Consider the following 114,515-nt stretch of genomic DNA (forward strand, 5'->3'; position numbering starts at 1 on the left):
CTGGGGCAGTCGGTGCTGGTGGTCGGGCTCGGCGGGGTCGGTCTGGCGGCGGTGATGGGGGCTGCCGGGGGCGGCGCCCGCCATGTGATCGCCGCCGACATCGCCCCCGACAAGCTGGAGACCGCCAAGGCGATGGGCGCCACCCATGTAGTCAACAGCGGCGATGCCGATGCCATCGAGCAGGTGCGCGAGATCAGCGGCGGCGGGGTGGATATCGCCGCCGAGTTCGCCGGTGTCTCCAAGGCGCTTGAGTTCGCCTACGAGTGTACCGCCCGCGGCGGCACCACGGTGACCTCGGGGCTACCGCATCCGGACGTGCGTTTCGCCATCAGCCCCACTCGGATGGTCGCCGAAGAGCGCACGCTCAAGGGCTCCTACCTGGGCGGGCACGTGCCGTCGCTGGACGTGCCGGAGTATATCGCGCTCTACCGTGCTGGCCGGCTGCCGGTAGAGAAGCTGCTGACCCACCGTCTGAAACTGGACGAGATCAACCTCGGTTTCGACCGTCTGGCCAGCGGGGAGGCGATCCGCCAGATCATCGACTTCGATTGACCCACGGCCAGACACCCTCCGTTGGAACCTCTCACCGCCCGCGCCCTCTCGGCGCGGGCGGTTTCGTCTCGCGGATCGTGCTCGGGTCTCTGGCATCCGCCAAGCGGGGGCGATGGCCGCAGCAACCGGCGCAGGGCCTGCTAGTCTTGAGTGAGTCCCTGGCAGCGCCGTCGCCGCCACGCGGCGGCGTTGCCACATTTCACCGGTGTTCATCCGCCATCGTCAGGAGGAAGTCATGACTCAACAGCGTATCGAACGTGACAGCATGGGCGAGCTCGAGGTACCCGCCAGTGCGCGCTACGGCGCGCAGACCCAGCGTGCCATCAACAATTTCCCGATCAGCGGCCAACCGTTGCCTTCGGCTTTCATCGCCGCGGTCGCCCATATCAAGCGCGCCGCCGCAGAGGTCAATCGGGAGCTCGAGTTGCTGGACGATGACCGGGCGAAGGCCATCGCGACGGCAGCCGACGAGATCATCGATGGCAAGCACGCCGATCAGTTTCCGATCGATGTGTTCCAGACGGGGTCGGGCACGTCGACCAATATGAACGTCAACGAGGTGATCTCTCACCTCGCCAGTCGGGAGGGCCTCGAGGTCCGCCCCAACGATCACGTCAACATGGGGCAGTCGAGCAACGACGTGATCCCCACGGCCATCCACCTCGCCGCGGCGACACAGGTTCGCGAGCGCCTGCTGCCGGCGCTCCATTATCTGCGGGCGACCATCGACGACAAGGCGAAGGAGGTCGACGACGTGGTCAAGACCGGGCGCACCCATCTGATGGATGCGATGCCGGTTCGCCTGAGCCAGGAACTCGGCGGCTGGTCCAGCCAGATCGGGCAGTCGATAGATCGCCTGGAAGACGGGCTCAAGCGAGTGACTCGCCTGGCACTCGGTGGCACGGCCGTCGGCACCGGCGTCAATGCCCATCCCGATTTTGCCGAGAAAGTGGCAGCGCGCCTTGCCAGCGATACCCACCTCGACTTTCGGCCCAACGACAGCTTCTTTGCCAGCCTGGCTTCCCAGGATACGGCGGTGGAACTCTCTGGCCATCTCAAGGCCTATGCCGTCGCGGTGATGAAGATCGCCAACGACCTGCGCTGGATGAATTCCGGCCCCTTGGGTGGGTTGGGCGAGATCGAGCTGGAGGCCCTGCAGCCGGGCAGTTCGATCATGCCGGGCAAGGTCAATCCGGTAATTCCGGAGTCCGCGGCCCAGGTTGCCGCTCAGGTCATCGGCAACGATGCAGCCATTACCGTTGGCGGACAGAGCGGCAACTTCCAGCTCAATGTGATGTTGCCACTGATCGCGCACAACCTGCTGGGCTCGATCAAGCTGCTGGCCAATGTGAGCCGGCTGCTGGCGGACCGCGCCATCGCCACGTTCAATGTGCGTCGCGACAACATCGAGGGCCCGCTGTCGAAGAACCCGATTCTGGTTACCGCACTCAACTCGGTGATCGGCTACGACGCGGCAGCAGCGGTCGCCAAGAAAGCCTATCAGGCAGGGCGGCCGATCATCGATGTGGCCGAGGAGGAGACCGATCTATCGCGCCAGGAACTGGAACGCCTGCTCGATCCGGCCAAGCTGACCGAGGGAGGAATCCCGGAGTAGCGCCTGCGCTTCCTCCCGATCGCCAGCTGTCGCCAGATTCCTGAATCAACGGTTCCAGTCGGAGGCCGATACCACAGCGCCACCCGGTCGGGTGGCGTTGTGGTCAAGCGTGGATAGCCGCAGCCGAAGCAGTTCAGACCGGCTTCTCGCCATGACGATCCTGGGCTTCCTCGATCGTCTCCTCTGCATCCTCCCGCTCCTCGCTATCGGCTTTCTCGGGCTCGTTCTCGGACGCCCGGGTAGGGTTGTGGCGCAGCGTTACCAATATGGGGAAGTGATCGGATCCCACTTCCGGCAGCCGTTCCATGTGGACGAGGGTGAAGTGCTCGGTGACGAAGACGTGATCCAGCGGCCAGCGCAGCATCGGATATTTGGCGTGGAAGGTACTGTACTGGCCGCGGCCGCGGCGAAGATCGAGCATGCCGCTGATCTTGCAGAACAGTTTCGTCGTCGGTGACCAGGCGACGTCGTTGAGATCTCCGGCAACGACGGTGGGGTCACTGCGCTCTGCAATGGTCTGGCCAACCAGCAGCAGTTCCGCGTCGCGCCACAGTGACTCATCGCTTTCCGATGGGGCGGGCGGCCGCGGATGCAGGGCGTGGAAACGAATACGGCTGCCATCCTTCAGCCTTACCCAGGCATGAATCGAGGGGATATCGTCCTGGATCAGCCACTTGACCTCGACATCTTCCAGCGGCAGACGGGAATAGAGATGCATTCCGTAGAGATTGTCGAGGGGGACACGCACCGCTTCCGCCATCGACTCGCCGATGGCGGCATCCAGTTGATCCCCCCACCACTGATCGGACTCCAGCGTCAGCAGGATGTCGGGGTCGTGTTCGTGGACCAGGTCGATCAACTTCGATGCCTGGCGATTGGGGGTCAGTACGTTGGAGACGAGCAGCTTGAGTTCGTGTTCCGGCGCCTGAGCATTGGACTTGACCACCGTGCAGCGTGCCAGCGGGGTCCATGGATAGATGCGCGCCCACTGGATGACCGCCGCGGTCACGCTGGCGGCGACGCCGGCCCAATGCCACCAGAGCACGGGTTCGAACGCGAGTTGAATCAGTGCTAACGCGGTGGCGGCGATGGCAATCTGGAGAAGCGGGAAATCGAAACTGCGAACGGTCCAGTGGCGAATCCGCATGTAAGGCGCCAGGGTGACCAGCAGCGCGAGGCAGCCGAGACAGCTAAACAGGAGTTGCAGCAAGGGGGAATTCCTTGTGTCGGGGTAGGACGCCATGCAGGGCCAAGCGTAGCAGAAACGCGGCTCGTACCCATGGCAGTATCGCTTCCCGGCAACCTCCTGGCAGCTAATTCCTCATGAGACTTTGGATAGTGGACCTGAGTGACCGGCGATTGGGTGCTGGTCGAGGTAGCGCGACAGCGTCTGCTGCTCGTCACTGGACAGGCGAAGACCCAGCTTGCTGCGTCGCCACAGGATGTCATCGCTGGTGCGTGCCCACTCTTGCTCGATCAGATAGTCGACTTCGGCGCGGGTGAGACCGCCGCCGAAATGCTGGCCAAGATCCTCCTGGCTCTGCGTGTCCTTGAGGAAGCCGAGACACAGCGAGCCATAGCTGGAAGCGAATCGTTCGGCTCGCTCTCGGCCGAGAAACGGATATTCATCCACGAGTCGATCGGCAAATGTCTGGCGCGACTCGATGTCACCGCCGGGCAGCCGAGCATCGGCTGTCCACGGTTGGCCCATGGCAGGCAGCAATGGCTCGAGTTTACGCATGGCCGCCTCGGCGAGCTTGCGGTAAGTCGTGATCTTGCCGCCGAAGATCGACAGCATTGGCGCGCCGTGCCTATCGAGGTCGAGGGTATAGTCCCGGGTCATGGCCGAGGGGTTCTCTGATTCGTCGTCGCACAGCGGGCGTACGCCGGCATAGGTCGCGACCACGTCCTCGCGACCGAGCTGCCTGACGAAGTGCGCGTTGAGCACGTCGAGCAGATAATCGATCTCCTCGTCATTGATGGCGACCTGGGCGGGGTCGCCCTGATAGCGGCGATCGGTGGTGCCGATCAGGCTGTAGCGCTGCTGGTAGGGCAGCACGAAGACGATACGGCCGTCGCGATTCTGCAAAATGTAGGCACGGTCGTCATCGTTGAGGCGCGGCACTATCAGGTGGCTGCCCTGAATCATGCGGATGCCGTAGCGCGAGTCGCGCTTGGCATTGCCCTTGACGAAAGACTCCACCCAGGGGCCGGCGGCGTTGACCAGCACCTTGCTCCGCTGTTCCTGGCGCTGCCCGCTGTCCAGGTCCTCGAGAATCACCACCCACTCTCCCTGCTCCTCGCGAGCCTCGACGCAACGCGTGCGGACCCGGATGTCGGCGCCTTTCTCCCGTGCCTGGATCGCGTTGAGCACCACCAGTCGGGCATCGTCCACCCAGCAGTCGGAGTACTCGAATCCGCGCTTGATCGTCGGTACCAGCGGGCTTTCCGAACCGAATCGCAGGCGCTTGGCGTTGGGCAGGCTGTCGCGGTGGCTGAGATGATCGTAGAGAAAGAGCCCTGCGCGAAGCATCCAGCCAGGCCGCAGGTGCGGTTGATGGGGCAGGATGAAGCGCAATGGCCAGACGATGTGCGGTGCCTTGCGCAGCATCACCTCGCGTTCCTTCAGCGCTTCGCGCACCAGGCGAAATTCGCGGTGCTCGAGATAGCGCAACCCTCCGTGGATCAGCTTGCTGCTGGCGGAGGAGGTGGCGCTGGCCAGATCCGCTTGTTCGCACAGCAACACGGACAGCCCCCGGCCGGCGGCGTCGTTGGCGATGCCGGTGCCATTGATGCCGCCACCGACGACGATGAGGTCATGGACGTGACGCTGTGTCGTTGAGGCCATACCGCCCTCCGGGAAGGTGATGATTGGTTATGTTCGATTGCGAACATAGACTAATCATTTCCGAACATCAATGGCTGTGGGGAGTTTCCTCGACCAAAAGGGGAGGCGTGGAGGCTATCCGTCGTCGGGAGGGAACGAAGCCGGCACATGGCCGGTCGTTGCATGGGTTATCGGACATCAGCCCGCGTGGGCGGGCAGGGGCTCGATGTCCGCGGATATCGAAGGGTCGGCGACGTAGAGCGCCACGTCGTGCTCCCGCATCAGCCGACGCAGTCCATCGGGCGGCTGCCGGTCGGTGAAAAAGGCATTGATCTGGCTGAGGTTGCCCTGGCGTACCACGGCATTGCGGTGAAATTTCGAATGATCCGCCGCCAGGAAGACCTGACGGGAGTTGCGCAGGATGGCTTGTGCAACGCGGACCTCCTGATAGTCGAATTCCAGTAGCGAACCATCGCCATCGATGCCGCTGATACCGATGATGCCGTAGTCGACCTTGAACTGATTGATGAAATCGATGGTGGCTTCACCAATGATTCCGCCGTCGCGAGAGCGAACCTGGCCGCCGGCGACGATGACGTTGAAGTCGGTCTTGTGCTGCAGAATGGCCGCCACGTTGAGATTGTTGGTGATGACCTCGAGCCCACTGTGCTGGCACAGCGCTTCGGCGATGAATTCATTGCTGGTGCCGATGTTGATGAACAACGACGACGAGTCGGGAATATGGCTCGCCAGCATTTCGGCTATCCGGCGCTTGGCGTCCAAATTCAACGTCTTGCGGGTGTGATAGGCAGTGTTGACGGTACTCGATTCCAGGCCGGCGCCTCCATGGACGCGCTTGACGATGCCCTCTTCCGCCAGTTGGTTGAGATCGCGGCGCACCGTCTGGGGCGTGACGTCGAAGTCTTTGGCGAGCTGCTCGATCGAGGCATAGCCTTGCCGCTTGACCAGCTCGACGATGGCTTCGTGACGTTCCTGCTGTGTCATGGTGGTTTCCTGCCGCGTTCCGTTGACGATTCTTTAACTGATTCGAGAAGCCAGTCTATCAAAGCTGAATGCCTTGCCGTTGCCTCGGGAGGCGGTAACGGGCCGTTCATGACTACGACCATGGTCTAGGTGGTCGGGGCGAAACCTTCGGTTCGATGTCACCCTGCGAGATTGCCGGTAGTCCGATGCTTCGCGACGATATTAGCCAGGTTCGTCGAATGGCATTGGCCGGATGGCGCCGGTTTTCTTCCGGCGGCCAAGAGGCCAGATACTCATGCTGATCGGGATCGGGATCGGGATCGGGATCGGGATCGGGATCGGGATCGGGATCGGGATCGGGATCGGTATGGCGCGGGGGGTGAAGTGTCCCGCTCCGGGCAATGGCAATCAGCGACTTCGGCGGGGCCGTGATCGTGGCGAGCGGGAAGGGGGCATCGAGGGCGGTGTCCTGAACGGCGGAAATCGCCGCGTTGTTGGATGTGAGAGCTGATTTCACCTGAGGGAAGGCCCCGTGCCAGCGATAATCGCAAAGGAATTGTCTCGGCGCGACAGGCAGTTGGCGTGATTTTTTTAGGCAGAGAGGGTTGCATTCCGCGCCCGCCTGGGTAAAATTCGCATCCGTTGTCACGGCGAGCCCGCCGTCATCGATGCAGGACCGTAGCTCAGTTGGTTAGAGCGCCACGTTGACATCGTGGAGGTCAGCGGTTCAAATCCGCTCGGTCCTACCAGTCTGTTTTCAGCATCGTGCCAACGCCATTCAGGACCATAGCTCAGTTGGTTAGAGCGCCACGTTGACATCGTGGAGGTCAGCGGTTCAAATCCGCTTGGTCCTACCAGATTCGAAACCCGAGCCTCGGCTCGGGTTTTTTGTTGCCTGCCATCCTTCGGGCCGCCCGAGGCGTCCCAAACCGCTCCCGGCGGTTTTTTGTTTCCGCAATTTTGGCGCGCTCCGCCATCGGCATCCGCGTCTTCTCACCCACGGCCATGTTGGTTTTCGAACAAATCTTGCCGAAAAAACACCTTTTTCAGCTGCATTACCATCTCGAAACTTGCCCAGAGTGTTGGACATTAGTGGTTAAGACTAAGGTTTTAATGCCATAAATCCATTTAAAATCATGTGATTGTGCATGTGTCTCTGACATCGATACCGTCTGCTTTTTTCGTCGTATAGCTTTATGGAACGAGTGTTCTACGATGCTCGAAAGAGAAAAAAGGGAACGGTGCCACTCATGTCATTACAACTCGACAACGTGACACTGTCGGTGCGAGGCGAGACCTATATCAGTGATGCCAGCCTGACGTTGGAACCGGGGTCATTCAATGTGCTGCTGGGGCACACGCTGGCGGGCAAGACCACATTGATGCGGCTGATGGCCGGGCTGGACAGGCCCGATCACGGCAGGGTCTATCTCGATGGCCGTGACGTGACCCACTTGCCGGTTCGCCAGCGCAATGTCTCGATGGTCTATCAGCAGTTCATCAACTATCCGACGCTCACGGTCTTCGACAACATCGCCTCGCCACTCAAGCAGGCCAGGGTCTCGCGACAGGAGATTACCCGTCGGGTCGAGGAGACCGCGGCGATGCTGGGAATTCAGCAACTGCTGGGACGCTACCCGCAGGAACTCTCCGGCGGGCAGCAGCAGCGCACGGCGATGGCCAGGGCGCTGGTCAAGGAAGCGGACCTGGTGCTGTTCGACGAGCCTCTGGTCAATCTCGACTACAAGCTGCGGGAGGCGCTGCGGGTGGAGATGCGCAAGCTGTTCGAGTCGCGCAATACCATCGCGGTCTACGCCACCACCGAACCGGCCGAGGCGCTGGCGCTGGGAGGCACGACGACGCTGCTCCACCAGGGGCGGATCGTCCAGAGTGGCCCCGGCGACGAGGTCTATCGCCATCCGCGTAATCGTGAGGCGGCGACGCTGTTCGGCGAGCCTCCCATCAACCTGATGCCGATGACGATCCAGGCCGGCGAATGCCGTATCGCCGATCAGCGCCAACCGCTGCCCGCGGTCTGGAAGTCGCTGTCCGAAGGCGACTACCAGATCGGCATCCGGCCCCATCACTGGTCGCTGGAGCCGCTCACGGAGCCGGCCTTGCGTTTGCCAACGATCTTGCGGGTGGCGGAAATCAGCGGCTCCGAGACCTTCCTGCACCTGTCGCACGAGCGAATCGATCTGGTTGCGCACCTGATCGGGATTCATGAATTCGGCGTGGATCAGGCGCTGGAGGTTCACGCCTCTTTTCGCCAGCTCTTCGTGTTCGAGCCGGGAGGCGACCTGGTGTTGTCACCTCCTTCACCGCGATCGACAGTGCCCGACGGGCGAGGAGACCACTAGATGGCCGAAATCCGTCTGGAACAACTGGCCCATAGCTATCACGGCGCGCCCTCGAATCCGGCCGACTACGCACTCCGGCCGATGGACCACGTCTGGGAGCAGGGCGGGGCCTACGCGCTGCTGGGGCCCTCGGGATGCGGCAAGAGCACGCTGCTCAACATCATATCCGGCCTGCTGGTGCCCTCGGAGGGGCGGGTGCTCTACGACGGCAAGTCGGTCAACGATCTCACCCCGCAGCAGCGCAACATCGCCCAGGTTTTTCAGTTCCCGGTGGTCTACGACACCATGACCGTTCACGACAACCTGGCGTTTCCGCTGCGCAACCAGGGGCAACCCCGGGAGCGCATCGATGCTCGGGTGAGAGAGGTGGCCGAGGCGCTGGAGATCGAGCCGCTATTGAATCGCAAGGCGCAGAATCTGACGGCGGACGAGAAGCAGAAGGTGTCGATGGGGCGCGGCCTGGTGCGTGACGACGTGGCGGCGATCCTGTTCGACGAGCCGTTGACGGTGATCGATCCGCAGCTCAAGTGGCGCCTGCGGCGCAAGCTCAAGGAGATCCATCAGCGCTTCAACGTGACGATGGTCTATGTCACCCATGACCAGTTGGAGGCGTCCACCTTCGCCGACAAGATCGCGGTGATGTACGAAGGCCAGATCGTGCAGTTCGGCACTCCGCGAGAGCTGTTCGAGAATCCGCAACACACCTTCGTCGGTTACTTCATCGGCAGCCCCGGCATGAATCTGCTCGATATCGCGCTGGGCACGTCGGGCGTGGAGTTCGAAGGCCGTGCGCTGGCGGTGCCCGACGCGGTCGTCGCCCGGCTTCGGCAGCGCCCGGAGGGGCGCCTGCAGTTGGGCATCCGGCCGGAGTTCGTGCAACTGGTGGCGGCCGACGATGCCGACCTGCACGGCTACGTCGACCTGGTCCAGGATCAGGGCACCTTCAAGATCGTCGACGTGCGACTCGATACGCCGTTGGCGCCGGTGATCAAGGTTCGGCTGGAGGAGGAGGCGGCCGTGCCTGATGGGCGTATCGGCCTCCATTTCCCCGAAGCCTGGCAGCGCTTCTATATCGATGATCATCTGTTGGAGGCGGCTGATGAAGACCTATAACAACAAGGCCTGGTGGCTGGTCCTGCCGGTATTCGTGCTGGTGGCCTTCAGCGCCATCATCCCGATGATGACGGTGGTCAACTATTCGGTGCAGGACATCTTCGACCCGAGCACGCGCTACTTCGTGGGCACCGAGTGGTATCGGGAGATCCTGGCGGATCCGAGGCTGCATGACTCGCTGGTGCGTCAGTTCATCTACTCCTTCTGCGTCCTGGCCATCGAGGTGCCACTGGGCATCGTCGTGGCGCTATCGATGCCGCGGCGGGGACTGGGCGTGCCGTTCAGTCTGATTCTGCTGTCACTGCCGTTGCTGGTGCCGTGGAATGTGGTGGGGACGATCTGGCAGATCATCGGGCGGGAGGACATCGGCCTGTATGGCTGGATCCTCAACAGCCTGGGACTCGACTACAACTACGCCTCCAACCCGCGGGACGCCTGGATCACCGTGCTGGTGATGGATGTCTGGCACTGGACGTCGCTGGTGGCACTGCTGTGCTATTCCGGCCTGCGCTCGATCCCTGACGTCTACTACCAGGCGGCGAGGATCGACCGTGCCTCGCACTGGGCGGTGTTTCGATTCATTCAATTGCCCAAGCTCAAGAACGTGCTGTTGATCGCGGTGATGCTGCGCTTCATGGACAGTTTCATGATCTACACCGAGCCGTTCGTGCTCACCGGTGGCGGGCCGGGGACCGCCACGACCTTCCTCAGCCAGACGCTGACCCAGATGGCGCTGGGCCAGTTCGATCTGGGCCGGGCCGCGGCCTTCTCGCTGATCTACTTCCTGATCATTCTGCTGGTGACCTGGGTGTTCTACACCGCCATGACCCACAACGACGACAAGGGATGACGCCGCCATGAGATTGCGCAAGAGCCTGGTGATGCTGGTCTATCTGCTGTTCGTGCTGGTGCCGATCTACTGGCTGGTCAACATGTCGTTCAAGTCGAACCGGGAAATTCTCGGCGGGCTGTCGCTCTGGCCCGCGGCGCCGACGCTGGACAACTACCGGGTCATCTTCACCGAGCCGACCTGGTACATGAGCTACCTGAACTCCCTCAGCTATGTCTCGATGAACATGCTGATTTCGCTGCTGGTGGCGTTGCCGGCGGCCTATGCGTTCTCGCGCTATCGCTTCCTGGGCGACAGGCACATGTTCTTCTGGCTGCTGACCAACCGGATGGCACCACCGGCGGTGTTCCTGCTGCCATTCTTCCAGCTCTACTCGGCGGTGGGGTTGTTCGACACGCCGATCGCGGTGGCGCTGGCCCACTGCCTGTTCAACGTGCCGCTGGCGGTCTGGATTCTCGAGGGCTTCATGTCGTCGGTGCCCAAGGAGATCGACGAGACCGCCTATATCGACGGTTACACCTTTCCCAAGTTCTTCATCCGGATCTTCCTGCCGATGATTCGGCCCGGCATCGGTGTCACGGCGTTCTTCTGTTTCATGTTCTCGTGGGTCGAACTGTTGCTGGCGCGGACGCTGACCTCGGTCGATGCCAAGCCGATCGTGGCGCAGATGACCCGAACGGTCTCGGCCTCGGGTATCGATTGGGGCGTGCTGGCGGCGGCCGGGGTGGTCGCGTTGTTGCCCGGTATCGCGGTGATCTACTTCGTGCGCAACCACGTCGCCAAGGGTTTTGCCCTGGGGCGCGTCTGATCCGTTAGTCCAGAGAGAGGGAGAGTCACCATGGGTTGGATGGCGTGGACACTACCGACGGCACTGTTCTTCGCCGGAATCGCGGCACTGCTGGTCGCGATGACGGTCTGGCAGACCGTGTCGCCCGGGCGGGATCGCAAGGGCTTTCTGCCGATCTCCACGTCTCGGGGCGATCGGCTGTTCATTGGTCTGCTGGCGGCGGCATATGGCCATTTGCTGGTCCTGGCATTGACCGATTGGCCGCTCTGGATCGCGACGGCGATCTGCGTGGCAGGCATGGCAATCATCATGAAATGGGGGTAACGCATCGACCAGGGATCATTGCTCTTCGGATAGCGCCAAGACAGGAAATGCAGCATAACAACGAGGGTTAACGCTATGTTCGATATCAAGCACGCCAGATCGCGACGCCGGACGCCACTGGGCATCGGCATCGGAGTCGGCCTTGCAGGGCTGATGGCCGTCTCGGGGACGGCGATCGCCGACCAGTATCAGGATGCCGCCAAACGCTGGCTGAGTGACGAGTTCAAGACCTCGACGCTCACACCCGAGCAGCAGATGGCCGAGATGCAGTGGTACATCGACGCTGCCAAACCGTTCCGTGGCATGCAGATCAATGTCGTCTCGGAGACGCTCACCACCCACAAGTACGAATCCGAGGTCCTGGCCCGCGCCTTCAGCGAGATTACCGGCATCCAGCTGAAGCACGACCTGATTCAGGAAGGGGACGTGATCGAGAAGCTGCAGACCCAGATGCAGTCCGGTCGCAACATCTACGATGCGTACGTCAACGATTCCGACCTGATCGGTACCCATTTCCGCTACGGCAAGGTGGTGCCGATTTCCGACATGATCGCCGGGGATGCCGCCGAGGTGACCTCGCCGACGCTGGATCTGGATGATTTCATCGGGCTCTCCTTCACCACCGGACCGGATGGCAAGGTCTACCAACTGCCCGACCAGCAGTTCGCCAACCTCTACTGGTTCCGCGCCGACTGGTTCGACGATCCCGATCTCAAGGCGCGATTCAAGGAAAAATACGGTTACGAATTGGGCGTGCCGGTGAACTGGTCGGCCTATGAGGATATCGCCGACTTCTTCACCAACGACGTCCATGACATCGACGGCCAGCGTGTCTATGGCCACATGGATTACGGCAAGAAGGATCCCTCGCTGGGCTGGCGCTTTACCGATGCCTGGTTCTCCATGGCCGGGGCCGGCGACAAGGGGATTCCCAACGGCCTGCCAGTGGACGAGTGGGGGATTCGGGTCGAGGATTGTCGGCCGGTGGGCTCGAATATCACCCGCGGCGGCGCCACCAACGGCCCGGCCGCAGTCTTCGCGACCCAGAAGTACATCGACTGGCTGCACGCCTATGCGCCACCGGAAGCCCAGGGCATGACGTTCTCGGAAGCGGGGCCGGTACCGGCACAGGGCAATGTCGCCCAGCAGATCTTCTGGTACACGGCGTTTACCGCCGACATGACCCAGCCGGGTCTGCCGGTGGTCAACGAGGATGGCACGCCCAAGTGGCGGATGGCGCCGTCACCGGTGGGTCCGTACTGGGAGGATGGCATGAAGAAGGGCTACCAGGACGTGGGTTCCTGGACCTTCATGAATTCGACGCCTGAAAAGAATCGACTCGCCGCCTGGCTCTATGCCCAGTTCGTGACCTCGAAGACGGTCTCGCTGCAGAAGACGCTGGTGGGACTGACGCCGATCCGTGAGTCCGACATTCGCTCCCAGGCGATGACCGATGCCGCACCGAAGCTGGGTGGTCTGGTCGAGTTCTACCGCAGCCCGGCGCGTCTGCAGTGGTCGCCGACCGGCACCAACGTGCCGGACTATCCCAAGCTGGCCCAGCTGTGGTGGCAGTACATTTCCCAGGCGGTCAGTGGCGAGACCAGTGCGCAGCAAGCCCTGGATGGACTGGCGGATGCTCAGGACCGGATGATGGAGCGTCTCGAGCGGGCCAATGTCCAGCCAAAATGCGGGCCCAAGCTGAACGAGCCGCGCGATGCGCAATACTGGCTGGATCAGCCCGGCGCGCCCAAGCCCAAGCTCGACAACGAAAAGCCGCAAGGCAAGACCGTACCCTACGACGAGATGGTGAAATCCTGGCAGAAGAGCTGAGGGTAGAGACCGATATCTCATAGTGATGATTGCTGTCGCCTGGGCGGCGACCTTCCCGCCGGTTCTCCGGCGGGATTTTTTTGTCGGTGCGAATCGTGGCAGGCCTATTCTGACCCCGGCCTCACGACTTTTGGCCGGACGATAGATAACATGGGAGGACAGCAGGAGTGGAACATGTCACTGAATTCGCTTTTCGAGCACATCCATCAGTTACCTAGCGTACCCGCCGTGGTTGGCGAACTGATCGCCAGCCTTGATAACGACAGGATCAGCATTCATCGGGTGTCGGCCACCATCCACAAGGATCCCAGCCTGAGCCTCAAGCTGCTGCGCTCCGCCAACTCGGTGAGATACGGCGTGGGGCGCAATGTGGCGACGATCGACGATGCCTTGCTGTTGCTGGGTTTCGATCGCGTGCGCACGCTCGTCATCGCTTCTGGCATGGTCGGCATGCTCAAGGAAGTGCCCGGACTCGATCGTAAGGCATTCTGGCGCGAGTCATTCATGGTCGCCAACCTCAGTCGCACGATCGTTCGTCATAGCCAGTTGGATGATCTGGCACCGGAAACGGCATTTACCTGCGGCATCCTGCATCACGTGGGGTCCGCCTTGATGCATATCGCCCATCCGGATGTCATGCAGCGCATCGATGCGCTGGTGGCCCAGGGGGCCCCCCGCACCGAGCTGGAAGCCAATCGATTCGGTTACACGTTCAGTGAAGTGGGCGCCGAGCTGGGCCGCCGCTGGCGCTTCCCGGAGACCATCTGCAATGCGCTGACCTACCAGGACAAGCCTCTGGATGCCGTGCCTTTCTCGCCGTATGCCGCTGCCGTGCACCTGGCGATCGGACTCTACCAGAACATCGCCAGCGGGCGCCGGGAGGAGCACGCCCTGGGCGAGATGCCGCGGGAGGTTCGTCGGCCTTTGGCACTGGACCTGTTGGCGCTCTACGAGGCTATTCTGCAGCTGGTGCGCTCGGACGACGAACTGGGCGTCTTCCTGGATTGAGACCGGCTGTCTTGCCAGGCAGGAGGATGGCGAGCGATCTCAGGTAGCCGGGGTGTTCGCCAGGTCGCTGGCGGCGCCGAACACTCGACATAGGCGTTCGATGCCGGCCTGGTCCTCGCGGCTGAAGCGCGCGGGCAGCGGGCTGTCGATATCCAGCACCCCCCAGAGGTCTTCGCCGACGACAATCGGCACCACCAGTTCGGAACGTGAGGCGGCGTCGCAGGCGATATGATCCGGGACGGCGTGGACGTCGTCGACGCGCTGGGTCTGGCGCGAGCGTGCGGCGGCACCACAGACGCCCTTCGAAAACGGAATCGGGTTGCAGGCGGGCAGGCCCTGGAAGGGGCCGAGGATCAGCGTCCCGGGCTGACGCTGGAGATAGAAGCCGACCCAGTTCAGGTCGTCCAGCGCCTGCATCAGAAAGGCGCTGGTCTGGGCGGCATTGGTCAGCCAGTCGCGGGTGTCCAGAAGTGCTGCCAGTTGACGTTCCAGGGAGGCGTAATCGGTCATCTTGGATCTCCTGCGGGGATGGGGGCGGCAAGGGCGAGACGGAAACGAAAACCAGCGCCTCGGCGCTGGTTTTCGTGGTGGTCATGACCGTGTCTCGTCATGCGCGTGACAATGACGTGGTCACTTCCAGCCGGGAACGGCACCACCCTGGAATAGCTCCTGGGCCTTGTCGGCAACCGCGTCTGACTGGTACGCCTTGACCAGATCCTGGATCGCCTCGCGATCCTGATCGCCTCCGCGCACCACGATCAGGTTGACGTAGGGGGAGTCCGGACCTTCCTTGATCAGCGCGTCATCCAGTGTCAAACCGGCCGGCTGGGTGAAGGTGCTGTTGATGAAGGCCATGTCGACGTCCTGAAGTACACGCGGCATCTGGGCGGCCTCGATCTCCTTGAACGAGTAGTCGTGCGGGTTCTCGGTGATGTCGATCGGCGTCGCTTCCAGATTCTCGGCATCGTCGAGCGTGATCAGTCCATGCTTGTCGAGCAGGATCAGCGACCGTCCTTCATTGGTCGGGTCGTTGGGTACGGCGATCGTCGCACCGTCGGGCAGGTCGTCGATGCTGTCGTACTTGGCGGAGTAGGCACCGATCGGGTAGACGAACGTCTTGCCAGCGATGGCGAAGTCGTAGCCGCGATCGTTGACCATCGACTGCATGTAGGGTTCGTGCTGGTAGGCGTTGGCATCGAGGCTGCCGTCGGCCAGCGCGGCATTGGGCGTCACGTAGTCGGTGAACTCGACGATCTCGACGTCGAGGCCGTACTTCTCCTTGGCGACCTGCTTGGCCACTTGCATCACGTCGGTCTCGGGGCCCGCCATGGTACCGACCTTGATGGTATCTGCGACGGCGTGTGCAGCACCGGCGGCCAGTCCGAGACCGAGTGCGGCGACGCTCAGCGTGCGTGTCAGTGAAATCGGCATTTGGCGAAATTCCCCCTGTTGAGTGAGACGTGGGCGCGGCTCCTGCGCCCGGTGATGCCGAAATATAACGGAATAACGGCCATCACGGTAATTCATTCTGGTTATTAAACTAGTGGGGCGCGACGATCACTTGTGATCGCTCTTGCGCACCAGATAATCCCCCAGGCTCTGAAACAGCTGGACCATGACCACCAGCACCACCACGGTGATCAGCATCACCGTCGGGTTGAAGCGGTTGTAGCCATAGCGAATGCCCAGGTCGCCCAGGCCACCGCCGCCCACGGCACCGGCCATGGCAGAGTAGCTGACCAGGGCGACGATGGTGATCGTCAGGCCGTTGATGATGCCGCCACGGGCCTCCGGCAACAGCACCTTCAGGATGATCTGCATCGGCGTGGCGCCCATCGACTGGGCCGCTTCGACCAGCCCCGGCGAGACCTCGTTGAGCGCGCCCTCGACCAGCCGGGCGACGAACGGGATGGCAGCGATGGTCAGCGGCACGGCAGCGGCGTTGGTGCCGATCGAACTGCCGACGATCATTCGAGTGAACGGTATGATCGCCACCAGCAGGATGATGAACGGGACCGAACGGCCGACATTGGTGACTACACCGAGCACCGTGTTGACCACCGGCTGCGCCAGGATCTGGCGCGGTCGCGTCACGTAGAGCAGTACCCCGAGCGGGACCCCGGCCAGCGCCGACAGAATGCCGGCGACGGCCACCATGTAAAGCGTCTCGAGCGTGGACTGCCAGACGAGATCAATCAGTGCGCTGGACATGGCCCAGTACCTCCACATGCAGATCAAAGGATTCCAGGGTCGTCAGGGCCTCACGGGTCTGCACGTCGCTTCCCATCAGCTCGGCGATCATCAGGCCCAGCGTGCGCCCCTGAATGGACTCGACCTTGGCCTGCAGAATGCTGACGTCGATGCCGTGTTCCCGCGCCAGCCGCGAGATCAGCGGGGTGGCGACGCTGTCGCCCGAGAACGTCAGCCGCACCACCGGGTGCGTGTTCGTTCCGGCTTCCGGCTCGAGACGCTCGATCAGGGCCTGCGGCGCTTCCAGCTTGAGAAAGTCGTTGAGGAACTCTCGTCCCAGCTGGGTGGCGGGCGCGGTGAAGAAGTCGCCCACGTCGGCGTCCTCGACCAGACGTCCGTCGGAGATCAACCCCACGCGATGACAGATGGTCTTCACCACCTCCATCTCGTGGGTGATCAGCAGGATGGTCAGCCCAAGCTGCTGGTTGATCTCCTGCAGCAGTGACAGGATAGATGCCGTCGTCTGCGGATCGAGCGCCGAGGTCGCCTCGTCGCACAGCAGCACCTTGGGCCGGCTGGCCAGGGCGCGAGCGATGGCCACGCGCTGTTTCTGGCCGCCTGAGAGCTGAGCGGGATACTGCTTTGCCTTGTCCGCCAGCCCTGTCATGTCCAGCAGCGGCAGCACGCGTTCGCGGATGGCCTGGCGCGATTGGCCCATCAGCTCCAGCGGCAGAGCCACATTGTCGTAGACGGTGCGATTGGTCAGCAGATTGAAATGCTGGAAGATCATGCCGCATTGGTGCCGTGCCTGGCGCAGCGCGGCGGCATCCATCGCCGTCAGCTCCTGCCCGTCGATGACGACGCGGCCGGCGGTCGGGCGCTCGAGCAGGTTGACGCAGCGGATCAGCGTCGACTTGCCGGCGCCCGAGAGGCCGATGACGCCGTGAATCGTGCCCTTGGGAACCTGCAGGTCGATCTCTTTCAGCGCCTGCACGGCCCCGGGTCCGCTGCCGTAGGTTTTGGAAACGTTGTCCAGTGTGATCATTGGGCGTGTCGAAAGCGTCTGTCTGGGTGTCGGGGCGGCGGGGCGGTTCGGCGCGACTTCAGTGCACCACCGGCAACGGCCCCGCGTCGATGAGCGCGATAGTATACGGATCTCGCGGGGCCGGGGCGACCGCGGTCGTGGGGCGTACCTCACTGCGTCGGAGCCGGTGGCATCCGTCGTCTTGAGAACCTGGCGATGGCCAGGGCGGGAGACGGACCGGCGGGACGCCCCGTGCAGTTAAAGGTTGCCATTCCGTCAGGGCATTGCTTGTATCGGTGGGGCACGGCGAGCTTGCGAGCGTCGCTCGCGCGAGGCTTCTATTGGCACCCCTTCATGCATGGCCACCGGGAGATGACAGATGATGCAGACATTGGACGATCAGGTACTGGATCAGTTGTTCAGGACAGCACGCACGCACAGTGCGTGGCAACCTCGTGATGTTACCGAGGAGACGCTGCGCAGGCTCTACGACATGGTCAGGATGGGGCCGACGTCGGCCAATTGCTGTCCGGCGCGGTTTGTCTTCGTACGCTCCACGGCGGGCAAGGACAAGCTGTTGCCGTGCGTTTCCGCCGGCAACGCCGACAAGACGGCGACGGCGCCCTGCACGGTCATCGTCGCCTACGACAAGCGCTTCTACGATCAGCTGCCGACGCTCTTCCCCCACACCGACGCCCGTAGCTGGTTCACCGGTAGCGAGGCATTTGCCGAGCAGACGGCGCTACGCAACAGTTCGCTGCAGGCCGGGTATCTGATCCTGGCGGCGCGGGCGATGGGGCTGGATACCGGGCCGATGTCGGGCTTCGATCCCGAGGCGGTGGACCAGGCGTTCTTCGCCGGCACCGACTGGACCGCCAACATGCTGGTCAACCTGGGCTACGGGGATGAGGCGGGTCTCAAGCCACGACTGCCACGGCTGGCATTCGAGGAGGCGTGCCAACTGGCTTGAAGCCGGCCTCCGGATGGGCCGCGAGTCAGTCGTCGGCGTTCGTCCGGGGGAGTAGACCGCCCAGCACGATGCGCGTGATGTTCTCCACTGTCGCGTCGAAGAAGGCCGGATCGGCGAGCGTTCTGCCGGAAATCGCCTCGATCTGGACGGCGAAGTCGGCATAGTGCTGGGTGGTTCCCCACACCAGGTATATCAGGTGGTGTGGGTCGACCGGCAGCAAGCTTCCCCGGGCGATCCAGCCCTCGATCACTCTCGATTTTTCCTCCACCAGCAGGCGCAGGTTGCTCTGCAGATCTTCCCGCAGCAGCGGCGCGCCCTGGATCATCTCCAGGCAGAACAGCCGGGATGCCTGGACATGATCCCGCGACAGTTCGACCTTGATTCGGATGTAGTCGCCGATGGCGGTCTCGGGAGACTGCTCGGCGTCGAGGGCGCGTATCGGCTCCAGCCAGGTGTCCAGGATCTGTTGAAGGACGGCGACGTAGAGCTTCTCCTTGGACGGAAAATAGTAGAGCAGGTTGGTCTTGGAGACGCCGGCCTGATCGGCAATGGCGTCCAGGCTCGCGCCGCGCAGGCCGAACTGCGAGAACAGCGCCAGGGCCGCATCCCGAATCCTTTGCTTGCGGGCTTCGCTGGCGGCGGCGCGATGGCCGGTCGGGGCTGCGGGGGTGATGGACGTCATGATCAACCTTCGTGAATCCCGCGACCGGCCATCGGGATTTCGCTGGCATGTCGCGGCTGCGTATGTGAGAGCGGTCGTAAGGGACCGGGATTTTATCACGCCCCAGGTCGCTAGCGTCATCTACCCGATGTTCCCGGTTCACGCGCGAAATGGCCTCCTCACGTGCACTGAAACGGCGCGGGCGCCACGCGTCCCGCATCATGGTCGCGCATTCCGAGATCCTTTCCAGACCAATTGGTCCGGTGGCTTGTCGTCTGTGGCCGGCAAGCTCTTGAAAGCGGATGGATAAGCTCGGGTTGGCACGTCGGTTGTAAAGGATTGGTCAGGCGTCGGCAGCATCGCAGTGCCGCGATGGCCGACAACTCGCTCCGATACGACGACGAGGTGGCTCATGCAACTAGGCGTCTTCATTCCCATCGGCAACAACGGCTGGCTGATTTCCGAAAACGCGCCGCAGTACCTGCCGACCTTCGAGCTCAACAAGGCGGTGACGCAGAAGGCCGAGGGTTACGGCTTCGAGTTTGCGCTGTCGATGATCAAGCTGCGCGGTTTCGGCGGCAAGACCGAGTTCTGGGAGCATGCCCTGGAATCCTTCACCCTCATGGCGGGGCTCGCCGCGGTCACCTCGAAGATCGACCTCTACGCCACCGCGGCGACGCTGGTGATGCCTCCGGCCATCACCGCGCGGATGGCCGCGACCATCGACTCGATCGCGCCGGGGCGTTTCGGCATCAACCTGGTGACCGGCTGGCAGAAGCCGGAATACAGTCAGATGGGGCTATGGCCGGGCGATGACTATTTCGCCAAGCGCTACACCTATCTCGACGAGTACGCCACGGTACTGCGGGAGCTGCTGGAAACGGGGCACAGCGATCTCGAGGGCGAGTTCTTCCAGATGGAGGACTGCCGGCTGAGCCCGCGTCCGGAAAAGGGCGTGAAGATGGTCTGCGCCGGACAGTCGAGTGCCGGGATGGCGTTCACCGCCAAGCACGCCGACTACAGCTTCTGCTTCGGCAAGGGGTTGAATACCCCGACCGCGTTTGCGGCAACGGCCGAGCGTCTCGCGGCTGCCGGCGAAGAGACGGGTCGTCAGGTCGCCTGCTATGTGCTGTTCATGGTGATCGCCGACGAGACCGACGACGCTGCCATGGCACGCTGGGAGCACTACAAGGCGGGTGCCGATCAGGAGGCGCTGGATTGGATGGCCGACCAAGGCAGCCAGGACAAGAGCTCCGGCAAGGATACCAACGTGCGCCAGATGACCGATCCGACCTCGGCGGTCAATTTCAATATGGGCACGCTGGTCGGTTCCTACGAGAACGTGGCGCGCATGCTCGACGAGATCGACACGGTGGAGGGGGTCGGCGGCGTGATGTTGACGTTCGACGACTTCCTCCAGGGGCTCGATACATTTGGTGAGCGGGTGCAGCCGCTGATGAAAACGCGGGTGGGCGTGGCCGGTGCGGCGACGCCGGTACCGGAGGCGCTGGCATGAGCGAACTCGAGTCTACCGTCGCTTCCCCGCCTGTCGTCCGGCGCGGCAGCGTGGCCGCCGCCGACGAGATCGTGCTGGCCGGCCGCCCCGAGGCGATCGCCATGCCCCGCGCCGAAACCGCGCTGATCGTCGTCGACATGCAGAACGCCTATGCCACGCCGGGCGGTTATCTCGATCTGGCCGGCTTCGATGTCTCGGCGACCGGGCCCGTGATCGAGCGTATCGCCAGCGCGATTCGCATCGCCCGGGCCGCGGGGATCACGGTGATCTTCTTTCAGAACGGCTGGGACGCGGCCTATGTCGAAGCGGGCGGGCCGGGCTCTCCCAACTGGCACAAGTCCAACGCGCTCAAGACCATGCGCCAGCGCCCGGAACTTCACGGCAAGCTGCTGGCCAAGGGGGGCTGGGATTATGCGTTGGTGGACGCACTGAAGCCCCAGACCGGCGACATCGTGCTGCCCAAACCCCGCTACAGCGGCTTCTTCAACACGCCGCTGGATAGCATCCTGCGTTCGCGGGGCATTCACCATCTGCTGTTCACCGGCATCGCGACCAATGTCTGCGTCGAGTCGACGCTGCGGGATGGCTTCTTTCTCGAGTACTTCGGCACCGTGCTGGAAGACGCCACCTATCAGGCCGGCCCACCGGCGGCGCAGAGCGCCGCCATCTTCAATATCGAGACTTTCTTCGGCTGGGTTTCCTCCGTGGACGCCTTCGAAGCTGCTTGCGCCAACCATGCCTCGACCTAACCGATTGGCACGACTCCCGCTCCCTCCCTTTCGACAACAGGATCGTAACCATGCCCAAGACCAGTGTGATTCCCGCCGGCTCCGGTGTACCGCTGGCGCCATTCGTGCCAGGCAGTCAGGCCGACAACATTCTGTACGTCTCCGGCACGCTGCCGTTCGACAAGGACAACAACGTGGTTCACGTCGGTGACGCCGAGGCCCAGACCCGTCACGTGCTGGAGCTGATCCGAAGCGTGGTCGAGACCGCCGGCGGCAGTATGGACGACATCACCTTCAACTCGATCTTCCTGCGCGACTGGGACGACTATGCGGCGATCAACGCGGTCTACGCGGAGTTCTTTCCCGGTGAAAAGCCGGCGCGCTACTGCATTCAGTGCGGTCTGGTGAAGCCGGACGCACTGATCGAGATCGCCTCGGTGGCCCATCTGCCCCGATGAAGCGAAGTCACTCTCCACTGCCGTGCTGACCATAGGCCTGACCATGCACCACGAAATTCTGGGACGCGATGATCCCGACGCGCCGACGATTCTGCTCTCCGCCGGACTGGGTGGCGCCGGCCGTTTCTGGGAGCCGCAGCTGGCCGCGCTCGAGGCCACCCACCGGGTGGTGATCTACGACCATCTGGGCACCGGCAACAGCGCCGCCGAGCTGCCGGCCGGCTACGCCATCGACGACATGGCGCGGGAGGCGCTGGCGCTGCTGGACGGTCTGGGTATCGAACGGGTCGATTTCATGGGGCACGCGCTGGGCGGCCTGGTGGGGCTCCAGATGGCCCTGCTGGCGCCCGCTCGTCTCCATCGGCTGATCGTGATCAATGGCTGGAGCCGAGTCGACGTGCAGAGCGAGCGCTGTTTCCGCGTGCGTATCGCGCTGCTCGAGAAGTGCGGCGTGCAACCTTATCTGCACGCGCAGCCGCTGTTTCTCTACCCGGCGGACTGGCTCTCGGCGAACCATGATCGACTGCTGGCGGAAGAGGCCCATGCGCTAAAGCATTTTCCGGGGGAGAACAACGTGCTGGCGCGTATCGGCGCGCTGTCGCGCTTCGATATCGACGCGCGACTGGGTGAAATCCAGGCGCCGACGCTGGTGATCGCCGCGCGGGACGATCTGCTGGTGCCGTACCTGCGCTCCGAACGTCTCGCTCGGGCGCTGCCTCATGCGCGTCTGGAGATGTTCGACTACGGCGGACACGGTCTGACGGTGACCGTGCCGGAAGCCTTCAATGCCGCCATGACGCGTTTTCTGGCGGCGTGACTCTGCCGCCACGGCGACAGGCGGCCCAGCGGAGATAGGCCCATGGCATTACGACAGCAACACGTATCGACCCACGCAACGGAAGCCGAGCATCGCGATGTCGACTCGGAGAAGGCGCCGCCGGTCTCGGCGGCTGCGTTTCGCCAGGCGATGTCCCGCCTGCCCACCGCGGTCAACCTGGTCACCACGGACGGGCCGGGCGGTCGCGCCGGGTTCACGGCCTCGGCGGTGTGCAGCGTCACCGACGATCCACCGACACTGCTGGTCTGCATCAATCGTCGCGCCTCGGCCTACGCCGTCTTCGCCGACAATGCGCTGCTCTGCGTCAACGTGCTGGGTGCCGAGCATGAGGCGGTCTCCAACGCCTTCGGCGGCAAGACACCGATGGCGGAGCGCTTTGCGCGGGCGGAGTGGACCACGCGAGCCACCGGTGCGCCGGTGCTGGTCGACGCGCTGGCTCACTTCGAGTGCCGGATCAGCCAGCGCGTGGCGGTCGGCACCCACGAGGTGCTGTTCTGCGAGATCGAGGCGATGGCGAGCGGCGATGGCCGCGAGTGCCTGCTCTACTTCGATCGACAATATCATCGGCTGCCGACTCGGTAGCGCTATCGGGCCATCGCTCGAGCGGCGTCGTCGAACACGGCGCTGCCGCCTCGACGGTCGCGACTCGGTCCCGGGCTGAGCGCAAGCGGTGAAAGAGTCCAACGGAATCGGGAGAACAACAATGACGACATCCGTTTCTCGCATGGTCGAACGTGACGGCAAGGTCGAGCTCATGCTCGGCGACGACGTCCGCGACAGTGCCTGTTTCAATCATGATATCGCGCCAACGGCGGCGGGCGAGCGTACCTGGTCGAAGTGGAATATCGCGGCGCTCTGGGTCGGCCTCTCGATCTGCGTGCCGACCTACACGCTAGGCGGCGTGTTGACGGCTTACCTCGGCCTCGGCGTCGGCGAGGCGCTGGTCACCATTCTGCTCGCCAACGTGATCCTGTTGGTCCCGTTGACGCTCAATGCCTTTCCCGGCACGCGCTACGGCATTCCTTTTCCGGTGCTCCTGCGCTCGTCGTTCGGGATTCGCGGCTCCAACGTGCCATGCCTGATTCGGGCCCTGGTGGGCTGCGGCTGGTTCGGCATCCAGACCCTGTTCGGCGGTCTGGCGATTCATCTGCTGCTGTCGACCGTCGTGCCACCGTGGCAGGCGCTGGGCGGATGGGGCCAGGTCGTCGGCTTTTTCGTCTTCGGGGCGATGAATCTCTGGGTGGTGATCCGCGGGGCTGAGTCGATCAAGTGGCTGGAGACCCTGTCGGCGCCGCTGTTGCTGCTGGTCGCGGTGGGGTTGATGGTCTGGGCGCTGCCTCACGTCTCTCTCGGCGATCTGATGGCGCAGCCGCCGTCACGGCCGGAGGGCGCGTCGGTCACGACCTATTTCCTTTCCGGCCTGACGGCCATGGTCGGGTTCTGGGCGACCCTGTCGCTGAACATCCCCGACTTCAGCCGTTTCGCCAGGAGCCAGAAGGATCAGATCGTCGGCCAGGTGATCGGGCTGCCGTTGACCATGTTCTTCTTCGCCGCGCTGGGCGTGGTGATGACCGCTGCCTCCGCGACGCTGGTGGGGGAGACGGTTTCCGACCCGGTCACGCTGATCGGCCATATCGACAGCCCAGTATGGGTATCGATCGCGATGGTGCTGATCGTGATCGCCACGATCTCGACCAACACGGCGGGCAATATCGTCTCGCCGACCAACGATTTCCAGAACATCGCGCCCAAGCTGATCAATCGCACCGGCGGCGTGCTGCTGACGGGCCTTGTCGGCACATTGTTGATGGGGTACGACCTGCTGCAGAAGGCCGGGGTGATCGTCTCGGATGTGACGCTCGAAAGCCTCTACTCCAACTGGCTGCTGGGCTATTCGAGCCTGCTGGGGCCGATCGCCGGGATCATGGCAGTGGACTATTTTCTGATCAAGCGCCAGCGGTTGGACCTGATCAGTCTCTATCGTGATGGCGGTCGCTATCCCGCGATCAATATCGCCGGCTTCATCGCCTTCGGCATTCCCGTGACGTTGACCCTGGTCTCGTTGACCACGGGCCTCTGGCAGTGGTTCTACGACTACGGCTGGTTTACCGGCTCGGCGCTGGGCGCGCTCGTCTATTACGTGGCGGGCAGGGCGTTGGACAGGACTCCCAGCGTGGGATTTGGGGCGCCGTCCGCGGATCGAGCCTCGCTGGGCTAGCGCGGCTGGGGCCTCCGGTCGAGAGGACCATGCGCCAAACCAGGCCACCCGTTCGGGTGGCCATCAACGCTGGACGTACCCTGTTGGTGATACTGCCCGACCACCGGCGCGCCCGTGGTCTGGAACCGACCTGTGCGATGCATGGCGGGGCAACCCGTGGCCCGCTAGGGCGTGGTCAGTTTCAGGACTGGCATGGACAGCGTGCTAGAATTCCCGATCTCTGCCGCCGAGGGCGAGGGTATCTGTCGCCTCGGCGCGTCATCCGTTGAGGCCAGGAGGGGGCATGTTTACCGGGATCGTGCAGGATGTGGGAACCGTGGTGGCGATCGAGACGCGTGAGCAACTGCACACGCACGTGGTGTCGATGTCGCCGGCGATGCGCGAGGGGCTGATGCTGGGTGCGTCGGTCTCCCATAACGGATGCTGCCTCAGCGTGACGGCGATCGAGGGCGAGAACGTCAGTTTCGATCTGATGCGCGAGACGCTGCGCTTGACCAACCTGGGGGACCTGGCTCCCGGGGATAGGGTCAACCTCGAACGTGCGGCGCGTTTCGGCGACGAGATCGGCGGTCACTCCATGTCCGGTCACGTCATGGCGATGGCCCGATTGGTGGAGATCGACGAGGCGCCGAACAATCGCCGGTTGTGGTTCGAGCTGTCGCCCGAGCTGGCGCGGTTCGTGTTCGACAAGGGGTATATCGGGATCGACGGGATCAGCCTGACGGTCGGCGCGGTCGAGGACGGGCGCTTCTGCGTCAATCTGATCCCGGAGACCCTGGCGAGGACCACGATCGGAGACCGTTTGCCCGGGGACCGGGTCAATATCGAGATCGATCCCCAGACCCAGGCGATCGTGGAGACGGTGGAGCGAGTGCTGGCCAGCCGTCGTTGAATGGCCGGCCTGGCTGAAGGCGACTCTCCCCCGGCGCTGAACGCCATCGCTGGCCCCGAGCAGGTCGCGCTGCGGCGTTGGCTTGGGTAACATGGGCGCCTTTGCGCCAGGATTTACCGTTCCGCGAGGGGCACCCTCGGGCGCCGTGTTCGGTCAATGGAGTTTCTTCGATGAGCAGCAGCATCTATGGCGACTATATCAAGTCGGTCATTCGCACCGTGCCCGACTGGCCACAGCCAGGCGTCAATTTTCGAGACATCACGCCACTGCTCCAGAACAGCGCTGCCTTCCGCAAGCTGATCGACAGTTTCGTGCACCGTTACCAGGAACTCGAGGTCGATGCGATCGCGGCGATCGACGCGCGAGGGTTCATCGTCGGTGCGCCGCTGGCCTACGAGCTGGGCTGCAGCTTCGTGCCGGTGCGCAAGAAGGGCAAGCTGCCATTCCGGACCATCAGCGAAACCTACACGCTGGAGTACGGCGAATCGACGGTCGAACTGCATGCCGATGCCTTTCGCGAGCAGGATCGTATCGTGCTGATCGACGACATCATCGCCACTGGCGGTACCATGCTGGCGGCCGCATCGCTGATCCAGCGCAGCGGTGGCCATGTCGTCGAGACCGCGACCATCCTCGATCTGCCGGAGCTGGGTGGCTCGGCCAAGATTCGCGAAGCGGGCTACAGCGTCTTTGCGGTATGCAGCTTCACCGAGGACGAATAGGCCGCTCGTCACCCAACGCGAGCCACGACGCCGTCATCGCCCGATGGCGGCCCGACCCATTGACTGGACCCGCCATGACCGCCAATCGTTACCAGCATCATTTCACCGTCTCCTGGGACCAGATCCACCGCGACGTCAGGGCGCTCTGCCATCGACTCGTCGAGCGCGACTTCGTGGGGATCGTTGCGATCACCCGCGGCGGTCTGATCCCGGCGGCGTTGATCGCCCGCGAGCTCAACATCCGCCTGATCGATACCGTCTGCATCAAGAGCTACGACGAGCAGTCGCAGGGGAAGCTGGACGTGATGAAGGGCGTCGAGCACGATGGCGACGGCTGGCTGCTGGTCGATGATCTGGTCGATACCGGCAAGACGGCGCGTGCCGTGCGCGACATGCTTCCGAAGTCTCATTTCGTCACCGTCTACGCCAAGCCCGAGGGGCGACCGCTGGTCGATCAGTACCTGACCGAGGTGGCACAGGATTGCTGGATCCAGTTCCCGTGGGATCTGGGGCACGCCTACGTCGAGCCGCTGGTCGATCAGGTCCGTCCACCCAAAACCTGACCGCTGCGGAGTGCATCCATGGCCCAGTCGCCGTTACCCGATAGCTGGAACGCCCATCTTGGCGACGAATTTCGCGCCCCGTACATGCAGGCGCTGCGTGAGTTTCTCGCCCAGGAGAAGGCGGCCCACAAGGTCATCTATCCCCATTCATCCCACTGGTTTCGCGCCTTCGAGCTGACACCGCTGGAGCGGGTCAAGGTAGTGATCCTCGGTCAGGATCCGTACCACGGGCCCCACCAGGCCCACGGGCTCTGCTTCTCGGTACGTCCCGGGGTGCCGACCCCGCCGTCGTTGCAGAACATCTACAAGGAGCTGGCCACCGACGTTGGCACCACGCCAGTGAACCACGGGTTTCTCGAGAGCTGGGCGCAACAGGGCGTGATGCTGCTGAACAGTGTGCTGACGGTCGAGCAGGGCAATGCCGGCTCCCACCGCAACCGCGGCTGGGAGACGTTTACCGACCGGGCGATCCAGACCATCAACGAGCACTGCGATGGCGTGGTGTTTCTACTCTGGGGCAGCTACGCCCAGAAGAAGGCGAGCTTTGTCGATCGTGGCAAGCATCTCGTGCTTCACGCGCCGCACCCGTCGCCGCTTTCCGCCCATCGCGGCTTCTTCGGCACACGCCACTTCTCTCAGGCCAATGCCTTCCTCGCCGAGCGTGGCATCACGCCCATCGACTGGCAGTTGCCCGCCAGCGTCGCCTGACCCCTGGCAGGTCGCGTACAATATCGCGGTTATCCCATTCTGACGAAGGCGCCGATCATGAGTGTGCACCCCATCTCCCACCCCCTGGTCAAACACAAGCTTGGACTGATGCGGGCGGCCGACATCAGCACCAAGAGCTTTCGCGAGCTGGCCTGCGAGGTGGCCAAGCTGCTGACCTACGAAGCGACCCAGAATCTGGAGATGGAGCCGGCGACGATCGAGGGCTGGAACGGCTCCCCGATCGAGGTCGAACAGATCAAGGGCAAGAAGGTCACTATCGTCCCTATCCTGCGCGCGGGCCTGGGGATGCTGGATGGCGTCACCGATCTGATCCCCAGCGCGCGCATCAGTGTCGTGGGTCTCTACCGCAACGAGGAGACACTGGAGCCGGTGCCCTATTTCGAGAAGTTCGTCAGTGCCCTGGACGAACGCCTGGCGATCGTGATCGATCCCATGCTGGCCACGGGCGGCTCGATGGTGGCAACGCTGGACATGCTCAAGGAGCGGGGCTGCCAGCAGATCAAGGTTATCGTGCTGGTCGCGGCGCCGGAGGGCATCGAGCGGGTAGAGAAGGCGTATCCCGATATCGAGATCTATACGGCCTCCATCGATGAACGGCTCGACGAGAATGGCTACATCGTGCCGGGGCTGGGTGACGCCGGCGACAAGATCTTCGGTACCCGGTGATCGAACGCGCCGATGTCACGGGGGTGCTGCTGGCCGGTGGCCGCGGCCAGCGTATGGGCGGCGTGGACAAGGGGTGGGTAGACCTCGATGGCCGGCCGCTGGTCGCGCAGGCGGTGCAGCGGCTATCGCCTCAGGTCGATCGCGTCGTCATCAGCGCCAATCGCCATCTCGATCGCTATCGCCGACTGGGTCACGCCGTCGTCACGGATACGCTTCCCGGCTATCCGGGGCCACTGGCCGGGGCGCTGGGCGCGCTGCGGGTGGTTTCCACGCCATGGATACTGCTGATTCCGGTGGATATGCCTTGGCTCCCCGTCGACACCTTGGCCAGGCTTGCTGGCGGAATCGGCGAGGCGGATATCGCGGTCGCCCACGATGGCGGACGATTGCAGCCCCTGGTGGCACTGATACGCAGCTCCCTGGGCGCTGACTTGTCGGAGTGGCTGGCGGCCGGCGGCGGCCGGGTTGTCACCTGGTACGATCGGCACCGCTGGGTTCAGGTCGATTTCCCCGGCCTGGAAGCGCAGTTCGCCAACCTCAACACTCCCCACGAGGTGGCGCTGGCGGAGCGCGCCCAGGCCGGTCACGCCAGCTCTCCGGATAGCTGCCATGAATGAAACCGCCGACGCGCTCGCCTGTGACATTCCTCTTCTGGGCATTGCCGCCTGGAGCGGAACCGGCAAGACCACGCTGCTGGAGATCCTGTTGCCCCTGCTTCGAGCGCGGGGCTGGCCGGCAGCCGTGATCAAGCATGCCCATCACGACTTCGACATCGACAAACCCGGTAAGGACAGTCATCGCCTGCGCGCGGCGGGAGCGACCCCCATGGTGGTGGCCTCCGGCCGGCGTTTCGCGCTGATGATGGAAACGCCTGGGCAGCAGGAGCCGGACCTGCCGGCGCTGGTGGCGCAGGTCGCCAGCTTGAAGCCGAAGCTGATCCTGGTCGAAGGGTTCAAGACCTGGCCGATTCCGAAGCTGGAACTGTATCGCGGCGAATCCGGTCAAGCGTGGGCGGCTGAACAGGATCCCTGGATACAGGCCGTGGCTTACAAGCCGGGCGAGATCTCCTCTGAAGCCCTCGTCCGCCTGCCGTCGAGGCTGCCCCGTCTGGATCTGGACGATCCGGAGTCGATTCTGGCCTGGATCATCGATTGGGCCGCTGCCTGGCAGCCCAAGGCACGACCCTGAACGACCGACGTCTTCACCGCGCGTATCGTTGCATCGCCGGTATCTGGTGTCGGCGGTGCGGCAGGCACCGGGGCGGGGATCACGCTACACTTGATATCTGATTCAATGATGGAAAAACGAGGCGAGTTCAGCATGACACTCACGCATCTCAATGCGCGTGGCGAAGCCCACATGGTCGATGTTGCCGACAAGCAGGAGACGCGGCGTGAGGCCCGAGCCCGAGGTTCGGTTCGCATGCAGGCTTCGACCCTGGCGCTGCTGGCCGACGGCGATCTGCCCAAGGGCGACGTGCTGGCCACGGCGAGAATCGCCGGCATTCAGGCGGCGAAGCGGACCCACGAGTTGATTCCGCTTTGTCATGCGTTGGCCTTGTCCAAAGTCAGCCTCGAATTCACCCTGGACGCTGAGGAAAGCTGCGTGCATGTCGAGGCATTCTGCCGCCTCAATGGGCGCACCGGCGTGGAGATGGAGGCACTGACGGCTGTTTCCGTGGCCTGCCTGACGCTCTATGACATGTGCAAGGCAGTCGACAGGGGGATGATCATCGATGGAGTCCGCCTCGAGCAGAAGCGCGGCGGCCGCTCGGGAGAGTGGTCGCGACAGGCTGCATCCGAAGCGTCGCCGCCAGCGACCGGGCGGGAGGACGCCGTCTCGCCAACCAGAACGCTGAAGGTGCAGTTCCTGGCAGAGCTCAGAGAGCGTTTCGAAACCGCCGAGTACACGTTGGCGTGGGAGCAGCTCCCCTCGGCCGATATCGCCGGCGTCAAGCTGGCGCTGATCGAGCGGGATGGCAAGTTCAAGGCCCTGCTGGGCCAGCGCGTTCTCTGCGCTCGCAACGAAGCCATGAGTCAGGACGGAACCGCCATCTCCCCGGGAGACGAGATCGCTTTCTTCCCGCCGGTCACCGGTGGCTGAGGCTGGAGAGTTCGCCATGAAGATTGCGATCAGCGTGCAGAAGGCGACGTTCGACACCGAAGCGGAGCAGCGTCGGTTGACGGCGGGGCGTCTCGATATCGGTGCCATCGTCAGTTTCACGGGTCGAGTCAGGGACACCAACGAGAGACCCGGCGTCACCGCCCTGACGCTGGAACATTTCCCTGGCATGACGGAAAAGTCGCTCCATGAAATCGCACTCGAGGCCGGGGAGCGCTGGACGCTTCAGGCTGTCACCATCATTCATCGCGTCGGATGTCTCCAACCCGGGGACGCCATCGTGCTGGTCATGACGGCCAGTCCGCATCGTCGCGCCGCCTTCGAAGCGTGTGATTTCATCATGGATTATTTGAAAACTCGGGCCCCTTTCTGGAAAAAAGAGCACACCGACAGTGGCTCTTACTGGGTGTCCGAGCGGCAAAGCGATCACGAGGCCGCGGATCGCTGGGAGCTCTCATGACCGATTTGATCGACAAGTTTTCACGTCCCGTCCGTTATGTCCGTATCTCGGTAACGGATCGGTGCGATTTTCGATGCGTCTACTGCATGAGCGAAGAGATGACGTTCCTGCCACGTGACCAAGTGCTGTCGCTGGAGGAGCTCTATCAGGTAGCGCGTGCCTTCACTGAACTCGGGGTGGAGAAGGTCCGGTTGACCGGGGGCGAACCGTTGGTGCGAAAAGGCATCGACGATCTGGTCGCCCAGATCGGCAGTTTGCCGGGATTGAAGGATTTCGCCATGACGACCAACGGCGCCGGACTGCGCCGCCACGCCCAGGCGCTTCATGGCGGGGGCATGACCCGCCTGAACGTCAGCCTGGATTCCCTCGATCCCGAAAGATTCAAGCGATTGACGCGAACCGGAGACCTGGAAAAAGTCGTCGACGGGATTCACGCGGCTCAGGACGCTGGCTTCGAGAAAATAAAGCTCAACGCGGTGGTACTGCGTGGCCGTAATGACGACGAAGTCCTCGATTTGGTGGAGTTCGCCCGTAACGAAAAGCTGGATATCAGCTTTATCGAGGAGATGCCGTTAGGCGACGTGTCGGATCACTCGCGGGGAGAAACATTCTATTCGAGCGATGAGGTTCAGACGCGAATCGAATCCCGCTATCCCCTCATGCCGTCACCCGAGACGACGCTGGGTCCTTCACGTTATTTCCGCATGGCCGACAGCGATTCTCGTGTCGGCTTCATATCGCCCCATAGCCACAACTTCTGCAGTACCTGTAACCGGGTTCGTGTCACCGTAGAAGGCCGATTGTTATTGTGTCTGGGAAACGAGCATTCCGTGGATCTGCGCGAAACCCTGCGGCGCTATCCAGGTCAACTGCAGCCGCTCAAGGAGCAGATTGTAGCGGCCATGGATTTGAAGCCGGAGCGTCATCATTTCTCCACGGATGGCGATGTACAGGTCGTTCGCTTCATGAATATGACGGGCGGTTAACACGCTTTCTCATCGGTCCTTGGGTCATTTGTGAGAATAAAGGCACGCAAATTATGCGTGCCTTTTTGATTTAATTTCTTGCCAACAAGGGGGGTGAGAATATACTTTCATCAAAACAACCGGTGTAATGCCGTATTGGAATCCAGCAAGGAGAGGACGATGTCCACCGAGTCATTGGAACGCATCGCTCGCAATAAGAATGTGGCTCGTGCCGCCGCGCGTCAGTTGAGCATGGAGCAACTGCACAAACTGTCGGAAGTCATCGGGGAAGTGATCGAGCAGAAACAGCAGGAAGATCATGAGCGCCAGAAAGAGGAAGCCGACAAGCAGAAGAAGTTGGCCGAGATTCGAGAGGCGATGAACAACGCCGGACTGTCGATGGACGATCTGGTTGGCGAGCAGCCTCGCAAGCGTCGCGGTCGGCCGCCCAAGAACGCTAGCAAGAACTGAGACAAGGTCACGCTCCCCGGGCGGCTCTACCTGGATTCATCCCGCCCGGGTAGTTCCTGAAAAGCGCGTCTGCCAAATGGCAGGACGCGCTTTTTCGTTTCTGGCTCCCTCTTTTTGTGCTTCGCAAAGTGCGTCGTGGCTCGGAGCAATCGACCATGTCCGACGCGGCTTTCTCCTCACGCGGCCTCCTTTGCGCTAGGGGGCCGTACGCACTTCGTACTCCGGCTGCGGATCGGCGGGCATTAGTTGCAGATGAATCTCCAGAGAGGTAGGCAGGCGTTCGTGGAGCCACTCTCGCAACGGCCCGAAGAGTTGCTGGCGGAGCTGGAGCAGCGTCTCCGCCGTGATCGCGTCTATGCGCTCATCCAGCCAGTCAGCTAGTGCATCTTCATCCAGCGGAAGGGATATCTCGCTGTCCCATATCATCTGCCCGATGCGGGTCCATCCGGTAGCCGTCGGCAGGACATTCAACGCAATCGACAGCGACTTGTCATGGCGCCGGGCCGACACCGGATTGGTGCGCTCCCCGGGGCGCATTCTTGAGGCAATCAACCGAGGTCTGAGATGGTGTGTGCCGCTGGGGACCAGGGTCTCTGCATCCAGAGATAGCACGACACCATTCTTGGCCAGTTGAGGAACATGAATGTCCATGGTCGAAGCCAACTCGCGGTGCGCTTGCTGGTGGGAAGCCTCTCCATGGACCGGTAACAGCATTTTCGGTCTAAGCCACCGGTAGAGCTGGCGCAGCTCTTCACGAGCCGGATGCCCCGAGGCGTGAAGCGCGGGATCGGTGTGCTCGTCATGGACATTGACGCCAAGACGCTTGAAGCCGGCCTTGAGACGCGCGATGGGGCGCTCGTTACCGGGGATGGCGCGAGCCGAGAAGATGACGTCGTCGTCGGCCAGCAGATCGAGAGCCGGGTGTCGTCCCTGGGACAGGCGAGACAGTGCGGAGCGAGGTTCGCCCTGGCTCCCGGTGGCGATGATGAGAACCTCCTCGGCATAAAGGTAACCCAGGTCATTCGCCGGGACCCGTGGTGGGAAATCGTCGAGATAGCCCAGTTGGGTGGCGATGGAAACCATGCGTTCCATCGAGCGTCCCAGCAGCGCCACGCGACGATTGGTGCGCTCGGCAATCGCGCCCAGCGCCTTGATGCGAGCGATATTGCTGGCGAAACAGCTGACCACGACGCGTCCCCGGCACTCCCGGATGACCGACTCCAGCGCCTCGGCCGCTTCCGCTTCACTTCGGGAGTGCCCTTCGACGTCGGCATTGGTCGAGTCGGCCACGACGAGGTCCACCGGTGCCAGCGCCTGGAACTGGGCGGCGGAGAATGGCGCTCCGATGAGAGGGCGTTCATCCAATTTCCAGTCACCGGTATGCAGCACCTTGTGGCGCGGCGTGATGATGGAAAGGGCGCAGCTCTCCGGTATCGAGTGGGTCACTGGCAGGAAGGTCACGCCGAAAGGGCCGGCAGCCACCCGTGTGCCGGGCTGGATGGGCTTCAGTGCATCGACTCTCAGGCCCTGCTCCGAGAATTTGGCCCGCAACATCTCGATGGCCAGAGGCGTGGCGTAGACCGGGCAGTTCCAGCGAGGCCATATCCAGGCCAGGGCGCCGAGATGATCCTCATGACCATGGGTGATGAACACTGCAGAGGGGACCATCGCATTCGCCGCCAGATGGTCGACATCGGGGATCTGCAGGGGCTGATCGGGGAGGTCCTGGCGAATCGTCATGCCGCAATCCACGGCAATCCAGTGGCCGTCATAGCCATAGAGCGACAGATTCATGCCGATTTCACCGCATCCCCCCAGGGGATGGAATAGTAGCGGCGGATAAGTACGAGGGCGGATCTGTGCGCGCGGACGGAACATCGGCATCCTTGAAGGAGGAAATCTCGTTCCACTATAAGTCATGCGTCTCGACCCGCTCAAACGGGCGCAGACGCTGGTCGACGCTGACGAGTAGGGTACAATGCGCCGTTCGTCGGGAAGCGGCGTCACCTGGCATCGAGGCTGGTGTTGCCGTCTGCGGCTCCTCATGCGGGTCGCCAAGGCGGCGGGTCATCGATGTGTCGTTTCTGCCGAGGTGATGCCGCCGCGCCGGGTTCGGTTTCGCAACCGGGCCGAATGGTCGGTTTGAGCGCTTTTACACCCCGAGCTCTTTCCTAAAGCGCTTATGCGTTAACAGAGTGTCCTCAGAGTTATGTCGCACAACTATCGTCTCATCGTTTCCTGTCCCGACCGCGTCGGTATCGTCTCGCGGGTGTCGGGCTTCATCGCTTCCCAGGAAGGCTCGATCATCGAAGCCAACCAGCATTCCGACCTGGCTACCGGGCGCTTTTTCATGCGCTACGACATTCAGGCCAATGCGCTGAGTGCCCGGGAGTTTCGAATCGCCTTCGCGCCCATCGCCGAAGAGTTCGAGATGAGCTGGCGCCTCAGCGACTCCGACCGACGCCAGCGGCTGGTGATCATGGTTTCCAAGGAGTCGCACTGCCTGGCCGATCTGCTCTATCGCTGGTCGGCCGGGGAGCTCGAGTGCGATATCCCGTGCGTGATCTCCAACCATGACGATCTGCGCGCCATGGTGGCCTGGTACGGAATTCCATTCCATCACGTTCCGGTTGAGCCCGGTGACAAGGCGTCGGCCTTTGCCCAGACCGAGCGTCTGATCACGGCGGCCGAAGCCGACAGCGTGGTACTGGCGCGATACATGCAGATTCTGCCACCCGATCTCTGCCAGCGGTATGCCGGGCGAGTCATCAATATCCACCACAGCTTCCTGCCGTCGTTCGCCGGGGCCAAGCCTTACCACCAAGCTTTCGAGCGTGGCGTCAAACTGATCGGTGCCAGCTGCCACTACGTCACCGAGGAGCTCGACGCGGGGCCGATCATCGAACAGGACATCCAGCGCGTGTCGCATTGCCATACACCCCAGGACCTGGTGCGTCTGGGGCGCGATGTGGAAAAGGCCGTGCTCGCGCGTGGATTGCGCTGGCATCTACAGGATCGCGTGCTCATTCACGGCAACAAGACGGTGGTGTTCTCCTGATCCGCGCCACCTGACGTTCAAGGCGTCGCCGGCTGGTCGCCGTCGAACAGGCCCAGCTGGCGCTGCTCCTGCTCCGGCACCAGCCGCACGCCGACACCCAGCAGCCTGACCGGGCGCTCGCCTCGTCGCCATGCGCTTTCCAGCAGCTCATGGAAGCGCGCGTCGATGATGCCGCGAGCCCCCGTTTCCTGCGTGGTGCTTGAGAAGTCGTCGAAGCGTACCTTGACGAACTGCTTGGCAATGGCGGGGTCGCCATGGCGGGCGATGCGATCGTGGAGTTTCTCGATCAGGGGCTCGAGCGCCCCGTGACAGTCACTGAGGTGGGGCAGGTCGCGGTCATAGGTGGTCTCGACGCTGACGGATTTGCGTTCACGCGAGACGTTGACCGGACGGTCGTCGATGCCGTGCGCCAATTCGTGCAGACGGCGTCCGAACTTGCCGAACTGATCCAGCAGCTTGTCCATCGGCTGGGCCCGGAGATCGGCACAACTGGCGATCCCCAGGGTATCGAGCTTGGTCGCCGTCGCCGGCCCAACGCCATGGAGTTTCCTGACCGGCAAGTCGGTAATGAACGACTCCATCTCCGTCGGTGGGATCACAAACAGGCCGTCCGGTTTGTCCCAGTCGCTGGCGATCTTGGCAAGGAACTTGTTGGGGGCGACGCCGACCGAGATGACGATGCCTGTTCTCGCCAGGGCTTCGTCCTTGAGCCAACGAGCCATCCAGGTGGCGCTGCCCCGGAATCGGGTGACCTCGGTCACGTCAAGGTAGGCTTCATCGAGAGAGAGCGGCTCGACCAGCGGTGTCAGTTCGTGAAAGATCGCCTGGATCTGTTGCGATACTTCCCGATACTTGTTGAAGTCGGGCGGCAGCAGCTTCAACTCGGGACACAGACGCAGCGCCCGCGCCGTGGGCATGGCGGAGTGCACGCCGAATTGCCGCGCCGGGTAGTTGCAGGTAGCGATCACTCCCCGTCGCTCGGCACTTCCGCCGATCGCCAGCGGCGTATTCGCGAGCGACGGGTCGTCGCGCATCTCCACGGCCGCGTAGAAGCAGTCGCAGTCGGCATGCAGAATCTTGCGCATGGCGCCGGGCGATAGCCTCAGTGAAGGCCGCTACCGTTGCCACCGCGAATGACGCCGACGCCGAGTCCCTCGATCTCAAGGTGCTGATGCTTCAGATCGATCACGATGGGTTCGAAATCCGCGTTCTCGGCGATGAGCGTGACCCGGCTGCCCTGGCGCTGGAAGCGCTTGACGGTGACGTCGTCCTCCAGCCTTGCCACGACGATCTGGCCGTTGCGAATCTCCTGGGTGCGGTGAACGGCGAGCAGGTCACCGTCGAAGATTCCGGCATCCTTCATCGACAGTCCGCGAACCCGGAGCAGGTAGTCGGCGCTGGGCGTGAAATAGTCGGCCGGCAGGGGGCAGTATCGGTCGATGTGTTCGGTGGCCAGAATCGGGCTGCCCGCAGCGACGCTGCCGATCACCGGCAAGCCCTCGATGGCGGCTTCGGCAGGTTCGGCTTCCTGCCCGCTGGCGGGCAATCGGATCCCGCGGGAAGTGCCAGGTATCATGCGGATGACGCCCTTGCGGTCCAGCGCGCGCAGGTGCTCCTCGGCGGCGTTGGGGGAGCGGAACCCCAGCGCGCGGGCGATTTCGGCTCGTGTCGGCGGGTAGCCGAATTCGCCCATCGTCTTGACGATGAAATCATAGACGTTCTGCTGTCGTGCGGTGAGCGGTCGCGCCATCGGTCTCTCCCGGGCCTTGAGGGTCAATCAGGCGATCTGGAGCCTGCTTGGATCGCCAGGCGTTATCCAACTGGACATGGATCGGATGGAGTGGCGTCCGGTCCGCGGCCAGGCGTGTTCATGCATACAGGCTGGAATTGTATCCAGTCATTCGCGATGAGGGAAGCCTTTCGCGCCCCGACTCGGAGACTCGGGGCCCCAGGTCCGACGAAATGCTCGATTGTGTGGCTTGTGTGGGAATGATTAGAATCATAATCGTTCTAAGTCGTTGTTCTCAGGCACGAGGTATGACATGGCCCGACCCGACACCGTTACTCGTATTCTCGATACGGCGGAGGTCCTTTTTGCCGAAAAGGGGTTCGCTGAAACCTCGCTGCGCAACATCACGACTCGGGCCAAGGTCAATCTGGCGGCGGTGAATTATCATTTTGGCTCCAAGAAAGCGTTGATCCAGGCCGTGTTTGCCCGCTATCTCGATCCGTTCTCGGAGCGGCTGAATCTGGCGCTGGATGGACTGGAGGCGCGCTACCGAAAGGAGGGCGTGCCGCTCGAGGTGCTGCTGGAGCAGCTTGCCACCAGCGTTCTGGATGTGCCCGCCGAACGCAATAGCCTCAAGGTCTTCATGAAGCTACTGGGGTTGGCCTATACGCAGGCCCAGGGTCATCTGCGGCGCTATATCCAGGAGCACTACGGGGAGACGTTCCACCGTTTCGTCCGCTGCCTGCGACTGGCGACGCCGGACCTGCCGGATGCCGAGCGATTCTGGCGGCTCCATTTCATGCTGGGCACCGTGATCTTCACCCTATCTGGACTGGATGCGCTGAGGGATATCGCCGACAGCGAGTATCAGGAACACATGTCGGTCAGGGAGCTGATCCGCCATCTTCGTCCGGTCGTGGTGGCCGGCATGCAGGCGCCGCTGCCTGCGTCCCTGGAGAAGGTCGGTTCGGCTGTCGAGTGAGAGGATGACTCCTGGCACCCTCGGCCTCTGTCATGGGAACCCGCTGTCGTCTAGAATCGGGCGCTCAATGGTCTCAGGTGTTAGCTATGACTCAACCTCTCGGCCCGGTCATGCTGGATGTCGAAGGCACCCGGTTACGTGACGAAGAGCGCCAGTTGATCTCGCGAGCGGAGGTCGGTGGTGTCCTGCTGTTTGCCAGAAACACCCCGGACGTCGCCACGACCCAGGCGTTGATCGGCCAGATTCGCGAGTGTCGACCCGACATCCTGGTTGCGATCGACCAGGAAGGTGGTCGGGTGCAGCGCTTGAAGGAGGGCGTGACGCAGATACCGCCCATGGCGGTACTGGGCCACCACTTCGTGGAGTTCCCCGAGTCGGCATTGACCCTGACCCAGGACGCCGGCTGGCTGCTGGGCATGGAGATGGCCGCTTGCGGATTCGATCTGAGTTTCGCGCCTGTGCTCGATCTCGACGACGATCAGTCGCCCGCCATCGGGTCGCGAAGTTTCTCGCCGGACCCGGAGGTGGTCGCCGTGCTGGCGGGCGCCTTCATCGAGGGGCTCCACGAGGCGGGCATGGTCGCGGTCGGCAAGCACTTCCCCGGCCACGGGGGAGCGCGGCAGGATTCTCATTTCGGGGTTGCCGAGGATCCGCGCTCCTTGGCGGAGCTGCGCGAGCACGACCTGGTTCCTTTCGCCAGGCTCGCCACCAAGCTGGACGGCATCATGCCGGCTCACGTCATCTACTCCGCGTTCGACGATCGGCCCGCCGGGTTCTCTCCCAGCTGGCTTGGTATGCTGCGCGAAGAGCTCGGTTTCAAGGGCGCCATCTTCTCGGATGATCTGACCATGGCGGCGGCGCACGCGGCCGGGTCACCCAGCGAGCGGGCCGAAGCGGCCTGGGGGGCCGGTTGCGACATGGCTGTCATCTGCAATGCTCCCGCAGCGGCACGCGAGATCGTCGCGGCCTGTGAGGGCCGCCAGACCCAGCGTGTCGCCAAGCTGCGTTACGCCCGCGCCCGTCCCACGCTGGCGTCGCTCACCGCGATCTCCCGCTGGCGGCGCACCCACGCCCGTCTTGAATCGCTCAACGAGTCCGAATGACGGGTAGAGTCCCCCTGTTTTCCCGCGACGGTCGGTGATGACCCTGGCCGTCGCTCTTTCCATGGTGAACCGTAGACGATGAATCAACCCCCCTCGATCGATGCCCTGAGCTCGATGCAGGAAGTGATGGACAACGCCGATTGCCTGATCGACCAGGCGCAGGTGGAACAGGCGCTGGACCGCATGGCGGCCGATATCACGAACCAGTTGGGCGATAAGCTGCCGGTTTTCTATTGCGTCATGAACGGCGGACTGATCACCACCGGACATCTGCTGACGCGGCTCGGTTTTCCGCTGGAAGTCGACTATCTGCACGCTACCCGCTATCGCGGTGGTATCCGCGGCGGTGAGCTGTTCTGGCGAGTGTCGCCGGAGATTCCCATGGCCGGTCGCCATGTCGTGATCGTCGACGACATTCTCGACGAGGGCGCCACGTTGGCGGCCATTCTCGATTACTGCCGCCAGGCCGGAGCGGCGAGCATCTCGACGGCGGTGCTGGTCGACAAGCGACACGATCGCAAGTCGTCGCCCGATCTGAAGGCCGACTACTGCGGCCTGGAGGTCGTCGATCGCTACGTGTTCGGCTTCGGCATGGATTACAAGGGGTACTGGCGTAACGCGCCGGGTATCTTCGCGCCCAAGGGGTTGTGAGCCGACCGCTGATGCCCCGAGTCTCGTTTCAGCCCGCCTAGCGCGGGCTGAAACGTCTCTGCAGGCCGGTTTCGTTCATCATGCGCGTCGAGATCTCTTCGATCGAGAAGCGCGTGGTGTCGATGAACGGAATGTTGTGGCGGCGATAAAGCGCTTCCGCCTGGCCGATTTCCTGCATGCACTGGTCCATCGAGCAGTAACGGCTGTCTGGCCGACGTTCGGTGCGGATGGCCGACAGCCGGCGGGCATCGATGGTCAAGCCGAACAGCTTGTGGCGATGGTTGGCCAGTGACGGCGGCAGGTTGAGAATGCCGTTCTCGTCCAGGTCGTCCTCGGTCAGCGGATAGTTGGCGGCGCGGATGCCGAACTGCAGCGCCAGGTAGAGCGAGGTGGGCGTCTTGCCGCAGCGGGAGACGCCGATCAGGATGATGTCTGCCTCCTGATACTGATGCGTTCGCGCGCCGTCATCGTTGTCGAGGGCGAAATTGACCGCCTCGATACGATGCATGTAGACATCGTCGCGGCCGATTGCGTGGGTGCGGCCGACGGTATACGTCGAGTGGGTCTCCAGCTCTTCTTCCAGCGGGGCGAGGAAGGTGGAGAAGATGTCGACCTTGAAGGCCGGCGCCTCGGCGACGATGCTGCGGATCGCCTGGTCGACGATGGTGTCGATGACGATGGGACGGATCCCGTCGCGCTCGGCTGTGGCCTCGATGATGCCGACCAGCGAACGGGCCTTGTCGAGCGTGTCGATGTAGGGCTTGGTGACCTGGATGAAATCCGTGTTCTCGAACTGTGAGAGCAGGCTGCGACCGAGGGTCTCCGCGGTGATGCCGGTGCCGTCGGAGATAAAGAACGCGGTGCGGGGCATGGCATTGATCCGTTGATGTCGATCGCCCATTGTCGGCCGAAATCCGCGGCCGGGGCAACTCGTCGTCGGTGGAGAAGTCGCCTCGCCTCGCGGGACTACAGGAATGCGCGAAATGGGCGAATTCCTGTAGAAATACTCCAAACTCTACGCCCTTAAACTTCTGGCTAAGCCGAAAGTCGCCTGTTAGCTTCTGGCCCCATCGAGGCGCAGCGGAGCGCGCCGTTTCATGTGCCACGGTTCATCAGCGGTGGCCGGCCGAGACGATCAGGAGACGACTTTGGAACCATTCATTATCACTTTCGAGCAGTTGGGGATGTCCGATGTCGAGCGCGTCGGTGGCAAGAACGCCTCGCTGGGGGAGATGATCTCCAATCTGGCGGACGCCGGGGTCACCGTGCCCGGCGGTTTCGCCACCACCTCCCATGCCTATCGCGAGTTCCTGGCCCATGACGGCTTGAACGACCGCATCAATGCCGAGCTCTCCAAGCTGGACGTCGACGATACCGAGATGCTGGCCAAGGTGGGCGAGAGGATCCGCCAGTGGGTGATCGATACGCCCTTGCCCCCCGCCTTCGAGGATGCGCTGGGTGATGCCTATCAGACGTTGCAGGCTCGCCATCCCAACCTCAAGGTGGCGGTGCGTTCATCGGCTACCGCGGAGGACCTTCCCGATGCCTCCTTCGCCGGGCAGCAGGAGACCTTTCTCAACATCGACGGCTTCGACAACGTCAAGCGTGCCGTCCACGAGGTCTTCGCCTCGCTGTTCAACGATCGCGCCATCTCCTACCGCGTGCATCGCGGCTATCCGCACGAGAACGTCGCGCTCTCCGCAGGCGTCCAGAAGATGGTGCGCTCCGAGACGGCGGCGGCTGGAGTGATGTTCACGCTGGACACCGAGTCCGGCTATCGCGACGCGGTGTTCGTGACCGGCGCCTGGGGCCTTGGCGAAACGGTGGTTCAGGGCGCGGTCAATCCCGATGAGTTCTACGTTCACAAGCCGACGCTGGCTGCCGGCCGGCCCGCGGTGCTGCGACGGACACTGGGCTCCAAGCGGATCAAGATGGTCTATACCGATGACGCCGCCGCCGGGCGTTCGGTCAAGACCGTGGACGTTGCGCATGCCGACCGCCAGCGCTTCTGCCTGAGCGACGACGATGTGATGGAACTGGCACGCCAGGCCGTGACCATCGAGAAACATTACGGCCGTCCGATGGACATCGAGTGGGCTCGCGACGGCGACGATGGCAAGCTCTACATCGTCCAGGCCCGGCCGGAGACGGTGGTATCGAACCAGGAGGGCGGCACCCTGGAGCGTTTCACGCTCAAGAACAAGAGCCGCGTGCTGGTCGACGGCCGCGCCATCGGCCAGCGGATCGGCCAGGGCAAGGTTAAGCTGGTGGCATCGCCGGAGGAGATGCACAAGGTACAGTCCGGCGACGTGCTGGTGACCGACATGACCGATCCCGACTGGGAGCCGATCATGAAACGCGCGTCCGCCATCGTCACCAATCGCGGCGGACGTACTTGCCACGCGGCGATCATCGCCCGTGAACTGGGAATCCCCGCCGTGGTCGGCTGTGGCGACGCCACCGAGCTGCTCCACGACGACGTCGAGGTGACGGTCTCCTGCGCCGAGGGGGACACCGGGCACGTCTACCAGGGCAAGCTGGAGTTCGACTGCCAGACCACCAGCGTCGACGCCATGCCGGAGATTCCGTTCAAGATCATGATGAACGTGGGCAACCCGGATCGCGCCTTCGCTTTTGCCGGGCTGCCCAACGAAGGCATCGGCCTGGCGCGGCTGGAGTTCATCATCAACCGCATGATCGGCGTGCATCCACGGGCGCTGATGGATTACGACAAGCTCTCCAGCGACCTGCAGCAGACCATCGACCTGCGCATCGCCGGCTACGACGACCCGGTCAGCTTCTACGTGGATCGTCTGGTCGAGGGCATCTCCACGTTGGCGGCGGCGTTCTATCCCAAGCGCGTGATCGTGCGGCTGTCGGACTTCAAGTCCAACGAATACGAGAACCTGATCGGCGGCAAGCTCTACGAGCCGGGCGAAGAGAATCCGATGCTCGGCTTCCGCGGCGCCTCGCGCTACATCTCCGACGACTTCCGCGCCTGCTTCGAGCTGGAGTGTCGGGCGCTCAAGCGTGTTCGCGACGAGATGGGGCTCAACAACGTCGAGATCATGGTGCCGTTCGTGCGCACGCCGGCCGAGGGCAAGGCGGTAGTTGACCTGCTCGAGGCCAACGGCCTCAAACGTGGCGACAACGGGCTCAAGATCATCATGATGTGCGAGCTCCCCTCCAACGCGCTGCTGGCCGACGAGTTCCTGGAGCATTTCGATGGGTTCTCCATCGGTTCCAACGACCTGACCCAGTTGACGCTGGGCCTGGATCGCGACTCCGCGATCATCGCCCACCTGTTCGACGAGCGGGACCCGGCGGTCAAGAAGCTGCTGTCGATGGCGATCCAGGCCTGCAAGGCCCAGGGGAAGTACGTAGGCATCTGCGGCCAGGGACCGTCCGACCATCCGGAGCTTGCCAAGTGGCTGATGGAGCAGGGGATCGATTCGGTCTCGCTGAATCCGGACGCCGTGCTCGAGACCTGGTTCATGCTGGCGGGTGAAACGCTGGGCTGATCGTAATTGAGCAGCCCAAGGGCCGGCGCGATACCCTCGCGCCGGCTTTTTTGGTTTTGACGTGATGACGAGACGTCGGCAACCGTGCTGTCGCCGGAGGGGTCACGAACGCAGCCAGTTGCGCAGCTTCACCAGCAGCAGTTCGCCGTCCGACATGGCCCGTCTTTCCTGCAGGATATTGGCGAGGGCATCGGGCCGATCTGTGATGATATTGTCGACCCCCATGTCGAGATAGCGCGACATGTCGCCGATACCATTGACGGTCCATACCGCCACCCCCCGGCCGGTATCGTGAATGGTCCTCAGCAGGCTCGGCGTGGCCTGGGTGTGGCGCAGGCCGATGATGTCGGCGTCGGTGGTATGCAGCGCGCCGGGCAGGACGAACTGCAGAAACAGGGTGGTCCGCGGCTCTCCGTCCAGGCCCTTGACCACCTCGATGACATCGGGTGACAGCGAGGCAATCACGGCGTGGTCCGTCATCTGACTGGCCTTCAACTGGGCGATGACCTTTTGAGCCAGCTCCTCGGCGGTGCCTGGTGACGGTTTCAGCTCGACGTAGAGCCCGATGCGATCCCGCGCATTGTCCAGGACCTGCTGGAACGTGGGAATGCGCTCGCCGACGAAGGCATCGCCGAAGTAGGAGCCGACATCGACCTGTTCGATCTCCGCCAGCGTCATGTCGCTGATGTTACGGTCGACCCCGGTCAATCGGCTCAGATTGTTGTCGTGGGAGACGACGACCTGTCCGTCGCCGCTCAGGCGCACGTCCAGTTCCATGTAGTCGGCACCGTCGGCGATGGCTTGGTTCATCGAGGCCATGGTGTTCTCGGGCGCCGCCAGCGAACTGCCGCGATGGGCGGTGATGGCGACGTGGTCGTTGATCTCGAACCCATGCAGTATCCAGCCCGCCTGGCCCAGGGCAAAGACCAGCAGCAGGATCTCTGCCCCCCAGGCGATCACCCCGGAGCGCTGCGGCGTCGCGGCGGGGCGAAACACTGGCGCCCGCCCGATGGCACGGTGGTATAGCGTGATCACCACCAGGCTGTTGGCTGCGATGCCCAGGAAAGTGAGTGCGATCGTGGTGACGATATACAGCGCCAGATAGGTCAGCATCGCTGGAATCAGCACGCTGTTGCGCTCCGGCAGATACCCGAGCAACGTCCCGCCCAGGGTGTTGAAGACCAGGGTGAAGACAACCGGGATGGCCGCCACCAGCAGCGCCATGCCGACGACGGCCAGGGCCATCCGCAGGCGACGCCCCTGGGTCAGTTCGCGGCTGCGTTTCAACGCGGCGATCGGCTTCAGCCCGTCGAGCATCATCGCCGGCAGTGCCAGGAACCAGCGGAAATAGAGGGCGGCGCTGAGCAGCACCAGAACCACAACGATCGGCGTCGCCATGGCGAGAAACTCCCACAGCTCGGGAGGCTTCAGGTGGATCAGAATATAGGGCTCGATATCGCCGAGCATGGCGCTGTAAAGGTGGGAGAGACCGATGGCGAACGGGGCGGCCAGGAGGAGATGGCTCCCGACCTGGAGCAGGGTGAGGGTCATTAAGGCCGGAAAACGGCGTAGCACGTGCCACAGCGAACCCATGGCCACCCGATATCGATTTCCGGCCTGGCTCGAGACGACGAGCATCATTCCCGCCTGCTGGAGGAAGATCACCAGGAAGCTGAGTCCGATCGCCACCAGCAGCCAGAGCAGCCCCCAGGGCGAGAAGGCGACATCCAGAATCTGTCCGTTGCTGAGCACGGGGCGGCCGATGCGATGGAGGAGTCCGGACAGCGTATTGGCCGACAGCGGCACCCATACCGCCGAGGCGAGTAACGTGAAGAACAGGTGGAAGGCGATCAGCGAACGCAGGTGGGCGCGGATCTGCCGGGCGATGTCTTGTATCAGTGATCTGGGCGCTAGCATGGAGTGGTCGGCGGTGTCCCTTCCTGGGCCAGGTGGTCTCAATGACGAATGGTCGCGACAAGGCATGCCATTCAGTGTTGTCGTCAAACGGTCATCTTTGCAAGTTCGGCCGACCATTGACAAAAAAAGGCCGCTCGAAGGCGGCCTGGATGCGGCATCGTCAACCGCGGGTCTAGAACTGCCAGCCCACGGAGGCGGTGTAGGTATCGACCTTGAAGTCGCTGTCGAAGTCGTAGCGCTCGTATTCGGTGCGCAGCAAAAGGTGCTGATAGCGGAACTGCACGCCGGCGCCATAGACCGGGTCGATCCCGTCATTGTCATCGAGATCCGACGTGGCGCTGAGCTCGCCCCTGGCCTCCGTTTCCCAACGTGCCATGCCCGCCTTGGCGAACAGCTCGAAGCCAGCGCCGACCGGCAGCTTGCCGACCAGACTCAAGCCGTAGGCCTTGCTCTTGAGGTCGACGACATTGCCACCCCGGATCAGGTTGGGCTTGCCCAGATCGGCGTAGAAGGCCTCGGTGGCGAAGTAGGGGTTGTATTCGTAGCCGACGAATGCCTTGTAGACGCTGTCATCATCGTCGACGTGATAGCTTTCGCCGCTGGCCCCGGCAAACTTGCCGATCTCGCTGTCGCTGCTCGCCACCTCACCGTAGCCACCGCCGATGCCAAGATAGAGCCCGTCGGCGTTGGCCGCCTGCGCCGTCGGCGCCAACAGCAGCGGAGACATCGTCATCGGAATGACGAGCCAGATCTTCTTCTTCATCGTGAATCTCCCTTGAATGCGTTCGAACAGGCATTCCGTGGCCTCATCGGCGAATTGCCATGCGGATGACGAATGGCTACCGGCGTGTACGGATCGTCGACGCTGGCGAACAGCGTTTCATGACTCGGTCAGACTTTATGATTAGCCCCGGTCAGACGCAAGCGATCTCTCATCGAGGTCAGGCATAAAAAAACGCCCCGCGTTGGCGGGGCGTTTCGGTGACCTCTTCATGAAGCGCGAGCATCGGAAGAGACGTGTCAGGCTTCCTGGGCGACCGGAATGACGCTCGAGGCCGCTTTCTGGAAATCCTCTATCTCATGGAAGTTCAGGTAGCGGTAGATCTCACCCGCCATGGCATTGAACTCACCCATGGTAGCCTTGTACTCCTCCACCGTGGGCAGGCGGCCTTCGACGGCAGCGATGGCCGCGAGCTCTGCAGATGCCAAATAGACATCGGCGCCGTCGCCCAGACGGTTGGGGAAGTTACGGGTCGAGGTGGATACCACGGTCGATTTCGGCGCGACGCGTGCCTGGTTGCCCATGCACAGCGAGCAGCCGGGCATCTCCATGCGAGCGCCAGCCTTGCCGTAGATGCCGTAGTAGCCCTCCTCGGTCAACTGATGTTGGTCCATCTTGGTCGGCGGTGCAAGCCACAGGCGCGTTTTCAGGCTGCCGGCCGGCTGCTTCTCGAGCAATTTGCCGGCGGCGCGGAAATGGCCGATGTTGGTCATGCACGAGCCGATGAAGACTTCATCGATCTTCTGGCCAGCAACCTCGGAGAGCAGACGGGCATCGTCCGGGTCGTTGGGCGCACAGAGCACCGGCTGGTCGATCTCGGCCAGGTCGATCTCGATTACCGCAGCGTACTCTGCATCGGCGTCGGCGCGCATCAGGCTGGGGTTGGCCAGCCACGCTTCCATGGCTTCGATACGGCGCTCCAGCGTGCGGCGGTCACCATAGCCGGCGCTGATCATCCACTTCAGCAGCGTGACGTTGGAGTTCAGGTACTCGGTAACGCGCTCTTCGCCCAGCGTGATGGTGCAACCCGCAGCGCTGCGCTCCGCGGAGGCATCGGAGAGCTCGAACGCCTGCTCGGCGGTGAGATCCTCGAGACCTTCGATCTCCAGAATGCGGCCGGAGAAGATGTTCTTCTTGCCGGACTTGGCCACCGTCAGGTGCCCTTGCTGGATCGCGTAGTAGGGGATCGCGTGGACCAGGTCGCGCAGGGTGATGCCCGGCTGACGCTCACCCTTGAACCGCACCAGCACCGACTCCGGCATGTCCAGCGGCATCACCCCGGTGGCCGCCGCGAAGGCAACCAGCCCGGAACCTGCCGGGAACGAGATGCCCATCGGGAAACGGGTGTGCGAGTCACCACCGGTACCGACGGTGTCCGGCAGTAGCATGCGGTTGAGCCAGGAGTGGATGATGCCATCGCCCGGTCGCAGCGAGACGCCGCCACGGTTCATGATGAAGTCGGGCAGGGTGTGATGGGTCTCGACGTCGACCGGCTTGGGATAGGCGGCGGTGTGACAGAACGACTGCATCACCAGGTCGGCCTGGAAGCCGAGGCACGCCAGATCCTTGAGCTCGTCGCGAGTCATCGGGCCCGTAGTGTCCTGGGAGCCGACCGTGGTCATCTTCGGCTCGCAGTACATGCCCGGACGGACGCCGTCCATGTCGCAGGCCTTGCCGACCATCTTCTGCGCCAGGGTGAAGCCCTTGCCGCTGTCGACCGGCTGTTCCGGCTTGCGGAAAATATCCGAGCCCGGCAGGCCGAGCTCGTTGCGCGCCTTCTCGGTCAGCCCGCGGCCGATGATCAGCGGGATACGGCCACCGGCGCGCACTTCGTCGAGGATCACCTGGGTCTTGAGCTCGAAGGTGGAAACGACTTCGTCGCTGTCGTGACGGGTGACCTTGCCTTCATAGGGATAGACGTCGATGACGTCGCCCATCTCGAGCTTGTCGACGTCCATCTCGATCGGCAGGGCGCCAGCGTCTTCCATGGTATTGAAGAAGATCGGTGCGATCTTGCCGCCGAAGCAGAAACCGCCGGCACGCTTGTTGGGGACGTGGGGGATGTCGTCACCGAAGAACCACAGCACCGAGTTGGTCGCTGACTTGCGCGAGGAGCCGGTGCCCACCACGTCGCCTACGTAGGCGACCGGGAAGCCTTTGGCCTTGACCGCCTCGATCTGCGCCAGCGGGCCCTTGCTGCCCGCCACTTCCGGCTCGATGCCGTCGCGGGGGTTCTTGAGCATGGCGTTGGCGTGGAGCGGGATGTCGGGGCGTGACCAGGCATCCGGCGCTGGCGACAGGTCGTCGGTATTGGTCTCGCCGGGTACCTTGAACACCGCGATGCTGATCTTGTCGGCCAGCGCCGGCTTGGCCAGGAACCATTCGGCCTCGGCCCACGACTCGAGCACGCTCTGGGCCACGGCGTTACCGTTCTTGGCCCGCTCTGCGACATCGTGGAAAGCATCGAACATCAACAGAGTGTGCTTGAGCTGCTCGCCCACCTCCTGGGCCAGTTCGCTGTCGTCCAGCAGCTCGACCAGGGTGGCGATGTTGTAGCCGCCCTGCATGGTCCCCAGCAGCTTGACCGCGTGGATCTTGTCGATCAGCGGCGAGGTCGCCTCCCCCTTGGCGATGGCGGTGAGGAAGCCGGCCTTGACGTAGGCGGCCTCGTCGACACCGGGCGGCACGCGATCGGTGATCAGTTCGAGGAGAAATGCCTCTTCACCGGCGGGCGGCTGCTTGAGCAGCTCGACCAGTTGGACGGTCATTTCGGCGGTCAACGGTTTCGGCGGCACGCCTTCCTGGGCGCGCTCCTCGACATGTTGGCGGTAAGCTTCAAGCACGGTGGAGACCCTCATCTAGAGTTAGAGCCCGCATGAGCGAGACGGAATCCGGGCCAGGACGCGGCAGGCACGGAACGTCTCGTCGTTCGGCAAGCCAGGATCGTCTGGCGGCCATTGACATGGCTGTCACGAAATCGGCTGCGGTGGGCGCTGCGAAGTCTACGTGAAACTGTCGACAATGTTAAGGAGACCACGGCGCCGCGTCGGGCCTCCGCTACTTTAGGGCTGCCGTCAATGTCACCATGGTCGTGGGGATGGCTATCGAAGTCTCATCGGGCAGGCGCTACCATGTGCCCACTGGGCTCGAATCCACTCTGATTCAACGTATCGAGTGGCCGAAATCCTCGAAAAGTTCTCCGGGTCGGGGGCTCGACGCTCATTCCGAATGTCTGATGAGTGAGGGTCGGGAAATACGACATGTCTCGCCACGATCCGATGTCTTCCATCCGCAAACGGGGTTGGCAGTTGCCTGCCAAGCGTCCGAAGAACGTCAATGACTACTGAACGAATGACTGATGACATCGATGTCGACATCGACCGCTTGCTGCCGATCGAGCTGCTCGAATTCCTACCTTGTGCCACGCCTCGGCGCTGGATCGAGGCCGCACTGGAAAACCCGGCGCTGTTGTTGATCGACCATGCGCAGTGTGAAAAGAAGGCCGCCTCTACTGCGATGAGCCTGATGTTCCGGTATGTCGATCGCCCCGAGCTTCTGACCAAGATGTCTCAGTTGGCGCGTGAGGAGCTTCTCCATTTCGAGCAGGTGGTTGGTTTGATGCAGGAGCGGGGAGTCGACTACTCCCACATTCAGGCGTCGCGCTATGCGGAGGGGCTGCGTGAACACGTAGCACGAGAAGAGCCAGACCGATTGATCGATATTCTGATCGTGGGTGCGTTCATCGAAGCGCGCTCGTGTGAGCGTTTCGCACGGCTGATTCCTCATCTCGATGAGCCGCTTGCCAAGTTCTATCGCTCCCTCGTGCGTTCGGAAGGGCGTCACTTCGAGGATTACCTCGGACTCGCCGAACGTTATGGCGGCAAGGCGGCCGTGGCCGAACGCGTCGCTCGCTTCGCCGCTCACGAACAAGCGTTGATCGAAGGTGAAGACGCCATGTTCCGCTTTCACAGCGGCGTTCCGAGAGCGACCTCGCCGTGAATCGCCGCAACCTCGGCGCTCATGCCGGCCCAGGTCGGCCATGGGAGGCGCATCGACCGGCTTGGCGCTGATCTGCGTATGGTCGCTTCTTCTATCGGATAATGGAAAACGATGAATTCAGGTCGAGCAACAACAACAATCGCGCTCTTCGGACATTTCGGATATCGGCAGGGTGATCAGGCGCTGACGCACTTCAGCTACGACAAGGTGAAGGCGCTGCTGATCTACCTGCTGATGCAGGAGGCGCCGGCCAGCCGTGCCGCGCTGGCCGAAATGCTATGGCCGGACCAGGGCGTCAAGTCGGGGCGGACGAATCTTCGCCATGCCCTTCACTGCCTCCGACACAGCCTCGGCGATCTCGCGGAGTCGTCTTTGACCGTCACCCGGCAGACCATCTCCTTCGATCTGCCGCCCAATGTGCACTGGGATCTTCGCGAGGTGGACGGCCTGTTGCGAGAACCGCCTTCCATCGATGTCCTCGAGCGGCTGCTCGACTACTATCGCGGCGACCTGCTGTCCGAACTGCATCTGGGCCAGTGCGTCGCTTTCCAGCAGTGGCTGGTGCGCACCCGGGGCGAGTGGCGGCAGCGCTTGACCGAATACGCGGAGCGGGTTCTGGGGGCTTGTTCGGCGCTGCCCGAGGGGCTGCTGCGAACCCTGATCCACCGAATCCCGGACTTTGGCCCTTTCCACGAGCGATTGGTGCGACAGCTTGCCGAGCATGGACAGTTCGCTGCCGCCCGGGAACAGTTCAATGCCTTTCTTCAGCACCTGGCGCTATCCGGCCAGCAGCCCGAGCCCGGCTTTCTGCAATTGGCGAGATTCTGGTCGGAGGGGGCGGAGCCGGGACAGGTTCACCTCGATTGGTCGAACGGCGTCGGCGCCGACACTTCCTCGGGGCGACGGGAAGCGCCGGGGTACTCGGCGGAAGATATCGACTATCGCCAGGTCACGGTCATGGCGATTGCGCTCCGACCGGCGGACGCCGGAAACGATCTCGGCCGGGCGCTGGCTTGCCTGAAGGCTCAGGACCAGCTGTTCCGGTGGCTGGAGACCCAGTGTCGCCACCTTGGCGGTTTCTGGCAGGCCGCGGTAGGGAGTGGCGTGGGGCTCGCCTGCTTCGGCACGCACGGCCCAACCCATCAACTGGCCGAACTGGTGGCGCTGTTCGAGCATTGTCGCCAAGGGCTCACCCACGAGCTCGATGACCTGTGGCAGGGCGAGGAGGCGCCGCCCCGGTTCACGCTGACGGCCGGCCTGGATAGCGGTCGCGTGATCTGGCTTCCGGAGCGGCACTCGATCGATCCGTTCGGCGATGTGACGCAGGTGGCGCTGGCCATGATGGTGGCGGCCAAGAGCAGCGAGCTCGTCATCTCGCTCAACGCCAGCCAGCACCTGCCGCCGGCATTCGATCTGCAATCTCGCCTGACTCCCCGCCTGATCAGCAGCGATGGTCGGGTTCAGCGGCGAGGGCTGGTGCTTGGCGTGGAGGCCTCCTGTCGCGAGGCCCTGCCGCCGAGTCTCACCGGGCGCGAGGCCGAACTTCGCCAATTGCGCGATGCGCTGGCACGGGTCTCCCTCGGGCTGCGGCAGAGCCTGCTGGTCTTGGGCGACACGGGTATCGGCAAGTCTGCCCTGATGATCCACTTCCGGGAGTATCTCCAGCAGGAGGAAGCGGCGGTTTTCTGGCGGCCCACGACTCGCTTGTCGAGTCAGACCTCCTACGGGCTGGTCCAGGCGCTGCTGGGGTGGTATCTCGAAGCGGAGCCGGATGACGCCGCGATCCGGGAACTGGTCGACCGGTTTCCCACGATGGAGCGAGTCGGCGTCGAGCGCCGGCAGTTGCTGGTCGACGTGCTCGGACGGGCGTCGCTGGCCAGGGAGGATGCCGACGAGGCGGTGGAGCTGGTCACCCAGCTGACCCAGGCCTTGATTCTCGAGACAACCCGCTCTCGCCGTCCGCTGGTGATCATCGTCGACGACCTGCAGTGGCTGGACGAACCATCACTGAAGGTGCTGCAGAACCTCCAGGCTCGGCTGCCGATTCACACTGCCTTGTTACTGGTTGCCTCCCATCAGAACCGGGAGGTTCCCTCGGTCAGGCTGAACTGGGACCAGCAGGTGGTGCTGGGGCGTCTCGGCGCGGAGCAGTCCGCGGACATGCTGGACTACCTGGCCCGCCGACATCGCCTCAAGCTGAACCCGCGATTGCGAGAGCAGTTGATCGAGCGTTGCGAGGGAGTCCCTCTCTACTTGCAGGAGATCTGCCGTCGGCTCGAGATCGACCGTCGCGAGGGCAGACGCCTGGACGCCGACAGCCTGCCGAGCGGGTTGCTGGGATTGCTTGCCAGTCGCATCGACCAATTGCAGGGATATCGCCATGTCGCGCACATGGCGGCAACGCTTGGTCGTCAGTTCGAAGCCAGCATGCTGCGTGCCGGCCTGGCGATCGGTGACGATCTCTTCAAGGCGGCACTGGAGCAGATGCGAAGGCTCGAGATCATCGAGCCCTGTGACATGCCGCCCTACGATTTCCAGTTCAGCCATCCGCTGCTGCAGGAGGCGGCCTATCTTTCGTGTCCCCAAGATGTGCGGATCGTGCTGCATCAGCAGGTCGTGACGCTGATCGAATCCAGCTACCCCGCGTGGATCAGCCGTCATCCCGGGGATTTCGCCGAGCATCTGCGCCGGAGTGGCGACCCGGCACGGGCCGCACGCTATTTCGAAATGGCGGCAAGGAGTGCACTCAAAGTCAGTGCCAACCGCACGGCGTTGAAAATGGCCGAGTCCGGTCTTGCTTGCCTGGCAGTGACTTCCAGCGGTGGTGCCGAGCGTGAAATCAGTCTGCTGACGGTGAAAGGACAGGCTTGCTACGCGCTGGAAGGGCATGGCTCTCCGGCGGCGCAGGAGAGTTTTCTTCGGGCGCAGAGTCTGTGGCAAGGCTCGCTACCGGACGACGATGAAGCCGATGATCAGGCATTTCTGGTGACCTGGGGGCTCTGGGTGGGCGCCAGCCAGCGCCACGCCACCCAGGAGGCGGAGTCGCTGGCCCTGCAGTTGCGCGATCTGGCGCAGCGCATCGACGATCCGCGCTACCAGCGTCTGGCGCTCTATGCCCGCGCTCACGGCGAGTACTGGAGTGGCCGGATTTCGCTGGCCTATGAACACCTCGATCAGGTCGATCCGCTGAGTTGGCCCATGGTGCTGGAGTGGCTGCCTTACTCCGATCACCCCCAGGTCGCCGCGGCCTGCTATCAGAGCTGGACGCTCTGCCTGCGCGGTGACTATCGACGCGCGGAGCAACAGATGGAAGCCGCCATTCGCCTGGCGGAGTCCGTTCGTCACCCGGGATCGTTGGCCATGGCCCTGATATTTGCCGCCTCCCTCTACCGGCAACTGGGACATATCCATCTGGCGACGGAGCGTGGCCGTCGCGCCCATGAGATGACGCGTACGGCGGATCTCCAGCGCTGGCATTGGGAGGCGGAGTGCGTGCTGGGGTGGAGTCAGTCGCTGGCAGGGGAGGCGCGGGGCCTGCAGAGAATCGAGTCCAGCGTGGCCCGATTGAGCGAATTGACGGGCCGGGAGCCCTGGCAGCGGCCGTTCCTGTGGTACGGCGACGCCTGCCTGGCGCTCAACGATGTGGGGCGCGCCGCGGCGTATCTCGAGCCCTGTCTCAAGCATGCGCTGACACGGCGCTCCTTGATGATGCCTCAAATCGGCTTGCAGATGGCCCGGGTCAAGCATCGCCGGGGCGACGACATGGAGAGCGTGGCGGCCCTCATCGAAGCGTCGAGAAGCTGGGCCATTGAATCCGGCAGCCCCCACATGGAGTTGAAAAGCCTCGAGATGTGGCTCTCCCTGGTGGATCCCGGTGACCGGGAGAAGCAGCGCGCATTGCGCTATCGGCTGGGAGAGGTGGCGCTGTCCGATGCGCCGGTTCTGACTCGCTGGCGAACGCTGCTGGACAATGTCAGCGCCGCTTCGTCCCATCCGGCCGACTTCCAGCTCTAGGCTTGGTGCGGGGAGGTCGGTGAGTCACCGGTAAGGGGTAAGCCCCTCGGTGACTCGCCGGGCACGATCAGATCGGGAACGACTCCAGTGTCAATCCGTCGTCGTCCACTCTCAGCTGCCAGCCCGTGCCAGGGCGCCAGTCGCCGATCACATAACGTTTCGCCGGCTCCCCACCGACGTTCAGTTCGTGCACGGCCGGTCGGTGAGTGTGACCATGGATCATGACGCTCACGTCATGGGCCTGCATCGTCTCGATGACGGCTTCGGGGGTGACATCCATGATGTCCTCGGCCTTGTTGGTGTTGGCTTCGCCGGACTGTTCCCGAAGTTTCCTTGCCAGCGCCATGCGCTCATCCACCGGCATCGCCAGGATCTGTGCCTGCCAGGCGGGGTCGCGAGCCTGGCGTCGGAAAGCCATGTAAGCCTCGTCGCGAGTACACAGGCTATCGCCGTGCATCAGCAGGACCCGCTGTCCGCCCAGTTCCACCACCGTGGGGTCGTCGAGCAGGGCGCAGCCGCTATCGGCGGCAAACGCCTCGCCGATCAGAAAGTCCCGGTTGCCGTGCATGAAAGCCAGCCGGGTACCGGCTTCGGCGCATGCCTTCAACTCGGCGATGATCCGCTGCTCGAACTCGCCCCGGTAGTCGTCGCCGATCCAGGCCTCGAACAGGTCGCCCAGAATGGTCAGCGACGAGGCCTGTCGGACCGGCCCGCGCAGGTAGTCGATGAAACCCTTGGCGATGTCCGGCTGCGAGGGTTGAAGATGGAGATCGGCGATCAGCAGTTGCATGCGGGGAGTGGTTCCTGTCGGTGGTCGGCCCGTGAGGGGAGTAGATCAATCCGTGACTTCGGCACGTTCGATGATGACATCCTCGACGGGGACATCACTGTGCATGCCACGCCGTCCGGTCGCCACCTGGCGGATCTCGTCGACTACCTCCATGCCGTCGACCACGCGACCGAATACGCAGTAGCCCCAGCCCTGCACGCTCTTGTCGCGATGGTTGAGGAAGTCGTTGTCGGAGACGTTGACGAAGAACTGGGCGCTGGCGGAGTGGGGGTCCTGGGTGCGCGCCATGGCGACGGTGCCTTTCTGGTTGGTGAGACCATTGTCGGCTTCGTTCTCGATCGTGGTGCGCGTCGGCTTCTGCTCGAAATCGGTGTCGAAGCCGCCGCCCTGGACCATGAACCCATCGATCACGCGGTGAAAGAGGGTTCCGTCGTAATGGCCGTCGCGAACGTACTGCTCGAAATTGGCGGCGGTTTTCGGGGCTTTCTCGAAGTCGAGTTCGAGCTTGATGGCGCCGTGATTGGTGTGCAAAACGATCATCGGAAATCCTGGGTGATTCTGGCTGTCGTGAGACGGCAGGCGGCTTGGCGCCGGCCGCGGGCGTCGCGCTATAATAGCGGCTTTGGGTCGCCGGGAGAAACCGCTGTCCGCGCGTGTTAACCTGCGGTCATCAGGGCCGCATCGTCGGCCGATCATCCGAATCATAGAGGTTGCCTGCATTCCATGAGCGTCGAAAGCAACACGAGCGCCGAAAGTCCCAACGATCGTTCCGAAGCCCAGTCCGGTGCCGAGACCCAGCAAGGGGCGCCGAATTTCCTGCGTAACCAGATTCGCGACGAGCTCGAGTCGGGGCAGGCGACGACGATCGTGACCCGCTTTCCGCCGGAGCCGAATGGGTTCCTGCACATCGGCCATGCCAAGTCGATCTGGGTCAACTTCGGCCTGGCGGAGCAGTTCGGTGGGCGCTGCCATCTTCGCTTCGACGATACCAACCCGGCCAAGGAAGAGCAGGCCTACATCGACGCGATCCAGGAAGACATCCGCTGGCTTGGCTACGAATGGAGCGGCTCGGTGCGCTTCGCCTCCGACTATTTCGACCAGCTCTATGCCTGGGCACAGCATCTGGTCCGTGAGGGCAAGGCGTACGTCGACGACCTCTCCCCGGAGGAGATTCGCGAATACCGGGGGACGCTGACCGAGCCTGGCCGGCCGAGCCCCTATCGGGAGCGCGGTGTCGAGGAAAATCTGGATCTGCTGGAGCGCATGCGGCTGGGCGAGTTCGCCGAGGGCAGCAAGGTGCTGCGGGCCAGGATCGACATGGCAGCGCCGAATATCAATCTGCGCGACCCGATCCTCTACCGCATCCGTCATGCAACACACCATCAGACCGGCGATGCCTGGAAGATCTATCCTTCCTATGATTTCGCCCATGGCCAGTCCGATGCCATCGAAGGCATCACTCACTCGCTGTGCACGCTGGAGTTCGAGGATCACCGCCCGCTCTACGAGTGGTTCCTGGGGCAGTTGCCGGTCCCCTCCAGGCCGCGCCAGACCGAGTTCGCGCGGATGAACGTCAATTACACGGTCACCTCCAAGCGCAAGCTCAAGCTGCTGGTCGACCGGGATGTGGTCGATGGCTGGGACGACCCGCGCATGCCGACGATCTCCGGACTTCGCCGTCGCGGTTACACGCCGGCGTCGCTGCGCAAGTTCTGCGACATGACCGGGGTCAGCCGAGCCGCCAACGTGGTCGATATCGCGATGCTCCATTTCGCCATCCGCTCGGATCTCGAGGACAACGCGCCGCGGGCGATGTGCGTGCTCGATCCGCTCAAGGTGGTGTTGACCAACCTTCCCGCGGACCACGGCGAGGTGTTCGAGGTGCCGGGGCACCCGGCGCGGGAGGACATGGGCACCCGCCGGCTGCCGCTGACCCGCGAGATCTGGATCGATCGCGAAGACTTCATGGAGGAACCGCCGAAGAAGTTCTTCCGTCTGGCACCCGAGAAGGAAGTTCGCCTGCGCAATGGCTACGTCATTCGTTGTGACGAGGTGATCAAGAACGATGAGGGCGAGATCGTCGCGCTCCACTGTAGTGTCGACTTCGACACGCTGGGCAAGAATCCGGAAGGGCGCAAGGTCAAGGGCGTCATCCACTGGGTCAGCGCCGAGCATGGCGTACCGGTGGAGGTCAGGCTTTACGACAACCTGTTCCTCGAGGAGGCGCCGGACCGGGACAAGGATGCCGATTTCCTCGATCACCTGAACCCGGACTCGCTGGTCACGGTGCAGGGCATCGCCGAGCCCTCGCTGGCGAATGCCGAACCGGAAGCGCGCTACCAGTTCGAGCGGGTCGGTTACTTCTGCGCCGATCGTCACGCCTGTCGCGATGGCAAGCTGGTATTCAATCGCACCGTGGGGCTCAAGGACAGCTGGGCCAAGATTCAGAAGAAGCAGGGCTGAAGGAACGAGAACATGAGCGCGCTGGAGATCTACAACACGCTGACGCGCCGCAAGGCGAAACTCGATCCGATCGAGCCCGGCAAGGTGCGAATGTACGTCTGCGGGATGACGGTCTACGACTATTGCCACCTGGGTCATGCCCGGGTGATGGTGGCGTTCGACGTGATCACGCGCTGGCTGCGCCAGACCGGCCTGGACGTGACGTACGTTCGCAACATCACCGACATCGACGACAAGATTCTCCAACGCGCGGAGGAGAACGGCGAGTCGATTTCGGCGCTGACCGAGCGCATGATCGCGGCCATGCACGAGGATGAGGCGCGGCTGGGGGTTCTGCGGCCGGATGCGGAGCCTCGCGCCACAGGGCATATCCCGGAGATCGTGGCGATGATCGAGCGCCTGATCGAAGGCGGCTATGCCTACGCGGCCGCCAACGGCGACGTCTATTACCGTGTTCGCCGCTTTGCCGACTATGGCAAGCTCAATAACCGCAATCTCGATGATATGCGTGCGGGTGCCCGTGTCGACGTCGACGAACACAAGGAGGATCCGCTCGACTTCGTGCTCTGGAAGGCGGCCAAGCCGAGCGAGGCAAGTTGGCCCTCGCCTTGGGGCGAAGGCCGACCAGGCTGGCATATCGAGTGCTCGGCGATGTCGACCTGCTGCCTGGGAGAGACCTTCGATATTCATGGCGGCGGCCCGGATCTGACCTTCCCGCATCACGAGAACGAGATCGCCCAGAGCGAGGCGGCCACCGGCAAGCCCTACGTCAATGTGTGGATGCACGCCGGCGCGGTACGGGTCAATCAGGAGAAGATGTCCAAGTCGCTGGGCAATTTCTTCACGATTCGCGAGGTGCTGGAAGTTCACGATCCGGAAGTGGTGCGCTACCTGCTGGTGGCGAGTCACTATCGCAGTCCGATCAACTATGCGCCGGAGTCCCTGAGCGAAGCCCGCAAGTCGCTCGAGCGTTTCTATCATGCCCTGGACGGCGTCGAGACGGCTCACGGCGACGTCGAGGGCATCTATGCCGAGCGCTTCTCGGCGGCGATGAGCGACGACTTCAATACGCCTGAAGCCCTGTCGGTGCTGTTCGACCTGGCGCGGGAGATCAATCGGCTACGAGACACCGATCCGGCTCACGCCAGTGCGCTCGGCCAGGAGCTCAAGCGGCTGGCGAATCTGCTGGGCTTGCTCGAGCGTGCGCCCGCCGATTTCTTCAAGGCCGGTGCTACCGAGCTGCCGCTGAGCGAGGCCGAGATCGAATCCCGAATCGAGGCGCGAGCGATGGCCAAGAGTCAGCGGGATTTCGCCGAAGCCGACCGAATTCGCGACGAACTGGCCGCGCTAGGCGTCGTGCTGAAGGACTCCCGCGAAGGGACGCGCTGGAGTTTCGAAGCGCCGCCGGCCTGAGCCGATGCTGTCCTGAGACGACGAACCCCGCCAATTGGCGGGGTTCGTCGTTAGGGCACTCGGCTCGGTCTCAGGCGTTGGCCAGGCGGGCGATGATCGCTTCGACCATTTCGGCGGAGTGAGTCGCGGCTTGTTCCAGGAAGGCGTCGAACGAGAGGCTGGACTCCTTGCCGGCGATATCCGATAGCGCCCTGATGACCACGAACGGGCAACCGAACAGGTGACACGTCTGGGCAATGGCGGCGGCTTCCATCTCCACGGCCAGCATCTGGGGGAAGTGCTCGCGCACGGCATCGACGCGCGCCGAGTCGGCCATGAAGCTGTCGCCGGTGCAGATCAACCCCTCGTGGACGCGCAGGGCACCGAGTGTCTCCATGCAGGCACGGGCAGTGTCGATCAATCCCGGATCGGCGCTGAAGCCGGCGGGCATCCCCGGAACCTGGCCCATCTCGTAGCCGAATGCCGTGACGTCGACGTCATGGTGGCGCACCTCGCTGGAGATGACCACGTCGCCGACTTCCATCGCCGCACCGAAGCCGCCCGCGGAACCGGTATTGATGATGGCGTCCGGGCGGTAGTGGGTCATCAGTTGGGTTGCGCCTACTGTGGCGTTGACCTTGCCGATCCCGGACTGTAGCAGCACGATCCGAAGACCGTGACGCTCGCCGCAATGGAAGATGCCGCCAGGATGATGTTCGGTGCGGGGGTTGTCCAGGCGGGAGGCGAGCAGGGCCACTTCCTGTTCCATGGCGCCGATGATACCGAGAGTCTGCATGGGATGATCCATTGTCCTGATGGGAGCGGTCGATGATTCACTGTGCATCATGGAGTTCGGCGGCCTGCAGGGTGTTCTGCAGCAGCGTGGCGACGGTCATTGGGCCGACGCCGCCGGGTACCGGCGTGATCCAGCTGGCGCGTTCGGCGGCGGTATCGAAATCAACGTCTCCGATCAGCGTGCCATCCTGCTGGCGGTTGATGCCCACGTCGATGACGATCGCCCCCGGCTTGATCCAGTTGCCATCGATCAAGCCGGGCTTGCCAGTGGCGACCACCAGCAGGTCGGCTTGTCTGACCTTCTCCTCGAGCCCTTGGGTGAAGCGATGGCAGATCGTGGTGGTGCAGCCGGCGAGCAGTAGCTCGAGCGCCATGGGTCGACCGACGATGTTGGAGGCACCGACGATGGTGGCGTCCAGTCCTCGCAGCGGGATTCGGTTCTGCTCCAGCAGGGTGATGATGCCCTTGGGGGTGCAGGGGCGCAGCAACGGAAGTCGCTGTGCCAGGCGCCCGAGGTTGTAAGGGTGGAACCCGTCGACATCCTTGTCCGGACGAATGCGCTCAAGCAGGGGGTTGGCGTCGAGATGGGCTGGCAGTGGTAATTGCAGCAGAATGCCATCGACGGTCGGGTCGGCGTTCAGCCGGTCGATCAGCGCTTCCAGCTCCCGTTGGGTCGTGGTGGTCTCGAGCCGATGGCTGAAGGAGAGGATGCCGGCGTTCTCGCAGGCCCGGTGCTTATGGCTGACGTAGACCTCCGATGCCGGGTCGTGACCGATCAGAATGACGGCCAGCCCCGGGCGGCGCAGCCCTTGTTGGGTACGATGTTCCACGTCGGCTTTTACCTGACTGCGAATTGCGCCGGCAATGGCTTTGCCATCGATCAACTGAGCGGTCATCGACTTTCCTTTCTGAGTCCTGAAGGCCGGCGGGTCGCCGGAGGAGGTGGGCAATTTTCGCATGCCCAGCGATGCAGTCAACGCACGGTGACGGGTAAGTGGGATTCGGGTCCGACGGTGACTTCCTCGCTGGCTGACGAATCGGGCCTGAGTGCACGTAAAGGCTTGACCCCGCTGAAAGGATCCGTAGAATACGCAGCGCATCGAAGGGCTCGTAGAGTCATCGGACACGAAAAACGCGGCATCGGGGTATAGCGCAGTCTGGTAGCGCGCCTGCTTTGGGAGCAGGATGTCGGGGGTTCAAATCCCTCTACCCCGACCAAGCTTGTCGTCTTCGTGTGTCGATGGAAATGCAGCCGGTATTGGAATGCGCCTATAGCTCAACCGGATAGAGCAACGGCCTTCTAAGCCGTAGGTTGCAGGTTCGAGTCCTGCTGGGCGCGCCACTCAACACGGCGTGACGCGTTCCCGGTCGATGCAGAGTCGGTATGGTGGGTGTAGCTCAGTGGTAGAGCCCCGGATTGTGGCTCCGGTGGTCGTGGGTTCGATCCCCATCATCCACCCCATTACCGATCAAGCTTCTAGAAATGGTGGGTGTAGCTCAGTGGTAGAGCCCCGGATTGTGGCTCCGGTGGTCGTGGGTTCGATCCCCATCATCCACCCCATTTCTTCCCTTCTTTGTCTATTTCCTCTCTTGGCTTTTCTTTCCGGCTGTCGACTGCAGCGTGCGGCCAGGCGTCGTCGATCGATGGCTCGGATGCATCGGGAATGCTCCTAAAGTCGATTTTTGCCGCATCAAGCTTGTATTTTGCCCCGATCGGTACCATTTACCGCGCTAGTCAGCTTGCCAGTAGGCATGGGGGTTCTTAAAATCGCCCCCTTGCTTTGAAATGACAGTTTTGAAGTCACAGTCTTTGAGTTGCATTCACAGAACGCCCCCGTCGGTAGAGGATCATCTATGCAAGTTTCCGTTGAGACGACATCCCAGATCGAACGTCGCATCACTGTTCAGGTTCCCGCAGCCGAGGTCGATGAAGCGGTTGCGACTCGCCTGCAAGACACCGCCAAGCGCGTTCGTCTGAATGGCTTTCGTCAAGGGAAGATCCCGATGGCGGTCGTGCGCCAGCGTTATGGCAAGGATGTCCGCAATGAGGTCGTCAGTGAGCTGATGCGTCAGCACTACGTGCGGGCAATCACCGAGCAGAGCCTGAACCCGGCCGGCTACCCCTCGATCGAGCCGAAGGTCGATCAGACGGGCAAGGACCTGGAGTTCGTCGCCACGCTCGAAGTCTATCCGGAAATCGAGCTCAGCGGCATCGATGGCACCACCATCGAGCGTCCGCAGGCGGAGATCGCCGATGCCGATATCGACACGATGATCGAGACCCTGCGCGGACAGCGGGCCGAGTTCCAGCCGGTCGAACGCGCAGCGGAAGAGGGTGACAAGGTCAAGATCGACTTCCAGGGCTTCCTCGGCGATGAGCCGTTCGAGGGCGGTTCCGCCGAAGGGCACGAGCTCGAGCTGGGGTCCAATCGCTTCATTCCGGGCTTCGAGGAGCAGTTGGTCGGCGCCAAGGCCGGTGACGAGAAGAGCATCAACGTGACCTTCCCCGAGGACTACCAGGCCGAGCACCTGGCGGGTCAGGAGGCGACCTTCAAGGTCAAGGTTCATGAAGTCTCTGCCAAGGCGCTGCCGGAAGTTGATGCCGACTTCATCAAGGAGTTCGGCGTGGAAGACGGCGATGCCGATAAGTTCCGGGCCGAGGTCAAGGGCAACATGGAGCGCGAAGTCCGCCAGGCGGCCCGTAACCGGGTCAAGCAGCAGGCTCTCGATGCGCTGCAGAAAGCCAACGACGTCACGGTCCCGCAGTCGCTGATCCAGCAGGAGACCGACGGGCTCAAGCGTCAAGCCGCCCAGCAGTTCGGCCTCGGTGAAGACTTCGACGTCAGCCAGTTGCCGAACGAGCTGTTCGCCGAGCAGGCTCGCACCCGTGTCAAGATCGGCCTGCTGCTGGCGGAAGTCATCAAGCAGCACGAGCTCGATGCCAGCGATGACGAAATTCGTGCCCGTGCCGAGGAGCTGGCAACCCAGTACCAGCAGCCGGAGCAGGTCGTCGACCAGTACATGCAGAACGATGAGCTGAAGGGACAGGTCAAGTCTGCCGTGCTGGAAGACAAGGCCGTTGACAAGCTTCTCGAGCAGGCTCAGGTTAACGACGTCAGCATGAGCTACGAGCAAGTGCTGCAGGCCGCCCAGCAGTCCGAGGAAGCGGCCGAAGAGGACGAAGCCGAGGAAAGCGATTCCAAAGCATGACGGGTGCTTGGTAAGCGAGACGACCCGGTTCCGGCCGGGTCGCTAGTCGATGGGCCTGACAATCACCAGATGTAAGGAAATCGCGATGCGTAACGAGTTCGACATCAGTAATGCCGGTGGCCTGGTCCCGATGGTGGTGGAGCAGAGTGCGCGCGGCGAGCGGTCATACGACATCTATTCTCGTCTGCTCAAAGAGCGTGTCATCTTCCTGGTTGGCCAGGTCGAGGACTACATGGCCAACCTGGTCGTGGCGCAACTGCTGTTCCTGGAGTCCGAGAATCCGGACAAGGACATCCACCTCTATATTAACTCGCCGGGCGGCTCGGTGACCGCAGGCATGTCCATCTACGACACCATGCAGTTCATCAAGCCTGATGTCTCCACGGTCTGTATCGGCCAGGCGGCGAGCATGGGTGCGCTGCTGCTTGCCGGCGGCGCCAAATCCAAGCGCTTCTGTCTGCCGCATTCGCGGATGATGATTCACCAGCCGCTTGGGGGATATCAGGGCCAGGCTGCGGATATCGAGATCCACACCCGGGAAATCCTGACCATTCGCCAGAAGCTGAACCGCATTCTGGCCGAGCACACTGGGCAGGATATCGACAAGATTGCTCAGGACACCGATCGGGACAACTTCATGGATGGCGAACAGGCCGTTGAATATGGCCTGATCGACGCCATGCTGGATAAGCGTCCGGTATCCTGATAGCGTTTGAGTCAAGGTTTCACACGGCGGCGCACTGCGCCGCCGTCCTGACGAGGTACACGAATGGCCGACGGTAAAGGCAAAGACGACAACGGCAAGCTGCTCTACTGCTCGTTCTGCGGCAAGAACCAGAACGAGGTTCGCAAGCTTATCGCCGGGCCGTCCGTCTATATCTGTGACGAGTGTGTCGATCTCTGCAACGACATCATTCGCGAAGAGGTTCTGGAAGCCGACGCCGAGAGCGATGAAGACCGTCTTCCCGTACCTCGAGAGATCCGTAACACGCTCGACGACTATGTAATTGGCCAGGATCGCGCCAAGATGGTGCTGTCGGTGGCCGTCTACAACCATTACAAGCGCCTGCGCAGTACTGGTGGCAAGAGCGACAGCATCGAGCTTGGCAAGTCCAATATCCTGCTGATCGGCCCGACCGGTAGCGGCAAGACGCTGCTGGCGGAGACGCTGGCGCGCCTGCTCAACGTGCCGTTCACGATTGCGGACGCCACCACGCTGACGGAAGCCGGCTACGTCGGTGAGGATGTCGAGAACATCATCCAGAAGCTCTTGCAGAAGTGCGACTACGATGTCGAGAAGGCTCAGCGCGGCATCGTCTATATCGACGAGATCGACAAGATCTCCCGCAAGTCGGACAACCCGTCGATTACTCGCGACGTCTCCGGCGAAGGTGTCCAGCAGGCCCTGCTCAAGCTTATCGAGGGCACGACGGCCTCCGTGCCGCCGCAAGGGGGGCGCAAGCATCCCCAGCAGGAGTTCCTGCAGGTCGACACTGGCAACATCCTATTCATCGTCGGCGGTGCCTTCGCCGGCCTGGACAAGGTGATCCGCGACCGCGCCGAGAAGGGCGGGATCGGCTTCAACGCCTCCGTCAAGAGCAAGGAAAGCAACAAGGGGGTTGGCGATATTCTCGCCGACGTCGAACCGGAAGATCTCGTCAAGTTCGGCTTGATCCCCGAGTTCGTCGGGCGCCTGCCGGTCATCGCGACGTTGACGGAGCTGACCGAGGACGCGCTGGTCCAGATCCTGATCGAGCCCAAGAACTCGTTGGTCAAGCAGTACGCCCACCTGTTCGAAATGGAAGGTGTCGAGCTGGACTTTCGAGAGGATGCGTTGCGAGCGGTGGCCCACAAGGCCATGGAGCGCAAGACGGGCGCGCGCGGTCTACGGTCGATTCTGGAATCCGTGCTGCTCGAGACCATGTACGACGTGCCGTCGCTCGACGGCGTGACCAAGGTCGTGATCGACGGCTCCGTCATTTCCGGCGACAGCGAGCCGTTGCTGATCTACTCGAAGCAGGAAGAGAGCCGCGTCGCCAACAAGGACGGGTGATCGAATCCGCGTTGTTATCTGCCTAGACGAGGGGGCCTGACGGGCCCCCTCGCTTTTATGGCTATCGCCCGCGTCGATCACTCTTGCATCTGAGCGGTGGTGCCCCCACGTATCTTCCCTATTGCCGCTCTGGTGGCTCACCCATCCGAAAGTTTGTCGAGGAAATGCTGTAATGGCGCAGAGCTCTGACCAGACACTCAAGCTTCCGCTCTTGCCGCTGCGTGACGTGGTGGTCTATCCGCAGATGGTCATCCCATTGTTCGTGGGGCGTGAAAAGTCCATCCGCGCGCTGGAGACGGCGATGGAGCACGACAAGCGCGTTTTGCTCGTCGCGCAGCGCGAGGCTGCCCACGATGATCCCGGCGTCGAGGATCTGTTCGGTATCGGTACGGTCGCCGATATCATGCAGTTGCTGAAGCTGCCCGATGGTACCGTCAAGGTTCTCATCGAAGGGAGCTTTCGAGCCGATATCCAAGAGGTCCTGGAGGATGAGGATGGCTTCATCAGCGCACAGGCGGTTGCGCGGGACAGTGAACCGCTGAGCGAACGCGAGCAGGAGTCGCTGGTTCGCGTACTGCTCAATCAGTTCGAGCAGTACGTCAAGCTGTCCAAGAAGGTGCCGAGCGAAGTCTTGTCCTCGCTGCAGGAGATCGAGGATCCCAGCCGACTGGTCGACACCATCTGTGCGCATCTGTCGTTGAAGATCGATGACAAGCAGGAACTGCTCGAAATGGATCGCGTGCGTGATCGGGTCGAACACCTGATGGCGTTGATCGAGTCGGAGATCGACCTGCTCCAGGTCGAGAAGCGCATCCGGTCGCGGGTCAAGGACCAGATGGAGAAATCCCAGCGCGAGTACTATCTCAACGAGCAGATGAAGGCCATCCAGAAAGAGATGGGCGAGCTCGAGAACGTTCCCAACGAAGCGGAGAAGTACGAGCAGCGCATCCAGGAAGCCGGCATGCCGCAGGAGGCCGTCGACAAGGCCACGCAGGAACTCGGCAAGCTCAAGATGATGTCGCCGACGTCGGCGGAGGCGACCGTCGTGCGCTCCTATCTGGACTGGGTGCTGTCCGTGCCCTGGAAAAAACGCACACGCGTCAAGCACGACCTGGCTCACGCGGTCAAAGTCCTGGACGAAGATCACCACGGACTGGAAGAGGTCAAAGAGCGAATTCTGGAATATCTCGCCGTGCAGAAGCGGGTCAAGAAGCTCAAGGGGCCGGTGCTCTGTCTAGTCGGGCCGCCTGGCGTGGGCAAGACCTCGCTGGGACAATCCATCGCGCGCGCCACCAACCGGCGTTACGTCCGGCTGGCCCTTGGCGGCGTGCGTGACGAATCCGAGATTCGCGGCCACCGCCGGACCTACATCGGCTCGCTGCCGGGCAAGCTGATACAGCGGATGAGCAAGGCCGGGGTGCGAAACCCGCTGTTTCTGCTCGACGAGGTCGACAAGATTGGCATGGATCATCGAGGAGATCCCTCCTCGGCACTGCTCGAAGTCCTCGATCCCGAGCAGAACGACAAGTTCAGCGATCACTATCTCGAACTCGATTACGACCTGTCGGACGTGATGTTCATCTGTACCGCCAATTCGATGAACATCCCCGGGCCGCTGCTCGACCGCATGGAAGTGATTCGGCTACCGGGCTATACCGAGGACGAGAAGCTGGCCATCGCCAAGCGTTACCTGGTTCCGAAGCAGCTCAAGGCCAACGGCCTCAAGGAGGAAGAGCTTGCGTTCAGTGATGAGTCCATCCTCGAGCTGGTGCGCTACTATTCTCGCGAGGCCGGGGTGCGCGAACTCGAGCGCCAGATAGCCAAGGTCAGCCGCAAGGTTCTGCGTGAGCGCCTCGAGGCCGGGAAAGGTCAGGGGGCCCAGGCGGGGTTGGTGCTGTCGGCGGACGATATCGAGCGTTACGCCGGCGTGCGTCGGTACAGCTATGGCCTGGCCGATCAGGAGCATCAGATCGGGCGGGTCACCGGCCTGGCGTGGACTTCGGTCGGTGGCGAATTGCTGTATATCGAATCCGTGGTGACGCCTGGCAAGGGCCGCGTCAACAAGACCGGTTCGTTGGGCGACGTCATGAAGGAGTCGGTCAGCGCGGCCCACACCGTGGTGCGGGCCAGGGCCAGCCAGTTCGGCATCGATCCGGAGCGCTTCGAGAAAGAGGACCTGCATATCCACGTTCCCGAGGGAGCGACGCCCAAGGATGGCCCCAGTGCCGGTATCGGCATGGTGACCGCCATGGTGTCCGCCTACACCGGGCGCCCGGTACGATGTGACGTTGCCATGACAGGCGAGGTCAACCTGCGTGGCGAGGTCATGCCGATCGGCGGGTTAAAGGAGAAATTGCTGGCTGCCCGGCGCGGTGGTATAAAGATCGTACTCATACCGGAGGATAATCGTCGGGACCTGAAAGAGGTGCCCGAGAATATCAAGAATGCATTGGACATTCGCTCGGTGAAGTGGATTGATGACGTGTTGTCAACGGCATTGACGAACCATGTCGACGATGATGAAAAACTTGTCGAAGATGTAACTTCTTCGCAAACCAATGTCAGCACACATTGATCTTGTCGATAAGCAAATTTCGTGCGCCAAGCCCGATATGACGCGGTTTTTCTAAGGATCTCGATTGACAGGGTAATCTTGGCATTGCTATAAAATGCCCACTTGTTGTGATCGTGACCGCGTCTCTGATTGCGCATCGATGTCCTGTTAATTTCGTATACAGTCAAGGGGTGAAGTGTGAATAAATCCGAGCTGATTGAAGCCATTGCTGCGTCTGCCGATATTCCCAAGGCCGCTGCTACTCGTGCACTCGACGCGATGATCGAGTCCGTATCAGACAGCCTGAAGAAAGGCGACTCCGTAGCACTGGTTGGGTTCGGGACTTTTGCGGTCAAGGAACGTGCTGCGCGTACTGGCCGTAACCCGCAGACTGGCAAGCCGATCAACATCAGTGCTGCCAAAGTGCCGAGCTTCAAGGCTGGCAAGGCACTTAAAGACGCGGTGAACTGAGTTTCGCTCTGTCGCGGGCTGGCGTCTCGCTAAACGCCAAAAGGCCAAGGCGGTTCGGCCGATGAAAGCCCGTCGCACATAAGCGCATCGCCTCAGCGGTGCGCTTTTTTATTGCCTGCTGCAATGAATAAGCTGACGCAGGTGCCGTCGCCAGTGATCCGCCCCCGGGTGCGTCTCGGTGGCATGGCGGTGTACGATACGGGCGCAACTTTGGGTCAACGACATGCGAGGACAGCATGCTGCAACGAATTCGTGAGGGTTCTCAGGGGTGGGTGGCGAAAGTCATCGTGGGGGCCATCATCGTCACTTTTGCGCTTTTCGGCGCGGAGTCTCTGGTCAGTTACTTTTCTGCCGGGAGCAACGATGCGGCGACTGTAAACGGTGAGTCCATCAGCCGCCAGGCCGTCGAAACGCAGGTTCAGCGAGGCATCCGTTCGGGCCAGGTTCCAGCTAGCCAGGAGCGCCAGTTCCGAAGCCAGGTGCTCGATCAGCTGATTCAGCAACGCACTCTGGATCAGTACGCCAGCGAGGGCGGGTTGCACATCTCCGACAGCCAGTTGGATCAGCTGATCGTCTCGCTACCTGAATTCCAGGATCAGAATGGTCGCTTCTCTGACGAGCTGTTCACCAATCGTCTGGCCCAGGCCGGCTACACGCCCTCGTCCTTCCGTCGCGAGCTCCGAGCCGATACTCTGCGGCGCCAGGTCCAGCAGGGGCTTGCGGCTTCCACTTTCCTGCTGCCGTCCGAAAAGACGCGGCTGGCATCGCTGCAGCATCAGCAGCGGACATTCCGCTACGCGCAGTTGTCAGCGGCGGACCTTGAGCAACCCGTGGCCCCCAGTGATGCCGATCTTCAGCAGTATTACGACCAGCATCAACAGGACTATCGCCGTCCCGAGCAGGTCAAGGTCAACTATATCGTTCTGAATCAGGAGGATGTGGCCAAGGACATCGAGGTCAGCGACGACCAGTTGCGCCAGGCCTACGAGCAGGCGCGAGCCGAAGCTCCGCGCGAGGTGTCTCACATCCTGGTGACTTTCGGTGACGATCGTACGGAAGCGCAGGCGCGGGAGCGGCTGGCCGAGGTCCAGTCCAAGCTGGCGCAGGGCGCAAATTTCGCCGATCTCGCGCGGGAGTATTCCGATGACTCTTCCTCGGCCAATAACGGCGGGGATCTCGGGGCGATTCAGAAAGGGTTCTTCGGCGAGAGTTTCGATGACGCCGCGTTCTCACTGGATCCGGGGCAGGTGTCACAGATCGTCCAGACGCAGTACGGCCTGCACCTCATCAAGGTGACAGGGATCGATATCCCTTCATTCGAGGATGATCGCGAAGCCCTCGTTCAGCAGGTCAAGCTCGAACAGTCCCAGTCGCTCTTCAATGAGCGGGCGCAGAAGATGACCGATGATGTCTATCAGGCGGAAGATCTCTCCAGCGTCGCCGACGAGCTTGGACTGAAGGTGATGACCAGCGACTGGTTCTCTCGGGACGCGGGTGGCGAAGGGGTGCTCTCCAATCCGGATGTCGCCGCAGCGGCGTTCTCTCCGGATGTGCTGGAGGACGGCTACAACAGCGACGTGATCGAGACCGACAACCAGCAGCGGGTTGCGCTTCGTGTCGTCGATCACCGTGAAGCCAGCACGTTGCCGCTCGACGACGTTCGGGCCCAGGTGGAAAGCGCGGTCAAGGCGCAGCAGACTCGGCAGCGGTTGCAGGAGCTCGCGGCCGCAACCCTGGCGTCGCTGCGCAGCGGCCAGGCGGCAGCGGATATCGATTGGCAGCAGGCCGATGGTGTCACCCGGGATGCCGACGGCTTGCCGGACGCCGTGCTCCAGGAGGCCTTCCGTCTTCCTCATCCCGAGGATGGCAAGACGGTCTGGGGACACGCCGACAGCCAGGATGGCGTTGCCATCGTCGGGGTCGAGTCAGTGCAGCCGGGCGATGCGGACTCCGGTGACGCAGACTTTGCGACACGCCTGGCGCAACGCCTGCAGGCCCAAATCGTCATTCAGGGGCTGACCCAGACACTGCAGGACGAGGCGGAAATCGAGCGTAACTGATACTCCCGCTAGCCAGGCGTACTGTTTCGCCTGGCTCTTGCCGAACCCTCTCTGGCCTGACGGTGCTGCGCCGTCAGCCGGGAGGGTTTTATCGTTAGTAAGAATGGTTGATGAGGAGCCGGTCGCTCCGAGCATCAGCGGTGGTCACCAAGGGTGTGCGACTTAGCGAGTGGCATGCTCCCACTCGGTGAGAATGCGTAGCGCCTGTTCGCGGTCATCGCTGCACAGCTCCCGGTCGTACTCGAAGCGTCGGCAGACGGCGGGGCGACTTGCGTCCCCGAATAGTTGGCATAGATTGTCGTCGTCGAGTTGGACGCAGCGAACGCCGGCGGGCTTACCCTCCGGCATGCCGGGAATGGGGGTGGTGATCGATGGTGCGATGCAGCACGCACCGCAGCCGGCTCTGCAACTCATGCCTTGCTAGCCCGTCGCACTGGTGCCGCGGCTCTCGGCGAGCGCACCCTTGTCGATTCCCTCGAATGCCTGCACCCGGATGTGAGCGCCGGTGGACGATGCAATCTGTTCGGCTAGCCAGGCCGCGATGTTTTCGACGGTGGTGGGCGCGGGCAGTGTGTGGCAGCGCTCTTTCGGCAGGTGCAGCTGAAACTTTCCCTGGTCCGATCGATAGCGGACTCGCATGATGTCATCACCGCGGCGGGGCTCGATGATATCGGCATTGTCGACGAGATAGCCGTTATCCAGGCGCTGCGCCCAATACATCTCGAGTTCGGAATCGCGTCGGCCATCCCGCCAGATTCGCAGATGAGAACGATGGCCGTGAGCGATGCGCTGACAGTTGCCCTTGTGGTGCTTGAGGCCATGGCTGTAACGATAGATCGCGCCATCGGCCAGCTCTTCGCGAAGACGAATTCGGATCGCTTCGACTCTAGGTGGCGGTCGTTTGCTGAGTTCGGCGCTGAGATGCGCGCCCAGGCGCTCCGAGGTGATCTCTCCCCACGGGAATAGGGTGAAGCCTTGGCGAGGCGCCCGGAGCTCCAGGGGGAAGGGGAGTTCAGCCGCCAGGTGGAGACCTTCGCTGCACTCCTCGATCTTGACGCCGGCTGCCTGGGTCGGCACGAGTAACGTATGATCCAGGCCCGCATCGAGGCGCGACTTGATCCACGGTTTGACCTCGCCGAAGTCGAACAGCATGCCGTCTTCCCCCAGCTCGCCGTCGAGTTCCACGTCAACGTGCCAGCTGGCGCCGCTCAGTCCGCGTTGGGGGGACCAGATCGATGCGTCGATATTGGTCAGGTTGTTCACGAACAGGGTCATCAATCGATTCCTGCGATCTTGTGGGTCTGCAGCGAGAGACGCCATTGCGGGTGCTGAAGGCAATATTCGACGGTTGCTGCCATCGGGTCGCCATCGCTGATGATGGCACCTGGCGTAAGATCCATCGGCTGCAGGAAAAAATGGGTGAAATCGAGTCCGGCGAAATTCGCCGGATCGACGCCCACCTGGGGGTAGACGAGCTTGAGCTCGTGACCCCGGGTCAGGCTTAGTGTCGTATCGCTTTTCGGGCTGACGCAGATCCAGTCGATACCCGCGGGCGCCGACAGGGTGCCGTTGGTCTCGACGGCGACCTCGAATCCCTGCGCATGCATGGCATCGATCAGCGCCTCGTCCAGTTGTAGCAGAGGTTCGCCACCTGTGAAGACAACGTAGCGAGAGACGTTGGCCTGATCGGGCGCCTGCCAGAGTGCCGTCAGATGGGCAGCCAGAGCGGCGGCGTCGAGAAACTGGCCGCCATTCTGACCATCGGTTCCAACGAAGTCGGTATCGCAGAAGGTGCATCGACTTCTCGCGCGGTCACGCTCTCGGCCGGACCAGAGATTGCAGCCGGTGAAGCGACAGAAAACGCTGGCGCGACCGGCTTGGGCGCCTTCTCCCTGCAAGGTATAGAAGGCTTCTTTGACGCTGTACATGCAAACTTCCGTGCTAGGTTCATGCGGGCTGGCCGTCGGGCCGGCCCCGCTAGGGCTTGGCGGGTCGGGACGTGCTGCGACGACGGTAGACTGCACGGATTTTGTACCGCAAGCCGGCGGGCGAGGGCAGAATAAGGCAAAACGGCGAAAACGCGGAATTCACGCGGTGTGAATGGGCCTTCTGTTCCGGCTTCCAGCGCGAGATCGCCGAGCGCGAGCGGTTCCCGTGCCACCATTAGTGCCGGTCGGGCAGTGCGTAGGGGATCGGATCCTCCATCCCGACACGGGCGAAGGCGTCGATTCGCTCCCGGCAACTGCCGCACTCGCCACAGGCGATTTCTCCGCCCAGGTAACAGGTCCAGGTTCGAGCGTAGTCGAGTCCCATCTCGATCCCGTCGCTGAGAATGCTTGCCTTGTCGCTATGGAGATATGGCGCTTCGATTCTGACCGATTCGAAGTTGGCGATGGCGGCAACGTCGTTCATGCGGTCGACGAACGCCGGTCGGCAGTCAGGGTACAGAACATGATCACCACCATGTGCGCCGTAGAAACAGACGGCGGCTTCGATATTGACCGCGTAACCGATCGCCAGCGATAGCAGGATCATGTTGCGGTTGGGTACCACGGTATCGGCCAGGTTGTCTTCGGCGTAATCCGCCTTGGGCAGCGCGCGACTGCTATCCGTCAGTGCCGAATTACCGATCAGCTGATGGATGGCGCGGATGTCGACGACCCGATGAGACACGCCCAGGTCCTCGCATACGCGGCGGGCCACGTCGAGTTCACGGGCATGGCGCTGGCCGTAGTCGAATGACAGAGCATGGACCGTGTACCCTTCGCGGATGGCGCGATGCAGAACGGTGTAGGAGTCCATCCCACCGGAGTATATGACCACGGCCGGCTCGGATGGGGAGTGAGAAGTCGAGGGTGTCATGCTTTCAACCTGTGGCAGGGCGATCTGTCTGGTATGGGATTTGGCGCTATCCGAGGCTATGTCGCGAAGGCGCCTCGTTCGCCGACGAGGGGCGTCAGGAAACGCTGCTTGAGTTCCTCCGGTGACAATGCCTGGGCCAGCAGATGGGCGAGTTTACTGTGAGCGGCTTCCGGCGTCATGTCATCGCCGGACAGGATGCCGATCTCCGTCAGTGTCCGACCCGTGGCATAGACGTCGAGATTCACCCCTCCGACCGGGCATTGACTGATGGCGACCATGGTCTTGCCCGCCGAGGCGGCGCGAGCCAGGACGCCAAGCAGTTCGGCGTCTTCCGGTAGATTGCCACTTCCCCAGCACTCGATGACGACACCCTTGATCTGGTCGTCGTCCAACCACCTGACTACTTCCCTGGCGCGGATGCCCGGCCACAGAAGCAGGCGCACGACGTCGGGAAGCGGCGTGGCGGCTAACTCGAATTGCGGTGCTCCTCGGCTTTGCCAGCAGCGGGATGGGTAGAGGACAGGGGCGTGATCCACCATCTCGCCGAGTAGCGGCCAGTTCGGCGTCTCGAATCCGAGACTGGACGCAGTATACCATTTCCGCGCACGGCACCCCCTCATCAGGCGACCGCCGAAGCTGACACAGACTTCTCTCAACGTGCTCTCCGTGGCAAACCGCAGCGCTGCCTCGAGGTTGTCGAGGGCGTCGCTATCGGCGGCTTCCAGCGGTTTTTGCGCCCCCGTCACGATGACCGGCTTGGACAGGCCCTGGAGTCGAAAAGCCAGGCTGGTCGCGCACCAGGCGAGGGTGTCGGTTCCATGCAGCACCACGAACCCCGCGAACTCCCGGTAGCGCTCGGCGATCATGTTCGCCAGTGCTACCCAGTCGGCGGGCGTGGCGCTGCTGGAGTCGATCGGGCTGGCCGCTTCCCATAGCACATGGCGCGGCAGCCTTCGCTGCCTGTCGGGTGGCAACGTCGCCAGCGCCGCCGCCATGCGGGACTCGAAGTCGCCCGCGGCCACCAGGCCCCGGGCGCTTTCCTGCATGCCGATGGTTCCGCCGGTGTAGATGACCAGGATCGGAAGAGCATGGTTGTCGGTCGCGGAATTCATGAGGCGTCTAGAGGTCGTGGCCAAGGATGACGTGGCAGATCGCGGAGAAGGTGCGAGCCTCCGGCGGATGGTTGAAATCCACCCCCAGCGCACGGCTGATATTGGATGCCGAGATGATGCCGCGAATTCTCGAAGCGCCGCTGCCATCAGGTTCGGTGATGAGCACGTGCTGGTCACCCGATGTCTTCAGCGTCTCCACCAGGTCACCCACGCTGGCGTGAGAGATTCGAGAGTAGGAGAGCGAGTGCAGTTCGCTGCGCGGCGTCTGGATCATCTCTGCGGTCACTTCGTCACGGCCGATCTGGTGTTTCTGCATCGCCAGCGTGATACGGCGGCCACCGATCAACTCCCGGGCATTGATCACGCCGGTGAAGTTGCCGCTGGCGTTGACCAGCATCAGCAGTCGGACGCCGGCCTGCTTCATCGTTTCCAGCGCCTGGGAGATGGAGCTCCCGGTCGGCAGGGTATAGGGATGACTGACGCTGAAATCCGTGACTAGCATGGCGGCGGAGCTTTCCAGCGTCACCGACTGGGTCTGGGTCACAGGCTGGACGATACCGCTGACGCCATCCAGGTTTTCCAGCGGCAGTGCGGAAAAATGGACTTTTGAAGGGTGGAGAGGATTGGCCATGGAGAGTTCTCCCTCGGTCGATTGAGGCTCATTGTTGATCAAGCTCGGGTCGAGCCTGACTGAAACCGTTACAGGTACTGGTGCAGATCGCCGCGCACGCTATCGAGGAACGTGATGAAGCGCGTATCCCTCTCGTCGTCGTGACGGTCGGTGCGGCAACCCAGTTTCATGCTTTTCTGGACCAGGAGCTCGTCATAGATATCCAGCGTGATCTTTATCGGGCTCTCCTTGGAAGGTGTGATATCCCCCTCCTCCAGCGTGAACGTCTCGAACAGCGTGGCCCTGATGCGGGTGGTCCCGCCTTCCGCCAGCACGCGCCGCACGAACAGCCAGCCTTCGCAGGCGAGATTCTCGCCGCTGTCACGCCGTCGCTGGAACAGGGCTCGATAGCTGGCGCCTTCCTTGGCAGCACGATCCGCCATGCTGCGATAGGCTTCGGTGACCCGTGACGCCATGGCGCCGGTCTCCGCTAGCTTGCGCAGGGCTGCCTGGTGCTCGCGCCCCAGCTGTTCCTGGCGCTGAAAGCGTTGCCACAATCGATAATCGGCATGTAGGGAGTTCGCGTCCATGTCTTCTCCAAAGAGTGGCAAATTGTCGGTGGCCTATGATCGCCTATCCAGTGGTCGTCTGGCCACCCAAGGTGTGCTGCCTTCCCGAACGGGAGGAAAAAGAAGATCAGTCGGCGCTAAAGTTCCCCTGCCCGCAGCCGATGAGAAAATTGACGCGTGAAAGTGCGCCTAATCGGCGTCTGCCGTTGCGATCGGCGTGTTACAAATGGCGTCAAGGCTTAGAGAGGTTACATGGCTACCATATCGTCACTGGGGATCGGTTCCGGGCTGGACCTGAGCGGGCTGCTCGATGACCTGAAAAAAGCAGAGAGCGAGAAGCTTACGCCGATCGTCACCCAGCAGAAAAGCTACCAGACCAAACTGTCGGCTTTCGGAGCGCTCGAGAGTTCGCTCACGGCGCTGCGTGACGCCGTCGGCAAGTTGAATGATCCGAAGACCTTCACCGCGGTCACCAGCTCGATGACTGGCGATGGCGTGACTGCCAACATCAGCGGTGATGCCGTCTCAGGGCGTTATCAGGTCAATGTTTCACAATTGGCCCAGGCTCAATCCCTGGCGTCGGGCGGCTTGACCACGGACAAGACCGAGGCGCTCGGCAAGTCCGGCACATTGGGAATCAGTGTCGGGGGAAACGACTCGGTCGACATCTCCATCGGTAGTGACGACTCGCTGGAAGATATTCGGGATGCCATCAACAAGGCCGATACCGGTGCCACAGCATCGGTCGTGTTCAACGGCTCCCAGTATCAGTTGACGCTCACGTCCGCGGAGACGGGAACCCAGTCAGCGATCCAGGTGACCGACAACGACGACCTCTTCGGGTTCAGCGAGACGGTTCCGGCGCAGGATGCCAAACTCGAAGTCAATGGGATCTCGATCACTAGCCAATCCAATACTGTCGAAGGGGCCCTCGAGGGCGTCACTTTCAACCTGACATCGACGACGGAGAGCGCGCAGACGCTCAGCGTTTCCAAGGACACCGAGTCGATGACGAAGGCGGTCCAGGCCTTTGTCGACGCTTACAATAGTTTCCAAGGCACCGCCGATACTCTCACCTCCTACGATTCGGACTCCGACACGGCTGGCGTGCTACTGGGCAATTCGACCATGCGCAGCATCGAGTCGCGCCTTCGTGGCGTTGTCAGCTACGGCGGTGGTGGTGGCGAATTCTCGATGTTGTCGGATCTCGGGATCGAACGCCAGTTGGATGGCACGCTGAAGGTCGATGACGACAAGCTCGCCGACGTCATGACCAACAACAGTGAAGCTGTCAGCCAGTTTTTCGCAGGTGTCGATGGCGAGGGTGGCTTCGCTGCCAGCATCGACGACACCATGGGGACGATTCTGGATGACGATGGGCTGCTGAAGATTGCCACCGACGGCATCGATACCTCGCTCGAGCGCCTGAGCGATCGGTATACGCGGATGCAGACGTCCATCGATGCAACGGTCGCTCGTTATCGCTCCCAGTTCGCTAGCCTCGATTCACTGGTGTCCCAGATGAATTCCACCAGTGATTACTTGACCCAGCAGTTCAATGCCCTGAACGCCCAGCTCAAACAGTAATAGGTCGCAACGATGATGAATTCCCGACAGGGTGCCGGCGCTTACGCCAGAGTTGGCGTCGAATCGGCGGTGATGTCCGCAGATCCCCATCAACTGATCGTCATGCTGTTCGATGGGGCGCAGGCAGCCATCAACAGTGCCCGGCTGCACATGCAGGACGGCAACCGCTCGGCCAAGGGGCTGGCCATCTCCAAGGCGATCGATATCGTCAACAACGGTTTGGCAGCCGCTCTGGATCACGAGCGTGGCGGTGAGATCGCCGCGAACCTCGCGCAGCTGTACGATTATGTCGCTCGGCAACTGGTGCAGGCCAATTTGCGTGACGACGTGGCCCAACTGGACCGGGCGGCATCGCTGCTCGACAATATTGGATCCGGCTGGCGCGAGCTTCGGCATTCGCCCGCCACACCGTCGTTGGCAGGAGTGTGATCGAATGAGATCAGCCGTGTCGGTCGTCGACCAGTACCGTCAGTTGCTCGAAACGTCGAATCGAATGCTTGGCCTGGCGCGGGAGCAGGACTGGGAGGCGCTGGTGCAGTGCGAGGCCGGTTACCTGGTATCGCTGGAGCGCCTGCGCAGCGAGGACGGTGAATGGCCGTCGAGCGATGCGGAGCGCGAGGAGAAAATGGCGTTGCTCGCGCGCATCCTGGAGCAGGATGCCGAAACCCGGCGTGCGCTGGAAGCCAGGCGCGAAGAGCTGAGCCATCTCATTGGCAGTTCCCGGCGACAGCAGGCGCTGGGTGAGGTCTATCAGGCTGGACGGGGCAGCATCGCATCGCGACTGCGCTCGGTACCGCCAGATGAGCGGCCGTGAGCGGTATCACCCCCATACTCGACACCCTGCTGCATCAAGTCCTTGGCAAGCGTGTCGATACCCCGGTCATCAAGGACCAGCCCTTGCCGGTCTCGGCGGCCACCTCGTCCGATGCCATCCAGCCGGCGCGCAGCGACTCGAGGTTGCATCAGCAGACGGGGGCCAGAGAGGGTATGCCGCTCCCTGGCAACGCCGCCGGCAATACGCCTGGCTCGCCCGCGGCGACCGGCAGAATCGATGCATCATCGACACAGTTGCACCTGAGTCACGCCGCGAATGAGATCGCGGATATCCTCGCGCGATTCCCCTCGACCCAGGCGCCATCGATCAGACCGCTCTTTTCATTGCTGGTCCAACCCGGAGATAGTCCGCAGGCGCTGGCGGCGGCCCTGTCGCAGAGCGTCAGGGAAAGTGGCGTTTTCTACGAGTCTCACCTGCTGCGCTGGATGGCGGGCCAGTATCCCCGCGCCGCGCTGATGCGGGAGCCACAGGCTTGGCTGAGCCTGACATTCCGTCCTGCCTTTACTTCGCCGTCGTCGCCCACACCGAGCCTCCACGGCTGGAGCGTTGCGCCTCAAGGCGCAAGCCGGGGTGGCACGCCCAGTATGCCGGGCGTCTTGAATGGTGGTATCGCGGCATTGCCTGGTGACGCGCCCGGCCAGGCGAGTGCCGCACGGCTGGCTGGTGCCACGCATGCCATGACGACGTCCACGAAAGGCGACCCGGACGCGCCGGCCTCGGCGTCGATGACGCGTGCCCATCAGCTATCTCAGTCTCCTTCGGACACTCTTCAGTCGCTGGTTCGCCAGCAGCTGGAGGTGATCGCGGCCCCCAGTCTCCGGTGGGAAGGGCAGCTTCTGCCGGGCGTTCCCATGGTGATGGTTTTGAGCGAGATTCCGACCAATACCGTGCGCGACGACGATCAGGAGGGGACGCGGGGCGGCCGCGAGCAGGAGGGCGAGGAGGGTAGCGCCAACGCCTGGCGTGCCGAGGTTCAGATTCGCTTACCTTCCCTGGGTGTTGTCGACATCGTGTTTCGCACGCGGCACGACGCCTCTCTACATGTCGAGATCGCACCCATCGAGGCGTCGACTCGCGAATTCATGGAAGTCGAGCTCTCGCCCTTTCGGGAGCGATTGTCGTCGCTGGGCCTGGAGGTGGATCTGGCGCTGGGGAGTCGGACATGAGTGGTGATGGGGAGCATGACGCGCGACGGCGAGCCGTCGCGTTGGCTTACAGCGGCGAGCGTACCGACGCACCACGTGTCGTCGCCAAGGGGTACGGGAACCTCGCCGAGCGCGTTATCGAGCTCGCCAACCAGGAAGGGATATTCGTGCATGACTCGCCGGAGTTGGTCGCGCTTCTGATGCAGGTGGATCTGGATGCCCGGATCCCAGAGTCTCTCTATCAGGTCATCGCGGAACTCCTCGTCTGGATCGAGCAGATCGACCGGTCTCTGGGGACGGAAAGGTCGAATTAGCGTTTATTTTCGGTTGCATAATTCAACGATCTAACATTTTTGTGTAACTGGTTGGTGCTGAAAGCCGAATTCTAGTTAGGGTTTTTGACCATTCAGCCGAAGATATTAACATGTAGATCAATCGCTTAGAATTCATGTTCACGCCGACAGATAAAGGTCAAGTTACTTACGGACATAATTTGTAACAATGCTTGCTTTTTTTCATCAAAAAGTAGCAAACTTGGTTCATCATAAAGAGCTGATGTACAGCACCAATAATAGTACCCGGAGCACCTGATCAACTGGTGCCAATAAAACCATACGCAGGGAATCTAGTGATGCACTCCAACAGTCTTCTCGACGACATTCAGGATCTCAATCTTTCCTACTTGCTGCTGGTTCAGCGTCTGCTCAACGAGGATCGAGAGTCGGCGATGTTCCGCCTCGATCTCAACGCCGACCTGGCCGACACTATCGGCCAGTTGTCGATCAAGCAGTTGACACAGCTGTCTCGCACCAACCAGCTGCTTTGTCATCTTCGCATCAGCGATGCCGACAAGCTGAACCTGCTGGTACACAATCCGCGGGCTCAGGGTCTCGAGCAGACCCATGCGGCGCTGTTGATGGCCGGCGCGGGCCGCGCTCAGTCCTCCTTGCAGCAGAGGAGCTGAGTCATGGCGGATAAAAGCCTCGTCGCGGAGATGTTCCAGGTTCAACTGGCGATCGAGTTGATCGAGCTGGGCGCACGTTTGCAGGTCCTCGAGACGGAGACCGACCTGAGTCGTGGCCGACTGATCAAGCTCTACAAGGAGGTCAAGGGAATGTCGCCGCCGAAAGGCATGCTGCCGTTTTCGGCCGACTGGTTCGTGACCTGGCTTCCGAACATCCATTCGTCGCTTTTCTACAATATCTATCGCCGCCTCAACGGCGAGCTGGGATGCGATCGGATGAGCGCCTTCGTCAAGGCTTACCGGCTTTATCTGGAGCAAGTGTCACTGGATGGCGTGGAAGCGACGCTGGGGCTGACCCGTGCCTGGACGCTGGTCCGGTTCTTCGAGAGCGATCTCTTGCAGCTGTCCCGCTGCAAAGGCTGTCAAGGCCAGTTCGTCGCCCATGCCCATAGTCCCGCACACGATTACGTCTGTGGGATCTGCCAACCGCCATCCCGGGCAGGAAAGACGCGCAAGACAAAACGGGTCGCCAAGCCCTTGGACCAGACGTTCACCCCCGTCGAGATGCCGTTGGCGAAACGCCTGGCCATCTGACGGCAACGCGCTGCTGAAGCGGGCTTCGTCGCCCGCTTTTTTTGTGCCTGCCGTAATCTGAGTATTAGCCATTCGTCGTAAGCTTTCGGCGAATGACGTTTTTCTGATATTCCCACCCTCAAGCCCACCGGGTCCGCTGCCGATACAGTCATCAGGTTCGCCATGTACTGTATACGGGAGTCGCTCCGTGCTGATCTTAGTCGGCTACATCATCGTTTTAGGCAGCGTGTTCGGTGGCTACGTCGCGATCGGCGGTCATCTTGGTGCGCTGGTTCAGCCCGCCGAGTTCGTCATGATCATTGGCGCGGCGCTCGGTGCCTTCGTCTGCGCCAACAACGGCAAGGCGATCAAGGCCACTCTGCGTTCATTCTCGAAACTCAAACGCACCAAGCGCTACAACAAGATGATGTACATGGAGTTGATGGCGCTCCAGTACCGACTTCTGACCAAGGCGCGTCGAGATGGCATGCTGGCGATCGAACGGGATATCGACTCGCCGCAGGATAGCGCCATCTTCGCCGATTACCCGAAGATTCTCTCCGACCCGATGATCATGGCGTTTCTGACCGATTATTTGCGCCTGATGGTCAGTGGCAACATGGATCCATTCGAGATCGATGCGTTGATGGAGCACGAGATCGAAACTTTCCAGCATGAGGCGGAGATGCCGGCTCACTCGCTGTCGGCGGTCGGTGATGGCCTGCCGGCGTTCGGGATCGTCGCTGCCGTCATGGGAGTGGTGCATGCGCTGGGCTCTGCAGACCAGGGGGCCGGGGTGATGGGGCAGATGATCGCGCAGGCACTGGTCGGTACCTTTGCCGGTATCCTGCTGGCGTACGGCTTCGTCACGCCGGTAGCGCATCACATCAATCTTCAGGTGGGCGAGGCGACCAAGATGCTGCAATGCATCCGCGTCACGCTGATGGCGAGCCTCAACGGCCTGGCACCGCAGTTGGCCGTCGAGTTCGGTCGCAAGGCGCTGTTCACTGCCCTGAGGCCTTCCTTCAGTGAGCTCGAGGAGCACGTGCGTTCCAGCGGTCAGACCTTGCGCGGCACGGGGACGGATGGCTCATGAGCGGTAGCGGTGAGCGGCGCCCGCTGATCATCAAGCGCAAGCGTGTTCAGGCGGCAGCGCATCACGGTGGGTCCTGGAAGATCGCCTATGCCGATTTCATGACGGCGCTGATGGCTTTGTTCCTGGTGCTCTGGATTCTCTCCACGGCCAGTCCCAGCCAGTTGGAGCACATTGCCGAATATTTCCGCACGCCTCTCGCTGTGGCGTTGACGGGTGGCGACAAGACCACGGCCAGCACCAGCGCCATCCCCGGTGGCGGCGACAACCCCACCAAGACCGACGGTGAAGTGCGCCGGGCCAACGTCCGCGAACAGACGCGTTCGAGCGACGAACAGCGCAATCTGCGCTACCTGCGCGATCGTCTGCAGAGCGTGATCCAGAGTGATCCCCAGCTCAAGGAGCTGCGATCGCAGTTGCGCATGGACTTCTCGCCGGAGGGGTTGCGTGTCCAGATCGTGGATAGCGACAAGCGGCCCATGTTCGAACTCGGTAGCGACCGGTTGGAGCCCTACATGCAGAAGATCCTCCGCCGAATCGCACCGGTTCTCAACGAAATGCCCAACCCGATCAGCATCAGCGGCCACACCGATGATCTTCCCTACGCCGGGGGCGAAAAGGGGTACAGCAATTGGGAGCTGTCCGCCGATCGTGCCAACGCCTCCCGAAGAGAGTTGACCGCGGCCGGCCTCTCCCCGGACAAGCTGCTGAGGGTGGCTGGCATGGGGTCCCGGGTCACCCTGCCGAATACGCAGCCCAGTGATGATGTCAATCGTCGTATCAGCATAGTGGTCCTGGACAACCGCGCAGCCCGAGCCATCGAGCAGCAGGAGCAGGCGCCATTTCCGGACGAGGCTCCCGCCCCAGCGACCGATGGCGATGGCCGCATTGCGATAGTCGAGCAGAAGTCATCGAGTTGATGCAGGACAGTCACGCCTTAAGGGCGGAGCGGCTTCGTGGCAATTTCTCCCGGGCTCACGCATAGCCCTGAAATGGCGGTGACACCCGGACAAGTCCCTGTTTCGCACGCTTTGCTCATGGCGCATCCGGGCTTCGCTTTTCTTGAGAAAGCGTGTTGTCGACGTAGGGGCTGATGCGGATTCCGTCGTGCCTGGCTCGAGCGCCCGTTGGACCTCACGGGCCCGGTGCCGCAGTAGGGTTGCCGTTGTCGAGGCGCATGCGGGTGGAGCTGGAGTGCGTGGTTGCACGTACCGCCAGACCACGAATTGATTAAAGAGGTCGAGAGACGCTGCCGATAGTGAGGACATCGTAAGCAGCGATCAGATGCGGACTCAGGCCAGCGTGAGTGAGGGTGTGAGGGAGCATTCTGAAGCAGGCTTTTCAAGTCCATATATATCAATGGTATAGGCACGCCGCACATGGACATTTCTGATTTTTACGACACGTTCTTTGAAGAAGCCGAAGAGCTGCTGGCGGATATGGAACGCCTGCTGCTGGATCTCGATGTCGACGATCCGGATGTCGAAGACCTCAATGCGATCTTTCGCGCTGCACACTCCATCAAGGGAGGGGCAGGTACCTTCGGTTTTACCGTCCTGCAGGAAACGACCCACCTGCTGGAGAACCTGCTGGACCATACGCGACGAGGCGAACTCAAACTGCGGCGCGATATCGTCGACACGTTCCTGGAAACCAAAGATATGTTGCATGACCAACTGGATGCCTATCGCAATGGTGGCGAGCCCGATGCGGAGGCGTTCGAGCGTATCTCCCGCGTGCTGCAGCAGATGGCACTTGATGAGTTGGGGCAGGGCGAGGCGGTAAAGGGGCAGGCGACACCGGATCCAGTGCCGGCACCGCCGCCGGAGACCAGCAAAGCGGTCCATGCCGAGAACGATCGCGCTGACACGGGCGAGACCGCTGGACGACAGCTCACGATCACGCTGAGCGGCGTCAGCGACAAGGATCGGGAACTGCTGGTCGAGGAGCTTCAGCATTTCGGGACGATCGCCTCCCAGTCCGGCGATGTTGCCCAGTATCGAGTCGTGCTCGATAGCACCGAATCCCAGGACGACATCGAGGCCGTTCTCTGTTTCATCATCGAGCCGGAGCAGCTGTCGATAGAAGTGGCGGCCCCTGGGGCGGTCGCGGATCTCGCGGAGCCTCCGGCGCCGACAGCCTCCGAGGCGATGCCCAAGCATGAATCGATCCCCGCGGTGACGCCCGATGAACTCCCCGAGCCGGATAAAGTCGAGCCGAAGGGCGGCGAAACGCCACCGCGCCCGCCCGGCAAGTCCGGCGGAAAAAGTGCCAAGGGCAGCGAGTCCAGCACCATTCGGGTACCGGTCGACAAGGTGGACCAGATCATCAACCTGGTCGGCGAGTTGATCATCACCCAGTCGATGCTGGAGCAGACGGCCAGCGACCTGGATATCGTGTCCCACGGGCCGCTCGTCAACGGCATGAACCTTTTGCAGCGCAACGCCCGCGACCTGCAGGAGTCGGTCATGTCGATTCGCATGATGCCCATGGACTACGTGTTCAGCCGCTTCCCTCGACTGGTGCGAGACCTGGCGGCCAAGCTGGGCAAGGACGTCGAACTGGTGACCGAGGGCAAGTCCACCGAACTCGACAAGAGCCTGATCGAACGCATCATCGATCCCCTGACCCATCTGGTGAGGAACAGCCTGGACCATGGCCTGGAGTCCCCGGACAAGCGTGAAGCCGCCGGCAAGTCACCGACCGGGCGTCTGACCCTATCAGCCCAGCATCAGGGCGGTAACATCCTGATCGAGGTGATCGACGATGGCGCCGGACTCAATCGCGAGCGAATCCTGGCCAAGGCGAAATCCAGCGGCCTGGCCGTTACCGACACCATGAGCGACGACGATGTCTGGCAGCTGATTTTCGCGCCGGGTTTCTCCACCGCCGAGCAGGTCAGCGATGTCTCCGGGCGGGGCGTGGGCATGGACGTCGTCAAGCGCAATATCCAGGAGATGGGCGGACACGTCGAGATCCTGAGCAAGCCGGGCCAGGGAACGACGACCCGGATCGTGCTGCCGTTGACGCTCGCGATCCTGGATGGCATGTCGATCCGATGCGGCAACGAAACCTTCCTGTTGCCTTTGAACGCGGTACTGGAGTCCCTGCAGCCGCAGTCCGAGGACCTCTACTCGATGGCCGGCGACGACCAACTGCTCAAGGTGCGCGACGAGTATCTTCCCATCATCGCCTTGCATCATGCGCTGGACGTCACCGACGCCAAGACCGAATTGACCGAGGCCATCGCGGTCATCGTCCAGGGCGAGGGACGTCGCTATGCCCTGCTGGTGGACGACCTTATTGGCCAGCAGCAGGTCGTGGTCAAGAATCTCGAAACCAATTATCGCAGAGTGCCGGGGATCTCCGCCGCCACCATCCTCGGTGATGGCAGCGTGGCCCTGATTCTCGACATTGCCGATCTACATCGTCTCGATCGACGCAAGTCGCAGCAGCGTCACGAGGCGAAACATCAACACCTGCAAGAGGTATCGCTAGCATGAGCGCACAAGCGAACACGAACGCCCTCGCCAATGACGCAGCGAGCAGTGAATATCTGGTCTTCTCCCTGGGCGACGAGGAGTACGCCGTCGATATCCTCAAGGTGCAGGAGATCCGCGGTTACGAAAACGTCACCCGCATTGCCAACGTGCCCGACTTCATCAAAGGGGTCACCAATCTTCGTGGCGTCATCGTCCCGATCATCGACCTGCGACTGAAGTTCCACCTCGACAAGGTCGAGTACGGCGGGCAGACGGTGGTGATCGTGGTCAACGTCGATGATCGCATCGTCGGCGTCGTCGTCGACGGCGTCTCCGACGTGATGAGCTTGGCACCGGACCAGATCAAGCCGGCGCCGGAGTTCGGTGTGACGCTCTCCTCGGATTATCTGAGCGGAATCGGCAGTCTCGAGGATCGCATGCTGGTACTGGTCGACATCGAGAAGCTGCTGACCCATGAGGAGATGCAGTTGGTGGAGCGGACGGCCGAGAGTGCCTGATTCCAGTCACTGACTCTGGCGAAAACCGCAGCTCCGGCTGCGGTTTTTTTATGCCCCGTGAAGGTTCGCTGATGCCTGGGACTTTGGTCTGACAACGATAAAGGAACCCACCCGAAGGCCGATAAAGTAGCTGTCGCGCTGACTATCGGCTTCAGGGAAAGCGGGCGTGGCGTCCTTCAAGCAACTTTTCGAGCAACCCGGGTAAGAATGCCATGCTGAATTTTCGAGAGTGGACGATGCGTCGCAAGCTATGGGCGACATTGGGATTGATGTGGGTTGGCCTGATCATGGTAGCGGGTTGGTCGCTTTACTCCATGCGAGAAAACCTGGTGGAGCAGCGAGTCCAGAGCCTGCAGTACTTCATCGGCAGCGCCAAGCAACTGGTCGACAGTTACGTCAGCCAAGCGGAGAGCGGAGAACTGAGCGAGGCGGATGCCAAGCAGCAGGCGCGTAATGCGCTCTCGCATCTCGGGTTCGGCGCCGACGGCTATGTTTTCGTCTTCGACTCCAACCTCGATATCGTCGAGCATCCGAGGCGCGCGACGGGAGACAGCATGCGGGATTACCAGGATCCCAACGGCGTCTATCTCTATCGCGAGATGTTGGCCGCCGGGCAGAAACCCGACGGTGGTCTCGTGCCCTACACTTCCCGCCGCAGCGATGGCGACGAGATGTACGAAAAGCTCAGTTACGTGATGCGCGTACCGCAGTGGGACTGGCAGATCGCCACGGGTGTCTACGTCGACGATATCGATGCCGTGCTGGCCAATGGCGCCGTGATCTATCTGGCACTTATCGCCGCTATCGGCGGTTTGCTGTCGCTGATCGTGGCCTGGGTCATTCGCAACGTCCTCGGGCGCCTGGGTGGTGATCCGACCCACGCGCGCGCGAGCATCCAGAAAATCGCCGAAGGCGACTTCTCCCAGGCACTGCAGCTCAAGTCCAAGGACACCGACAGTCTTCTCTTCGCGATAGAGAGTATGCGCCAGCGCCTGTCGAAGACCTTCTCCGATATCCGAGCCAGCGCCGAGTGGGTCAACGTCGGCGCAGGGCAGATTGCCAGTGGCAATCAGGATCTGGCGGTGCGGACGGACCAGCAGTCCGCTGCCATCGTCGAGACGGCCTCCAGCATGGAGCAACTGACCCAGACCGTTCGCCACAATGCCGATAACGCCGATACGGCCACCCAGGCCGCGACGCAGACTCGTCAGCGGGCCCAGCAGGGGGGCGAGATGATGCGCGACATCGAGACCACCATGTCGAAGATTCAGGAGGGATCGCGGCAGATGGCCGAGATCGTCGACATGATCGACAACATCGCTTTCCAGACCAACATTCTCGCCTTGAACGCCTCCGTCGAGGCCGCGCGCGCCGGTTCCGCCGGTCGTGGGTTCGCCGTCGTCGCCGAGGAGGTTCGCAACCTGGCAAGCCGCAGCGCGGAAGCATCCAGGGAGATCCGGACATTGATCACCGGCTCCGGAGAGCAGGTCAACAGCGGTGCCATCCTGATCGAGCAGGCGGGCCGGGCGATGGAAGAGATCGTTTCTTCCGTGGCCAGCGTCAGCGGCCTGATGGAAGAGATCGCCAATGCGTCCCGGGAACAGCGCAGCGGCATCGAGCAGGTCAATCAGGCGATCACCGAACTCGACCAGGTCACCAGTCAGAACGCCGCGCTGGTGCAGCAGACCGCCAATGCTTCCCAGTCGCTGGTGGGGCAAGCGCGAAAGCTCGAATCGACGCTGGAGCACTATCGCGTGGCACCCGCCGACAGCGACGACAGCCCGGGGCTGACACAGTGGCGACCGGGCCGCGAGCGGGAACGCCAAGACCTGGAGCAGCTCGCCTGAGCGGGCATCGTCGAGAGAGAGAGGGCTCAAGAGCGTGATCGATCGGCCGATAACAGTTCGCAACGATCACATTTGGTCCGCCGGGTGCCCTCCGGCGGATCCTGACTGGGCATAACAACACCAGGGATGCTGCGATGCGAAACAATCAACCAGTGACTGACCGGGAATTCGTGATCGACGATTCCGCGTACCTGATCTCGCGAACCGATCTCAAAGGCCGGATCACCTATGCCAATCCGGCGTTCGTCGAAGTCAGCGGTTTCAGTCGTGAAGAACTGATCGGTGCGCCCCATAACATCGTTCGTCATCCCGACATGCCCGCTGCGGCATTCGCGGACTTGTGGAAGACCCTCGAGAAGGGCGAAAACTGGTCGGGGGTGATCAAGAACCGCCGCAAGGATGGGTCTCATTACTGGGTCCAGTCCACGGTCACCCCTATCATCGAGGACGGCAAGATTGCCGGCTACACCTCCGTTCGTACCAAGGTAGCCGAGCAGCGCCGCCGTCTCGCCGAAAAGCACTACCCGATGCTGCTGGCCGGTCGCAAGCGGGGCGTCCGGCTCGACCGGGGAGAATTGAAGCCTCGGGGAGTCATTCCCGCCCTTCGGCGTCTCAGCCTGCGCTCGCTGAAAGGGCGGCTGATCTCGATGATGGCGCTGGCGCTGATCGCGCTGGCCGTCAGTGGCAGCGTCTCGGTCTATGCCCTGCATGAAAATGGCCAACGGCTGCAGGCATTGACCGCCAATGGGCTCGAGGACCTGGCTCGGCTGCAGAAGATCGATCAGCTGATGTCGAAAGGCCGTGATCTCGTCTCCAAGCCGGTCAGTAATCCGATGGCCGCCGACTTGGCGCCAATCAACGCGCAAGTCGACGCGCTCATCAGCGAATTGAACGATACCTGGGACGCCTATTATCAGGATCGACCGATCAATCAGACGGCAGCGGCGGACACCTTTGCCACCGACCTCGAGAGTTATCGGGACGACGGGCTGAAGGGCGTCATGGCGGCGCTCAACAGCGGTGACTTCTACCAATCCTACGTGGCCTATAACGATGTGCTGCAGGCCAACAGCGACAAGGCCAGCACCGATCTCAACGTGCTGGTCGAGACGAAGCGCCAGAGTGGCGCGGCCATGGCCGTCGATGCTGCCGAATCTCAGCGCACCACGATGATCATCCTGCTCTCGCTGCTGGCAGTTGGAGCCATCATGCTGCTGATCGTTGGCATAACCACGATTCGGGCAACGCTCAAACCGGTGCGCGAGGCGCTGGATTTCACGCTGCAGATCGCCTCGGGCAACCTGGGCGCGACGCTTCGGCAGCGCGGTAGCGACGAAATCGGGCGCCTGATCGGCGCGCTCAACAACATGCGCCAGAGCCTGGGGACGATCGTCAGCGACGTGAACTCGAACGTCACCGTGGTGGTGCCGGCGACTCAAAAAATCGCCAGCGGCAACGAGGATCTCTCTTCGCGTACCGAGCAGCAGGCGGCATCGCTGGCGGAAACCGCCTCCAGCATGGAGCAGATGACGGCGACGGTGAAACAGAACGCCGACAATGCTCGCCAGGCCAGCCAACTCGCCAATGGCGCCACCGATACCGTGCGTCGGAGCGGCGAGGTCATGGGCGAGGTCGTCGGGACCATGGGGCGGATCACCGACAGTTCGCGCAAGGTTGCCGATATCGTCGGGGTCATCGACTCGATTGCGTTCCAGACCAATATTCTGGCGTTGAATGCCTCCGTCGAAGCGGCAAGGGCGGGGGAGCAGGGCAGAGGGTTCGCGGTCGTGGCCAACGAGGTGCGTAACCTGGCCAGCCGCAGTGCCGACGCCGCGAAGGAGATTCGCAACCTGATCGACAGTTCCAGCCAGGAAGTGGGGCATGGCGCGGATCTGGTGCGTCAGGCGGAGGGGTCGATCGAGGAAGTCGTCAACGCGGTGACCCGCGTCAACGACATCATCAGCGAGATTTCCGCGGCTTCGGAAGAACAGACCAGCGGCATCCAGCAGATCAGCCAGGCTGTCGCGCAGATGGACGAAGTGACCCAGCAGAACGCCGAGCGGGTGCAGACGACCGCTTCCTCCGCTGCTGAGCTGCGCGCCAGCGTCGAGCATCTCTCTCTCTCGATCGCAGTCTTCCGGCTGGCGGGCAGTGGCGAGGAGCGTGTGACGCAACTCGGCGAATCCCGACTTGGCAGGCCGCCTGAGCGGCGGTTGGCGAAGTCCTCCCCGGCTACTGCCAAGTTGCCAAGCGCCGATCGGCATAACGTGAAGGATGACAACGAGGAGTGGGAGGCATTTTGAAAACCGAGGCAGTCATGTTCTCAGCACCCGGCAAGGGCGATGGTGGCGACGACGGTGCCGTGCGTTTCACGCGAGATCTCGACTTTACCCCACGCGACTTCGAGCGGGTCCGGGACTTGATCTACCGCCGTGCCGGTATCGTCATGGCGGAAAACAAGCGTGAAATGGTCTATAGCCGGTTGGCAAAGCGCCTGCGCCTGCATGGCATGACTCGCTTCGGTGATTATCTCGACAGGCTCGAAGCCCGTTCGGATTCCGAGGAGTGGGAGGCTTTTACCAACGCGCTGACCACTAACCTGACGGCCTTTTTTCGCGAGGCGCATCATTTCCCGACGCTGGCCGAAGAGGTGCGTCGTCGCGGCACCGGCATCAAGATCTGGTGTGCCGGGGCCTCGACTGGCGAAGAACCCTATTCGCTGGCGATGACGGTCAAGGAGACGCTGGGCGCGGCCGCATCCCAGGTGAAAATCCTGGCGACCGATATCGATACCGAGGCGTTGAACACGGCCCGGGCCGGAGTGTATTCGCTGGAGACGGTGGAGAAGCTCGGTGAGGCCCGCTGTCGCCAGTTCTTCCAACGCGGCAGCGGTGCCCGTGCCGGCAAGGCCAGGGTGCGTCCGGAGCTTGCCGCGATGATCGATTTTCGACCGCTCAACCTGGTTACCGGATCCTGGTCGATCAACGGGCCCTTCGACATCATTTTCTGTCGTAACGTCATGATCTATTTCGACAAGGAGACTCAGGCCGAGATCCTTCGCCGCTTCGCCGCCCAGTTGAAGCCCGATGGATTGCTGTTCGCCGGTCACTCGGAGAACTTCTCCTTCCTGAGTCAGGCTTTCCGTTTGCGAGGGCAGACCGTCTATACGTTGGCATCGCCGTCACCGCGAGCCGTGTCTGATGCGAGGAGTGAACGGTGAAACCGATGATCAAAGTACTATGTGTCGACGATTCGGCACTCATACGGGATCTGATGACCAAGATCATCGATGACCAGCCGGACATGACCGTGGTTGCCACGGCGCCCGACCCCCTCGTCGCGCGCGATCTGATCAAGCGGCACAACCCCGACGTGTTGACCCTGGACGTCGAGATGCCGCGTATGGACGGGTTGGATTTCCTGGAGCGGTTGATGCGGCTGCGGCCCATGCCGGTGCTGATGGTCTCCTCCCTGACGAAACGCGGTTCCGAAATCACCCTCAAGGCGCTGGAACTGGGCGCGGTCGACTTCGTGGCCAAGCCGGAAGTCGGCATCCGCGAGGGGATGATGGAATATGCAGGGATGATCGCCGACAAGATCCGGGCTGCCGCCCAGGCGCGTCCGCGGCAACAGGGGCGGATGGTGGAGTCCGGTGCGCCCCGGGAAGTCTTGAAGGCGCCGATGCTCTCGAGCGAGAAGATCATCATCATCGGCGCGTCGACCGGCGGCACCGAAGCGATTCGCCAGGTCATCGAGCCGCTCCCGGCCAACAGTCCGGCGGTGCTGATCACCCAGCACATGCCGGGTGGCTTTACCCGCTCCTTCGCGGAACGACTCGACCGACTCTGCCGAGTGACGGTGAAGGAAGCCGAAGCCGGCGAGCGGGTCCTGCCGGGACATGTCTACATCGCTCCGGGAGACTGGCATATGCGCCTGACTCGCTCGGGCGCGAACTACGTGATCGCGCTCGACGACGGGCCGCCCGTCAATCGGCATCGCCCTTCGGTCGATGTGCTGTTCGACTCCGCGGCGGCCTGCGCGGGTCGAAATGCGCTGGGCGTCATTCTCACCGGGATGGGGCGTGACGGGGCAGCGGGCCTGTTGAAGATGCGCGAGGCGGGTGCCCACACAGTGGCCCAGGACGAGGCGAGCTGCGTGGTGTTCGGCATGCCTAAGGAGGCCATTGCGCTGGGCGGCGCGACCGAGACCATCGGGCTGCAGGACATCGCGGGTCATCTGGTCCAGCAGATGCACATAGCGGGGCGCGCGCAGCGCGTTTAAAGCGAGCGGGCCCGCTGCCGATAACTCTCAGCAGGCCCGCCAAACGATTCGATGAGGACAGACGATGGCTGACAAGAACATGAGCATTCTGGTAGTGGACGATTTCCCGACCATGCGTCGGATCGTCCGCAGTCTGCTCAAGGAACTCGGATTCGAGAACGTGGACGAAGCCGAGGATGGTCAGGAAGCCCTGACCAAGCTCAGGGCCGGTGGCTTCGAGTTCGTGGTTTCCGACTGGAACATGCCCAATCTCGACGGCCTGGAGATGCTCAAGGAAATTCGCCAGGACCCGAAACTCTCCTCGTTGCCGGTGTTGATGGTGACGGCCGAGGCCAAGAAAGAGAACATCATCGCGGCTGCCCAGGCGGGTGCCAATGGTTATGTCGTGAAGCCATTCACCGCCGCGACGCTCGAAGAAAAGCTCAATAAAATTTTTGAAAAGTTGGGCAAATAACGCCTCGGGAGGGGAGACCATGAGTAGTGCCAATCCTCAAGCCAGAGTTGCCGAAGGCGTAGCGTCCGACGACCTGATCCACAGAATCGGTCACCTGACCCGCATGCTGCGTGAGAACATGCGCGAGTTGGGTCTCGACAAGGAAGTGGAAAAAGCGGCCCAGGCCATTCCCGACGCCCGAGATCGGCTCAGCTATGTCGCTTCGATGACCGAGCAGGCCGCGGAGCGCGCACTCAACGCCATCGATCATGCTCAGCCTATCCAGAACACGCTGGAGAGCGAGGCGATCGCGCTCGACAAGCGTTGGGATGCCTGGTTCGCCGAACCCAAGGCGCTCGACGAAGCCAAGATGCTGGTCAAGGACACGCGTTCCTACCTCCAGACCGTGCCGAAGCAGACCAGCGCCACCAATGCGCAGTTGCTCGAGATCATGATGGCGCAGGACTTCCAGGACCTCACCGGCCAGGTCATCAAGAGAATGATGGAGGTGATTCACGAGATCGAGCAGCAGTTGCTCCAGGTCCTGATCGACAACGCTCCCGAAGGGTCCGAGCGCCGTGAACAGGTCGCAATGTCATCGTCACAGCCAAGTTCTCTGCTGAACGGGCCCCAGATCAATCCCCAGGCCGCCGATGTGGTCAGCAGTCAGGACCAGGTGGACGACTTGCTCGACAGCCTGGGATTCTGACGACGCCGACGCGCATCACCGGGCGTTTCATCCTTCCCGCATCCTCTCCCCCCGAAATAGCAGGGCGAACGCGCTGCTATTTCGCCCTTTGAACTGTCTTCCCTCCGAGCAGAATAGCGCCATCCAATCATTCCCGGGCGGGACGCGCGCTTGGCCGAACAGAACGACAGCGATCAGGAAAAGACGGAACCAGCGACTCCCCGGCGCATCGAGAAGGCGCGCGAGGAGGGGCAGGTGGCGCGCTCGCGCGAGCTCGCGACCTTCCTGCTGCTGGTCAGTGGCGTGCTCGGACTCTGGATCATGGGCAACAACCTCTATGACGAGCTGAGCATCGTCATGGAGCAGGCCTTTCTTTTCGACCACGGGTTGGCGTTCGACACGGCCCGCATGCTGAGCCATGTCTGGTCGATGGGCGAACATACCCTGATCGCCTTGCTGCCGCTTTTCCTGCTGTTCACGGTGGCGGCGATTCTCGGCCCGACGATGTTGGGCGGCTGGCTGGTGTCGGCCAAATCCCTCAAGCCCCAATTGAGCAAGCTCAACCCGCTCAAGGGGCTGAAGAGGATGTTCTCGACACAGGCGCTGGCAGAGCTGGCCAAGGCAATTGCCAAGTCGGTCCTGGTCGGGGGCGTGGGAGTGGCCTATCTGTGGACACAGCGCGACACCTTGCTCGGCCTGATGGAAATGCCGATCCAGCAGGCGCTGGCGACGGCCATGAGGATGGCTGCAGTGGGGTGCGCGCTCATTGTGACCTCACTGCTGCTGGTCATCCTGATCGACGTCCCCTATCAGATGTGGAGCCACAGCAAGAAGTTGCGGATGAGCCGCGAGGACATCCGCCAGGAGCACAAGGAGACGGAGGGGGATCCCCACGTCAAGGGGCGTATCCGCTCGCAGCAGCAGGCCATGGCGAGACGGCGGATGATGAGCAAGGTGCCCACGGCTGACGTGATCGTGACCAACCCCACCCATTACGCGGTCGCACTGAGCTATCAGCAGGATGCGATGGCCGCCCCGGTCGTCATCGCCAAGGGCGCCGATCAGGTGGCCGCCAGAATCCGCGAACTCGGCGACGAGAATCGCATACCGCGCCTGGAAGCCCCGCCGCTGGCTCGCGCGCTTTATCATCATGTCGATCTCGACCAGGAAATCCCTGGCGATCTGTATACCGCGGTAGCCGAAGTCCTGGCCTGGGCGTTCCGCCTCAAGCAGGTCGAAAACGATGGCGGAGAAGTGCCGACGGCCCCCCGTGACTTACCCGTGCCAGCAGCGCTCGATGACGCGGCACCGGATTCATCCAAGGAGAGTGAATGAACGCGCTCAGCCAGTGGTTCGGTCAGCGCAAGTGGCCGGCAGACACGCAATACAAGGTGCTCGCGGGCCCGGTACTGATCATCATGATATTGAGCATGATGATCCTGCCATTGCCGCCATTCGCGCTCGACCTGTTCTTCACCTTCAATATCGCGCTGTCGATCATGGTGCTGCTGGTCAGCATGTTCACCGAGAAGCCGCTGGATTTCGCGGCTTTCCCGGCAGTGCTGCTGTTCTCGACGCTGCTGCGGCTGTCATTGAACGTGGCCTCGACCCGAGTGGTGCTGATGGAAGGGCACCAGGGCGGCGATGCCGCCGGCAAGGTGATCGAGGCCTTCGGCGAGTTCCTGATCGGGGGCAATTTTGCCGTCGGTCTGGTGGTGTTCCTGATTCTCGTCGTCATCAACTTCATGGTCATCACCAAGGGCGCCGGGCGTATCGCCGAAGTCGGGGCTCGCTTCACGCTGGATTCCATGCCAGGCAAGCAGATGGCGATCGATGCCGATCTCAACGCCGGTCTCATCGGTGAGGAAGAGGCGCGCAGACGCCGCACCGAGATCAACCAGGAATCGGAGTTCTACGGTTCCATGGATGGTGCGAGCAAGTTCGTCCGCGGTGATGCCATGGCCGGGCTCTTGATCATGGTCATCAACCTGATCGGCGGGCTGATGATCGGCGTCGCCCAGCACGGCCTGCCCTTCGGCGAAGCCGTGAAGACCTACACCCTGCTGACCGTTGGCGACGGGCTGGTTGCCCAGATTCCTGCGCTGGTGATCTCGACCGCGGCGGGTGTGACGGTGTCACGGGTCAACACCGACCAGGACGTCGGCCAGCAGCTGCTGAGCCAGTTGTTCAACAACCCGCGAGTGATGTTCCTCGCCGCCGGTGTGATGGGCCTGCTCGGCATGATCCCCGGCATGCCTAACGTCGTGTTCCTGCTGTTTGCCGTCGTGCTGGCGGCGCTGGGGTGGTGGATCCTGCGGCGTGAACAGGTCCAGGCGGTCCGCTCGGTGGAGGAGAGAGCGCCACCTGCGGTGCAGGAGACGCCCGAGGCGAGCTGGGATGACGTGCAATTGGTCGACACCCTGGGGCTGGAGGTGGGGCATCGTCTGATCCCGCTGGTGGACCAGCGCCAGAAGGGAGAACTGCTCGGGCGAATCAAGAGCGTGCGCAAGAAGTTCGCCCAGGACGTCGGCTTTCTGCCGTCGGTGGTGCATATCCGTGACAATCTGGAGCTCAACCCCAATGCGTACGTGATCACCCTGAAGGGGGTGGAAGTCGGGCGGGCGGAGGCGTTTCCGGGCAAGTGGCTAGCCATCGATCCGGGTCAGGTTTCCGGTGCCATCGAGGGCAGTCGTACCCAGGATCCGGCATTCGGGCTGACGGCTTACTGGATCGAGACGGCCCAGCGCGAGCGTGCGCAGATTTACGGCTATACCGTCGTCGATGCCAGTACGGTGATCGCGACGCATCTCAATCACCTGCTGCACGAGAATGCCGGCGACATGCTGGGCCGGGCCGAGGTCCAGCAACTGCTGGACAAGGTTGCCGAGCATCAGAAATCGCTGGTGGAAGACGTGGTACCCAAGCTGCTGCCGCTGACGTCGCTCCAGCGCATTCTGCAGAACCTGCTGGCCGAGGATGTCCCGATTCGCGACATGCACACGATTCTCGACGTGCTGGCGGAATACGCCCCGCAGCAGTCGGATGCCAATGAGCTGACCGCCCTGGTGCGGGTCGCGTTGGGTCGAGCGATCACCCAGCAGTGGTTCCCGGGTCGCGAGTCGATGCATGTCATGAGTCTCGAGCCCCGGCTGGAGCAGGTTCTCACCCAGGCGCTCAACAACGGCGGTGCGCTCGAGCCGGGGCTGGCCGATACCCTGATGCAGCAGACGGCCGCCGCGGTCGAGCGCCAGCAGAGCCGGGACGAACCGACCGTGCTGGTGGTACAGCATGGATTGCGCGCGTTGCTGTCACGCTTCCTGCGTCGCCAGATCAAGTCGCTGGTGGTGCTCTCGCAAGCCGAAATTCCGGACGATCGCAATCTGCGGGTCACCACCACCATTGGCGCGCCGCCATGAACCGTCGGCGCACGCTAGCGTCGTGGCGCATCGTGCTGGGCACGATCATCGCATGGCCCATCGCGTTGACCTGGGCTGCCCAGGGAACCTGGGTGGCCCCGTTGCCGGGCCAGACCGTGGTGATGTCGGAGCGTCCGCTGGCGGGCGTCGAGATCCAGCCGCCGCCCTCCCTCGCGGAGGCGAGGATCGATCGCGTTCGCTGGACGTTTCGTACCGATGCGCCTGCGCCGGCGCTGAAGGCCTGGCTATGCCAGCAGACGTTCTGCCTGCCCCTCGCCGGACGTCAGGGGGAAACGCAGCACTTCTCGGGACGTTCCGCCGCCAGCCCGTTCCGGCTGCGGTTCCAGTTGCCGATCGAGGACCACGGCGTCGGCAGGGTGAGAGTCTCGGCTGGCCAATTGATCATCGATTATCGTGGGTAACGCCGACAAACAACCGAAATAGCCGCCGGATAACGGGCAGTTTGCCGTCTTGGCTAGGCGTGCGGGCGGCATAATGATGTCATTGGGTCATGCGTTTCGGTGACCGTGGGTTTTTGGACGAGGCCATTCGATGTATACCGCACAAGGCAAAATCGATCAGCACGCAGTGATTGAGCAGTACTTGCCGATGGTGAGACGCCACGCGCTCTCCCTTCAAGTGCGCCTGCCCGCCAGCGTGGAGCTCGACGATCTCATCCAGGCCGGAATGCTGGGCCTGCTGGATGCCATGGGCCGTTACGACAATGCGCACGGCGCCAGCTTCTCGACCTATGCCAATCAGCGAATTCGCGGCGCGATGATCGATGAACTTCGCAGTCGTGACTGGATGCCGCGGAGCGTGCGGCGCAGTGCCCGAGCCCTGGACCAGGCGGTGAGAAGGCTGGAGCAGCAACTCGGCCGCGCCCCGGAAGAGCGGGAGATAGCTCGCGAGATGGGAATATCCCGCGACGAATACCATCAACTGCTGACGGACGCCAACAACGGCTTCCTGCTGGCGTACGACGAGAGCGATAGCGAGAACGGCGTAACGGCGGTTTCCGAGGGGGGGCCGCCATCGCCGCTGGAGGCGCTGCTCGACGCGGATAACCGGGCCAACGTCATGGCGGCGATCGATGCGCTGCCGGAACGCGAGAAACTGCTGCTGGGGCTCTATTATCAGGAGGAGCTCAACCTGAAGGAGATCGGTGCCGTGCTCGGCGTCAGTGAGTCCCGGGTCTGCCAACTGCACAGCCAGGCGGTTTCCCGGCTGAGAAGTCGGCTCAATCACTGATCGGGTCCCGGTCGGCCGAGAGGCCGGGATAACTCTACGCCGCCGGCTCTGACAGACTCATCGACCCGGGGACGGTCACCGTGACCGCTCCCGGGTCGACGCCACTCAGTGTCCGAACGGGGCCCTCGAACTGGCGCCTGTCAATCCGCGGATGGCGCCGCGCGAACCGCCGCCGCAACCTGCCGCGCCACGTCCTTCCACACCGCACCCAACGCGCGCACCAGCGCCGGATAACCGTCATTCTCCAGCGGCCGCGTCACGTCGAAATGTCGTTGCATCATCAGCCGGTTTCCGTCGTGGAGTTGCCACTCTCCGGAGGCCACGGCGCGACCGTCGTAGCGTCCCTGGAACTGATCGACGCTCAGCGATAGCCGCTGCGCCCCAGCGCCGCCCTGAGCCGAGCTGACGACCGTCACGCCCGGCAGCTCGGCAGACAGCGACTGGCGCAACTGGCGTGTCAACTGGTGGCCCAGCTCTTCGGCCCACAGATTCTGATTGGCGGCATTGAGCTCGATATCGCTGGTCTGCATCACGATACCTTCCTGATCGAGATAGCTGGCCACCTCGACCGGGCTGACGCTGAGTTGCCGATTCCCGGAGATCGATGACGTTGGCGACGGCGGACTCTCGACCTCCGGCAGGGTATAGCGATTGGTTGGTGTCGATTGCGCGGCACAACCCGCCAGGGCCGCGGTCGCGATCATCAGCAGGGTCGTGGCGCCGAACCGGCGCCAGCGGAACATGAGTGAGGCCATCATTGGGGAGCTCTCGGCACAGGGTCGGTTTGGACTTCGCGATCGAAGATCAGCGCATTGGGCTGCTCGCGAAGCGTCTTGGCCACCGGCTGCAGATCGCGCATCAATATTTCCAGCTGCTTGAGGGTGTCATTCAACTGACGGTACCCCGAGGAGCCGGCAGAGAAGCCATTCAGCGTATTCTGCAACTCCTGGAGCGTGTCGTTGAGACTGCCCGGTAGCTGTTGCGTCGCGGGGTCGGAGACGATGGCATTGACCGATTCGGCGATCTGACGCACCTGCTCCAGCGTCTGCTGAGAGGTCTGCATCGTCTGATCCAGGCGGTCGAGAATCGGCTCGACTTGCAGATTGTTGAGCTTGTCCAGCAGGTTCGAGATCTTCTGTTCGATCTGGGCGAAACCACCGGAAACGGTCGGGAACACGGGCTTGCCGTCGAACGTCAGCGCCTTGTAGGGATCGGCGTCCTGGCTGAAGTTGAGGTCGACGAACAGTGCGCCGGTCAGCAGGTTGCCGGCCTTCAGTGTCGCCCGCAAACCATACTCCTTGAACATGGTCTGGAAACGATCCCTGACTTCCTGGTCGTCGATGTCCTCGTTGACGTTTTCGCTGCTCTCCAGCCGCTGGGGCTCGATCCGAATCAGTACCGGGATCGCGAACTGGGTCAGGGTATCGGGCTGCGGGGCAGTGAAGTGCCAGGGGACACTGACGACCGTGCCCACGCGCACGCCACGATACTCCACCGGCGCGCCGCGACTGAGCCCTCGAACGGTGTCGTCGACCAGCAGGACATATTCGATGTACTGGTCATAGGTGCCCTCGCGCGCACTCTCCTCGTTGTTGTAGAGGGTGTAGGTCGTGTCCTGCTTGGCGGGATTGCCGCGGGCGATATCCTCGGGAACGCCGAAGGTCACGCCGCCGCTGATCAACGTCTCGAACGAGTCCAGGTTGACGTTCACCCCCTCCGAATCCAGCTGCACGTCGATGCCGGAAGAGCTCCAGAAACGCGTGGTATCGGTCACCAGGCTGTCGTAGGGAGACTGGATGAAGATGCGGTGGCGCATCTCGCGTTTGTCGGGGTCGAAATCGGTACTCTCCACGCGACCGACGGTATAGCCCTGGTAGGTGACCGGATCGCCGGCGCTGAGCGAATTGCCGACCTGACTCACCAGGTTGATCCTGAGTCCAGGGGCATCCGGCGGTGCGACCGGAGGCTGTTCGAGGACATCGAAGCTGTCCTGGGCTTCATCGCTCTTGCCCGGCGCGAGCTGGATGTAAGCGCCGGACAGCACGGTATTGAGACCGCTGATGCCCTCACGCCCGATGCGTGGCTTGACCACCCAGAAGCGTGTCTCGGCATTGAGCATTCGCTCCGCGTCGTTGGACATGCGCGCCGTGACCACGGTGTGTGACAAGTCGTCGGACAGGCGGACGGCCTCGACATGGCCGACTTCGACATTACGCGTCTTGATCAGGGTCTTGCCGGCCTCTATGCCCTCGGCGTTGTCCATGTTCAGCGTGATCAACGGCCCTCGGCTGGAAATGTTGTCCCACACCATCCAGGCACCGATCAGCGCCGCTAGTAGAGGCACTATCCAGATCGGCGAGAGTCGCGATTGCGACACCCGTTTGGCGCGTTGCATCGAATCAGGCATCGTCGGCTTCCTTGACGGGCGAATAGGGTGACTGGCGTTTGAGCGCGGCCGGCATGTGGGGCTGCATGTTGCGCGCGTCCCAGATCAGGCGTGGGTCGAAGCTGATCGCGGCCAGCATGGTAATGATGACCACCGCGGAAAAGGCGAGCGCCGCCGGGCCTGGCGTGATCGCCAGCAGCGATCCGGCATGGACCAGCGACACCAGAATGGCGACCACGAAGACGTCGATCATCGACCAGCGCCCGATCAGTTCGGTGATCCGGTACAGCTTCTGGCGCTTGTGCTTGAATTCGGATTCACCGCTGCGCCGGACTGTAATGCAGAGCCAGCCGAGTGCGAAGACTTTACCGATCGGCACTACGACACTGGCGGTGAAAATGACCAGCGCGATGGGCCAATCGCCGTGGCCGAGAAAGATCATGACGCCGCCGATGATGGTCGAGGGCGTTTCGTTGCCCAGCGACGTCGTGGTCATGATCGGGTAGAGATTGGCGGGGATGTAGCAGAGAGTTGCCGCGATCAGCAGCGCCCAGGTCTTCTGCAGACTGTGAGGGCTCCGGAAGCGTAGCGGCTCGCCACAGCGCTGGCAACGCCCTCGCCCGAAATGGCCGAGGCGATTGACCAGGCCGCAGGTCGGGCAACCGGTGAGCTTCTGTTCGGCGGCCGGCTGGCCCGGTCGGCACCCCTCGGGGGCGAGCGGCTCACCCACCAGCGAGAACCACATCCAGTCGGTATCGATGGAGCGTGTGGTCAGCAGCAGCAGCAGGGCATAGACGCAGAACGCCCAGAACGACAGGCCCAGGTCGACGGATGCCATGCCGGCGATCTTGATCAGGCTGACGAGGGCGCCGATGACGAACACGTCCGCCATCATCCAGGGGCCTAGATGGGAGAGCGCGCGAGCGATGCGGTAGCTCCGTGGCAGCGGACGTCGTTGCAGGAGGCCGAGGTGCAGCCAGACGACGGCGAGAAGATAGACCGTGGGCAGTACCACGACCGTCAGCAGGACCAGCATGCCGACGAACGGCTCGTGGAACCTGACGAGACTGGCGGAGGTGTCGGCGAGATGAATGGCATTGCTGACACCGCGCGCTTCGAAACTGATGAACGGGAAGTAGAGCGCCGCCGCCAACGCCATCAAGGCGCTGATGGCAAATGCCAGGCTGCGCTCGGCGGGGCGAAAATGTCGATGGCTAAGCGTATGACCACAGCGTGGGCAACTGGCTCGCTCGCCCGGATGCAGAGGCGGTAGCGCGACCAGCAGATCGCATTCGTGGCAAGCACGAAGACGACGACGCGTCCGTCGAGGCGTCAGGAAGCTCGTCTTGTCGATGTCAGAGTCACTCTTGCCTGCTGCCAAAGCCATACCCGATGAGAAAGCTGGATGAGAGGCGTACCACGCTACTTGATGTCAGCATGTTACTGGAATACATACGTCCGTGCATGTTTGTTGGATGCACTCGAAGACGCTGGCGCTGTTTTCGAAAAGTCACGATAGTTCAGCCGCTTGGATACTATAGTAGGCTAAGGTCGTTTTGCCGAAGAAGCACAATCGCTTACATGAGCGGCAGAGACGTCTTCCGGCGAGCTCCGGAGCGCAGCCGGGCGTTCTGCCGTTGCCCCGTCATTGGTTGTCGGGGTCTTACAAACATAGGGGAGATCCTAACGTGTGGATGGCGCTGGCGGCCATTGTGGCCGGACTCGTGGTATTGGTGTGGAGTGCCGGCCGGTTCGTGGATGGCGCCGCGGCGACGGCTCGTCATCTGGGACTTCCTCCACTGTTGATCGGCATGGTGGTGATCGGTTTCGGCACCTCGGCTCCGGAACTGATGGTTTCGGCGTTGGCAGCCGTCCAGGGCAATCCCGGCTTGGCGCTGGGGAACGCCTACGGCTCGAACATTACCAATATCGCCCTGATCGTGGGGCTGGTGGCGGTGATCAGCCCGTTGACGGTGCACTCTCAAGTCATCCGCCAGGAGTTGCCGGTGCTTGGTGGCGTGACGCTGATTTCGCTGTGGTGCCTGCATGACGGCGTGATCTCGCGCGTCGATGCGGTCGTCCTGCTGGCACTGCTCTTTGGTTTTCTTGGCTACAGCATCTGGCGGGCCCGCAGTACCCACGGCGATGCGCTGGAGGCCGATGTCGAGGCGAATGCGGCAGGAGACGCCATGTCGCTGAAGCGCGGCGTGGTCTGGACGCTGGTCGGCTTGCTGATGCTGATCGTCAGCTCGCGCTTTCTGGTATGGGGCGCGGTCACGGTCGCCGAAGCATTCGGGGTTAGCGACCTGGTCATTGGACTGACGGTGGTCGCCATCGGCACTTCGCTGCCGGAACTTGCGTCTTCCATCAGTGCGGTGCGCAAGAACGAGCACGACCTGGTGATCGGCAACGTGGTGGGCTCCAACCTGTTCAACACACTGGCGGTCGTCGGCCTGGCCGGCGTGATACATCCCATCGACGTCGATCCCGACGTGCTGGTCCGGGATTGGCCGGTCATGGCGGCATTGACGCTGGCGCTGCTGGTATTCGGCATCGGGATCAAGGGGCAGGGCCGCATCAATCGGCTGGAAGGTGCGGTGTTGCTGCTCAGTTTCGTGGTCTACACCACGTGGCTGGTCTACAGCGTGATCGGCACGCGCTAGGGAATCGACTCGGGCCACCCGACCGTCATGGATGGGGATGCCACGGAGCCAACCCGCTCAGCGCTTGCTGGAGCGGTACCAGATCATCACAGCAGGCCGGGGCATGGGATTGGTGGTCGATACGTATACGCTCGCGGTCGGGGAAGGTCGCCTCGAGGTGATCGATCCAAGGGCGTTGCTCCTCGCGCCAGTTGGCGAGCCATTGGCTGTCGACCTCGGCGGGCAGGCACTTGTTGATGACCACGGCGCCGACGTGCAGGCCGTGGCTCTCGAGCAGTTCGCGGGTGCGTGCGGTTTCCAGTGCCGGCAGCCGTTCCGGGTTGGCGACCAGGATCACCGCCGAGTGCGCGGGGCAGGTCAGGTGCTCGCGGGCGGCGGCGAGACGCCCGCGGCGACGCATCAGCGTCTCCTGGATGGGGTCGTCGACGACCTCGCCGTCGCCGAGCCACGCCTTGTAGTCGCTGCGTACCTTGCGGCGGCGCTGCATCAATCCCTCCACCCAAGCGCCCATGATCTCGGGCAGCGCCAGTAGACGTACCGTGTGCCCGCCGGGCGCGGTGTCGAAGATCAGCCGATCGTACGCGTCGCCGGTATCCAGCAACAGGCCCACCAGAGCATCGAACAGGGCGGCTTCCTCGGTGCCGGGAGCGTGCCGTGCGAGGTCGAGCTGGCGAAACACGGTTTCGCTGCGTTCGCCGCTGACCAGGGGGCGCAGCGTGGCCTTGACCTGTTCCAGGTAGCGTTGCGTCTCGTGATCGGGATCGAGCTCGACGACGTCGAGACCGGCCTGCATGCGCGTTGGACTCGGCCCCGGCGAGCGCCCGAACAGGTCGGCCAGATTGTGGGCCGGGTCGGTGGAGACCAGCAGGGTCCGCCAGCCGGCCGCCGCGCAGCTCAAGGCATAGGCGGTAGCGCAACTGGTCTTGCCGACGCCACCCTTGCCGCCGAAGAAAAGGCTCTTGGCCATGCGGGGTTCCTTGTGCGACATGCGTCCGCCTAGCAGCAGCGGAAGCCCGCCAGGGGCGAGCGCGGCATGCCCTGACGGGTGTGCCACTCGTGGAAGCGGTCGAGCATGTGCGGGTAGAGCTCCAGTGTCATGTCGCTGACGGGATTGGGGATTCCCATCATGTCGCAGAAGCACAGCAGCATGAAGAGATCCTCCTCATCCTGCAGCTCCCGGGCGATTTCGCGCCGGTGTGGCAGGCTCAGGACCGCGTCGTATCCCTGGATTGCACGGTGTAGCCGCGATCGCCACAAGGCAATCGCGGAGCTTTCCTTGTCAGTGCGATTCATCGGAACTCAGCGCCTGGCCCCGTGGGGTTTTTTCACCCTGGCGGAAGCTGCGCGACGCCTCGAGGAGGATCCACAGCGTGAACACCATGATCAGGCTACCGAAGATGAACAGCAGCCAGTTGCGGTCGGCATCGCCGAAACCCGACCAGGTGAAGATCACCTGCTGGCCCATGGCCCATAGCGTCATGACCAGCAGGAACAGCATGGGGGCCAGGGTGAAGATCACCGGGCGGCCCTGGCGCTTGAGCCATACCGAGACCAGCATCAGCGTGATGCCGGCCAGCAGCTGGTTGCTGGTGCCGAACAGCGGCCACAGCAGGTAGCCGCCGGAGCCGAAGCCGTTGGGACCTTCCGGCAGGATGACCAGCGCGCCGCTGGTGATGACGGCAATGCTGGTCGCGACGTGCTTGCGGGCGATGACCGGCATGCCGTACTCGTTGCCCAGCTCGGCAATGATGTAGCGCATCAGGCGCACGGCGGTATCCAGGGTGGTGGCGGCGAAGCTCACCACGATCACCGCGATCAGCGTCGACCCCACCTGTTCGGGAATGCCGAGATTGCCGGCGAGCTGTCCGGCACCCCTTACGAACGACCCCAGGCCGTTCGAACCGGCCGCGGAAAAGCTCGAATAGGTGGCGGTGAAGTCGGCGCCTGAAGCAAACAGGGTGCCCACCGCGATGATGGCGATCATCGCCAGCATGCCTTCGCCCAGGGCGCCGCCGTAGCCGATCATCCGTGCATCGGTCTCCTTGTCCAACTGCTTGGAGGTGGTGCCCGAGGCGACCAGGCCATGGAAGCCGGAGATCGCGCCGCAGGCGATGGTGATGAACAGCAGCGGATACCAGCTGATTTCCGCCTCGCCGTTGATGCTGGGCGCGGTCATCTCCGGCGCGCCGAACAGCAGCCCCAGGTACAGCAGCGCCAGGCCGACCACCAACTGATGCGAATTGATGTAGTCGCGCGGCTGCAGCAGTTTCCAGACGGGGAGCGTCGAGGCGATGTAGACGTACACCATCAACACCACGATCCAGACCAGAAAGGCCATCGAGGTTCCGTTGAAGCCGCCGACGACCGGTGCGTCGGCCCCGCCGAACCAGCTCACCAGGTCGAACTGCAGCAGCTGCACCTCGCTGGCCACCAGCACCGCGCCGTACATCACCGCCAGAGCGACCACCGACGGCAGCAGCATCGAGCCCGAATGGCGATAGACGCGATAGCCGATCCACACGGCAAGCGGAATCTGGATGAAGACCGACAGCACACTGGCCGGGAAGGTGATGAACAGCTTGGCGATGACCCAGGCGAAGACCGCGTTGACCATCAATACCAGAATCAAGATGATGAACAGGAACAGCAGTTTGGCACGCTGTCCGATCAGCCGGTTGGCCAGTGTCCCGATCGAATGGCCCTTGTGACGGTTGGAGAGCACTACCGCGCCGAAGTCGTGGACGCCGGCGGCGAAGACGGTGCCCAGCACCACCCACAGGATGGCCGGCAACCAGCCCCAGTAGATCGCGATGGCAGGCCCCACGATGGGCGCCGCCCCGGCCACCGAGGTGAAATGGTGGCCCCACAGAATCCACTTGTTGGTGGGGACGTAGTCGACACCGTCGCGATAGGTGTGCGCCGGCGTTTGAAAATCGGCGTCGAGTCGGTAGATGCGTTCGGCGATGAACTTCGAATAGAACCGATAGCCCATCACGAAACACACGGTACCGAACAGGGCGATCCAGATAGCGTTCATGGGCATCCCCTAGACCGTTCCGGTGGGCGTGGCGGAGCACGGCCACCTGCGTTGTCGTGGTATGCCTACACTACCGAAGAACAGGAGGGCGCTCCGTTAGACGAACGCATCAGGCGCGCGAGGGGCCCTGACGAGACCCGAGACCTCCCACCTGCGGCTCAACCCGGGGGCTTGCGATCGAACCGCAGCGCGGTTCTCAACGCGATCTGGCCGATCACGGCAGCCGTGGCCAGTACCACGGCCGCACCCAGGGCCGGATTGTCGCCCAGGCCGGCCAGCGCCGTGCACAGAGCGCCGATGCCCATCTGGGCGAATCCGTAGAGCCCGGCCGCGGAGCCGACCACCTTGGGGTTGATGCCCACTGCCAGCGTCAACGCGGTCGGTCCGGTCATTCCCACCCCGAAGGTGAACAGCAGCACCGAGGCTTCGAGGGTGACCGCCGAAGCCCAGCCCGCCAGCACGATGACCAGCATCGAGATTCCGCCCGCCAGGCTCAGCAGGCTGGCAGAAAGCATCAATCGCACCAGGCCGATGCGGTGAATGGTGCGATTGGTGATGAAGTTGCCCAGCGAGATGCTGAGGATCAGCAGCGACAGATAGTACGCCACGTGGCTCGCCGGCTTGCCCAGCTGTTCGACGAAGATGAACGGCGCCGAGGCGACGAAAGCGAACATCGCCGTGGTGACGCAACCACCGCCGATCGCGTACCCGATGAAGGCGGGAGAGCGGAGCAGGGTGCGATACTCGTGGGCCAGGTTTGGCAGGTTGATGCGACCGGTGGCTTGTGCCGTTTCCGGCATCAGCCGCCAGACGAACAGCAGGTTGCCGACACCCATCAGGCAGAGTGCCAGCAGTACGGTTCGCCAACCCAGTGCCGATGTCAGCAGGCTGCCGATCAGCGGCGCCATGGCCGGGCCGATGGCGACCACCAGGTTGAGCACCGCCAGGCGCTGCACCGCTCGGTCCGGGGCCGCGGTGTCGCGGATCATGGCGCGCCCCAGCGCCAGCCCGGCGCAGCCACCGAAGGCCTGGAAGAAACGCGCCACGATCAGCATCTCGACGCTCTGCGCCTGCCAGGCGACGACGCCCGCGATGCTGTAGATGGCCATGCCGAGCATCAACGCCGGTCGTCTTCCCAGCGCGTCGGAGAGCGGGCCATAGAAGAGCTGGCCGAGCGCCAGACCCAGTATGTAGAGGCTGATGGTCAACTGCATCCGGGCGTTGTCGGCGTGCAGCGCCTCTCCGGCGATCGGCAGCGCCGGCACGAAGATGTGCATGGCCAGCGTGCCGGCCAGGGTGATCATGACCAGCATCCACAGGGCCGGCACGGGACCGGCCTTTGTCGTCTGGGCCGGGGAGGCCGAGCGGGCGGTCGAGGAGGTCGGGTCGGTCACGAAGCGCCTCGTGAACAGGGATAAGAGTCAGGCGGGATCCAATAGCGGGATAGCCATTAGCCTGTATGTCATTCGAACCTTACGCGATCTGACTTTGTATGACTATTTGACGTATGACTATTTGACCAAAGCCGTCTGTCGCGTGACGAAGCAGGGCGGCCCCCGGTCGTCACGGCGTGTCAGCCAGGCATATTGTCGCAGGTGTGCTGGAATCCGCCGGGATGAAAGTCGGGTCTGCGGGTGGCGCGGAGGCTTGGAAACCCTCGTGGTTGGCGACTTTCGGCAGCATTGCCTAGGTTGTCTAGAGCGTTGCGCGCAATAGTGCGGCATGGGGCTGCGACAACCGGACACGGCGGCCCGGCCCAGGGTCGCGCCTATGATAGGGCGCATCGAACGGCTGCAATGGCCGGGCGAGGGACAAACAGCAAACAGTCAGATGAAACAGCTGCCGTCGGGGTATGAGGGAACCGCTGCCCTGGCGCTTGCGAGGAGTCAGCCATGGCGTTAGATCCTATCCTGCTATCACGATTGCAGTTCGCCTTCGTGGTCTCTTTTCACGCGATATTTCCCGTCTTCACGATAGGGCTCGCTTCCTATGTGGCGGTGTTGCAGGGTCTCTACGTCGCGACCGGTAACGCGGTCTGGGATCGTCTGGGTCTGTTCTGGACCAAGATCTTCGCCGTCGTCTTCGGCATGGGCGTGGTTTCCGGCATCGTCATGGCCTTCCAGTTCGGTACCAACTGGAGCAATTTCTCCCAGTTCGCCTCGAACTTCATCGGGCCGATGCTGAGCTACGAAGTGATCACGGCGTTCTTCCTGGAGGCCGGGTTCCTCGGCGTGCTGCTGTTCGGCCGCCATCGTGTCTCGCCGTCGGTGCATTTCTTCGCTGCGCTGATGGTCGCCATCGGTACCTTCATCTCGGCCTTCTGGATTCTGGCCACCAACAGCTGGATGCAGACGCCGCAGGGCTACGAGATCCGCGAGGGTGTCGTGCACGTGACCTCCTGGCTGGAGGCCATGTTCACGCCCTCCTTCCCGTATCGATTCGCGCACATGGCGCTGGCGGCCTTCCTGACCGGTGGCTTCGTGGTCTGCGGGGTCAGTGCCTGGTTCCTGCTCAGACGGCGCGATGTCGAGGCGCACAAGCGAGCGCTCTCCATGACCATGTGGCTGCTGCTGATTCTGGCACCACTCCAGGCTTTCGTGGGTGACGAACACGGTCTCAACACCCTCGAGCATCAGCCGATGAAGATTGCGGCGATGGAGGGGAACTGGGAGACCCAGTCCAATGTTCCATTGCTGCTGTTCGCGCTTCCGGACCGCGAGCTCCAGGCCAACCGCTTCGAGATCGGTATCCCCAACGGCGCCAGTCTGATTCTGCGTCACGATGTCGATGGCGTGGTCCCGGGGCTCAAGGAGATCCCCGTCGATCAGCAGCAGCCGGTCTGGATCGTCTTCTACAGCTTCCGGGTCATGGTCGCGCTGGGTCTGCTGATGATCGCGTTTGCCGTCACCGGGCTGGTGCTTCGCCGTGGCGGGAAGCTGTACACCTCGCGCTGGTTCCTGCATGGCCTGCAGGGCATGAGCCTGGCACCGTTCATCGCGGTGCTGGCGGGGTGGTTCGTGACCGAGATCGGGCGCTCGCCCTGGCTGGTCTACAACGTGCTCTCCTATGCGGATGCGGTCACGCCCTCGCTGACGGGTGGCATGGTCCTGGCGACGCTGATCGGCTATGTCGCGGTCTACGCGGTGATCTTCTGGGCCGGCATCTACTACCTGTTCAAGGTCGTTCGCCAGGGGCTGGACGATCTCGGTGCGGACGAGGAAGTCCATGATGCCGACCGCCCCATGCGTCCCTTGTCCGCCACCCACGTGCCATTCGACGGCACCACCGCGTCATCCAGGAGCTGAGCCATGGAAATGTATGATCTGTCGCTGATCTGGGCCGTCATCATCGCGTTCGGCGTGATCATGTACGTGCTGATGGACGGGTTCGACCTGGGCCTGGGCATCCTGTTTCCATTCGCCCCCGACGAGGACGCCCGCGACGTGATGATGAACTCCGTCGCACCGGTATGGGACGGCAACGAGACCTGGCTGGTGCTCGGCGGTGCCGGTCTCATCGCTGCTTTCCCGCTGGTCTACACCATCCTGCTCCCGGCGCTCTACCTGGGGGTATTCCTGATGTTGGCCGGATTGATCTTCCGTGGCGTGGCGTTCGAATTTCGCTTCAAGTCCAAGCGGACGCGGGGCTGGTGGAACGCGGCCTTCGCCGGCGGCTCCTTCGTCGCGGCGTTCGCCCAGGGCTGCGTGGTGGGGGCCTACATCCAGGGCTTCGAAACCGCGAATCGCGTCTATACCGGTGGAGCGTTCGACTGGTTGACGCCGTTCTCGGTCCTCACCGGCATCGGGCTGGTGGTCGGTTACACCCTGCTGGGCGCGACCTGGCTGGTGCTGAAGTCCGAGGGACATGTCCGCGAGTGGGCGCGTGGCTTGATTCCCGGGCTGCTGATCGGCGTGCTGGCGATATTCGTCATCGTCAGTCTGTGGACGCCCTGGATCGATCCGGGCGTGTTCGACCGCTGGTTCGACCATCTGCAGGTGATCTGGCTGCTGCCGTTCGCGGCTCTGCTCTGCGCGGCCGGAATCTACCTTGCCACTCGCCGTCGTCGTGAAGGGCTGGCATTCCTGTTGACGCTGGGCCTGTTCATCTTCACCTACCTCGGACTGCTGGTCAGCCGCTGGCCCTACGTGATCCCACCGGATTACACTCTCTGGGACGCCGCCTCGGCGCCGGAATCCCAGTTCTTCATCCTGATCGGGGTGCTGTTCGTGGTGCCGATCGTGCTGACCTACACCGCGTGGTCCTATTGGGTCTTCCGCGGCAAGGTCCGCGTCGGTGAGGGCTACCATTGAGCGCCGCCAGGCGATCCGCTAACCCGTCACGCGAGTGGCTGAAGCAGCAGGCGGCCGATGTCCGGCCCTGGTATCGTGGGGCCGTCTGCTGCGGGCTGCTGGTGGGCGTTGCCACGCTGATCCAGATGGGGGCGTTGGCCTGGGTCGTCGATCGCGTCATCTCGGACGGCGCCTCGCTCGAGGCGGTCGTCGGTGGTGTCTCGGCGATCGTCGCCGCCATTGCCGCCCGGGCAACGGCGCAATGGGGGCAGGAGGTCTGCGGCCAGGCGTGCGGCCTGCGCGTGAAGCAGCGGGTGCGTGCGCTGTTGCTGGCGCGCCTGCAACAGCTCGGCCCCGTGCGACTGGCGTCCCGGCATAGCGCCGGTCTCGCCAGCCAGCTGGTGGATCAGGTCGAGTCGCTTGAGGGCTACTACGCCCGCTTCTTGCCGCAGATGGTGCTGGCGGCGCTGATCCCCTTGATCTATCTCGCCGTGGTGTTCTGGCTCAACTGGCTGGCGGCGATCTGGCTGTTGATCGCGGCGCCGCTGATTCCGCTGTTCATGGCGCTGATCGGGATGGGCGCGCAGCGCCTCAACGAAGCGCAGTTCCAGGCGGTCACCCGGCTTTCGGGGCATTTTCTCGACCGGGTGCGGGGCATCGCCACGCTGCAACTGTTCGGTCTGGCCGAGCGCAGCGTCGAAGAGGTGAGCGAGGTCGCCCACGACTATCGGCGGCGAAGCCTCAAGACGCTGAGGGTCGCCTTCCTGTCGTCGGCGGTGCTCGAATTCTTCGCGGCGGTCTCCGTCGCGGTGGTGGCGATCTACATCGGCTTCGGCCTGCTGGGCTATATCCAGTACGGCCCCGCCGACCAGCTCGATCTGTTCAGCGGGTTGTTCATCCTGCTGCTGGCCCCGGAGTTCTTCCAGCCGCTGCGCACCCTTTCTCAGCACTACCATGACCGGGCTTCCGCCCTGGGCGCGGCGGAAGGGCTGGTGGCGCTGCTGGAGCCGGAGGCCGACGAGAAGGGCGCGCCGGCGGGAATCGGCGGTGAAACCGAGGCGCACGAGACCCCGCGCCAGCTTCCCGGTGCGGTCGCGCTCGACGCTGTCGAGTTGCGCCATCGCGGGCGGGAGCGAATTCTCGGGCCGCTGTCGCTGAAGATCGATCCCGGCGAGGTCGTGGCGCTAATCGGCCCCTCCGGCAGTGGCAAGTCGAGCCTGCTGCAACTGATCGCGGGCTTCATCGCGCCCAGCGCGGGGAGGGTTCGGGTCACCCCGACGCCGGCAATCGCCTGGCTGGACCAGCGACCGCTGATCGTCCAGGGCACCCTCGCTGAGAATCTGCGCCTGGTGGCGCCGGATGCCAGCGATGACGCGCTGCGTAGCGCCCTGGAGGAGGCCGGATTGGGAGGCTGGCTGCGCGCCGCCGAGTCTGGCCTCGACACCCCGCTGGGCGAGCGGGGCGTCGGGCTCTCCGGCGGCGAAGGGCAGCGGCTGGCGCTGGCTAGGGTCTTTCTCTCGCCAGCGAAGCTGGTGCTGCTGGACGAACCGACGGCAGCCCTCGATCCGGAGACCGAGCGCGAGGTCATCGCCGGCCTGACCCGGCTGGCCGCCAGCGGTCGCACCCTGATCGTCGCTACCCATCATCCCGCGATCATGGCCATGGCCGGTCGTGTCCTCGCCATCGAGGCGGGCAGGCTGTCCGCGGTTGAGCGTCCGGATCTCTCCCGGGAGGCGCACTCATGAAGTCACTGCTCTCGCTGCGGCCATGGCTCGGCGTCCTGGCCGAGCGTCGCGGCCGGCTCCTGATCGGCGCGCTGCTGATGCTCGCCACGCTGCTCAGCGCACTCGGGCTACTGTCGCTGTCCGGCTGGTTCATCACCGCCACGGCGATCGCGGCGGTCAGCGCAACCGGCTACCTGGACGTCTTCACCCCCGGCAGCGGTATCCGGTTCTTCGCCGTCTCCCGCACCGCCAGCCGCTATCTGGAACGGCTCTACAACCACGACACCATATTGCGACTGCTGGCGGATCTTCGCGGGCGCGTGTTCGCGGGCCTGGTCACCCTGGACGCGCGCACGTTGGCACGAGCCCGCGCTTCCCAGTGGCTCCATCGACTGACGGCGGATATCGACACGCTCGACAATCTCTATCTGCGCCTGCTGGCGCCGCCGCTGGCGGCTCTGATCAGCGTGCTGGCATTCGCCGCTTTCGCCAGCGCCTTCCTGCCCGTCGCCGGAATCGTGCTGCTGGCCATTCTGTTGCCGCTGGGCGTGCTGGCGACCGCCGGCTGCGGCTGGTGGGGGTGGCGCGCCAGCCATCGCCGGATCGATCGGCAGGAACGGCTGCGGACGCGCGCCATCGAGCAGGTCGAGGGGCTGGCCGAATTGACCAGCTACCGGGCGCTGGAGGCACATCGCGCGCTCTGGCGCCGCGAGGAGCAGGCGCTGCTCGACGATCAGCGTCAACTCGGCCGGCGTACTGCCACGGGCAATCTCGTCGTCACGCTCGGCGTCCAACTGGCGACGCTGCTGGTTCTGCTGGTGGGGCTCGAGGCCTTTCGCGGCGGCCAGGTGAGCGGGCCGGTGATGGTGATGCTGGCGCTGGGCACGCTGGCGGTCAGCGAGGGGCTGGGTAATCTGCCGATGGCATTCACCCAGTTGGGGGCCACGGTACGGGCCGCCGAGCGGCTCAACGCCCAGGCCGAGCTGAAGACGCCGCTGGCCGGGGACCGGCTCACGTCCGGAGGGACTGCGCCATCGCTGGTCTATCGGGATGTCGAGGTCACCCACGGCGCGCGAACCGTCTTCAGCGACCTGAATCTGGTCATTGGAGCCGGCCGGAAAGTCGGCATCATCGGCCCCTCCGGGATCGGCAAGTCGACACTGGCGCAGTTGGCGGTGCGCGCATTCGATCCCCAGGCGGGGCGCATCGAATTCGACTCCCAGGATATCTCCCGGCTGGCGCCCGACTCGTTGCGAGCGCGAATCGGCTATCTCACCCAGCGCAGCGAGCTGTTCCACGACACCCTGGCCGCCAACCTGCGCATGGGGAACCCGGATGCCAGCGATGCCGAACTCTGGGCCGTGCTCGACAGTGTCGAGCTCGAGGCCTGGGCGCGATCGCTGCCGGACGGCCTGGAAACCTGGGTCGGCGAGCAGGGGCGCCAGCTCTCCGGCGGCCAGGCGCGTCGCGTCGCCTTGGCGCGGGTGATGTTGCGCAATTCGCCGCTGGTGATCCTGGATGAGCCCCTGAGCGGGCTGGATGCCGAGACGGCGGCCTCGATCCAGTCGACACTGGATACTTGGCTGGCAGGACGCACGGCGCTGCTGCTGGGCCATGATCGCCAGGCGCTGTCAGCCTGTGACGAATGTTGGAGGCTGATGCCGGCCCGGACGGGGAGGGTCGGCGAGCGCGAGTTATCAAAAATGTAGACATTTATCCAATAGTGTCGACATTCACTGGGGCGTTACCCTGACCACATCTTGCCCGTCCGAGCTGTCGAAGCCGGGCGATTCCATCGATGTCAGGAGCGCCAATCATGTCCGGTTTCCAGTGGGATGACCCTTTTCTGTTCGACCAGCAGCTCGACGAAGAGGAGCGCCAGATTCAGCAGCTGGCACGCGACTACTGCCAGGAGCGCCTGCAGCCTCGCGTGCTGGAGGCTTTCGAGCGCGACCATTTCGACCGCGAGATCCTGCGCGAGATGGGCGGGCTCGGCCTGCTGGGGGCCACCGTGGCCGAGGCCTACGGTGGCGCGGGCGCCAACCACGTCGCCTACGGCCTGATCGCGCGTGAGGTCGAGCGGGTCGATTCCGGCTATCGTTCCGCCATGAGCGTGCAGTCCTCGCTGGTGATGCACCCGATCGAGGCTTACGGCAGCGAGGCGCAGAAGCAGCGCTACCTGCCCGAACTTGCGAGCGGCGAGATGGTGGGCTGTTTCGGCCTGACCGAGCCCAATGCGGGCTCCGATCCCGGCAGCATGCAGACTCGGGCCAGGAAGGTCGATGGCGGCTATCGTCTCAGCGGCCAGAAGACCTGGATCACCAACAGCCCCATCGCCGACGTCGCCGTGGTGTGGGCCAAGTCCGACGCCCACGAGGGCAAGATCAAGGGGTTTCTGGTCGACCGGGGCGCCGATGGCTTCTCCACGCCCACCATCCAGGCCAAGGCGTCGTTACGGGCGTCGGTCACCGGCGAGATCGTGCTCGATGACGTCTTCGTCGACGAGGAGGCGCTGCTGCCCGGCGCTGCCGGGTTGAGCGGGCCATTCGGATGTCTCAACAAGGCCCGTTACGGGATCGGTTGGGGCACCATGGGGGCGGCGGAGTTCTGCTGGCACGCCGCCCGCCAGTACACCCTGGACCGGGAGCAGTTCGGCCGGCCACTGGCCGCCACGCAACTGGTCCAGGTCAAGCTGGCCGACATGCAGACGGAGATTGCGCTTGGCCTCCAGGCGTGTCTGCGGGTCGGGCGGCTGCTGGACGCTGGCCAGGCGACCCCGGAAATGATCTCGCTGATCAAGCGCAATCACTGCGGCAAGGCGCTTAACATTGCCCGCGTCTCGCGAGACATGCACGGCGGCAACGGTATTTCGCTGGAGTTCGGCGTGATCCGCCACATGATCAACCTGGAGACGGTCAACACCTACGAGGGGACGCACGACGTCCATGCGCTGATCCTGGGGCGTGCCCAGACCGGCATCCAGGCGTTCGGTTGAAGGCGATGCGTGAGCTATCCAAACCGCTGGCCGGTCTCAAGGTGCTGGACCTCTCGAGGGTGCTTGCCGGCCCCTGGTGCACGCAGCAACTGGCGGATCTCGGCGCCGAGGTGATCAAGGTCGAGAGACCGGGGCGGGGCGACGATACCCGGGCCTGGGGCCCGCCGTGG

Annotated in this window: 104 protein-coding genes and 6 tRNA genes (2 of these 110 running past the window's edge); 76 read left to right on the forward strand and 34 right to left on the reverse strand. The window is 62.9% G+C overall.

The window, feature by feature from the left end:
* Both DOM56_RS10550 and DOM56_RS10555 read left to right on the forward strand, forming a co-directional pair.
* Positions 1–552, forward strand: the 3' end of a protein-coding gene (locus DOM56_RS10550; RefSeq protein WP_110708733.1) for a zinc-dependent alcohol dehydrogenase family protein. Its footprint begins 576 nt before the window's first position; the window shows 552 of its 1,128 coding nt (coding positions 577–1,128); the start codon falls outside the window, past its left edge; its stop codon occupies positions 550–552.
* 235 nt (positions 553–787) lie between these two features.
* Positions 788–2,167, forward strand: coding sequence for a class II fumarate hydratase (locus DOM56_RS10555; RefSeq protein ID WP_110708734.1), 1,380 nt, complete (start codon positions 788–790; stop codon positions 2,165–2,167).
* Positions 2,168–2,300: 133 nt separating this feature from the next.
* Here DOM56_RS10555 and DOM56_RS10560 read toward each other — a convergent pair whose 3' ends face one another.
* The 4 genes from DOM56_RS10560 to DOM56_RS19840 all read right to left on the reverse strand — a co-directional run bounded on the left by DOM56_RS10560 (position 2,301) and on the right by DOM56_RS19840 (position 6,627).
* A complete protein-coding gene (locus DOM56_RS10560) occupies positions 2,301–3,377 on the reverse strand; it encodes an endonuclease/exonuclease/phosphatase family protein (protein WP_232822252.1) in 1,077 nt (358 codons plus the stop codon).
* Between the two features lie 111 nt (positions 3,378–3,488).
* The gene (glpD, locus tag DOM56_RS10565; RefSeq protein ID WP_110708736.1) at positions 3,489–5,015 is read right to left on the reverse strand and encodes a glycerol-3-phosphate dehydrogenase; all 1,527 of its coding nucleotides are present in this window, start codon (positions 5,013–5,015) and stop codon (positions 3,489–3,491) included.
* 177 nt (positions 5,016–5,192) lie between these two features.
* On the reverse strand, positions 5,193–5,999 hold the full coding sequence (locus DOM56_RS10570) for a DeoR/GlpR family transcriptional regulator (protein ID WP_110599248.1): 807 nt from the start codon (positions 5,997–5,999) through the stop codon (positions 5,193–5,195).
* Positions 6,000–6,111: 112 nt separating this feature from the next.
* Entirely contained in the window at positions 6,112–6,627 is a 516-nt protein-coding gene (locus DOM56_RS19840; protein ID WP_198655752.1) for a hypothetical protein, read from the reverse strand.
* A gap of 23 nt (positions 6,628–6,650) precedes the next feature.
* On the opposite strand from DOM56_RS19840, the gene DOM56_RS10580 reads away from it, so the two are divergent.
* The 9 genes from DOM56_RS10580 (at position 6,651) to DOM56_RS10620 (ending at position 14,250) form a co-directional block, all read left to right on the forward strand.
* Positions 6,651–6,727, forward strand: a tRNA-Val gene (locus DOM56_RS10580).
* Positions 6,728–6,758: 31 nt separating this feature from the next.
* Positions 6,759–6,835: transfer RNA gene (locus tag DOM56_RS10585), tRNA-Val, on the forward strand.
* Positions 6,836–7,228: 393 nt separating this feature from the next.
* Positions 7,229–8,338 carry an ABC transporter ATP-binding protein gene (locus DOM56_RS10590; protein WP_110708737.1) on the forward strand — a complete coding sequence of 370 codons (1,110 nt, stop codon included), beginning with the start codon at positions 7,229–7,231 and terminating at the stop codon, positions 8,336–8,338.
* Entirely contained in the window at positions 8,339–9,451 is a 1,113-nt protein-coding gene (locus tag DOM56_RS10595; protein WP_110708738.1) for an ABC transporter ATP-binding protein, read from the forward strand.
* Complete coding sequence (locus DOM56_RS10600) at positions 9,435–10,301, forward strand: sugar ABC transporter permease (RefSeq protein ID WP_198655763.1); 867 nt, start codon at positions 9,435–9,437, stop codon at positions 10,299–10,301. The genes DOM56_RS10595 and DOM56_RS10600 overlap by 17 nt, the downstream gene beginning before the upstream one ends.
* A 7-nt stretch (positions 10,302–10,308) precedes the next feature.
* On the forward strand, positions 10,309–11,109 hold the full coding sequence (locus DOM56_RS10605; protein WP_110708739.1) for a carbohydrate ABC transporter permease: 801 nt from the start codon (positions 10,309–10,311) through the stop codon (positions 11,107–11,109).
* Positions 11,110–11,139: 30 nt separating this feature from the next.
* A complete protein-coding gene (locus tag DOM56_RS10610; protein WP_110708740.1) occupies positions 11,140–11,412 on the forward strand; it encodes a DUF2160 domain-containing protein in 273 nt (90 codons plus the stop codon).
* Between the two features lie 153 nt (positions 11,413–11,565).
* Positions 11,566–13,242, forward strand: a complete 1,677-nt coding sequence (locus tag DOM56_RS10615) for an ABC transporter substrate-binding protein (protein ID WP_198655764.1) — start codon at positions 11,566–11,568, stop codon at positions 13,240–13,242.
* Positions 13,243–13,416: 174 nt separating this feature from the next.
* Positions 13,417–14,250 (forward strand): HDOD domain-containing protein, encoded by an 834-nt coding sequence (locus tag DOM56_RS10620; protein WP_157958210.1) that lies wholly within the window; start codon positions 13,417–13,419, stop codon positions 14,248–14,250.
* 39 nt (positions 14,251–14,289) lie between these two features.
* On the opposite strand, the gene DOM56_RS10625 is transcribed toward DOM56_RS10620, so the two are convergent.
* The 4 genes from DOM56_RS10625 to DOM56_RS10640 all read right to left on the reverse strand — a co-directional run bounded on the left by DOM56_RS10625 (position 14,290) and on the right by DOM56_RS10640 (position 17,485).
* Positions 14,290–14,760 carry a GAF domain-containing protein gene (locus DOM56_RS10625; protein ID WP_110708742.1) on the reverse strand — a complete coding sequence of 157 codons (471 nt, stop codon included), beginning with the start codon at positions 14,758–14,760 and terminating at the stop codon, positions 14,290–14,292.
* Positions 14,761–14,880: 120 nt separating this feature from the next.
* Positions 14,881–15,681: a MetQ/NlpA family ABC transporter substrate-binding protein gene (locus tag DOM56_RS10630; protein ID WP_110708743.1), complete on the reverse strand. Its 801-nt coding sequence runs from the start codon at positions 15,679–15,681 to the stop codon at positions 14,881–14,883.
* A 126-nt stretch (positions 15,682–15,807) separates the two neighbouring features.
* The gene (locus DOM56_RS10635) at positions 15,808–16,461 is read right to left on the reverse strand and encodes a methionine ABC transporter permease (RefSeq protein ID WP_110599271.1); all 654 of its coding nucleotides are present in this window, start codon (positions 16,459–16,461) and stop codon (positions 15,808–15,810) included.
* Positions 16,442–17,485 (reverse strand): methionine ABC transporter ATP-binding protein, encoded by a 1,044-nt coding sequence (locus DOM56_RS10640; protein WP_110708744.1) that lies wholly within the window; start codon positions 17,483–17,485, stop codon positions 16,442–16,444. The genes DOM56_RS10635 and DOM56_RS10640 overlap by 20 nt, the downstream gene beginning before the upstream one ends.
* Before the next feature lie 358 nt (positions 17,486–17,843).
* Between DOM56_RS10640 and DOM56_RS10645 the strand changes: the two genes are divergently transcribed.
* A complete protein-coding gene (locus DOM56_RS10645) occupies positions 17,844–18,434 on the forward strand; it encodes a malonic semialdehyde reductase (protein WP_110708745.1) in 591 nt (196 codons plus the stop codon).
* A 25-nt stretch (positions 18,435–18,459) separates the two neighbouring features.
* Here the strand turns inward: DOM56_RS10645 and rutR are convergent, their stop codons facing one another.
* Complete coding sequence (gene rutR / locus DOM56_RS10650; RefSeq protein ID WP_110708746.1) at positions 18,460–19,116, reverse strand: HTH-type transcriptional regulator RutR; 657 nt, start codon at positions 19,114–19,116, stop codon at positions 18,460–18,462.
* Between the two features lie 391 nt (positions 19,117–19,507).
* Between rutR and rutA the strand changes: the two genes are divergently transcribed.
* From rutA to DOM56_RS10735, 17 genes are all read left to right on the forward strand, one after another.
* Positions 19,508–20,611 (forward strand): pyrimidine utilization protein A, encoded by a 1,104-nt coding sequence (rutA, locus tag DOM56_RS10655; RefSeq protein WP_110708747.1) that lies wholly within the window; start codon positions 19,508–19,510, stop codon positions 20,609–20,611.
* Positions 20,608–21,360, forward strand: a complete 753-nt coding sequence (rutB, locus tag DOM56_RS10660; protein WP_110708748.1) for a pyrimidine utilization protein B — start codon at positions 20,608–20,610, stop codon at positions 21,358–21,360. Before rutA ends, rutB begins: the two co-directional genes overlap by 4 nt.
* 50 nt (positions 21,361–21,410) lie before the next feature.
* Positions 21,411–21,797 (forward strand): pyrimidine utilization protein C, encoded by a 387-nt coding sequence (rutC, locus tag DOM56_RS10665; protein WP_110708749.1) that lies wholly within the window; start codon positions 21,411–21,413, stop codon positions 21,795–21,797.
* A 43-nt stretch (positions 21,798–21,840) separates the two neighbouring features.
* Positions 21,841–22,614, forward strand: coding sequence for a pyrimidine utilization protein D (gene rutD / locus DOM56_RS10670; RefSeq protein WP_110599285.1), 774 nt, complete (start codon positions 21,841–21,843; stop codon positions 22,612–22,614).
* A gap of 42 nt (positions 22,615–22,656) precedes the next feature.
* Positions 22,657–23,217 (forward strand): flavin reductase, encoded by a 561-nt coding sequence (locus DOM56_RS10675; protein WP_110708750.1) that lies wholly within the window; start codon positions 22,657–22,659, stop codon positions 23,215–23,217.
* A gap of 121 nt (positions 23,218–23,338) precedes the next feature.
* The gene (locus DOM56_RS10680) at positions 23,339–24,853 is read left to right on the forward strand and encodes an NCS1 family nucleobase:cation symporter-1 (protein WP_110708751.1); all 1,515 of its coding nucleotides are present in this window, start codon (positions 23,339–23,341) and stop codon (positions 24,851–24,853) included.
* 283 nt (positions 24,854–25,136) lie between these two features.
* On the forward strand, positions 25,137–25,745 hold the full coding sequence (locus tag DOM56_RS10685; protein WP_110708752.1) for a riboflavin synthase subunit alpha: 609 nt from the start codon (positions 25,137–25,139) through the stop codon (positions 25,743–25,745).
* A gap of 170 nt (positions 25,746–25,915) precedes the next feature.
* Entirely contained in the window at positions 25,916–26,467 is a 552-nt protein-coding gene (locus tag DOM56_RS10690) for an adenine phosphoribosyltransferase (RefSeq protein ID WP_110599292.1), read from the forward strand.
* A 74-nt stretch (positions 26,468–26,541) separates the two neighbouring features.
* Entirely contained in the window at positions 26,542–27,030 is a 489-nt protein-coding gene (gene gpt, locus DOM56_RS10695; RefSeq protein WP_110599294.1) for a xanthine phosphoribosyltransferase, read from the forward strand.
* A gap of 18 nt (positions 27,031–27,048) precedes the next feature.
* A complete protein-coding gene (ung, locus tag DOM56_RS10700) occupies positions 27,049–27,738 on the forward strand; it encodes a uracil-DNA glycosylase (protein WP_110708753.1) in 690 nt (229 codons plus the stop codon).
* A gap of 57 nt (positions 27,739–27,795) precedes the next feature.
* Positions 27,796–28,425, forward strand: a complete 630-nt coding sequence (gene upp, locus DOM56_RS10705) for a uracil phosphoribosyltransferase (protein ID WP_110599299.1) — start codon at positions 27,796–27,798, stop codon at positions 28,423–28,425.
* Positions 28,422–29,042, forward strand: a complete 621-nt coding sequence (mobA, locus tag DOM56_RS10710; protein ID WP_198655753.1) for a molybdenum cofactor guanylyltransferase MobA — start codon at positions 28,422–28,424, stop codon at positions 29,040–29,042. Before upp ends, mobA begins: the two co-directional genes overlap by 4 nt.
* The gene (gene mobB, locus DOM56_RS10715; RefSeq protein WP_110708754.1) at positions 29,035–29,613 is read left to right on the forward strand and encodes a molybdopterin-guanine dinucleotide biosynthesis protein B; all 579 of its coding nucleotides are present in this window, start codon (positions 29,035–29,037) and stop codon (positions 29,611–29,613) included. Before mobA ends, mobB begins: the two co-directional genes overlap by 8 nt.
* 132 nt (positions 29,614–29,745) lie before the next feature.
* Positions 29,746–30,528 carry a cyclic pyranopterin monophosphate synthase MoaC gene (gene moaC, locus DOM56_RS10720; protein ID WP_110709324.1) on the forward strand — a complete coding sequence of 261 codons (783 nt, stop codon included), beginning with the start codon at positions 29,746–29,748 and terminating at the stop codon, positions 30,526–30,528.
* A 16-nt stretch (positions 30,529–30,544) separates the two neighbouring features.
* A complete protein-coding gene (moaE, locus tag DOM56_RS10725; RefSeq protein WP_110708755.1) occupies positions 30,545–31,006 on the forward strand; it encodes a molybdopterin synthase catalytic subunit MoaE in 462 nt (153 codons plus the stop codon).
* On the forward strand, positions 31,003–31,992 hold the full coding sequence (moaA, locus tag DOM56_RS10730; protein WP_110708756.1) for a GTP 3',8-cyclase MoaA: 990 nt from the start codon (positions 31,003–31,005) through the stop codon (positions 31,990–31,992). The genes moaE and moaA overlap by 4 nt, the downstream gene beginning before the upstream one ends.
* 159 nt (positions 31,993–32,151) lie before the next feature.
* Positions 32,152–32,442 carry an H-NS family nucleoid-associated regulatory protein gene (locus DOM56_RS10735; protein WP_110599309.1) on the forward strand — a complete coding sequence of 97 codons (291 nt, stop codon included), beginning with the start codon at positions 32,152–32,154 and terminating at the stop codon, positions 32,440–32,442.
* Between the two features lie 195 nt (positions 32,443–32,637).
* Here DOM56_RS10735 and DOM56_RS10740 read toward each other — a convergent pair whose 3' ends face one another.
* Complete coding sequence (locus tag DOM56_RS10740; protein ID WP_110708757.1) at positions 32,638–34,236, reverse strand: ribonuclease J; 1,599 nt, start codon at positions 34,234–34,236, stop codon at positions 32,638–32,640.
* 415 nt (positions 34,237–34,651) lie between these two features.
* Between DOM56_RS10740 and purU the strand changes: the two genes are divergently transcribed.
* On the forward strand, positions 34,652–35,500 hold the full coding sequence (gene purU / locus DOM56_RS10745) for a formyltetrahydrofolate deformylase (RefSeq protein ID WP_110708758.1): 849 nt from the start codon (positions 34,652–34,654) through the stop codon (positions 35,498–35,500).
* 17 nt (positions 35,501–35,517) lie between these two features.
* Here the strand turns inward: purU and dinB are convergent, their stop codons facing one another.
* The gene (gene dinB / locus DOM56_RS10750; protein WP_110708759.1) at positions 35,518–36,585 is read right to left on the reverse strand and encodes a DNA polymerase IV; all 1,068 of its coding nucleotides are present in this window, start codon (positions 36,583–36,585) and stop codon (positions 35,518–35,520) included.
* Positions 36,586–36,602: 17 nt separating this feature from the next.
* Entirely contained in the window at positions 36,603–37,250 is a 648-nt protein-coding gene (lexA, locus tag DOM56_RS10755; protein ID WP_110708760.1) for a transcriptional repressor LexA, read from the reverse strand.
* Positions 37,251–37,542: 292 nt separating this feature from the next.
* On the opposite strand from lexA, the gene DOM56_RS10760 reads away from it, so the two are divergent.
* The 3 genes from DOM56_RS10760 (at position 37,543) to DOM56_RS10770 (ending at position 39,965) form a co-directional block, all read left to right on the forward strand.
* Positions 37,543–38,211 carry a TetR/AcrR family transcriptional regulator gene (locus DOM56_RS10760; RefSeq protein WP_110708761.1) on the forward strand — a complete coding sequence of 223 codons (669 nt, stop codon included), beginning with the start codon at positions 37,543–37,545 and terminating at the stop codon, positions 38,209–38,211.
* 86 nt (positions 38,212–38,297) lie between these two features.
* Entirely contained in the window at positions 38,298–39,314 is a 1,017-nt protein-coding gene (nagZ, locus tag DOM56_RS10765; RefSeq protein ID WP_110708762.1) for a beta-N-acetylhexosaminidase, read from the forward strand.
* A gap of 78 nt (positions 39,315–39,392) precedes the next feature.
* Positions 39,393–39,965: a hypoxanthine-guanine phosphoribosyltransferase gene (locus tag DOM56_RS10770; protein WP_110599321.1), complete on the forward strand. Its 573-nt coding sequence runs from the start codon at positions 39,393–39,395 to the stop codon at positions 39,963–39,965.
* 37 nt (positions 39,966–40,002) lie between these two features.
* Here DOM56_RS10770 and DOM56_RS10775 read toward each other — a convergent pair whose 3' ends face one another.
* Positions 40,003–40,836: a pyruvate, water dikinase regulatory protein gene (locus tag DOM56_RS10775; protein ID WP_110709326.1), complete on the reverse strand. Its 834-nt coding sequence runs from the start codon at positions 40,834–40,836 to the stop codon at positions 40,003–40,005.
* A gap of 277 nt (positions 40,837–41,113) precedes the next feature.
* On the opposite strand from DOM56_RS10775, the gene ppsA reads away from it, so the two are divergent.
* The gene (gene ppsA, locus DOM56_RS10780; protein WP_110708763.1) at positions 41,114–43,486 is read left to right on the forward strand and encodes a phosphoenolpyruvate synthase; all 2,373 of its coding nucleotides are present in this window, start codon (positions 41,114–41,116) and stop codon (positions 43,484–43,486) included.
* A gap of 102 nt (positions 43,487–43,588) precedes the next feature.
* Here the strand turns inward: ppsA and DOM56_RS10785 are convergent, their stop codons facing one another.
* The 3 genes from DOM56_RS10785 to acnB all read right to left on the reverse strand — a co-directional run bounded on the left by DOM56_RS10785 (position 43,589) and on the right by acnB (position 49,027).
* Positions 43,589–45,403: a glycerophosphodiester phosphodiesterase gene (locus tag DOM56_RS10785; RefSeq protein WP_110708764.1), complete on the reverse strand. Its 1,815-nt coding sequence runs from the start codon at positions 45,401–45,403 to the stop codon at positions 43,589–43,591.
* A 172-nt stretch (positions 45,404–45,575) separates the two neighbouring features.
* Positions 45,576–46,166 (reverse strand): outer membrane beta-barrel protein, encoded by a 591-nt coding sequence (locus DOM56_RS10790; RefSeq protein WP_110708765.1) that lies wholly within the window; start codon positions 46,164–46,166, stop codon positions 45,576–45,578.
* Positions 46,167–46,423: 257 nt separating this feature from the next.
* Positions 46,424–49,027 carry a bifunctional aconitate hydratase 2/2-methylisocitrate dehydratase gene (gene acnB, locus DOM56_RS10795; RefSeq protein WP_110709327.1) on the reverse strand — a complete coding sequence of 868 codons (2,604 nt, stop codon included), beginning with the start codon at positions 49,025–49,027 and terminating at the stop codon, positions 46,424–46,426.
* Positions 49,028–49,535: 508 nt separating this feature from the next.
* Between acnB and DOM56_RS10800 the strand changes: the two genes are divergently transcribed.
* Positions 49,536–50,183 carry a tRNA-(ms[2]io[6]A)-hydroxylase gene (locus tag DOM56_RS10800; protein WP_110708766.1) on the forward strand — a complete coding sequence of 216 codons (648 nt, stop codon included), beginning with the start codon at positions 49,536–49,538 and terminating at the stop codon, positions 50,181–50,183.
* A gap of 111 nt (positions 50,184–50,294) precedes the next feature.
* On the forward strand, positions 50,295–54,197 hold the full coding sequence (locus tag DOM56_RS10805; protein WP_110708767.1) for an AAA family ATPase: 3,903 nt from the start codon (positions 50,295–50,297) through the stop codon (positions 54,195–54,197).
* A 67-nt stretch (positions 54,198–54,264) separates the two neighbouring features.
* On the opposite strand, the gene DOM56_RS10810 is transcribed toward DOM56_RS10805, so the two are convergent.
* Together DOM56_RS10810 and DOM56_RS10815 are read right to left on the reverse strand one after the other, a co-directional pair.
* Complete coding sequence (locus DOM56_RS10810) at positions 54,265–54,987, reverse strand: UDP-2,3-diacylglucosamine diphosphatase (protein WP_110708768.1); 723 nt, start codon at positions 54,985–54,987, stop codon at positions 54,265–54,267.
* A gap of 45 nt (positions 54,988–55,032) precedes the next feature.
* Complete coding sequence (locus DOM56_RS10815; RefSeq protein WP_110708769.1) at positions 55,033–55,527, reverse strand: peptidylprolyl isomerase; 495 nt, start codon at positions 55,525–55,527, stop codon at positions 55,033–55,035.
* A 183-nt stretch (positions 55,528–55,710) separates the two neighbouring features.
* On the opposite strand from DOM56_RS10815, the gene DOM56_RS10820 reads away from it, so the two are divergent.
* Together DOM56_RS10820 and cysS are read left to right on the forward strand one after the other, a co-directional pair.
* Positions 55,711–57,450 (forward strand): glutamine--tRNA ligase/YqeY domain fusion protein, encoded by a 1,740-nt coding sequence (locus tag DOM56_RS10820; protein WP_110708770.1) that lies wholly within the window; start codon positions 55,711–55,713, stop codon positions 57,448–57,450.
* Positions 57,451–57,471: 21 nt separating this feature from the next.
* Positions 57,472–58,863 (forward strand): cysteine--tRNA ligase, encoded by a 1,392-nt coding sequence (gene cysS / locus DOM56_RS10825; protein ID WP_110709329.1) that lies wholly within the window; start codon positions 57,472–57,474, stop codon positions 58,861–58,863.
* Positions 58,864–58,933: 70 nt separating this feature from the next.
* Here cysS and mtnN read toward each other — a convergent pair whose 3' ends face one another.
* Complete coding sequence (mtnN, locus tag DOM56_RS10830; RefSeq protein WP_110708771.1) at positions 58,934–59,638, reverse strand: 5'-methylthioadenosine/S-adenosylhomocysteine nucleosidase; 705 nt, start codon at positions 59,636–59,638, stop codon at positions 58,934–58,936.
* Between the two features lie 37 nt (positions 59,639–59,675).
* Entirely contained in the window at positions 59,676–60,533 is an 858-nt protein-coding gene (gene folD / locus DOM56_RS10835; protein ID WP_110708772.1) for a bifunctional methylenetetrahydrofolate dehydrogenase/methenyltetrahydrofolate cyclohydrolase FolD, read from the reverse strand.
* Between the two features lie 245 nt (positions 60,534–60,778).
* Between folD and DOM56_RS10840 the strand changes: the two genes are divergently transcribed.
* The 10 genes from DOM56_RS10840 to DOM56_RS10885 all read left to right on the forward strand — a co-directional run bounded on the left by DOM56_RS10840 (position 60,779) and on the right by DOM56_RS10885 (position 69,985).
* Positions 60,779–60,855 (forward strand) — tRNA-Pro (locus DOM56_RS10840).
* 47 nt (positions 60,856–60,902) lie between these two features.
* Positions 60,903–60,979 (forward strand) — tRNA-Arg (locus tag DOM56_RS10845).
* A gap of 45 nt (positions 60,980–61,024) precedes the next feature.
* Positions 61,025–61,099: transfer RNA gene (locus DOM56_RS10850), tRNA-His, on the forward strand.
* 24 nt (positions 61,100–61,123) lie between these two features.
* Positions 61,124–61,198: transfer RNA gene (locus DOM56_RS10855), tRNA-His, on the forward strand.
* Between the two features lie 293 nt (positions 61,199–61,491).
* Positions 61,492–62,847 carry a trigger factor gene (gene tig, locus DOM56_RS10860; protein ID WP_110708773.1) on the forward strand — a complete coding sequence of 452 codons (1,356 nt, stop codon included), beginning with the start codon at positions 61,492–61,494 and terminating at the stop codon, positions 62,845–62,847.
* Positions 62,848–62,932: 85 nt separating this feature from the next.
* A complete protein-coding gene (gene clpP, locus DOM56_RS10865; RefSeq protein WP_110599345.1) occupies positions 62,933–63,553 on the forward strand; it encodes an ATP-dependent Clp endopeptidase proteolytic subunit ClpP in 621 nt (206 codons plus the stop codon).
* 63 nt (positions 63,554–63,616) lie between these two features.
* Complete coding sequence (gene clpX, locus DOM56_RS10870) at positions 63,617–64,900, forward strand: ATP-dependent Clp protease ATP-binding subunit ClpX (protein WP_110599347.1); 1,284 nt, start codon at positions 63,617–63,619, stop codon at positions 64,898–64,900.
* A gap of 172 nt (positions 64,901–65,072) precedes the next feature.
* Positions 65,073–67,475, forward strand: a complete 2,403-nt coding sequence (gene lon, locus DOM56_RS10875) for an endopeptidase La (protein ID WP_110708774.1) — start codon at positions 65,073–65,075, stop codon at positions 67,473–67,475.
* Positions 67,476–67,652: 177 nt separating this feature from the next.
* Positions 67,653–67,925 (forward strand): nucleoid-associated protein HU-beta, encoded by a 273-nt coding sequence (hupB, locus tag DOM56_RS10880; protein ID WP_110599351.1) that lies wholly within the window; start codon positions 67,653–67,655, stop codon positions 67,923–67,925.
* Between the two features lie 236 nt (positions 67,926–68,161).
* Positions 68,162–69,985, forward strand: coding sequence for a SurA N-terminal domain-containing protein (locus DOM56_RS10885; protein ID WP_110708775.1), 1,824 nt, complete (start codon positions 68,162–68,164; stop codon positions 69,983–69,985).
* Positions 69,986–70,147: 162 nt separating this feature from the next.
* Here the strand turns inward: DOM56_RS10885 and DOM56_RS10890 are convergent, their stop codons facing one another.
* The 7 genes from DOM56_RS10890 to DOM56_RS10920 form a co-directional block, all read right to left on the reverse strand.
* Positions 70,148–70,399: a YkgJ family cysteine cluster protein gene (locus tag DOM56_RS10890; RefSeq protein WP_110708776.1), complete on the reverse strand. Its 252-nt coding sequence runs from the start codon at positions 70,397–70,399 to the stop codon at positions 70,148–70,150.
* A gap of 6 nt (positions 70,400–70,405) precedes the next feature.
* Positions 70,406–71,260: a 6-carboxytetrahydropterin synthase gene (locus DOM56_RS10895; protein ID WP_110708777.1), complete on the reverse strand. Its 855-nt coding sequence runs from the start codon at positions 71,258–71,260 to the stop codon at positions 70,406–70,408.
* Positions 71,260–71,913, reverse strand: a complete 654-nt coding sequence (gene queE, locus DOM56_RS10900) for a 7-carboxy-7-deazaguanine synthase (protein ID WP_110708778.1) — start codon at positions 71,911–71,913, stop codon at positions 71,260–71,262. Before queE ends, DOM56_RS10895 begins: the two co-directional genes overlap by 1 nt.
* Before the next feature lie 235 nt (positions 71,914–72,148).
* A complete protein-coding gene (gene queC / locus DOM56_RS10905; protein ID WP_110708779.1) occupies positions 72,149–72,847 on the reverse strand; it encodes a 7-cyano-7-deazaguanine synthase QueC in 699 nt (232 codons plus the stop codon).
* Between the two features lie 56 nt (positions 72,848–72,903).
* The gene (locus tag DOM56_RS10910) at positions 72,904–73,959 is read right to left on the reverse strand and encodes an asparaginase (protein WP_110708780.1); all 1,056 of its coding nucleotides are present in this window, start codon (positions 73,957–73,959) and stop codon (positions 72,904–72,906) included.
* Between the two features lie 7 nt (positions 73,960–73,966).
* Positions 73,967–74,590 carry a CBS domain-containing protein gene (locus tag DOM56_RS10915; RefSeq protein WP_110708781.1) on the reverse strand — a complete coding sequence of 208 codons (624 nt, stop codon included), beginning with the start codon at positions 74,588–74,590 and terminating at the stop codon, positions 73,967–73,969.
* Positions 74,591–74,658: 68 nt separating this feature from the next.
* A complete protein-coding gene (locus DOM56_RS10920; RefSeq protein WP_110708782.1) occupies positions 74,659–75,159 on the reverse strand; it encodes a hypothetical protein in 501 nt (166 codons plus the stop codon).
* 231 nt (positions 75,160–75,390) lie between these two features.
* On the opposite strand from DOM56_RS10920, the gene fliD reads away from it, so the two are divergent.
* From fliD to DOM56_RS11025, 21 genes are all read left to right on the forward strand, one after another.
* Complete coding sequence (gene fliD / locus DOM56_RS10925) at positions 75,391–76,725, forward strand: flagellar filament capping protein FliD (RefSeq protein WP_110708783.1); 1,335 nt, start codon at positions 75,391–75,393, stop codon at positions 76,723–76,725.
* Between the two features lie 15 nt (positions 76,726–76,740).
* Positions 76,741–77,154: a flagellar export chaperone FliS gene (gene fliS / locus DOM56_RS10930; RefSeq protein ID WP_110708784.1), complete on the forward strand. Its 414-nt coding sequence runs from the start codon at positions 76,741–76,743 to the stop codon at positions 77,152–77,154.
* A gap of 4 nt (positions 77,155–77,158) precedes the next feature.
* A complete protein-coding gene (locus tag DOM56_RS10935) occupies positions 77,159–77,539 on the forward strand; it encodes a flagellar protein FliT (RefSeq protein WP_157958211.1) in 381 nt (126 codons plus the stop codon).
* Positions 77,536–78,726, forward strand: coding sequence for a flagellar hook-length control protein FliK (locus DOM56_RS10940; RefSeq protein ID WP_110708786.1), 1,191 nt, complete (start codon positions 77,536–77,538; stop codon positions 78,724–78,726). The genes DOM56_RS10935 and DOM56_RS10940 overlap by 4 nt, the downstream gene beginning before the upstream one ends.
* Positions 78,723–79,019: an EscU/YscU/HrcU family type III secretion system export apparatus switch protein gene (locus DOM56_RS10945; protein WP_110708787.1), complete on the forward strand. Its 297-nt coding sequence runs from the start codon at positions 78,723–78,725 to the stop codon at positions 79,017–79,019. Before DOM56_RS10940 ends, DOM56_RS10945 begins: the two co-directional genes overlap by 4 nt.
* Before the next feature lie 317 nt (positions 79,020–79,336).
* Positions 79,337–79,669, forward strand: a complete 333-nt coding sequence (flhD, locus tag DOM56_RS10950) for a flagellar transcriptional regulator FlhD (RefSeq protein ID WP_110708788.1) — start codon at positions 79,337–79,339, stop codon at positions 79,667–79,669.
* Between the two features lie 3 nt (positions 79,670–79,672).
* Positions 79,673–80,263 (forward strand): flagellar transcriptional regulator FlhC, encoded by a 591-nt coding sequence (gene flhC / locus DOM56_RS10955; RefSeq protein ID WP_110708789.1) that lies wholly within the window; start codon positions 79,673–79,675, stop codon positions 80,261–80,263.
* A 187-nt stretch (positions 80,264–80,450) separates the two neighbouring features.
* A complete protein-coding gene (gene motA, locus DOM56_RS10960) occupies positions 80,451–81,338 on the forward strand; it encodes a flagellar motor stator protein MotA (protein WP_110599383.1) in 888 nt (295 codons plus the stop codon).
* The gene (motB, locus tag DOM56_RS10965) at positions 81,335–82,255 is read left to right on the forward strand and encodes a flagellar motor protein MotB (protein ID WP_110708790.1); all 921 of its coding nucleotides are present in this window, start codon (positions 81,335–81,337) and stop codon (positions 82,253–82,255) included. Before motA ends, motB begins: the two co-directional genes overlap by 4 nt.
* A gap of 459 nt (positions 82,256–82,714) precedes the next feature.
* Entirely contained in the window at positions 82,715–84,838 is a 2,124-nt protein-coding gene (gene cheA / locus DOM56_RS10970; protein ID WP_110708791.1) for a chemotaxis protein CheA, read from the forward strand.
* Complete coding sequence (locus DOM56_RS10975; protein WP_110599389.1) at positions 84,835–85,335, forward strand: chemotaxis protein CheW; 501 nt, start codon at positions 84,835–84,837, stop codon at positions 85,333–85,335. Before cheA ends, DOM56_RS10975 begins: the two co-directional genes overlap by 4 nt.
* 212 nt (positions 85,336–85,547) lie before the next feature.
* Complete coding sequence (locus DOM56_RS10980; protein ID WP_110708792.1) at positions 85,548–87,182, forward strand: methyl-accepting chemotaxis protein; 1,635 nt, start codon at positions 85,548–85,550, stop codon at positions 87,180–87,182.
* Positions 87,183–87,352: 170 nt separating this feature from the next.
* Positions 87,353–89,485: a PAS domain-containing methyl-accepting chemotaxis protein gene (locus DOM56_RS10985; protein WP_232822253.1), complete on the forward strand. Its 2,133-nt coding sequence runs from the start codon at positions 87,353–87,355 to the stop codon at positions 89,483–89,485.
* Between the two features lie 14 nt (positions 89,486–89,499).
* Positions 89,500–90,402 (forward strand): CheR family methyltransferase, encoded by a 903-nt coding sequence (locus tag DOM56_RS10990; protein WP_110708794.1) that lies wholly within the window; start codon positions 89,500–89,502, stop codon positions 90,400–90,402.
* A 5-nt stretch (positions 90,403–90,407) separates the two neighbouring features.
* Positions 90,408–91,463 carry a chemotaxis response regulator protein-glutamate methylesterase gene (locus DOM56_RS10995; RefSeq protein WP_110709331.1) on the forward strand — a complete coding sequence of 352 codons (1,056 nt, stop codon included), beginning with the start codon at positions 90,408–90,410 and terminating at the stop codon, positions 91,461–91,463.
* A 64-nt stretch (positions 91,464–91,527) separates the two neighbouring features.
* Positions 91,528–91,917 (forward strand): chemotaxis response regulator CheY, encoded by a 390-nt coding sequence (cheY, locus tag DOM56_RS11000; RefSeq protein WP_110599394.1) that lies wholly within the window; start codon positions 91,528–91,530, stop codon positions 91,915–91,917.
* A gap of 19 nt (positions 91,918–91,936) precedes the next feature.
* Entirely contained in the window at positions 91,937–92,605 is a 669-nt protein-coding gene (gene cheZ, locus DOM56_RS11005) for a protein phosphatase CheZ (RefSeq protein WP_110708795.1), read from the forward strand.
* Between the two features lie 150 nt (positions 92,606–92,755).
* Positions 92,756–93,919, forward strand: a complete 1,164-nt coding sequence (flhB, locus tag DOM56_RS11010; RefSeq protein WP_110708796.1) for a flagellar biosynthesis protein FlhB — start codon at positions 92,756–92,758, stop codon at positions 93,917–93,919.
* Positions 93,916–96,000 carry a flagellar biosynthesis protein FlhA gene (gene flhA, locus DOM56_RS11015; RefSeq protein ID WP_110599400.1) on the forward strand — a complete coding sequence of 695 codons (2,085 nt, stop codon included), beginning with the start codon at positions 93,916–93,918 and terminating at the stop codon, positions 95,998–96,000. Before flhB ends, flhA begins: the two co-directional genes overlap by 4 nt.
* Entirely contained in the window at positions 95,997–96,422 is a 426-nt protein-coding gene (locus tag DOM56_RS11020) for a flagellar protein FlhE (RefSeq protein WP_110708797.1), read from the forward strand. The genes flhA and DOM56_RS11020 overlap by 4 nt, the downstream gene beginning before the upstream one ends.
* Before the next feature lie 130 nt (positions 96,423–96,552).
* The gene (locus tag DOM56_RS11025; RefSeq protein WP_110708798.1) at positions 96,553–97,251 is read left to right on the forward strand and encodes an RNA polymerase sigma factor FliA; all 699 of its coding nucleotides are present in this window, start codon (positions 96,553–96,555) and stop codon (positions 97,249–97,251) included.
* A 140-nt stretch (positions 97,252–97,391) separates the two neighbouring features.
* Here DOM56_RS11025 and DOM56_RS11030 read toward each other — a convergent pair whose 3' ends face one another.
* Genes DOM56_RS11030 through DOM56_RS11040 form a run of 3 tightly spaced genes read right to left on the reverse strand, consistent with a single transcriptional unit; the run spans position 97,392 to position 100,991 of the window.
* The gene (locus DOM56_RS11030) at positions 97,392–98,009 is read right to left on the reverse strand and encodes an ABC-type transport auxiliary lipoprotein family protein (RefSeq protein ID WP_232822254.1); all 618 of its coding nucleotides are present in this window, start codon (positions 98,007–98,009) and stop codon (positions 97,392–97,394) included.
* The gene (pqiB, locus tag DOM56_RS11035; protein ID WP_110708799.1) at positions 98,006–99,658 is read right to left on the reverse strand and encodes an intermembrane transport protein PqiB; all 1,653 of its coding nucleotides are present in this window, start codon (positions 99,656–99,658) and stop codon (positions 98,006–98,008) included. Before pqiB ends, DOM56_RS11030 begins: the two co-directional genes overlap by 4 nt.
* Entirely contained in the window at positions 99,651–100,991 is a 1,341-nt protein-coding gene (locus DOM56_RS11040; protein WP_232822280.1) for a paraquat-inducible protein A, read from the reverse strand. Before DOM56_RS11040 ends, pqiB begins: the two co-directional genes overlap by 8 nt.
* Positions 100,992–101,331: 340 nt before the next feature.
* Here DOM56_RS11040 and DOM56_RS11045 point away from each other — a divergent pair, with 340 nt between their 5' ends.
* Positions 101,332–102,300: a calcium/sodium antiporter gene (locus tag DOM56_RS11045; protein ID WP_232822281.1), complete on the forward strand. Its 969-nt coding sequence runs from the start codon at positions 101,332–101,334 to the stop codon at positions 102,298–102,300.
* A gap of 25 nt (positions 102,301–102,325) precedes the next feature.
* Here DOM56_RS11045 and DOM56_RS11050 read toward each other — a convergent pair whose 3' ends face one another.
* From DOM56_RS11050 to DOM56_RS11065, 4 genes are all read right to left on the reverse strand, one after another.
* Positions 102,326–103,267: an ArsA family ATPase gene (locus tag DOM56_RS11050; protein ID WP_157958212.1), complete on the reverse strand. Its 942-nt coding sequence runs from the start codon at positions 103,265–103,267 to the stop codon at positions 102,326–102,328.
* A gap of 29 nt (positions 103,268–103,296) precedes the next feature.
* A complete protein-coding gene (locus DOM56_RS11055) occupies positions 103,297–103,593 on the reverse strand; it encodes a cory-CC-star protein (RefSeq protein ID WP_110708803.1) in 297 nt (98 codons plus the stop codon).
* Positions 103,580–105,337, reverse strand: coding sequence for a carbon starvation protein A (locus DOM56_RS11060; RefSeq protein WP_110709335.1), 1,758 nt, complete (start codon positions 105,335–105,337; stop codon positions 103,580–103,582). Before DOM56_RS11060 ends, DOM56_RS11055 begins: the two co-directional genes overlap by 14 nt.
* 158 nt (positions 105,338–105,495) lie before the next feature.
* On the reverse strand, positions 105,496–106,731 hold the full coding sequence (locus DOM56_RS11065; protein WP_198655754.1) for a multidrug effflux MFS transporter: 1,236 nt from the start codon (positions 106,729–106,731) through the stop codon (positions 105,496–105,498).
* 498 nt (positions 106,732–107,229) lie between these two features.
* Here DOM56_RS11065 and DOM56_RS11070 point away from each other — a divergent pair, with 498 nt between their 5' ends.
* From DOM56_RS11070 to DOM56_RS11095, 6 genes are all read left to right on the forward strand, one after another.
* Positions 107,230–108,642, forward strand: coding sequence for a cytochrome ubiquinol oxidase subunit I (locus DOM56_RS11070; protein WP_110708804.1), 1,413 nt, complete (start codon positions 107,230–107,232; stop codon positions 108,640–108,642).
* Positions 108,643–108,645: 3 nt separating this feature from the next.
* Complete coding sequence (cydB, locus tag DOM56_RS11075) at positions 108,646–109,647, forward strand: cytochrome d ubiquinol oxidase subunit II (protein ID WP_110708805.1); 1,002 nt, start codon at positions 108,646–108,648, stop codon at positions 109,645–109,647.
* Positions 109,644–111,371: a thiol reductant ABC exporter subunit CydD gene (cydD, locus tag DOM56_RS11080; protein WP_110708806.1), complete on the forward strand. Its 1,728-nt coding sequence runs from the start codon at positions 109,644–109,646 to the stop codon at positions 111,369–111,371. The genes cydB and cydD overlap by 4 nt, the downstream gene beginning before the upstream one ends.
* Positions 111,368–113,059, forward strand: coding sequence for a thiol reductant ABC exporter subunit CydC (gene cydC, locus DOM56_RS11085; RefSeq protein ID WP_110708807.1), 1,692 nt, complete (start codon positions 111,368–111,370; stop codon positions 113,057–113,059). The genes cydD and cydC overlap by 4 nt, the downstream gene beginning before the upstream one ends.
* A 107-nt stretch (positions 113,060–113,166) precedes the next feature.
* Positions 113,167–114,345: an acyl-CoA dehydrogenase gene (locus tag DOM56_RS11090; protein WP_110708808.1), complete on the forward strand. Its 1,179-nt coding sequence runs from the start codon at positions 113,167–113,169 to the stop codon at positions 114,343–114,345.
* Between the two features lie 5 nt (positions 114,346–114,350).
* Positions 114,351–114,515, forward strand: the 5' end (the start) of a protein-coding gene (locus DOM56_RS11095) for a CaiB/BaiF CoA-transferase family protein (RefSeq protein ID WP_110709339.1). The gene runs 1,077 nt beyond the window's last position; 165 of the gene's 1,242 nt are visible here — the first part of the coding sequence; it begins with the start codon at positions 114,351–114,353; its stop codon lies beyond the right edge, outside the window.

This window comes from Salinicola sp. CR57, from assembly GCF_003206585.1.
Classification (GTDB): Bacteria; Pseudomonadota; Gammaproteobacteria; order Pseudomonadales; family Halomonadaceae; genus Salinicola; species Salinicola lusitanus.

Excerpts from the sequence above, each read along its gene's own strand:
- DOM56_RS10910 (WP_110708780.1), bottom strand. The coding sequence starts at position 73,959 with ATGAATTCCGCGACCGACAACCATGCTCTTCCGATCCTGGTCATCTAC.
- DOM56_RS11020 (WP_110708797.1), top strand. The coding sequence starts at position 95,997 with ATGAACCGTCGGCGCACGCTAGCGTCGTGGCGCATCGTGCTGGGCACG.
- cheZ (WP_110708795.1), top strand. The coding sequence starts at position 91,937 with ATGAGTAGTGCCAATCCTCAAGCCAGAGTTGCCGAAGGCGTAGCGTCC.
- ung (WP_110708753.1), top strand. The coding sequence starts at position 27,049 with ATGGCCCAGTCGCCGTTACCCGATAGCTGGAACGCCCATCTTGGCGAC.
- moaA (WP_110708756.1), top strand. The coding sequence starts at position 31,003 with ATGACCGATTTGATCGACAAGTTTTCACGTCCCGTCCGTTATGTCCGT.
- DOM56_RS10675 (WP_110708750.1), top strand. The coding sequence starts at position 22,657 with ATGGCATTACGACAGCAACACGTATCGACCCACGCAACGGAAGCCGAG.
- DOM56_RS10915 (WP_110708781.1), bottom strand. The coding sequence starts at position 74,590 with ATGGCCAATCCTCTCCACCCTTCAAAAGTCCATTTTTCCGCACTGCCG.
- DOM56_RS10770 (WP_110599321.1), top strand. The coding sequence starts at position 39,393 with ATGAATCAACCCCCCTCGATCGATGCCCTGAGCTCGATGCAGGAAGTG.
- DOM56_RS10785 (WP_110708764.1), bottom strand. The coding sequence starts at position 45,403 with ATGCTAGCGCCCAGATCACTGATACAAGACATCGCCCGGCAGATCCGC.
- folD (WP_110708772.1), bottom strand. The coding sequence starts at position 60,533 with ATGACCGCTCAGTTGATCGATGGCAAAGCCATTGCCGGCGCAATTCGC.
- DOM56_RS10640 (WP_110708744.1), bottom strand. The coding sequence starts at position 17,485 with ATGATCACACTGGACAACGTTTCCAAAACCTACGGCAGCGGACCCGGG.
- queC (WP_110708779.1), bottom strand. The coding sequence starts at position 72,847 with ATGACACCCTCGACTTCTCACTCCCCATCCGAGCCGGCCGTGGTCATA.
- DOM56_RS10760 (WP_110708761.1), top strand. The coding sequence starts at position 37,543 with ATGGCCCGACCCGACACCGTTACTCGTATTCTCGATACGGCGGAGGTC.
- cydC (WP_110708807.1), top strand. The coding sequence starts at position 111,368 with ATGAAGTCACTGCTCTCGCTGCGGCCATGGCTCGGCGTCCTGGCCGAG.
- lon (WP_110708774.1), top strand. The coding sequence starts at position 65,073 with ATGGCGCAGAGCTCTGACCAGACACTCAAGCTTCCGCTCTTGCCGCTG.
- DOM56_RS10590 (WP_110708737.1), top strand. The coding sequence starts at position 7,229 with ATGTCATTACAACTCGACAACGTGACACTGTCGGTGCGAGGCGAGACC.
- rutR (WP_110708746.1), bottom strand. The coding sequence starts at position 19,116 with ATGACGTCCATCACCCCCGCAGCCCCGACCGGCCATCGCGCCGCCGCC.
- DOM56_RS10605 (WP_110708739.1), top strand. The coding sequence starts at position 10,309 with ATGAGATTGCGCAAGAGCCTGGTGATGCTGGTCTATCTGCTGTTCGTG.
- clpP (WP_110599345.1), top strand. The coding sequence starts at position 62,933 with ATGCGTAACGAGTTCGACATCAGTAATGCCGGTGGCCTGGTCCCGATG.
- DOM56_RS10810 (WP_110708768.1), bottom strand. The coding sequence starts at position 54,987 with ATGCAACTGCTGATCGCCGATCTCCATCTTCAACCCTCGCAGCCGGAC.
- DOM56_RS10630 (WP_110708743.1), bottom strand. The coding sequence starts at position 15,681 with ATGCCGATTTCACTGACACGCACGCTGAGCGTCGCCGCACTCGGTCTC.
- nagZ (WP_110708762.1), top strand. The coding sequence starts at position 38,298 with ATGACTCAACCTCTCGGCCCGGTCATGCTGGATGTCGAAGGCACCCGG.
- DOM56_RS10800 (WP_110708766.1), top strand. The coding sequence starts at position 49,536 with ATGACTGATGACATCGATGTCGACATCGACCGCTTGCTGCCGATCGAG.
- rutB (WP_110708748.1), top strand. The coding sequence starts at position 20,608 with ATGAGCGAACTCGAGTCTACCGTCGCTTCCCCGCCTGTCGTCCGGCGC.
- flhD (WP_110708788.1), top strand. The coding sequence starts at position 79,337 with ATGCACTCCAACAGTCTTCTCGACGACATTCAGGATCTCAATCTTTCC.
- DOM56_RS10815 (WP_110708769.1), bottom strand. The coding sequence starts at position 55,527 with ATGATCGTTTTGCACACCAATCACGGCGCCATCAAGCTCGAACTCGAC.
- dinB (WP_110708759.1), bottom strand. The coding sequence starts at position 36,585 with ATGCGCAAGATTCTGCATGCCGACTGCGACTGCTTCTACGCGGCCGTG.
- DOM56_RS11030 (WP_232822254.1), bottom strand. The coding sequence starts at position 98,009 with ATGATGGCCTCACTCATGTTCCGCTGGCGCCGGTTCGGCGCCACGACC.
- DOM56_RS10610 (WP_110708740.1), top strand. The coding sequence starts at position 11,140 with ATGGGTTGGATGGCGTGGACACTACCGACGGCACTGTTCTTCGCCGGA.
- DOM56_RS10995 (WP_110709331.1), top strand. The coding sequence starts at position 90,408 with ATGATCAAAGTACTATGTGTCGACGATTCGGCACTCATACGGGATCTG.
- DOM56_RS10680 (WP_110708751.1), top strand. The coding sequence starts at position 23,339 with ATGACGACATCCGTTTCTCGCATGGTCGAACGTGACGGCAAGGTCGAG.
- DOM56_RS11055 (WP_110708803.1), bottom strand. The coding sequence starts at position 103,593 with ATGAATCGCACTGACAAGGAAAGCTCCGCGATTGCCTTGTGGCGATCG.
- fliD (WP_110708783.1), top strand. The coding sequence starts at position 75,391 with ATGGCTACCATATCGTCACTGGGGATCGGTTCCGGGCTGGACCTGAGC.
- DOM56_RS10735 (WP_110599309.1), top strand. The coding sequence starts at position 32,152 with ATGTCCACCGAGTCATTGGAACGCATCGCTCGCAATAAGAATGTGGCT.
- DOM56_RS10615 (WP_198655764.1), top strand. The coding sequence starts at position 11,566 with ATGGCCGTCTCGGGGACGGCGATCGCCGACCAGTATCAGGATGCCGCC.
- glpD (WP_110708736.1), bottom strand. The coding sequence starts at position 5,015 with ATGGCCTCAACGACACAGCGTCACGTCCATGACCTCATCGTCGTCGGT.
- tig (WP_110708773.1), top strand. The coding sequence starts at position 61,492 with ATGCAAGTTTCCGTTGAGACGACATCCCAGATCGAACGTCGCATCACT.
- DOM56_RS10775 (WP_110709326.1), bottom strand. The coding sequence starts at position 40,836 with ATGCCCCGCACCGCGTTCTTTATCTCCGACGGCACCGGCATCACCGCG.
- flhC (WP_110708789.1), top strand. The coding sequence starts at position 79,673 with ATGGCGGATAAAAGCCTCGTCGCGGAGATGTTCCAGGTTCAACTGGCG.
- pqiB (WP_110708799.1), bottom strand. The coding sequence starts at position 99,658 with ATGCCTGATTCGATGCAACGCGCCAAACGGGTGTCGCAATCGCGACTC.
- DOM56_RS10690 (WP_110599292.1), top strand. The coding sequence starts at position 25,916 with ATGAGCAGCAGCATCTATGGCGACTATATCAAGTCGGTCATTCGCACC.
- DOM56_RS10890 (WP_110708776.1), bottom strand. The coding sequence starts at position 70,399 with ATGAGTTGCAGAGCCGGCTGCGGTGCGTGCTGCATCGCACCATCGATC.
- DOM56_RS10820 (WP_110708770.1), top strand. The coding sequence starts at position 55,711 with ATGAGCGTCGAAAGCAACACGAGCGCCGAAAGTCCCAACGATCGTTCC.
- DOM56_RS10625 (WP_110708742.1), bottom strand. The coding sequence starts at position 14,760 with ATGACCGATTACGCCTCCCTGGAACGTCAACTGGCAGCACTTCTGGAC.
- DOM56_RS10990 (WP_110708794.1), top strand. The coding sequence starts at position 89,500 with ATGTTCTCAGCACCCGGCAAGGGCGATGGTGGCGACGACGGTGCCGTG.
- DOM56_RS10740 (WP_110708757.1), bottom strand. The coding sequence starts at position 34,236 with ATGAATCTGTCGCTCTATGGCTATGACGGCCACTGGATTGCCGTGGAT.
- moaE (WP_110708755.1), top strand. The coding sequence starts at position 30,545 with ATGAAGATTGCGATCAGCGTGCAGAAGGCGACGTTCGACACCGAAGCG.
- DOM56_RS10635 (WP_110599271.1), bottom strand. The coding sequence starts at position 16,461 with ATGTCCAGCGCACTGATTGATCTCGTCTGGCAGTCCACGCTCGAGACG.
- DOM56_RS11070 (WP_110708804.1), top strand. The coding sequence starts at position 107,230 with ATGGCGTTAGATCCTATCCTGCTATCACGATTGCAGTTCGCCTTCGTG.
- mobB (WP_110708754.1), top strand. The coding sequence starts at position 29,035 with ATGAATGAAACCGCCGACGCGCTCGCCTGTGACATTCCTCTTCTGGGC.
- DOM56_RS10920 (WP_110708782.1), bottom strand. The coding sequence starts at position 75,159 with ATGGACGCGAACTCCCTACATGCCGATTATCGATTGTGGCAACGCTTT.
- DOM56_RS10790 (WP_110708765.1), bottom strand. The coding sequence starts at position 46,166 with ATGAAGAAGAAGATCTGGCTCGTCATTCCGATGACGATGTCTCCGCTG.
- DOM56_RS10975 (WP_110599389.1), top strand. The coding sequence starts at position 84,835 with ATGAGCGCACAAGCGAACACGAACGCCCTCGCCAATGACGCAGCGAGC.
- DOM56_RS10935 (WP_157958211.1), top strand. The coding sequence starts at position 77,159 with ATGAGATCAGCCGTGTCGGTCGTCGACCAGTACCGTCAGTTGCTCGAA.
- clpX (WP_110599347.1), top strand. The coding sequence starts at position 63,617 with ATGGCCGACGGTAAAGGCAAAGACGACAACGGCAAGCTGCTCTACTGC.
- motB (WP_110708790.1), top strand. The coding sequence starts at position 81,335 with ATGAGCGGTAGCGGTGAGCGGCGCCCGCTGATCATCAAGCGCAAGCGT.
- upp (WP_110599299.1), top strand. The coding sequence starts at position 27,796 with ATGAGTGTGCACCCCATCTCCCACCCCCTGGTCAAACACAAGCTTGGA.
- DOM56_RS11060 (WP_110709335.1), bottom strand. The coding sequence starts at position 105,337 with ATGAACGCTATCTGGATCGCCCTGTTCGGTACCGTGTGTTTCGTGATG.
- cydB (WP_110708805.1), top strand. The coding sequence starts at position 108,646 with ATGGAAATGTATGATCTGTCGCTGATCTGGGCCGTCATCATCGCGTTC.
- fliS (WP_110708784.1), top strand. The coding sequence starts at position 76,741 with ATGAATTCCCGACAGGGTGCCGGCGCTTACGCCAGAGTTGGCGTCGAA.
- DOM56_RS10895 (WP_110708777.1), bottom strand. The coding sequence starts at position 71,260 with ATGACCCTGTTCGTGAACAACCTGACCAATATCGACGCATCGATCTGG.
- rutA (WP_110708747.1), top strand. The coding sequence starts at position 19,508 with ATGCAACTAGGCGTCTTCATTCCCATCGGCAACAACGGCTGGCTGATT.
- cheY (WP_110599394.1), top strand. The coding sequence starts at position 91,528 with ATGGCTGACAAGAACATGAGCATTCTGGTAGTGGACGATTTCCCGACC.
- queE (WP_110708778.1), bottom strand. The coding sequence starts at position 71,913 with ATGTACAGCGTCAAAGAAGCCTTCTATACCTTGCAGGGAGAAGGCGCC.
- flhA (WP_110599400.1), top strand. The coding sequence starts at position 93,916 with ATGAACGCGCTCAGCCAGTGGTTCGGTCAGCGCAAGTGGCCGGCAGAC.
- DOM56_RS10555 (WP_110708734.1), top strand. The coding sequence starts at position 788 with ATGACTCAACAGCGTATCGAACGTGACAGCATGGGCGAGCTCGAGGTA.
- mtnN (WP_110708771.1), bottom strand. The coding sequence starts at position 59,638 with ATGCAGACTCTCGGTATCATCGGCGCCATGGAACAGGAAGTGGCCCTG.
- DOM56_RS10885 (WP_110708775.1), top strand. The coding sequence starts at position 68,162 with ATGCTGCAACGAATTCGTGAGGGTTCTCAGGGGTGGGTGGCGAAAGTC.
- DOM56_RS10685 (WP_110708752.1), top strand. The coding sequence starts at position 25,137 with ATGTTTACCGGGATCGTGCAGGATGTGGGAACCGTGGTGGCGATCGAG.
- DOM56_RS10805 (WP_110708767.1), top strand. The coding sequence starts at position 50,295 with ATGAATTCAGGTCGAGCAACAACAACAATCGCGCTCTTCGGACATTTC.
- DOM56_RS10945 (WP_110708787.1), top strand. The coding sequence starts at position 78,723 with ATGAGTGGTGATGGGGAGCATGACGCGCGACGGCGAGCCGTCGCGTTG.
- lexA (WP_110708760.1), bottom strand. The coding sequence starts at position 37,250 with ATGGCGCGACCGCTCACCGCACGACAGCAGAACGTCTATGATTTCATC.
- DOM56_RS10645 (WP_110708745.1), top strand. The coding sequence starts at position 17,844 with ATGATGCAGACATTGGACGATCAGGTACTGGATCAGTTGTTCAGGACA.
- DOM56_RS10570 (WP_110599248.1), bottom strand. The coding sequence starts at position 5,999 with ATGACACAGCAGGAACGTCACGAAGCCATCGTCGAGCTGGTCAAGCGG.
- gpt (WP_110599294.1), top strand. The coding sequence starts at position 26,542 with ATGACCGCCAATCGTTACCAGCATCATTTCACCGTCTCCTGGGACCAG.
- cheA (WP_110708791.1), top strand. The coding sequence starts at position 82,715 with ATGGACATTTCTGATTTTTACGACACGTTCTTTGAAGAAGCCGAAGAG.
- DOM56_RS10980 (WP_110708792.1), top strand. The coding sequence starts at position 85,548 with ATGCTGAATTTTCGAGAGTGGACGATGCGTCGCAAGCTATGGGCGACA.
- DOM56_RS10620 (WP_157958210.1), top strand. The coding sequence starts at position 13,417 with ATGTCACTGAATTCGCTTTTCGAGCACATCCATCAGTTACCTAGCGTA.
- DOM56_RS10595 (WP_110708738.1), top strand. The coding sequence starts at position 8,339 with ATGGCCGAAATCCGTCTGGAACAACTGGCCCATAGCTATCACGGCGCG.
- DOM56_RS11090 (WP_110708808.1), top strand. The coding sequence starts at position 113,167 with ATGTCCGGTTTCCAGTGGGATGACCCTTTTCTGTTCGACCAGCAGCTC.
- rutC (WP_110708749.1), top strand. The coding sequence starts at position 21,411 with ATGCCCAAGACCAGTGTGATTCCCGCCGGCTCCGGTGTACCGCTGGCG.
- DOM56_RS11025 (WP_110708798.1), top strand. The coding sequence starts at position 96,553 with ATGTATACCGCACAAGGCAAAATCGATCAGCACGCAGTGATTGAGCAG.
- rutD (WP_110599285.1), top strand. The coding sequence starts at position 21,841 with ATGCACCACGAAATTCTGGGACGCGATGATCCCGACGCGCCGACGATT.
- DOM56_RS11050 (WP_157958212.1), bottom strand. The coding sequence starts at position 103,267 with ATGGCCAAGAGCCTTTTCTTCGGCGGCAAGGGTGGCGTCGGCAAGACC.
- moaC (WP_110709324.1), top strand. The coding sequence starts at position 29,746 with ATGACACTCACGCATCTCAATGCGCGTGGCGAAGCCCACATGGTCGAT.
- DOM56_RS11045 (WP_232822281.1), top strand. The coding sequence starts at position 101,332 with ATGGCGCTGGCGGCCATTGTGGCCGGACTCGTGGTATTGGTGTGGAGT.
- purU (WP_110708758.1), top strand. The coding sequence starts at position 34,652 with ATGTCGCACAACTATCGTCTCATCGTTTCCTGTCCCGACCGCGTCGGT.